Source organism: Pseudomonas sp. HN11 (assembly GCF_021390155.1).
Classification (GTDB): domain Bacteria; phylum Pseudomonadota; class Gammaproteobacteria; order Pseudomonadales; family Pseudomonadaceae; genus Aquipseudomonas.
This window is the reverse complement of record NZ_CP089985.1, coordinates 4,775,509-4,887,838: the sequence shown is the minus strand read 5'-3', so window position 1 is coordinate 4,887,838 and position 112,330 is coordinate 4,775,509. Positions and strand designations below refer to the sequence as shown.

Below are 112,330 nucleotides of genomic sequence, written 5' to 3'. Positions count from 1 at the left end.
CGCATCAACATCACCGAGCCGCTGCGGGTGTACATGCGTCGGGTGGAGATTGCGCAGATCAGTGCGTTGCGCAGTCTGGTGAGCTAGCTCGCCTAAAAACTGTAGTCCCGTTCGACTTTGCACACTCGGGTCTGGAAGGCCGAGTACCAGGTGGCGCGCCCTTGTTCACGCACCGTCCGGTGCTCGGCCTGCTGCTTCCAGGCCAGGATGGCTGCTTCACTCTCCCAGTACGACACGGTGATGCCCAGGCCGTCTTCCCGTGCGGACTCCACGCCGAGAAAACCCGATTGTTCGCGTGCCAGTTCCAGCATTCGGCCGGCCGCCTGCGCGTAGCCTTGATCGCCTTCGGTGCGCAATGAGCTGAAAATTACCGTGTAGTAGGGCGGGCTGGGTGTGTGGGCGATCATGCGGCCACCGCCTGGCAAGCCTTGAGCAGGGCCATCGCCAAGGGCGGGGTAATACCTTCCAGCGCCGTACGTTCGGGCTGGAACAGGGTGGCGACGAAAAACGGGTGGTCGAGCAATTCCACCGCCCGCAGATCGCCTGCCGAGTCATGGCCGCTGGGGATGAGGTCGCCTTCGAACAAGGCTTCCAGAAATTCGGGGTTCACGCCATAACGGCAGCGATAACCCTCCTGCACATCCAGGGTGCCGTAGGCTTCGGCGATCCGGGTGTAGGGCGACAGGCGCACGGTGTCGGTGGCTTCCACCAAGGCGCAGCTCAGTGGCGCGATCACTGCGCGCTTGGACTGCGGCGCGAGTTCGCCATGCTCGGCATCCTTCCAGCCCAGTACATTGCGCGCGTATTCCAGCACCGCATGCTGAAAACCACCGCAGGTGCCGAGGAAGGGACGGCGTTGCTCGCGGGCAAAGCGGATCGCGCGCATTGCACCCTCGGCGTCGCGGTAGGGGCTGGCGGGAACGCACCAGAAACCGTCGAAGCCATGTAGTGACTCAGGCAGGGTGTCGGTGTCGAGCCACTGCACATGAACGCTCAGGCCCAAGGTCTCGGCTGCCTGTTGCAGCGCCACGGGTATGGCCTGGTGAGCGATGACATCGGGGTTGTAGTCGCCGATCAGGGCGAGGTGCAGAGGCGTGGCTTTCATCGTGTACATCCCATGGCTTGTGGTGTCCTGGCGCGCACTATAAATTGGCGCTCACGCAATCAATATTGGCGTTTTAACACATGCTCAATGCAGCAACGCACTATTCAATCGACTACCCGGACTTATCGTTGATCCTCGCGCTGGTACGCGGCGGCACGCTCGCACGGGCGGCAGCACTGCTGCGGGTGGACGTGTCCACGGTGTTCCGTGCGGTGCGACGCCTGGAGGCGGCGCTGGGCCAGACGCTGTTCGAAAAAAGCCGCGCCGGCTACCTGCCCACCAGCCTGGCGAGCAACCTGGCGCAACAGGCGGAACGTGCCGAACAAGCACTAGAGGCCGCGCGTATTGGTGTGGAGCAAGGCGGTGAAGTGATCAGCGGCACGGTGCGCCTGACCTGTACTGACTCGGTGCTGCAAGGCTTGCTGTTGCCGGCGCTGGCGCAGTTCATGCCGCAGTACCCGGCGCTGACCCTGGAGCTGAGCACGTCGAATGACTTCGCCAACCTCAGCCGCCGCGACGCCGATATCGCCTTGCGCCTGACCCGCACGCCGCCGGAGCATTTGGTGGGGCGACGTCTGGGCAATGTGGCGTATCAGGTGTGCGCCAGTGCGGGTTTCGCCCTACAACACATGGGACACGAACTGGCAGACCTGCCATGGATCGCCCCCGATGACTTCCTGCCCGACCACCCCACGGTCGCCTGGCGCCGCGAGCACTTGCCTGGCGTGCGTCCCAGCTACCGCTGCAACAGCATGTTATCGGTCACCGAATTGGTGCGTGCGGGTTTGGGTGTGGCGGCATTGCCCGACTTTCTATTGTGTGAAGGTCTGCAACCGTTGGGCCCCGCATTGGCGGGGCATGACACAGCGTTGTGGTTGCTCACGCGCCCTGATTGTCGGGCGCTGCGATCGGTTGTGACGTTGTTTGATGAGCTGGGGCGACACCTGCGGTTGCCTTAGGTTTTTCGCACAAAGTGTTTATGCATTTCGCTGGTCAGGCTTTCGATATGTTCTGTCAGCTGCTTGGTCATTTCCGTCAGCCGGGTGTTTTGTTCGAGCAGTTCCAGTAACTGTTTGGTGGTCTGCGCCGCCTGGGCCTGGCGCTCTGTATTGGCAATGGCCAGGGCTTCGCGGTGCTGGGCGTCGGCGTCTGACTGGGCCTTGTCGCGGGCAGCCTGGCGCGTCTGGGCCAGCAGGATCAGCGGCGCGGCATAGGCCGATTGCAGGCTGAAGGCCAGGTTGAGCAGGATGAACGGGTACACATCGAAGTGCGTGATGCCGGTCATGTTCAGCACCACCCACAACACCACGATTGCGGTTTGTGCGCCGAGGAAGGTGGGCGTGCCGAAGAAACGGGCGAACGCTTCGGCCTTGAGGGCAAACGTGTCATTGCCGAAGGTCGGAGCCAAGTGGGCATGGGGACGATGGAAGCGCAGGTGGTCGACGGGGGCGGTTTCGGTTTTTTCTGGGGTCATGGCGGGCTCGGATCGTTTGCTTGAAGACAAGCAAGCACTATAGACCGAGCCCCCAGCGTCCCGTATGAAGATCGGGTCAGTTGCCGCCGCGCTCATTGGCGAATGCGCTCACCGCTTGCACGGCCTCGCTGGTGCCTTCGCGGATCTGCACGATGACCGTACCGGCCTGGTTCGCCAACTCCACGCCCAGGGCGGCGCGGTCGCGGGTGCCATCCATGCTGTGGATGGCCTGGCGGGTTTCGTCCTGGATCATCGCGATCATGCTGGAAATTTCCGCCGTTGAACCGCTGGTGCGCGCCGCCAGTTGCCGGACTTCATCGGCCACCACGGCAAACCCGCGACCTTGCTCGCCGGCACGCGCCGCCTCGATCGCGGCGTTGAGTGCCAGTAAGTTGGTCTGGTCGGCGATGCCCCGGATGGTATTGACGATCGCTGTGATCTGCTGCGAACGCTCGCCCAGCTTGGCGATCAGCTGTGAGGAACCATCGATATCGGCGGCAATATCGCGCATGCCGCTGGCGGTTTGCTGGATCACCTCGGCGCCTTTTTCGGCGATGTCCCGGGTGTTCAGGGAGATGTGATATGCCTGGGCCGCACTGGCGGCATCGGCGGTGTGTTGCTGCACCATGGCGGTCACGTCCGAGGCGAACTTCACCACTTTGCACAAGCGCCCGCTGGCGTCGTAAACCGGGTTGTAGTTGGCTTCGAGCCACACTGTCTGGCCGTTTTTATCCACCCGTTCAAACTGGCCGCTGAACATTTCACCCTGGTTCAAGCGCTTCCAGAAGTCGCTGTAGGTCGTGCTATTGGCCAACTCTGCGGTGCAGAACAGGCGGTGGTGTTGGCCCTGGATCTGCGCCAGTGTGTAGCCCATGCGCTGCAGGAAGTTGGCGTTGGCCGTGAGGATGGTGCCGTCAAGATTGAATTCGATCACCGCCATCGCACGGCCAATGGCCGCCAACTTGGCATTGGCTTCGCTTTCAGCCTGCAGGCGCGGCGTGACGTCCATGGCGTACTTCACCACTTTGATGACCTGGCCCGTGTCATCACGTACCGGGTTGTAGCTGGCCTCCAGCCACACTGACTGGCCATCGCCCGCCACCCGTTCAAAGGTGCCGGACTGGAACTGGCCATTGCGCAGATTCGACCACAACTGGTTGTACTCTGGGCTGCGGGCGAACACCGGGGTGCAGAACATACGGTGGGACTGGCCCTCGACCTGCTCGGCGCAGTAGCCCATGGTCTGGAGGAAGTTGGCATTGGCCCGCAACACCGTGCCGGACAGGTCGAATTCGATCACCGCCATGGAGCGCTCGATGGCACCCAGCAGGCTGGCCTGTTGGGCGACGGTGTGTTGCAGGGTACTGACGGTTTTTTTATGCGCGTTGAATAGCATGTTCGGGTGCTCGGGCAAGCAAGCTTCTGGGTTTCCTTGGATATTCGCCTGCCCCCGTAAGGCATTCGCTATACGGTTGACGTGCTCATTGTCAGCTTCCTTGTGCCGACAGCGGGGGGTGGAACAACGGGTTCAGAGTGATCAGCCTGGCAAGAAGTTCGCCTCAGGGGCAGGACCTTTTTTGGGTTGCCGATAAGTGGTGGCATTATGCTTTCTCCTCGCATGCAGGCACGAAGATTCAGACGAGGAGTCGTAGGACAACCTCAGGCGGAATGAGCGATTACTTCTTCGCTGATATTGACCCGATTACGTCCGGTGTCCTTGGCAGCATACAGCGCCCGATCCGCCGCATTCAGCCATGTGGCGGCGTCGGTGAAAAAGGGTTGGAAATCGGCCAGGCCGATGCTCAGGCTCACGCGCAATTCCGGGATCTGCGGGTTGCGGTAATTGCTGAAAGTCTCGCGCATGCCTTCCATGACCTGGGCAGCCTGTTCCAAGGGCATCTGCGGAAGAATCACACAGAACTCATCGCCCCCATACCGCCCGGCCAAGTCGTTTTCCCGCAGGTTGCGCCGCAGCTCCAGGCTCAGTTGCCGCAGGACCGCGTCACCGACAATATGGCCGTGGGTATCATTGATTTGCTTGAAGTGGTCGATGTCGATCAGGGCGATCGTGGCGTGGCTTTGCTGTTGCTGGCACTTGTGGAACTTGAGGTGCAGCAGGTCTTTCCACGAGCCGTGATTGAGCAGGCCGGTGAGACTGTCGATGCGGCTCAAGGCGCTGAGCGCGCGTTTGTGTTCAGACAGTTTGATTGCCAGTTGATAGCAGACCATACCGATGGCCATGGGGTAGAGCGTCAACATCGGCAAGCAGGCGTAGACCTGAACCAGGCTGACCGAAGGGTTGAACTGCAAACCGAACACCACTGCACCCATGGCGGCGCCCAGCACTTGGGCCACTGCGCCACGTATCAGCAGGCGTTTGCCACCGGCAGCGACATTATTCATGGCGACCATCGACAGGAGGGTCACGGTGGTCAGCGGGGTGAAGTGCAACGTGGCGGCCCAGAACCCGCTGAACACTGCGTCATACACCAGGTTGCGTTGTTCGGCGTCGTAGGGGAATTTGGAGCGGGTTGCCAGCTGATACGCCAGGTGTGGCCAGACAAAACCGTTGATCAGCAACAGGGCCCATAACCAGCCTGGCTTACCCAATGGATACAGAGCCGCTATCACGCTGACGCAGCACATCGCCGTGCCAATGATCCTTGGCTTGTAGATACGCCTGGCAAAGGAAAGCCCCTTGCCTTGTCTGTTTTCCATAAATTCCTGGTTCAGCTCTTTTTGCAGATACGACGACACGCGTTCGCAGGGTTAACCATTGATCGGGTACTACCTGTGATTATTGTCAGTTATTCACGTGGGAATAATCAGTGTCCTTCCAGGCCATTTGCGCAAAACGGAGGGCGAATGCGTCAAAAACGACCCGGAGTGTCGTTCACACAACAGGTTTTTATGGCTGGCGGGACGGCGTTATTTCGTAGCCGGCCAGGAACAGGTCAATGGCCGACTCGATGACACTGGCCTGATTGGCGGCGTCCAGCACCGGTTGGCCCAAGGTGATCTGCGGCCAAAACGCAAACGCCTTGAGCAGGCTCTGAATCTGGTGCGCGGCGAAAGCCGGGTCACTGCAATTGAGTCGCCCATCTTCCTGGGCCGCGCGTACCCATTGGGTAAAACCTTCTTCGCGTTTGCTCAGGCGGGTGACCATGTCTTGGGCCCGCTCCGGGGAATGGATGGTGGCAGCGATGGCAACCCTGGCCAGGTCGAGAAAATTGGCGTCCGCCATCATCTTCATCTTCGCCTCCAGCAAGCCGCGCAACTGTTCGCGCAAAGGGCGGTCACTGGCGTAGCTGACGTCGAGTTGCGCAACGCTGCTGGCCCAGAGTTGATGGAGAATTTCGGCAAACAACTCCTCCTTGCTGGGGAAGTGGTTGTACACCGTACGCTTGGAAACACCGGCGGTGGCGGCGATCCTGTCCATGCTGGTGACCTCGTAACCGTTCTCACGAAACTCTGCAATGGCCGCGCCTACGATGGCTTCGCGTTTACGGTCGGTGAGGCGTTGAGGGGCAGTCATGGGTAGTGGTCGGCTCTTCAAGGGAAATTACACTCAGTAGTTTACTTGCTCCGGATTTTGTTGCAATCTTGAAACTACACTGTGCAGTGTAATTATGAGCGGTCTGTAGGAGTCACCTTGTAATGGCCACGATCTCGTCCCGTGTCGATTCTTCGCCGACAGCGCCCAAGCATGATCAGGGGCACTTCAGTAACGACGCTCCCGTGCAGCAGGGGGGCTTCGGCAAGACCTTGCGTATTTTCTGGAATATGCTGTTCAACAAACCGCGCAGCACCCGGCCCGAGGGGCAGATCCCGGTGCAATCACTGACCCACGAGCAGTTGCTTGCGGCCCCGGATCACAGTGTGTTCCGCCTCGGGCATTCCACCGTATTGCTGAAAATGCGCGGCAAGTTCTGGGTCACCGACCCGGTGTTCGCCGAGCGCGCTTCACCGTTCAGTTGGGCCGGTCCCAAGCGCTTCCATCAGCCCCCTATCAGCCTTGAAGCGTTACCACCGTTGGAAGCGGTGATTCTTTCCCACAATCACTACGACCATCTTGACCGCAAGGCTGTCGTCCAACTGGCCGAAAAAACCGGCTATTTCCTTGCGCCGCTGGGCGTGGGTGACATCCTGGTGAAGTGGGGGGTGGAGGCCAGCAAGGTGCGCCAGCTTGATTGGTGGCAGGGCACCGAGGTGGATGGCATTCGGTTTGTCGCCACGCCTGCGCAGCATTTTTCCGGGCGTGGTCTGTTTGATGCCAACCAGACGCTGTGGTGTTCCTGGGTGATGATCGACGGTGCGCGGCGGATCTTTTTCAGCGGTGATACCGGTTACTTCAACGGCTTTAAACGTATCGGTGAGCAGTACGGCCCGTTTGATCTGACACTGATGGAAACAGGCGCTTACAACGTCGATTGGCCTCATGTGCATATGCAACCGGAACAAACCCTGCAAGCCCACATCGACCTTAAGGGCCGCTGGTTGCTGCCGATTCACAATGGCACTTTCGACTTGGCGTTCCATGCCTGGCACGAGCCCTTCGACCGCATCATGGCCCTGGCCTGGGAGCGCAACGTGTCGATTACCACGCCACAGATGGGCCAAGCGTTCAGTTTGAACCAACCTGAACGTGGGGTCGCGTGGTGGTTGGAGGTAGAAACCCCAGGCGCTCGAGAGCATCTCGCTGGCTGAAGGCAGGCACGTCGGAAAAAAGGAGTTTTCCGGGTGTTTCCGAGCGGTTCCAGACCTCGGATGAGAGTGCGATGATCCTTCGGAAAGTCATTTTTCGGGGGGCTGTTCAGATGGACATCAAGTGTAAGAAAAATTCGCAGTTGGCTGCGCTTTGTCGATTGGGGCTAGCGTCAACTGTACCGCCAGAAAGTTTCGGCTCGACAACAACGTCAGCTGTCGCCTGCATCGACCCAGCGAACGCGCGCGGTCGTGGTGTTGTTTTCGACATGGCTGCCAGCACTGATTCGCACGTGACAGCCAGGGTGCCTATCCCAGGCTATGACGCGCCTGCCCTCCCTTTAAAACCCGTGCGTGATCCGTCTTTATCGCTGATTGGCTTGAGTGGCATCGATCCCTCAGGGCCGATCATGGTGGAGGTGCCGCTGGTACAGAACAACAGCGCCTTTACGGCAGACCGCGTGCAGAATGAGTGGCGTGTGGGGTTTGCTGAATGCTACGAGCGAGGCGTTGATCACGAACCCATTGAGCACAGCCCGCTCTTTTTGAGGGCGCTGGATGTTCTGCGTCTGGCCGGGGCGCAATTGGTGCCGGTGCCTGCACAGCGCGCGAATGACAGCCTGGCGCTCGGCCTGCACACGGGTAACGAAATCGATGGGCTGATCACGCGGTTCCAATTGGATGCGCTGGTATCCGACAGCCACAGCGCGGCGTTTCATGAGGCTTGCTGGAGTGGTTACCCGGCGCTTGGTGAGCCACTCGGGGAGGCAACGTTATGGTTCTATGGTGCGCGCTGGTCGAAGGATTTGCTGCCCGCCCTGGTACAGGGATACCGCAGCGTCCGCCGCTTGCAGGAAGTGTAAGGCTGGCTACCTGGAGCGCTGAACAATCCTACTGTGTGAACGACGTGCGTCGCGCTGTCGGGGAGGAGAGAGGTTTTTAGACTGGGGCACGGATCAATGCTGGTCCTTCGTCGTTTCCTGCTTCCCGAAGAGGTCTTATGTTCTCTATTGCACATGGCATGGGTTCCATCATCCGACAACTCGTACAGTCCGTCGCTGGGGATTATTTGTCGGCTGCTCCAAAATCGGTCTCCCCGGGTAGCGAGTACCTCAGTGTGAGTGAACTTGGCGCGCAAATGTCCACGTGTGGCGGCCTGACATCGGCCAACTTGGTCACTTACCTGCAGGAGCGGATTCGCAAACTGGATCCGAAGCTGAGTTCCGTCATCGAGCTCAACCCTGAGGCACTTGAGAACGCGCGCAAGTTGGATCGTGAGCGAGCCTGCGGCAAGGTACGCGGGCCACTGCATGGCATTCCTGTTTTGCTCAAAGACACCATCGAAACCGCAGGTATGCAAACCAGCGCCGGTGCATTCGGATTGGTGGGCGCCGCGGCCGGCAAGAACGCCCCGTTGGTTGAGCACCTGATCAAACAGGGCGCGGTGATCCTTGGTAAAACCAATATGAGCGAATTGGCTGGATTTCGTGGTGGTCCCGATGGCTGGAGCAGCCGGGGCGGGCAGACCCGTAACCCGCATCATCCGGATGCCGATGTCGGTGGCTCCAGTTCAGGATCCGCCGCCGCTGTCGCGGCAGGCTTGGCACCCCTGGCGGTGGGGGCGGAAACCAATGGTTCGATCATTGTGCCGGCAGCGCGCAATGGTGTTGTCGGGCTCAAGCCCAGCGTGGGTCTGCTGGACCGCAACGGCATTGTTCCCGCGAGCCAGCGTCAAGATTCACCGGGCCCGATGGCTCGCTCAGTGTTTGATGCCGCGCTGATGCTTAACGCTATGTCAGGCAGCGATCCCCAGGACCCGGCGAGCGTGGGTGCCCCCCAAGGTATTGATTACACTGAATTGCTGGTACCCGGCGCGTTGAAAGGCAAGCGTATCGGTTATCCCGCGACGTTTTCTAACAATGGCGAATCCAGCCCCGTGGTGAACACTGTGCAATTCACCCGTGCACTCGAGGTGCTTCGTGAACAAGGCGCGGTGTTGGTGCCGGTCAACATGCGCCTGGCTGATGCATCACGCTGGGAAGAGTTGCTGCTTGCAGACGTGAAAGAGGAGTTGAATGCTTACCTGGCCAAGCGCTCAGGGTTGCCAGTCAAGTCTCTGACTGAACTGATCAGGTTCAACGATCAGCGCGATGGCAGCGCCTCGGACCATCAGCCAGTGCTCAGGGATATCAGTGCCTCAACCCTGACGCCGGAGCAGCGCAAGGTACTTTGGGATGCGCTGATCGAGGATTTTCGCAGTACCGTGGATGACCCTATCAGAGAACATAACCTTGACGCCATGGTGTCGGATTTCGAGACCTACAGTTACTTCGGTGTCGCAGCGGCCGGCTATCCGGGGATAGCCGTGCCTTCCGGAACGGATGAGGACGGCCTACCGACCAGTGCCTATTTTTTTGGTACCCGCTGGGCAGAACCGACCTTGTTGGCGGTGGCCCATGGGTATGAACAGGCCGCTCGGATAACTATCAAGCCGAAGCTTTGAGACCGTAGCGTGGGGCAGGGTTGCGATGTGAAAGGTTGGGACCCAATGCCAAGCGCGCTGTGTCGTACGCGTCCCGGTCCAGGCTATCGGGCAACGACGGGATAGCGACTTTCTCACCCAGGGCCAGCCCTGCCAGTGCGGCATCCACCAGGTTTTCCGCGCTCATGACCATGGTGTCTGGCAGTTTGCCCACCGGTAGCCCAGCGACATCCCAGAACTCGGTGGCAGTGGCTCCCGGCAGCACCACTTGCACCGTGACCCCCTTGTCGCTCATTTCATGTTCAAGCGACTCGCTGAATGCCTGCACAAAAGCCTTGGTGCCGCCGCACACGCCATTCAGCACTTTTGGCGCGACCGCTACGATCGACCCGATGTTTATCAGTGTTCCACGACCTTGGGTGACAAAACTGTCGCGGCAGCTTTCGCCAACCATCGACATCATCGCCTGCGAAACCGGCTTCGGCGACCCGGAGCGTATGCGCCGCGCCTTCCTACGTGCTTTCGGCCAATCGCCGCAAATGATGCGCCGGGCGCTGCAACTGCAGGCTTGAGGCATGCGGGGTTACCCTAGCGCAGCATGATGCATGGCCGAAGAGGCTGATCCGCCCAGCGATACGGCTGGACTCTAGGCACCATTCGGTTGAGGCGTTGTTGAATCAAAGGATGCCGGTGTTGTGCCAATCAGGCGAGCGATGATGTTTTGTGCTCCGGGCCCGGATGCAGCGGTATCACACCTGCGCACACTCATCCCCCATCCCGGCGCAAACCCCGGGAAAAACACCAGCCCTTCAGCTTCCAGCCGAAACGCCAATGCCAAGCGGGTTTCATCGCCAACGTCATGTTGGCTTTCAAACTGTTTAACCGCTTCCACGTCAACACCCGCCTGGCGGGCCAGGTCTTCCCGACTCCAGCCCAGCATCGCGCGGGCCTGCACGCTGTGCTTGGCGGTGAATTGATGCAGGACGATCTGCTGTTCTACGAAAGAGCTCATTGCCAGAGAGGACATGGGGTTTCTCCAGGATTCGACGGGAAGGCAAACTATACTGTTTTTTTGTACAGTTGTTTTGACCGCTCATCAACTGGATTTTACTGACCTACTATTCCAACCCCGTAGCCTCGCGAATAATCAGGTGGTCCAGGTTCTCGATATTCGCACTGAACACCCCAAACGTCTGCGCGGGGTTTTTCTTGCTTGGTACCTGTTTCAGCTCTGGCGTTACCCCATAGAAGAAGCAATACAACGCCCGCTCACTGTCTACTGCCGCCTTGATCTGCTCCAGGAACGCCGTGCGTTTGCGGTAGTTCTCGATGAGTTTTTTGCTCAGGTAGACATTCACGGAATAAGGTTTTTTATCGAGCCACACCTTCTTTTCGAAATCGATGCGCAAACTGCTGGTGTAGTTCTTGATCTCCTTGATCTTGCCCCAGTAGATCAAGCCTTTGTTGTCCTGCAGGTATTCGATCTTTTTGAAGAATGCCCAGTAGGTTGCGGTGTGGTCGCCGATTTTCAACGGTATGGACTTGAGTTTGTCCTTATCGTCGATGTTGGACACGTAGCATTCCACCGGGTGGGCGAAGACACTGGTTTTACCTGGCATATTGTCGTTGGTGCTGTGGGATTCAGAACCAGAGGTTGAAGATGATTTCGCTGGGGCTTGTGGGGCATTTGCTCGCGTACCTGTAAGCGGCGTTTTGCGCTCGTACTGACGACGCGTCAGCACAAACTCTGATGGAAAGTTGTCCTCACGTTCGTCGTCACTTTCACCTGCCGCGGTCTTGTGCGTGCTGGCGTAACGACAACCGTCGATATGCCGGGTACTGGTCTTGTTCTTGAAATGCGGCGTGCGCAGGTAATTGACGTTCTTGGCGTTGAAGGTGCTCAGCGCGTTGCCGGTATCAAACGCTGCACGACATTCATCGTTGGGGCATAGGAAATAGTCTTTGTCGGAGTCGAAATCGGCGGTTTCGTCGAAATTCAGCTCCCGTACGTCGTAGATCGACAGCTTGTCATCGAGACTCAGGCTGTAGGCCGTGTCGAATTTCATGGGGCTCGGGTCCGTGAGAGGTTTCGCTATTAATAGCGGGAACCTGCGTAAATATCAGCAAGAACCTGCCACCCGTCGCCCGCTCAAGAAACACAGCGTACCGCCTACCGCCGTCAATCCGGCCAGCGCATAAAACATTGTGGTGGGCGGTGAGTTGATCAACAGATAGCCACAAATCACCGGGCTCAACGCGCCACCAAAGGCCGCCAGGTTCTGCGCGCCGTAGTAACTGCCCCGTAGTGATTCGGGGGCGAGGGTATCGATAAACAGGAATTCGGACGGGAAGATAATCATCTCGCCCAACGTGAACACGAACATCGCCACACACCACGACAGCAGGCTGTCGGCCTGGCTGAAACCGATCAGGCCACCGATGAACAATGCCGTACCCAACAGGATCCAGTACCGCAATTGCTCACGCTTGAGGAAGCGACCGATCTGGTATTGCAGCAACATCACCGTAATCGCGTTACAGGCCAGCACGGCGGACAGAATCTTCAGCGCATCATCCGGTTTGTGAATCACCAACAGGAACTGCGACAGATACAAGGTGTAGCGGCCATGCACGATGGTGCTCAACAGGCTGCCACCGGTGAACAGCACCAGGCTGCGGTCGTTGCGCAGGGTTTTGAGGGTGGTGAGAAAACTCAAGGGTTTGCTGCTTTGATCACGCTGGGTAGGCGCAATGCCGATCATCAGGAATACGCTGATAAACGCGATGGCGCTGGACAGCATGAACGGCAACAATGGCATCTGCCCGGCAATCACCACGCCCACCATGGGGCCTGTGGCATAGCCGATATTGGTGAGGGTGTAGCGCAGGGAAAACACCTTGGCGCGCTGCTCCACTGGCAGGTTCTCGCTGATGATCGCCTTGGAGCCGATCAGGAACAGCGCCGATGCCGACTCGGTGATCACCAGCGTCAACGTGGTGAGGTAAAGGTTCGTGGCAAAGGTCAGTAACAGAAAACCGATGGAGCTGGAGAGCATTGCCAGGATCAGCAGCTTGCGCTTTTCCATGCGGTCGATGACGTAGCCGCCATACAGGCCCATCAAGGTGGCGGTAAACACCGCGATGCCCATCAGCAAGCCGATATCTTGCTGGTCGAGGCCCAGGCGCCGGCTGAGCAGCAAGGTCATCAAGGGACTGGTCATGGCCCGGCTGATGACGATGGTCAGCGAGCAAATCATCAGTCGGCGGATTACCAGAGAGTAGGTGGCCACGGTGGGGCGAGTATCCTTATTATTTTCCAACGCAACACACATCAAATGTGAACACCGATCAAATGTGGGAGCTGGCAAGCCAGCTCCCACATTTAGCTCGAGTTACTGGCCGGAGTTGATGGTGATTTTTTCGACCGCACCTTGCTCCAGATCCCACTTCTTGAGGATCTCGCCGTACGTCCCATCATCAATCATGCCCTGCAACGCCTCACTGATCGCGGTGACCAACTCGGTGTTGCTTTTCTCGACTCCCAGCCCGGTGAACTGCTTGGAAATCGCCAAACCCACCGGCTTGTATTTGCCTTTATCCAACGACATCAAATAAGGAATCGTCTCGCTGCCCTGCATCGCCGCATCCAGCCGGTTCTGCTGCAACTGTGCCCGTGCGTCCGCCGAGCCTTCGGTGCCGATCACCACGATGGCCGGCTTACCCGCCGCTTCGCAGTTTTCCTTGCTCCACGCGGCAATTTCAGACGGCCAGGTGGTACGACGGCTGGTGCCGACTTTTTTACCGCACAGGTCAGTCAATTCCTTGAGGTCTTCATGCTTGGCCAGGGTGTAGAGCTGTGGACCGCTGGTGAAGTAGTCGATGAAGGTCACGGCCTTCTGGCGTTCGGCGGTGTCGGTCATGCCCGACAACACGATGTCCACGCGTTTGGTGGTCAGGCCGCTGAGCATCTGCTCGAAGCCGGTCTCCTGCCATTTGATCTTCACGCCCAGGCGCTCGGCCAGGGCGTTGCCCAGGTCAAAGTCCAGGCCGGTGATCTTGTTGGTGGCCGGGTCCTTGAAATCCATCGGCGGATAGTTCGGCACGATGGCCGCGCTGATCTCGCCCTTGTCCTTGATTGCCGCCGGCAATGCCGCGAAAACAGCGGAGGAGGCCATCAGGCCTGCGAGCAACGTTGGGATAAACAATTTTTTCATGGGGGCGTTCTCGTTTGTTTTTTAGTTAAGTGCGAACGGCAGAAATAAAGCTTTGGGTGCGCGGGTTTTGTGGGCTTATTAGAATTTCTTCGGGGCTGCCGGCTTCCACAATCTGGCCGGCATCCATAAACACCATGCGGTTGGAGACTTCGCGGGCGAAGCCCAATTCATGGGTGACCACGATCATGGTCATGCCGGTGGTGGCCAAATCGCGCATCACCGACAGCACTTCGCCTACCAGCTCCGGGTCGAGGGCTGACGTGGGCTCGTCAAACAACATCAACTTGGGTCGCATCGCCAATGCACGGGCAATCGCCACACGTTGTTGCTGGCCGCCGGACAACTCCACCGGATAAGCATTGCGCTTGTCCGCCAGGCCGACGCGGGCCAGCAGTTCCAACGCATCTTCGATGGCTTCCTTGGGCGAGCGCTTGAGCACCTGGCAGGGGCCTTCGATGATGTTCTGCAACACGGTCATGTGTGGGAACAAATTGAAGCGCTGGAACACCATGCCGGTGGCCAGGCGCTGGCGGGCGATCTGCGATTCATTCATTTCATGCAGTTTGTTGCCGACGACGCGGTAACCCACCAGTTCGCCGTCGACCCACAGGCCGCCCTTGTCGATCTTTTCCAACTGGTTGACGCAGCGCAGCAGGGTGCTTTTACCAGAACCCGACGGGCCGATGATGCACATCACTTCGCCTTGCTCGACCTCGATATTGATGTCGCGCAGCGCGTGATACTGGTCGTAATACTTGTTCAGGTTGACGGCCTTGACGATGCTTCTCATGGGGCAAATCTCCTCAACCCAGACTTACGAACGCTTGCCGGCGCCGCGGGCAAAACGGCGCTCGAGGCGGCTTTGACCAAATGAAAGAACAGTCACCACCGCCAGGTACCAAATGCCGGCCACAATCAGCAGCTCCATGACCCGCGCGTTGGCGTAGTAGATGTTTTGCGCGTTGTGCAGCAGCTCCGAGTACTGGATCACGCTGGCCAGGCTGGTCATTTTCACCATGCTGATGAATTCGTTGCCTACGGGCGGAATGATCACGCGCATCGCCTGCGGCAGAATGATCCTACGCAACGCCTGCAGGCTCGGCATGCCAATGGACTTGGCGGCTTCGTATTGGCCGGTGTCGACCGAGAGCAAACCGGCGCGCACTACCTCGGCGGTGTACGCGCCCTGGTTGATGCTCAAACCGAGCAGGGCGGCCACAAAGGGCGTCATCAGGTCGACGGTGTCGATGCTGAAGAGGCCGGGAATCGCGATCACCGGGAAGATCAGCGCCAGGTTGAACCACAGCAGCAGCTGCAGAATCAGCGGCGTGCCGCGGAACAGCCAAGTGTAGGTAATGGCCACGTAGCGCAGGATCGGATTGGCCGACATGCGCATGATCGCCGTGATCACCCCGATCACCACGCCCAGCGCCATGGCCAGGATCGACATGACGATGGTGTTGACCAGACCCCAGAGGATGGCCTCAGACGTGAGGAACTGACCGATGTAGGACCATTCGATCTGACCGTTGGCAAACGCACGCAACAGCGCGGCCAGCACGATCACGATCAGCGTGGCAAAAAACATCCGCCCGTAATAGCGACGCGGCACGTGCTCGTACTGCGTGATATCGAACTGGTTCTCGGACAACTTGCGCTCTATTTCCAAGCGCTCGGCCGGGGTTGGGTTCATGGTGATTCTCCAAAAACTGATGACGCTACTACTGATGTACTCGGTCCAAATGTGGGAGCGGGCTTGCTCGCGAAAGCGTCAGCCCCAGCACCACACCTCTGACAGGCTTAAATCCGAAAGCCCTGATAGCTCTCAGCCCACTGCTGCTGTGCAGCCAATGCAATCTTCAACCGCCCAATCTGCTCCCGCACACGCTCCGGCGCCGTCCCACCCCACCCACTGCGCGCCGCAATCGCCGCCTCCAGGGTCAAGCAGTCCCGCACCTCAGGCGTCAACCGAGCATCCACCTCCGCCAACATCGCCGGCGAGGCTTCCCACAATTCAATCTCATGCTTCTCACAGGCCTGCACCAGGGCGCCGGTAATCTCATGCGCCTCTTTAAACGGCACACCACGCGTGGCCAACCAGTCCGCTACCTCAGTTGCCAAGGTGAAGCCCATCGGCGCCTGACGCCGCAGCTCTTCCACCTGTACCTTCATGGTCGCAACCATTCCAGCCATCGCCGGCAACACCAGCAGCAACGTATCCACGCTATCCAACACGCTGTGTTTGTCTTCACTCAAATCACGGTTGTACGACAGCGGCAACGACTTGAGCGTCGACATCAGCCCCGTCAGGTTGCCGATCAACCGTCCAGCCTTGCCCCGTGCCAGTTCGGCAATGTCCGGGTTCTTTTTCTGCGGCATGATCGAACTGCCAGTGGCGTAGGCATCGTCCAACACCACCCAACGAAACTGCCGTGACGACCATAGGCACAACTCTTCGGACAGGCGCGAAATATTCACCCCGAGCATGCCCGCCACAAACAGAAACTCCGCCACATGGTCACGGCTGGCGACGGCATCGATAGAGTTTTCGCACGGCCCGGTGTAGCCCATTTCCTTGGCCGAATGCTCAGGCTGACGGGCAATCGCAGAACCCGCCATCGCGGCAGCGCCCAAAGGCGACAAGGCCGTGCGCGCATCCCAATCCACCAGACGTTGCACATCCCTCAACATCGACTGCGCGTGAGCCAGCAAGTGGTGAGCGAACACAATCGGTTGCGCCTGCTGCAAGTGGGTGAAGCCGGGGCAAATACTTTCCACATGCTGCTCAGCTTGGTCCACCAGCGCCTGCTGCAAACCCAGCACTTCGGTGGTGATGATGCGCGCATGATCCCGTAGGAAAAGGCGGAGGTCATTGGCGGTCTGGTCATTACGCGAACGCCCAGCACGCAACTTGCCGCCCAAGGCGCCCAGGCGCTCGGTCAATACGCGTTCGATAAAGGTGTGTACGTCCTCGTCATCCAGGGTCGGGTGCAAGCGGCCGGCGACGAAGTCATGGCCGATCTGGTCCAGGGCTTCGAGGGTGCGCAAGGTCTCCGGCTCGTCCAGCAACCCGGCGCGCTGCAACTCACGGGCATGGGCACGGGAGCCGGCCAGGTCGTAAGGCGTCAAGCGGAAATAGCGCTCAGGGCAACGGGACAACGCGGCCAATGCAGCAGACGGACCGGTCTTGAAACGAGCGCCCCAAAGGCGGTCGGTGGGCTGGGACATGGGTATTCCTCACGCTTGTTTTTAGAAGAGTCGGAGGCAGTAAAAATAAGGTTTCAACGAGACTGAACCAGCGTCTGACGCGCTGTATTCAAGGTTGCCAAGGGCGGATGTTTATGTTCATTATCGCCGCCTGGCTATGTTCAAGGATTGGGTTGAAGCCTGTTGAATATGGCACTTGAGGTCAACGCGTATTATGGAAACTCCACTTTCCACTTCTGGAAACCTGGCGCCAAAACCCGGCACAAGACCGCCCCTGCAGTTGAGCGGGCTGGACTTCAAATTGCTGCGCGTGTTTATGGCCGTGGTCGAAGCGGGCGGCTTCAGTGCCGCGCAAAACGAGCTGAACGTGGGGCTCGCGGCCATCAGCAAACAAATCTCCGACCTCGAGATTCGCATCGGCATGCGCCTGTGTACGCGGGGCCGGGAAGGGTTCGGGCTGACCGAAGAAGGCAAGTTGGTGTATCAGGCGTCCATCGAGTTATTTACCTCAGTGGACAGTTTTCGCGACAAGCTTAGTTCGGCGCAAAACGAGCTTATTGGCGACCTTAGTGTGGGCGTTATTGATAACACCGTCTCCGATGTTAATTCCCCGCTGATTGCCGCGTTGGGGAAGTTACATAGCGAGTCGCCGAAAATCAGATTACGGCTACACGCCTCACAATTGGACGAAGTTGAGCGTGGCGTGGTCGAAGGGCGGCTGATCGTCGGCATCGTGCCGGTGTACCAGCGCCGCGAAGAATTCGATTATTTCCCGCTGTATGAAGAAAAGGCCCACGCCTACTGTGCCGTAGGACACCCACTCTTCGACGCAAACGACATCACGCCCGAGGTCTTGCGCCAATACGAAGTGGTGAACCATCGGTATGCGATCCACCGCGACAAGGCCAACTTCGTCAACTATGACAGCCAGTCCGCCTCGGCCTCACAAGTCGAAGCCGTCGCGATCCTGATCCTTACTGGCAGTTTCCTCGGCTTCTTGCCCGAACACTACGCCATGCCCTTGGTTAGAGAGGGGCGCCTGCGCGCACTGTGCCCGCAGCAAGTTCACCTGAGCACAGCCTTCAACCTCATCCTGCGCCACAACGCCCCGCGCAGCCCGATGGTAAAAGCCTTCGCCACAGCCCTGGGCATAGACCTCAAAACCACTGCATAGACCTTCTGCCAAACACGGATCTGGGCTTGGCGAAGATCAAATGTGGGAGCTGTCGAGCTTCAGAGAGGCTGCGAAGGGATCGACTCGGTTTCCCTGTCGAGCCCACGACCTCATATCGCATCTCTACGGACCGTTATCGTTTTCAACGCGGATAGCCGATTTGTTAGCGAATTTCAGAGTGCATTAGCATTTTCCTGATAGTAGGAAGCAACAAGCAGCTATCAGGAGGGTGAATTGGATGATTGACCCCTAGTCCCCCATGCTAGTGCGCTACGAAAAGACATTCGTCGGACAGCTGCCATAGAGCTATGCAATAGAGCATCCTCGATCTATCATTCTTCTTGGTCTTTCCCTACCCAGAGAGGTGTTCTCTATGTCTTCTGGAACCATCTTTACTAACAATCGGACGCAAAATATCCGCATCCCTGCCGACATGCGTTTTCCTGCGGGAGTGAAAACTGTCGAGGTCCGTGCTGTAGGGAGAGAGCTGATCATTTCGCCTGTGGAAAACACTTGGGACAGCTTTTTTCTTGCCAGTGAATCGGTATCTGAGGATTTTATGGAGGAGCGCGCTGATCAAACCCAGCAAGAACGAGAGTCCTTTGATGATTAAGTACATGCTTGATACCAACATCGTGATCTACATCATCAAGCGTCGGCCGATTGAGATACTGGAGAAATTCAACGCCAACGTAGGGCGCATGGTGATCTCTTCAATCACCCTCGCAGAGCTGATGCATGGCGCAGAAAAGAGTCAGCTTGTAGAAAAAAACACGCGCGCCGTGGAAGACTTCTCTTCCCGGCTCGATGTCCTTAGCTACGACGACAAGGCGGCTTTTCACTACGGCTCGATCCGTTCAGACCTGGAGAAAAAGGGCACGCCTATTGGCGTCAATGACCTACACATTGCCGGGCACGCTAGAAGCTCAGGCTTGGTGTTGGTGACTAACAATGAGGGTGAGTTCAAGCGCGTAAATGGCTTGATTGTGGAAAACTGGATAGGCGCCTAGCGAGTATCTGGCCAACCCCACCCGCATCACCGCTGCAAACGAGCCCGCTTCTTCTTCGCATGAAAATGCCGAAAATGCGCATCCTGCGCCGCCGCCAACAACTCCCGATCCCCACGCGTATCGCCCCAGGCCCGCAGCCGGTACTCGCCCAAATCCCCATACACCGCTTCAAGTCGCAGCACCTTGTTCTCACAGCGGCAGTTGTTCCCGGTGAGCTTACCGGTCAACACCCCGTCGACCACCTCCAGCTCAGTCCCAATCAACTTGATCCCGAGCCGATTCGCAAACGGCTGCAACACCAACGCCGGCGACGCCGAACACAGTGTGACCTCCGCACCGGAGCCCAACTCCTGCTCCACCGAAAGCACCCCCGCCGGGCGCATCAACCGCGCCCAGTTGCGCTGGCAATACTCCTCGGCCTTCTGCTGCACCCACGTCTTCTGCACCCCAGTCATAAAGGTGCGGATCAACTGCGCCTTCAACTCATCCCGGCTGATCTGCCGCACCAGAAAGCGCAGCCCCGGCACCGCCAGCTTGACCATCCGGCCATAGAACTCACCGGGGCCAAAGGCAAACTTGAGGAAGGGCACGAAACTGTCGTGGTGGGTGAGGGTGCCGTCGAAGTCAAAGACGGAGAGTACTTTGGCGTCAGCGGGGCCGGCTTCGAGCATGTCTGGGTTCACGGGTTGGCCTCGGTCCTATCTAGTATTTTTTGAGTGTGCATCAGGTGTGACAGCGGGAGTTTACTCCCGTGCCAATCTTCCGACTTTGGCGTAAAGCCCTTCGGTGAAGGCATCCCGGTCACTCGACCGGTGACAACGCTGATGGCAATTGGGGCACAAGGCTACAGCATTGGTGATGCGATCCGAACCCTTCTGGGCGAGGTGTTCAGCCTGATGTGCTTCAAAAAGTGGCAATTCGCTGGGCACAAAAAAGCCCTGAACACGTCAGGGCTTCATGGGGTTGTTCGGCTTAGGAATCAATCCCAGCTCAGCGCGCCGCCAGTCTGGTACTCGATCACACGGGTTTCGAAGAAGTTTTTCTCTTTCTTCAAGTCCATAATCTCGCTCATCCACGGGAACGGGTTGGTAGTGCCTGGGTACTCTTCTTTAAGGCCAATCTGCGACAGGCGACGGTTGGCGATGAACTTGAGGTAGTCCTCCATCATCGCCGCATTCATCCCCAACACCCCACGCGGCATGGTATCGCGAGCGTATTCGATCTCCAGCTGAGTCCCTTGCAGGATCATCTGGGTCGCTTCTTCCTTCATCTCGGCATCCCACAAATGCGGGTTTTCGATTTTGATCTGGTTGATCACGTCGATACCGAAGTTCAGGTGCATCGACTCGTCGCGCAGGATGTATTGGAACTGCTCGGCCACGCCGGTCATTTTGTTGCGACGGCCCATGGACAGGATTTGGGTGAAGCCGCAATAAAAGAAGATGCCTTCCAGCACGCAGTAGTAGGCGACCAGGTTGCGCAGCAGCTCTTTGTCGGTCTCGACGGTGCCGGTTTCGAACTTCGGATCGGAGATCGAGCGGGTGTATTTCAGGCCCCAGGCGGCTTTTTTAGCCACCGATGGAATCTCGTGGTACATGTTGAAGATCTCGCCTTCATCCATGGCCAGCGATTCGATGCAGTACTGGTAGGCGTGGGTGTGGATCGCTTCTTCGAAGGCCTGGCGCAGGATGTACTGGCGGCACTCCGGGTTGGTGATCAGGCGGTACACGGCCAGCACCAGGTTGTTGGCGACCAGGGAGTCGGCGGTGGAGAAGAAGCCCAGGTTGCGCATGACGATACGGCGTTCGTCGTCGGTCAGGCCTTCGGGGTTTTTCCACAGCGCGATGTCGGCGGTCATGTTGACCTCTTGCGGCATCCAGTGGTTGGCGCAGCCGTCGAGGTACTTTTGCCAGGCCCAGTCGTACTTGAAGGGTACAAGTTGGTTGAGGTCGGCGCGGCAGTTGATCATGCGCTTTTCGTCAACGGCGACACGGGCGGAGGCGCCTTCGAGTTCGGCGAGGCCTTCGGCGACGTCGAGTTTGTCCAGGGCGGCCTTGGCGCGCACGATGGCGGCGGAGTCACTGGCGGTGACGGCGCGGGCTTCGAGGGCGGCTTTGGCGCCGTCGCCGTCGAGGCGGTCCATGTTGGCTTCGGTGGCGTGGCCGGCGTTGGCGCCTTTGGTGGCTACTTCGCCGTCTTCTTCTTTGTCGAATTCGTCCCAGCTCAGCATGACGTGTCGTCTCCTGCGTGAGGGCTCAAAGGTACCCGTGTGAAACCGGATGGTTGGGTGTTCACACGGCCCTGAGGCCGCGGTGGATTTTAAGGAATCGTTTGTTGCAGCTAGCGCACGCATTAAACGGAATAGGGTTACGGGTGGTCTGCGTGAGGCTTGAGGTGCGGAGCGGTGTTTGCTTGCTCCTGCGGGAGGCCTCAGGTCTGGCTCTTCATCCCAGTGTAAAGGGATATTGCAGGCCCGATTTACCCGCGCATTGTAGGGGAAAAAAACCGCTTTGTGTTGAGGCGGATAGCCACAGTGGTCGGCCAAAATGCGAGTGCTTACGGCCAGAGTATTGGTTTGCAAGGGTTTGCTGCGTCAGGATTTTTTTCGCGAATGTGGGTAGCCTCCGACCGTCGGCAAAAAAGCCATATGCCTTGCATAGGGTTAACTGTGCCTCTACATTGCATATGTCAAGCATATGCAGGGGGTTTCAGTCATGCGCACAGTCTCAATTTTCAAGAACGGAAGAAACCAGGCCATTCGGCTCCCAAACGATATGGCTTATGAAGGCGTTGGTGAACTCGAAATTACTCGCAACGGCGACACGATCACCTTACGCCCCGTGCGCCCGAGTTGGACGTCGTTTGCTGAGTTACCTAAGGCGGATGAGGATTTCCTCCAAGAGCGCCCCGACGTTATAGGCGATGAGGACCGGTTCAATCTATGACGACCTACATGCTGGATACCTGCATTTGCTCATTCATCATGCGTGAGCGGCCTGAGTGTGTGTTGAATCGGTTGTCGGCGGAGGTAGCGCGGAATAACCGAATCGTGATTTCGGCCATTACGTATTCGGAAATGCGTTACGGGCAAATTGGTAAAAAGGCTTCGCCCAAACATAAGGTGCTTGTGGATGACTTCGTCAAGCGGCTTGATGAGGTGCTGCCGTGGGGGCTGGCAGCAGTGGATGCGACCGTCAATGTGAAGCTCAGTCTTACTGAGATGGGGTTGGTTATTGGTCAGAATGACACTGCTATTGCAGGGCATGCGATTGCGGCGGGATGCATTTTGGTGACCAACAATGTCCGCGAGTTCAGTCGCGTGACAGGTCTGTCTTATGAAGACTGGGTTCACTAGCTGGGTAGGTCTTTACACGGCGGGTGTGGCATCTATCGCTATCGGGGGGCAAGCCCCCTCCCACATTGGGGCGGGGTCGTGCTTGGGGTCGGTTCTTTGCCGCAAGAGCGATTTCTTGCGGCGAATAACTTCAAACTAACCAAGTTATTACCCGTTAGAACAACCATTGCCCATCACGTGGTAATTAAGAATATGACGCTGACCTTGTGAGTCTTCATATTCCATCTTCACCGGTACAACTTCGCACACTTCCGGAATATTGCTCATGGACACTACTTTGGCAACATCCAAGTGGGTGCTGTAGGTGTAATTCTCAACGATCGGGGTGTTGCGGCCCGCTACGTCAGTCGGGGCTTCGTCGGCCAGGGCGGCGGTGGCGCACAGGCTGCTGAGGGCCATAACTACTAAAGCTTTCATTTCTCTATTTACCTTATTCAGGGCGAGTGGGGGTCACGGGGCCCTTGTGAGGCCGCGTGTGTAACTTAAGAGTTGGGAAGTTCGGATTAACGTTGCCTTCGTGGGGGCTGTTGCGTTGTTAATCACTGTGTCGTGTTGACGGAAGTGATTTTAGGCTGCCATGTTATATTCATATACCCGTACTTTTGATAAACACTATTGGCGGTTTTTGTAACAATCCTGTGGTAAAGCTTTTTTCACAAAGGCGCAAAGCACCACGGTCCGCGGGCTAGAGCCGTGCAGGGGCATATCAGGGCAATTTGTAGGGGCTTGTTACTACCATCGTCGAATGGTTCTATGGGGCGGCCCCGGCTACAACAGGGGCATACAACAACAACTATGTCACCGAGGTAAGAAAGATGAGTGCGGCTTCCCTGTACCCCGTTCGCCCCGAAGTAGCAGCCAACACGCTGACCGACGAGGCGACCTACAAGGCCATGTACCAGCAGTCGGTGGTCAACCCCGATGGCTTCTGGCGCGAGCAAGCCAAGCGCCTTGACTGGATCAAGCCTTTCACCACGGTGAAGCAGACCTCGTTCGACGATCACCATGTCGACATCAAGTGGTTCGCCGATGGCACCCTGAACGTTTCCTACAACTGCCTGGACCGTCACCTTGCCGAGCGCGGCGACCAGGCGGCGATCATCTGGGAGGGCGACGACCCTGCCGAGAGCCGCACCATCACCTACCGCGAGCTGCATGAAGAAGTCTGCAAGTTCGCCAACGCCCTGCGCGGCCAGGATGTGCACCGTGGCGACGTGGTGACTATCTATATGCCGATGATCCCCGAAGCCGTGGTCGCCATGCTGGCCTGTACCCGCATCGGTGCGATTCATTCCGTGGTGTTTGGCGGTTTCTCGCCGGAAGCCCTGGCCGGTCGCATCATTGACTGTAAGTCGAAGGTAGTGATCACTGCGGACGAAGGCATCCGCGCCGGTAAGAAGATTCCGCTGAAGGCCAATGTCGACGACGCCCTGACCAACCCGGAAACCAGCAGCATCCAGAAGGTCATTGTGTGCAAACGCACCAATGGCAACATCAAGTGGAACCAGCATCGCGACATCTGGTACGAAGACCTGATGAAAGTGGCGGGCACCGTCTGCGCGCCAAAAGAGATGGGCGCCGAAGAAGCGCTGTTCATCCTCTACACCTCCGGTTCCACCGGCAAGCCTAAGGGCGTGCAGCACACCACTGGCGGCTACCTGCTGTATGCGTCCCTGACCCATGAGCGCGTGTTCGACTATCGTCCGGGCGAAATCTACTGGTGCACTGCCGACGTCGGTTGGGTCACCGGACACACCTATATCGTCTACGGCCCGCTGGCCAATGGCGCGACCACGCTGCTGTTCGAAGGTGTACCGAACTACCCGGATATCACGCGGGTGGCGAAGATCGTCGACAAGCACAAGGTCAATATCCTCTACACCGCGCCGACTGCAATCCGCGCCATGATGGCGTCCGGCACCGCTGCGTGCGAAGGCGCCGACGGCAGCAGTCTGCGCCTGCTCGGTTCGGTGGGTGAGCCGATCAACCCTGAGGCGTGGGACTGGTACTACAAGAATGTCGGCCAATCCCGTTGCCCGATTGTCGACACCTGGTGGCAGACCGAAACCGGCGGCAACATGATGAGCCCGCTGCCGGGCGCCCATGCGCTCAAGCCGGGTTCGGCGGCACGTCCGTTCTTCGGCGTGGTGCCGGCGCTGGTGGATAACCTGGGCAACCTGATCGAGGGCGCTGCCGAGGGCAACCTGGTGATCCTCGATTCGTGGCCAGGCCAGGCGCGTACGTTGTACGGCGACCATGACCGCTTCGTCGACACCTACTTCAAGACCTTCCGTGGCATGTACTTCACCGGTGACGGTGCGCGTCGTGACGAAGACGGTTACTACTGGATCACCGGTCGCGTGGACGACGTGTTGAACGTGTCCGGCCACCGCATGGGCACCGCCGAGATCGAAAGTGCCATGGTTGCCCATCCGAAAGTCGCCGAGGCGGCCGTCGTCGGTGTGCCGCACGACATCAAGGGGCAGGGCATTTATGTGTATGTCACCCTCAAGAATGGCGAAGAGCCCAACGAAGCCCTGCGCCTGGAGTTGAAAAACTGGGTGCGCAAGGAAATCGGACCGATTGCTTCGCCAGACGTGATTCAGTGGGCGCCGGGCTTGCCGAAAACGCGCTCGGGGAAAATCATGCGCCGTATTCTGCGCAAGATTGCCACGGCCGAGTACGACGGCTTGGGTGACATTTCCACCTTGGCGGACCCGGGTGTGGTCGCGCATTTGATTGAGACGCACAAGACCATGAATGTCGCATAAGGCGGGATAGTCAGATAAAGCCCCACTTGGCGTAAGTCGTGTGGGGCTTTTTTGTGAGCCCTGTCCCGTCCTGAATAAGGTTTACACCTTCTGACCTATCTTCAGGAGGAGCCAATGGATGCGGGCAAAAGGCGAAGCCAGCGTGACTACACGCTAGCCTTTAAATTATCGGTCGTAGACCAGGTCGAAAAGGGCGAGTTGAGTTATAAAGAGGCTCAACGGCGCTACGGCATTCAGGGCCGGTCCACGGTACTGGTCTGGCTGCGCAAGCACGGCCGGCAGGACTGGAGTCAGGGCGCCTCAATTCGAGAACCGAGGAGCAGGTCCATGACTGAGCCACCCCTCCCGCTAACACCCGAGCAGCGGATCAAAGAGCTCGAAGAGCAGTTGGCGCTAAGCAACCAGAAAGCGCAGTTCTTCGAAGCCGTCGTGAATGTTCTGAAGAATGACTACGGTGTTTCTGTCGTAAAAAAGCGACCCGGCAAGTCCTCTCGCAAGGGCAAATCCAAGACCTGAGCATCACCAGGGCTTGCCTGTTCATGGGCATTTCGCGCCAAGCATATTACCAACGAAATCGGGCTTTCGACGCGAGGGCTCGCCAAGATCAAGAGGTGATGGACTTTGTTCTTGAAAAGCGCCGACGCCAGCCACGGATCGGCACGCGCAAGCTGCATTACCTGATGAGCGTCGAATTTGGCGCATCAGTGCAGGTCGGCAGAGACCGCCTGTTCAGCATCCTGCGCAACGCTCGAGAACTGGTTGTGCGCAAACGGGCTTACCACAAAACGACGGACAGCCATCACCGCTTTCGCCGCCATCCTAACCTGCTCAAAGCGGGCCAGAAGCAGATCGTACCCAACAGGCCAGAGCAGGTGTGGGTTGCAGACATAACCTACCTGCCGACACAGGAAAGCGTGGCTTATGTGAGCCTGGTGACAGACGCTTACTCGCGCAAGATCGTAGGCCATCATGTGCATGCGAGTTTGCATACCGAGTCGGTGATCAAAGCGATGGAAAAGGCAGTTGGTGAACGCCAAACCACGCTTCCACTAATCCATCATTCAGACCGCGGAGCCCAATACTGCTCTGAGCTTTATCAGCGCTTGCACGCCAGTCATGGCATCAGATGCTCGATGACCGACGGCTATGACTGCTACCAGAATGCTCTGGCGGAACGGATAAACGGCATTTTGAAGACCGAGTTTCTGCTGTATCGCCCTAAAAATCTGGCGGATGCAGTGAAGATGGTGGGTGAGTCGGTGCTGATCTACAACGGGGAAAGGCCACACATGTCCCTGAAATACAAAACGCCCGATGCGGTGCATCGAGCGTTTTGAGACTGAAACAGGTGTAAACCTATTTCAGGACTAGACACCCTGCAAACGGCGGAGATCACCTGTTGGAGTGCATTCCATGGCGAGCATTGGTGGTGGTACGACAGGCGTGCATGACTATCAAGCCAATAAATATCGGTTTCTCTCGTAGGAGGTTTCTGGATGTTACCGTCGAGCGTAAATGTGTAACCCACCGCCCAAACATGAGGCAAAGTGCTACGCCGATGCCCGAAAAACCGCGTTTTAGACACCCTGGAAAATAAGATTAAACGCCAGACTTGCTGTGCTAGAAGGGTTTGCGAATAATAGGCCCGCAATTTGCAGCGTCTACAGGTTTAATGTCTTTTGTCTCTGCATAAAATCCAGAGGCTGTCAATGAGCTGAAACCGCTTTCTCAGTGCTTCTGTAAATTGTTGTCGCATTGAGGAAATATCGGCTTCCGGCCTGTCGTTAGAATGCCGATCACTCGCTCGTCGTCTCCAGTGTGTAGCTGGTGTGGGACGCAGCACCGCAATTCGGTTTCCCTTAAGTCGCATCGTGGGCCATGGCTCATACTGCTGTTTTGCCCTATACCGATGGAGTCCCAAGATGAAGAAACTCGTGCTGTTGGGCGCCCTGGCGCTGTCCGTGCTGTCCATGCAGGCTTTCGCTGAAGGCAAGCCTCTGAAAATTGGTATCGAAGCGGCTTACCCTCCGTTTGCCTCCAAAGCCCCCGATGGCAGCATCGTCGGCTTTGACTACGACATCGGCAATGCCCTGTGCGAAGAGATGAAGGTCAAGTGCACCTGGGTCGAGCAAGAGTTCGACGGCCTGATCCCGGCGCTGAAAGTGCGCAAGATCGACGCGATCCTGTCGTCCATGTCCATCACGGAAGACCGCAAGAAGTCCGTGGACTTCACCAACCGCTACTACCTTACCCCAGCACGCCTGGTCTTGAAGGAAGGCACCGCGGTCAGCGACAGCCTGGACGAACTGAAGGGCAAGAAGATCGGTGTACAGCGTGGTTCGATCCACGATCGTTTCGCCAAGGAAGTTCTGGCCCCTAAAGGCGCCACCATTGTGCCTTACAGCTCGCAAAACGAAATCTACCTGGACGTGGAGGCCGGTCGCCTCGACGGTACCGTCGCTGACGCTACCCTGCTGCAGGAAGGTTTCCTCGACACCCCGGCTGGCAAGGGCTACGCGTTCACCGGCCCAGCCTTCACCGATGCCAAATACTTCGGCGACGGTATCGGCATCGCAGTACGCAAGGGCGACAAGGAAAACCTGGACCGCATCAACGCGGCTATCGCGGCGATCCGTGCCAGCGGCAAGTACAAAACTATCCAGGACAAGTACTTCAACTTCGACATTTACGGCCCTGAAGCCAAGTAAATCGTCTTAGCTGTCTGTCCGAAATGGCGCAAGCAACAGAATTCCTGAGGTTTGCGCCATTTTTTCATCCCCCTTTTCGAGGACCTGAATCATGTTGAAAGGCTACGGGGCCGTCATCCTCGATGGCGCATGGTTGACGCTTCAGCTCGCCTTGTCGTCCATGGCCTTGGCCATTGTTCTGGGTCTGATCGGGGTCGCTTTACGCCTGTCGCCGGTGCGCTGGTTGGCCTGGCTGGGTGACTTGTACTCCACGGTGATCCGCGGGATCCCCGACCTGGTGCTGATCCTGCTGATTTTCTACGGCGGTCAGGACCTGCTCAACCGCGTCGCGCCGATGCTGGGCTACGACGACTATATCGACTTGAACCCCTTGGCCGCCGGTATCGGCACCCTGGGTTTCATCTTTGGCGCCTACCTGTCAGAGACCTTCCGCGGCGCCTTCATGGCCATTCCCAAGGGCCAGGCCGAGGCCGGCCTTGCGTATGGCATGAGCAGTTTCCAGGTGTTTTTCCGGGTGATGGTGCCGCAGATGATCCGGCTGGCGATCCCCGGTTTCACCAACAACTGGCTGGTCCTCACCAAGGCCACTGCGCTGATTTCGGTGGTGGGCCTGCAAGACATGATGTTCAAGGCCAAGCAGGCGGCAGACGCCACCCGCGAACCTTTTACCTTCTTCCTCGCAGTGGCGGCGATGTACCTGGTGATCACCAGCGTGTCGTTGCTGGCCTTGCGTCATCTTGAGAAGCGCTACTCGGTAGGCGTAAGGGCGGCTGATCTATGATCTTCGACTACAACGTCATCTGGGAGGCCATGCCGCTGTACCTTGGCGGCCTGCTGACCACCCTGAAACTGCTCGCCATCTCGCTGTTCTTCGGCCTGCTCGCCGCCTTGCCTTTGGGCCTGATGCGCGTGTCCAAGCAGCCGATCGTCAACGGTGCGGCCTGGCTCTACACCTATGTGATCCGTGGCACGCCGATGCTGGTGCAGCTGTTTTTGATCTACTACGGCCTGGCCCAGTTCGAAGCGGTGCGCGAGAGTTTTCTGTGGCCGCTGCTGTCCAGCGCCACGTTCTGCGCGTGCCTGGCGTTTGCGATCAACACCAGCGCCTACACCGCCGAGATCATCGCCGGCAGTCTCAAGGCCACCCCTAATGGCGAGATCGAAGCGGCCAAGGCCATGGGCATGTCGCGCTATAAGCTGTATCGGCGCATCTTGCTGCCGTCGGCCCTGCGCCGCGCGCTGCCGCAGTACAGCAACGAAGTGATCATGATGTTGCAGACCACCAGTCTTGCGTCCATCGTCACGCTGATCGACATCACCGGTGCCGCGCGCACGGTGAACGCCCAGTTCTACCTGCCGTTCGAAGCCTACATCACCGCCGGCGTGTTCTACCTGTGCCTGACCTTCATCCTGGTGCGCCTGTTCAAGTTGGCCGAGCGCCGCTGGCTGAGTTACCTGGCTCCACGGAAGCACTGATATGGAACGTATCGATCATCTGTTGCCGTGGGGGCACCTGGGCTGCGAGCGCCAACTGAGTGTGTTCCGTTTCGGCCAGGGCGAGCGCAAGGCGTATATCCAGGCCAGCTTGCACGCCGATGAATTGCCCGGCATGCGTGCCGCCTGGGAGTTGAAAAAACGTCTCACCGAACTGGAGCAGCAGGGCGCGCTCAATGGCGTGATCGAGCTGGTGCCGGTTGCCAACCCGATGGGCCTGGGCCAGCTGCTGCAAGGCAGTCACCAGGGGCGATTCGAGGTGGGCAGCGGCAAGAACTTCAACCGTGATTTCGTTGAGTTGAGCGAGCCGGTTGCTGAGTTGCTCGGCGGCAAGTTGGGCGATGATCCTCACGCCAACGTGCGCATGATCCGTCAGGCAATGACCGACGCGCTCAATGCGTTGCCCGAACCCAGCAGTCAGCTGCAAGGCATGCAGCGCATCTTGCTGAGCCACGCCTGCACCGCCGATGTGGTGCTGGACCTGCATTGCGACGCTGAAGCCGCGCTGCACATGTACGCGCTGCCGCAGCACTGGCCGCAGTGGCGCTCATTGTCGGCGCATCTGAATGTGAAAGTCGGCCTGCTGGCGGAGGACTCTGGCGGCAGTTCGTTCGATGAGGCCTGCTCGCTGCCGTGGCTGCGTTTGTCCCGGGCATTCCCTGAGGCGCAGATTCCGCTGGCCTGCCTGGCGACTACGCTGGAGTTGGGCGGTCAAGCCGATACCGGCCGCGACGAGGCGATCTTCCACGGCGAAGGCATTCTCGCGTTTCTCGCCGAACAGGGCCTGATCAACGGTGAGTGGCCTGCGCCACAATTCGAACCCTGTGAAGGCGTGCCCTTCGAAGGTACCGAATTGCTGTTCGCGCCCCACGCCGGGGTGATCAGCTACCTGCGTAAAGCCGGTGAGCGGATCGAAAAAGGCGAGCCGATTTTTGAAGTGATTGACCCCCTGGAAGACCGCGTAAGCACAATTTGCGCAGGCACTTCGGGGGTGTTGTTTGCCGTTGAACGGCTACGTTATGCCCAAGCGGGTTTCTGGCTGGCCAAGGTGGCGGGGCGCGAAGCGCTGCGTCGCGGGCGCTTGCTCAACGACTGACCACCTGTTTTTGTGAGAACCGACCGCATGTACAAACTTGAAGTCCAAGACCTGCATAAACGCTATGGCAGTCATGAAGTGCTCAAAGGCGTGTCCCTGGCCGCCGCGGCCGGTGATGTTATCAGCATCATCGGTTCCAGCGGTTCGGGCAAAAGTACCTTTTTGCGCTGCATCAACCTGCTGGAGCAACCTCACGCTGGCAAGATTCTGCTCAACAACGAAGAGCTGAAACTGGTGGCCAACAAGAACGGTGCCATGAAGGCCGCCGACCCTAAGCAACTGCAACGCATGCGTTCGCGCCTGTCCATGGTGTTCCAGCATTTCAACCTGTGGTCGCACATGACCGCGATTGAAAACGTGATGGAAGCCCCGGTGCACGTGCTGGGCGTGTCGAAGAAAGAAGCCCGTGAAAAGGCCGAGCACTACCTGGCCAAGGTCGGCGTGGGCCATCGTAAAGATGCGTTCCCCGGCCACATGTCCGGCGGTGAGCAGCAGCGCGTGGCCATCGCCCGTGCCCTGGCGATGGAGCCGGAGGTGATGCTGTTCGATGAGCCCACCTCGGCGCTGGACCCGGAACTGGTCGGCGAAGTGCTCAAGGTGATGCAGGACCTGGCCCAGGAAGGCCGCACCATGGTGGTGGTGACCCACGAAATGGGCTTTGCCCGTGAAGTGTCGAACCAACTGGTGTTTTTGCACAAAGGTATCGTTGAAGAGCGTGGCAACCCGCGCGAAGTGCTGGTGAACCCGCAGTCCGAGCGTTTGCAGCAGTTCCTGTCCGGTAGTTTGAAATAATCAAGACTGCTTTTGTGCACTGAGTTAGTGCATGCTCCACAGTCTTGAGGTCGACCTCCCGCATTTGGAAAGTCATCAGCTTTACAGATTTGTGTGGGTTTACGGGCTAGCATTAGCCCACCCCTTCATTACCGTTCTTCGCTTCGGATAGCACTCCATGACCGCCCATAAAATTGGTTTCCTGATTTGGCCCAGCACAAAAGCACTGACGCTTGCGCTGGCTGAGGAGGCCTTGCGCGTTGCCCAGCGGGTGCATCCGGACGTGGTCTACGAGTTGTCATTCCTGCAAGCCGAGCCTGCTACCGAAGGCGCCTGGCAACTACCGGGCGAGCCGTGGACCGGCAAGCTCGAAGGGTTCCAGAAGCTCTTCCTGCTGGCCGATGAGCCGCCCACCGTCATCGCCTCGCCACTGAGCACCGCGCTCAAGCAACTGGTCCGCGCCGGGTGTGTGATCGGCGGTTTGTCGGCGGGTGTCTACCCGCTGGCCCAACTCGGTCTGCTCGACGGCTACCGCGCCGCCGTGCACTGGCGCTGGCAGGACGATTTCGCCGAGCGTTTCCCCAAGGTTATCGCCACCAGCCACCTGTTCGACTGGGACCGCGACCGTCTCACCGCCTGCGGTGGCATGTCGGTACTCGACCTGCTGTTGGCGGTGTTGGCCCGTGATCATGGTGCCGAACTGGCCGGCGCCGTCTCAGAAGAACTGGTGGTGGAGCGCATCCGCGAAGGCGGCGAGCGTCAGCGCATTCCACTGCAAAACCGCCTGGGCTCCAGCCATCCGAAGTTGACCCAGGCTGTTCTGTTGATGGAAGCGAATATCGAAGAACCGCTGACCACCGACGAAATCGCCCAGCACGTGTGTGTGTCACGACGACAACTCGAACGCATCTTCAAGCAATACCTCAACCGTGTCCCCAGTCAGTACTACCTGGAATTGCGCCTTAACAAAGCGCGCCAAATGCTCATGCAGACCAGCAAGTCGATCATCCAGATCGGCCTGTCGTGCGGCTTCTCCTCGGGGCCGCATTTCTCCAGCGCCTACCGCAACTTCTTTGGCGCGACCCCTCGTGAAGACCGTAACCAACGGCGCAGCAGCAGCCCGTTCGAGCTGTCGTCGGTGCCTGCCGAGCGCGGTTGAGGTGGACATTCACTCCTCCTGTGGGCTCGGGGTGGGCTGGTCCAATGGCGGCGTCAACGCATTACCTTGCTCATCGACAGTCGCCTCTGCCACCTGGAAATCAATACCGGTGCGTTCGTAGTAAGTGCGCAGGTAGCCGATGCTCTGCGCGGACAACGGGTTCTCGCTCAAGTCCGAGTCTTCGTTGAAAGTGGACATCATCTCCAGCAAATCGCTGGTGAGCTCGCTGATCTGGTTCTGACTCAGGTCCAGGGTGTGCAGGCTAGGCAGTGAAAATACACCTTGGGGCAACTGGTTGAGCCGGGCGTTACGCAAATGCAACGAAGTGATTTGGCTCAATTGGCTGACATCCGGTGCCAGGGTCAAAGGATTGTCGCTCAGGTCGAGGAAATCTATCTCCGTCAGGTCACCCAGGGTGCGACTGGTAGTCGGCGTGAGGGTGATTGCACAGTTGGACAAGTCGAGGCTGGACAATCGCGACATGTTGAACACCGAGGTGGGAATTGCGCCCAGGTGACATTGAGTGAGGCTCAACGACTGCAGCATGGGGAAGCATTGCAAGGTGCCATCGACTGCGGTGGTGCCGCCGTCGCCGATGTATTGAAACAAGGAAACATGCTCGAATCGCGCGCTGAGCTGCGGCAGGTTGCCCATGATCGGCGTGTCCATGATCAAGGCGTGGGTCAGCGTCTCATCCAGGCTTTCTTCATCTTCTTCGCCCTCGCGCCGCCAGGTCTGTTCCAGCAGGGTCTTGAAGTCGTTGCGTAACAGTTGCTGGCGCGCGCGTTCCGCTTCATCCAGTGGAATATCCAGTATCGGATGGCGCTCGGGCACGTCCAGCATCCACTGGTGCAGGTCGGTGCTGAGTTGGGCGTACTCGGCTTCAAGGCTGGCCAGGGCGCCTGCTACCGACTGCATCGTGCCGGGCAATTGAAACACGAACCGATCGGCCTCGCCCGGCGTCAAGGTCGGGTAGAGCCTTAGCAGGCGCTGGCGGTCGGCCTCGGGTGCCTGGGCGTTGAAATGCTCCTGCCGTGCCTGGCTGTAGCGCTTGATCTGCTCCAGCGCCGTAGTGGACAGTAGGTTGCCGGACAGGTCGAAAGCCCGGCTCACCGATGCCGGCAGATCGAACAACGGCGCCGGCAGGTGTTCGATGAGGTTGTGGCTCAGGTCCACCCTGTTGCGCGGCACATGGCTGATCAGGCTGTTGGGCACCTCCTGCAAGCCGGTGTTACTCAGCAATACGCTGGCCAGATTAGGCAATTGATGAAAATCCGGTATCAGGCCCAGGGGGTTGTTGCTCAGGTCCAGGTATTCCAGGCCCTGCATGCCCTGCAGGGCCTGCGCGTCCGCTGGCGACAACATAAGGGCGCAGCGTTGCAGGCTGAGGAACGTCAGGTTCTGGCGGGCCAGTATCGAAGAGGGAATCTGCCCAAGCCTCGCGTCTTCGATATTGAGGATGTCGAGATCGGGGAAGCTCTCGAGAAACCCCTCAGGCCGCAAAGCGCGGCCGTTGCCCTGGATGACCAGAGAGCGCACGTGTCTGAAGCGGGTGCCGAGGGTGGGCAGGTCGCCGGACAGCGGTGGGGGGATCGCCAGCGAGCGGGCCAGGTGTGTTTCCTGCGGTGGTTCTCTGCGCCAGCTTTGTTCCAGCAACTGCTGCAACGCTCGGCGCCGAGCCTGTTCCAGGTGGGGAAGTCTGGGCACTTCGGCCCAGGTGCTGAGTTCCTGCTGCAGGGTGTCCAGTTCTGCAGCCAGGCGTGCCAATTCAATGCGTCCGGCTTCGATATCGCCGGGCAGGGAGAAAATGAACCGGTTGATCGCGTTGCCATCGAGCGAGGGATACAGCTGTTGTGCTTCACGGATGTCCGCAGGGTGGGCATCGGCCTCCCAATGGGCGCCATGGGTCTGGAAATAGGCTTTTATGCGTTGCAGGGTGGGTGTCGACAGTGGATTTTTCGATAAGTCGAATTTTTGGCTGATTCTCACAGGTTGTTCGAACAGTGCATCTGGCAGTTCTCTTATCTGGTTTTCGCTCAGTATGGCGGCCTCCAGGTCGGTGCGGCTGAGTATGCCGGGCGGCAGCTGATCGATGCCGGTGTGTGTCAGGTCCAGGGCGATCAAGTCGCGCATGGCTTCCACGCTGGGCACCTGGCCCAAAGGGTTGTGGTCGAGTGCGAGGGTATGCAGGCGGCTCATCGAGGCCAGTTCAGCCTGATTGGCCGCGGTCAACACAATGTTGCAATCGCTCAGACTGAGCGTGTTCAGGTTGGGCCAGGTATGCACCTGCAAAGGCAGGTTGCCGAGGGAGACGTTGCGGACATCCAAATGGCGCACCTGACGAAACCTGGAAAGAAACGCCTGCGCACCTTGGCTGGCACGTGCGCCGACCAGGGACAGCAATGACACATGCTCAAAGCTGGCCGTCAGGCTGGGCAGTGGGCCGATGATCGGCAGGTTGAGTCGCAGGGAATAACCATCACGTGTCGGGTCATCGAAGTAGCTGTCGATTTCGCTCTCCCGGCGCCAGGCCTGCTCGATGCGTTGCGCCAGATGCTGGCGATTGCGCTGGTCGTAGCGGCGCTCGACCGCCGACAAGGCCAGGCCGGTCACTGGGTGCTGGTTCGGCGTGGCGCCGCGCCACTCGGCGAGGTCGAGTTGCAGTTGCCGATATTCCTCGGCCAGAGCTGACAGGCGATTGGCCGCTCCACCCGGCTGGCGGTCCAGGTGCTCGACGAGGGCGCGGATTCGTGCGCTATCCAGGCGTGGGTACAGCCGCCCGGCACGTTCCAACAAGGTCGGCTGTTGCTGGCGAGGCGCCGGTAATGCGACGTAACCGTCGTTGTTGCCGAGCAGGCGCAACGTTTCCCGCGTAGGTGGCGTTGGCACGCCCTCATCGAGCACTACCCGCAGCGCATCGCGGGGCAGGGGCTGCTGGCGCAGGCGACGCTTGAGTTCGACGCTGTCGGTGACCTGGATATTCAACGCATTACGCTGGGCGTCGGGCAAGGCCTTGAGGATGGCGCTGTACAGGTCGGTCTCACCGAACAACGGGCCACTACCGTTGTAGGGGACGTAGCGACCGTCGAGGGTGCGTACCAGTGTCCGGACGATACGGGCATCCTCAGGCCCGACGCTGTTCCATACCTCGCCCTGCAGCGAGTAATGCCGCGCCACCAGGCGTATGCGCGCAGACCAGCCGGGTAGCAGTTTCAGTGAGTTCATGGCCAGTCGGTCGGTGTCCAGGCTGTCCGCCACCACCAGATGCTGGCCCTCATAGGCGCGGTTGAGGCGTACCTCCCGCCACGCCGCACGTGCGAGTTCGGCCAGGCGCGGCGGGGTGCGTTGCTGGTCGAGAGCCTGCAGTTCTGCGCCAGTGGCATGGCTGAGCAAATGCTCGGCCACCTCGGTCGGCAGGCTCGGCGCCGCGTCTATCAAGCGTTGCGTCCCAGGATCCGAGGTGTGTTGCAGGGGCCTGTAGCGTGAGTCGAACAATTGCGCGCGTTGGCGTTCGGCGATGTCCGCCAGCCGACGGCGCAAGTGTTTGGCGCGGGTTTCCAGGCTCAATTGCGGGTCGCTGGCGCGCTCGCCGAACGAGGCGCGGATTTCGTCGGGTGTGAGGGCCTCGAGGACGGTCTTGAGCAAATCGCCGTTGCTCAACTGAGCCTCATGCACCTGCACCACGGGGCGGTGGTTCTCACCGAAGCGCCACACAATGTTGCCCTGGGCATCGAGAAAACGCAGGGCCTTGGAGGCGGGCCAATAGCCGTAGCTGGTGAGCAGTTGCAGTTGATCCTGCGGGTCGATGGCGTGATAGACCGCTGGATCGTCGCTGCGCAGTTGTTCGATCAGCCGACCGATGGCGCGGTCGATGCGCAGCCGTGTCAGGGTGTCGGCAAGCAGCGGCGGCAGTGGGTCGCCGTTAAGGTGCATCCTGCGTAAGGCGGCCTCTTCCACACCGCTCAATTGCAGGGCCAGGGCGCGGTCGCTATTACTGAGTTGGCGCACGGGGTGGCCCAGGCGCTGCAGAAGGGTCGGCTGGTCCCAGTGCAGGGGATTTTCAAGTTCCGTGTGCCAGGCGCCGGCACCGTTGTGAGTCAGGACGGGGCGGTAGGCGTCCGTTCGGGTGGGATGTTTGATGACGTACTGTTCGGTGTCGGTGACTTTCTCCACGGCATAGTGCTTGCCTGCCAGCGCCAGGATGTTTTCGTCGCGTATGCGCAGCAGTCCCAGCCGGTCATGGCCGAGGCGGGCCGGCACGTTGAGGGTTTGCTGGTAAGGCCCAAGGTCCGGTTTCCAGTAGCGGGTCTTGCTATCGGCCAGGGTCACGGGCTTGAAGCGGTCGATGAATGCGCGCACGTCCTCAGGCAATAGCTTGCGCAGTTCGGTGACGCCAATGGTGCTGCCGGCGGCGAAGGCACCGGCTTGCACCAGGGTTTCGAGCACGCTCATCAGGTGGCCGAACGCCTCGGTGCGTAGGCCTTCAGCCCAGTCGACGATGCCTTCGAAGGCGTCATCCAGCAGTTGGTACGCCATGTAGCCCAGCATCAGTTCGCCTAGGCCGGGGATGAATGGCGCCGCCACCAGCAATACGGCGTTGAGAATCGAAGACGCGACGTTGACCAGCGCATCCCATCTCGCCCAGCGGGCATTGCGGTCTGCATCGGCGGTGGGCACCGCACGCGTACGTGCGTCATTCAGCAATTTGTTGAGTCTCTGTTGGTACTGGTGCTGCCACAGGTCGCCACCGATCGCCGATGCGGCAAATTGCAGCTTGGGCGCCGCACTGGGTTCTTCGCGCCAGGACGCCAGGCCGCTGCCGGGCTGGTACGGATGCCAGGTGATTTTGGCCAGGCGCTGGTTGAGGCTGGCGAAAAAGACCCCGAGCTGGTCATGGGGTATGAAGCGGCTGAAGAATCGCTGGTAGGTTTCCTCGCGCAACTGTTGTGTCAGCGCTCGCTGGAAGGCCCGTGCCGAGGCGTACTCCTTGATCGGGTGCCTTGGGTCGTCGGGGATGTAGGTCACCAGGCGCTGCACAGTACGGGTTTGCTCCAGGTCCGGCGCGAACAGCAGAATGCCGGTGAGCGGCACGTCCATCATGCTCAGGGCGTGACAGCGCAGCGGCAGGCGGTTGAAGGTCACGCCGGGGTGATCTGCAAGCAGGTTGTCGATCGCCAGGGCGTAGTCCGCCTGGATATCGCCTTGCAGGCGCGCCAGTTGCAGTGATGCGCGCAGGGCGGCCTTCTGGCTGGCGACAACCTTGTGTTGCAGCACGGCACTGGCGAGCGGTTCATCCATGCCCAATTCGGCGCGTAAATGGCGAGCGTAGCGGGCACCGATGTCCAACTCGCGACACAGGCCAATGAAGGCCGGAATCGACAGCACCTGCTTGACCGCCGGCAAGGTGTCGAACTGGCCACTGCCGGAGGGGCGGGTGATATAGCTCGACTGCGCCTCGTAGGCGTCGGGGCGGGTCTCCTTGAGATCAAAATTGTGCAGCGCCGCGTCCAGCAGCGATACGGTCAAGGCGCGTGCACCACCGGAGCCGACGGCGGGGAACCACGGCAGGTGCTGAGGAATGTAGAGACGCAGGAACAGCGTGTCGGTGTTGAGGTCCAGGCCGTAACGGGAGAGCAGGGCGTCTTCGAGGATCGGCTTGGCGAATGCTTTTGCATCCTGAAGCTTCTCCAGTGTCTGCTCGACGCGGGAGCGGGCTTTCCAGTGCTCGGTCGTCAACTGCTGCAACCGGCTCTTGTGCGCGGCGGGGGCGGTGGCCATGGCCTTGGCGTGCCTGGGATTGGCGCTTTTCAGGGCGGCCCGACTGCGGGTGGAGGCCTGGCCCAGCCAGTCCGGGAAGCTGTTTTGCAGCGGGGCGTAGTGGTTGTCTGGGTGCCGCGTGTCTTCGGCCAACGGGGGCGAGATGAAGGTGGTGGTCATAGGGTTGATCTCTGGAGCTATGAAAACTGCCAGTAGATCAGCCGCACGGCGGCGCATGAGCTTAGATAGTTAGGGCGCGGCGCCCGCATTCATCCTGCCGCAAACCTGCGCGGCAGTTTAAACTGCGCCTTTGCGACGCTATTTGTCGCATTGGCGTAAACCCGCCAGAATCGCGGGTTGGCGCTATAAGAAGTTGTCGCTTGGCGACAAGGCCGCACTGAAAACTGTCCTTACAATCCCTGCATCGCCCGCCATGTCCAGGCAGGCGTTCCTCTTCAGGAGACTCCGATGTCCGTTGAGCAAGCCCCGGTGCAACGTGCCGATTTCGACCAGGTCATGGTTCCCAACTACGCACCTGCCGCGTTCATTCCTGTGCGTGGCGAAGGTTCGCGCGTGTGGGACCAGGCCGGTCGCGAGCTGATCGACTTTGCCGGCGGCATCGCGGTCAACGTATTGGGCCATGCGCACCCGGCGCTGGTCGGTGCGCTGACCGAACAGGCCAACAAGCTGTGGCACGTCTCCAACGTCTTCACCAATGAGCCGGCCCTGCGCCTGGCCCATAAGCTGATCGATGCTACCTTTGCCGAGCGCGTGTTCTTCTGCAACTCCGGTGCCGAAGCCAACGAGGCCGCGTTCAAGCTGGCCCGTCGCGTCGCGTTCGACCGTTTCGGCAGCGAGAAATACGAGATCATCGCCGCGCTGAACAGCTTCCACGGCCGTACCCTGTTCACCGTCAACGTCGGTGGCCAGTCCAAGTATTCCGATGGTTTCGGTCCTAAAATCACCGGCATTACCCACGTTCCTTATAACGACCTGCAAGCGCTGAAAGCAGCGGTTTCGGACAAGACCTGCGCCGTTGTATTGGAGCCGATCCAGGGTGAAGGCGGGGTACTGCCGGCCGAGCTGGCTTACCTGCAAGGTGCCCGCGACCTGTGTGACGCGAACAACGCATTGCTGGTGTTCGACGAAGTGCAAACCGGCATGGGCCGCAGCGGCCACCTGTTCGCCTACCAGCATTACGGCGTGGTGCCAGACATTCTCACCAGCGCCAAGAGCCTGGGCGGCGGTTTCCCGATCGCGGCAATGCTCACCACCGAAGCGCTGGCCAAGCATTTGGTAGTCGGCACCCACGGCACCACCTACGGCGGTAACCCGCTGGCGTGCGCGGTGGCAGAGGCGGTGATCGATGTGATCAACACCCCTGAGGTGTTGGCCGGCGTGAATGCCAAGCACGATCTGTTCAAGGCGCGCCTGGAGCAGATCGGCAAGCAATATGGCATCTTCACCGAAGTGCGCGGCATGGGCCTGTTGCTCGGTTGCGTGCTGAGCGACGCGTTCAAGGGCAAGGCCAAGGACGTGTTCAACGCGGCCGAAAAAGAAAACCTGATGATCCTGCAAGCCGGCCCCGACGTGGTGCGATTCGCCCCGAGCCTGGTGGTGGAAGAGGCGGACATCCAGGAAGGTCTGGACCGTTTTGAGCGTGCTGTGAAAACGTTGACGCAAGCTTGATAGACCGTTTGGTGCCCGGCGATTCGGGTGCCAAACACAAATTTGCATGCCGGACTCCCTGGTTGGAGCTGTGAAGATCAAATGTGGGAGCGGGCTTGCTCGCGAATGCAGTGGTTCAGTCACCTGAAGTATTGAATGGCAGGCCGCTTTCGCGAGCAAGCCCGCTCCCACACTTGGCCTCACTGGTTTCAGCGTGTCCGGCATTTTTCCCTCTGTGAGTTTTTCGAGTTAAGGAGTGACACCATGCTGGTGATGCGCCCCGCGCAAATGGCTGATCTGGGCGAGGTACAGCGTCTGGCTGCGGACAGCCCGATTGGTGTCACCTCCTTGCCGGACGATGTGGAACGCCTGAGCGACAAGATCGCCGCCAGCGAAGCGTCCTTCGCGGCCGAGGTCAGTTTCAACGGTGAAGAGAGCTATTTCTTCGTGCTCGAAGACACCGAGACCGGCAAGCTCGCCGGCTGCTCGGCCATCGTCGCTTCGGCCGGTTACTCGGAACCCTTCTACAGTTTTCGTAACGAGACCTTCGTGCATGCCTCTCGCGAGCTGAAGATCCACAACAAGATCCACGTGCTTTCCCAGTGCCATGACCTCACCGGCAATAGCTTGCTCACCAGTTTCTACGTGGTGCCCGAGTTGGTCGGATCGCCCTGGTCGGAACTCAATTCCCGTGGCCGCCTGTTGTTTGTCGCCAGCCACCCTGAGCGCTTTGCCGACTCGGTGGTGACCGAGATCGTCGGCTACAGCGACGAAAACGGCGACTCGCCGTTCTGGGATGCCATCGGTCGCAACTTCTTCGACCTCAACTACGCCGCCGCCGAGCGCCTGTGCGGGTTGAAAAGCCGCACCTTCCTCGCTGAGCTGATGCCGCACTACCCGATCTACGTGCCCTTGCTGCCGGACGAAGCCCAAGAGGCGATGGGCCAGGTGCACCCGCGTGCGCAGATCACCTTCGACATCCTGATGCGCGAAGGCTTCGAGACCGACCATTACATCGACATCTTCGACGGTGGCCCGACGCTGCATGCGCGGGTTTCAGGCATTCGTTCGATTGCCCAGAGTCGGGTAGTGCCGGTGAAGATCGGCGAAATGGTCAAAGGTGCTGGCCGCCAGTACTTGGTGAGCAACGCGCAGTTGCAGGACTACCGCGCCGTGATGCTGGAGCTGGATTACGCGCCGGGTAAACCGGTGACGTTGGACCTCGCAGCGGCCGAAGCCCTGGGTGTTGGCGAAGGCGCGAGTGTACGCCTGGTAGCGGTTTAAAAAGAGAGTTTCGCGGGCGGCTGACAACAGCGGCCCGTTCGAGGAGATAGCATGATCGTTCGTCCCGTACGCAGCAGCGATTTACCGGCCCTGATTGATCTGGCGCGCAGCACCGGCACCGGCCTCACCACCTTGCCGGCCAATGAAGAGCGCTTGACCCACCGCGTGGGCTGGGCGGAAAAAACCTTTCGCGGCGACGCCGGGCGTGGCGATGCCGACTATCTGTTCGTGCTGGAAAACGACGAAGGCCGCGTGGTGGGTATTTCCGCCATCGCCGGCGCGGTCGGCTTGCGTGAGCCTTGGTACAACTTCCGGGTGGGCCTCACCGTCAGCGCCTCCCAGGAGTTGAATATCTACCGCGAGATTCCGACGCTGTTTTTGGCCAATGACCTCACCGGCAATTCCGAGCTGTGCTCGTTGTTCCTGCACGCCGATTACCGCGCCGGTCTGAATGGCCGCATGCTGGCCAAGGCGCGGTTGCTGTTTATCGCCGAGTTCCCGCAGTTGTTCGGCAACAAGATCATCGCCGAGATGCGCGGGGTGTCCAACGACGCTGGGCGTTCGCCATTCTGGGAAAGCCTGGGCCGCCACTTCTTCAAGATGGAATTCAGCCAGGCCGACTACCTCACCGGCGTGGGCAACAAGGCGTTTATCGCCGAGCTGATGCCGAAATTTCCGCTGTACAGCTGCTTCCTGTCCGAAGACGCGCGCAACGTGATCGGCAAGGTCCACCCGGACACCGAGCCGGCGCTGAGCATGCTCAAGAGCGAAGGCTTCAGCTACCAGGGCTACGTCGACATCTTCGACGCGGGCCCGGCGGTGGAGTGTGAAACCACCAAGATCCGCGCCGTGCGCGACAGCCAGTCGCTGGTACTGGCCATCGGCACGCCGGGAGACGATGCCACGCCGTTCCTGATCCATAACCGCAAGCGCGAAGAGTGCCGCATTACCGCCGCTCCGGCCCGCCTGGCGGCTGGCACGCTGGTGGTCGATCCGCAAACCGCCAAGCGCCTGCAACTGGTGGTGGGTGATCAAGTGCGTGCTGTTGCGTTGTCTGCTGCTCGGGAGTCGAAATAATGAATTCGCTGTATATCGCAGGTAGCTGGCTGGCCGGCCAGGGTGAACTGTTTGAATCGCGCAACCCGGTGACCCAGCAAGTGCTGTGGGCCGGCAATGGCGCCACGGCCGAGCAGGTCGAGTCCGCCGTGCAGGCTGCGCGCCAGGCGTTTCCAGCTTGGGCCAAGCGCTCGCTGGAAGAGCGCATCGGTGTGCTCGAAACTTTCGCCGCCACCCTGAAAAGCCGCGCCGACGAAATCGCCCGTTGCATCGGTGAGGAAACCGGCAAACCGCTGTGGGAATCGGCCACCGAAGTTACCAGCATGGCCAACAAGATCGCGATCTCGGTACAAAGTTACCGCGAGCGTACCGGTGAGAAGAGCGGCCCGCTGGGCGACGCCACCGCTGTGCTGCGCCACAGACCGCACGGTGTGGTGGCGGTGTTCGGTCCGTACAACTTTCCTGGCCACTTGCCGAATGGGCATATCGTCCCGGCCTTGCTCGCGGGCAATACCGTGCTGTTCAAACCGAGCGAACTGACCCCGAAAGTCGCCGAGCTGACCGTCCAGTGCTGGATCGAAGCCGGGTTGCCTGCGGGTGTGTTGAACCTGCTGCAAGGCGCGCGCGAAACCGGCATCGCCGTAGCGGCCAATCCAGGCATCGACGGGTTGTTCTTCACCGGCTCCAGCCGCACGGGCAATCATCTGCATCAGCAGTTCTCCGGGCGTCCGGACAAGATCCTCGCGCTGGAAATGGGCGGCAACAACCCGCTGGTGGTCGACGAAGTGGCTGATGTGGATGCGGCGGTCTACACCATTATCCAGTCGGCGTTTATCTCCGCCGGTCAGCGTTGCACCTGTGCCCGTCGTCTGCTGGTGCCGGAAGGCGCGTGGGGCGATGCATTGTTGGCGCGTCTGGTGGCGGTCAGCGCGACGATTGCAGTCGGCGCGTTCGACCAGCAACCCGCTCCATTCATGGGCTCGGTGATTTCCCTTGCCGCGGCCAAAGCCTTGATGGACGCCCAGGAGTTGATGTTGGCCAATGGCGCGGTGGCATTGCTGGAAATGACCCAGCCCCAGGACCAGGCCGCCTTGCTGACCCCTGGCATCATCGATGTGACGGGCGTGACCGAGCGCGAGGATGAAGAACTGTTCGGCCCACTGTTGCAGGTGATCCGCTACGCTGATTTCGAAGCGGCGATTGCCGAGGCCAACAACACTCAGTACGGCCTGGCAGCTGGTTTGCTGTCGGACTCCGAAGCGCGCTACCAGCAGTTCTGGCTGGAAAGCCGCGCCGGTATCGTCAACTGGAACAAACAACTGACCGGCGCCGCCAGTACCGCGCCGTTCGGCGGGGTAGGGGCGTCGGGCAACCATCGCGCCAGTGCCTATTACGCGGCGGACTATTGCGCGTATCCGGTGGCCTCGCTTGAGACCCCGAGCCTGGTATTACCAGCCACGCTGACCCCGGGCATAACACTGGTCTAAAAATGTGGGAGCGGGCTTGCTCGCGAATGCGGTCTGTCAGTTGATGTATGAGGTGACTGGTGCACCGCTTTCGCGAGCAAGCCCGCGCCCACATTGGATCTGTGGTGTGCTGAAGATTGCCTATAAAAACAGATGTTCGTGGAGCCTCGCCGATGAAATCCTATGAAGTCAATTTTGACGGTCTAGTGGGGCCGACCCATAATTACGGGGGTTTGTCCTTCGGCAACGTCGCGTCCCAGAGCAACAGCCAGCAGCATTCCAACCCCAAGGAAGCGGCGTTGCAGGGCCTGCAAAAAATGAAAGCCCTGATGGACATGGGGTTTGTGCAAGGCGTGCTGGCGCCTCAGGAACGTCCTGATGTGGCCGCGTTGCGCAACCTGGGTTTCGGCGGCACTGACGCACAGGTGATCCAGCAAGCAGCCAAAGACGCTATGCCTTTGCTGGTGGCGAGTTGCTCCGCGTCAAGCATGTGGGTGGCCAACGCCGCCACCGTCAGCCCGAGCGCCGACACCTTCGACGGCCGCGTGCATTTCACCGCCGCCAACCTCAATTGCAAGTACCACCGCAGTATCGAACACCCGACCACCAGCCGTGTGTTGGGCGCGATGTTTGCCGATGATAAACACTTCGCCCACCACGCTGCCTTGCCGGCCGTGGCGCAGTTCGGTGATGAAGGCGCGGCCAACCACACGCGCTTCTGCCGTGAATATGGCGAGGCGGGCGTCGAGTTTTTCGTGTTTGGTCGCAGCGCGTTCGACCCCCGTTACCCAGCGCCGCAGAAATATCCGGCGCGCCAGACCCTTGAGGCCTCTCAGGCGGTCGCACGTTTGCACGGCTTGAAGGATGACGGCGTGGTGTACGCCCAGCAGAACCCGGTGGTGATTGATGCCGGCGTGTTCCACAACGACGTGATCGCGGTGGGCAATGGCGAAGTGTTGTTCTATCACGAAGATGCCTTCCTCAATACCGAACAGATGCTCGCCGAACTGCAAGGAAAACTGGGCAAGTTGGGCGGTAACTTCCAGTCCGTCTGCGTGCCCCGCGCCCAAGTCAGTGTCGAAGACGCGGTACGTTCCTACCTGTTCAACAGCCAGTTGCTGAGCCGCGCCGACGGCTCGATGCTGTTGATTGTGCCGGAAGAGTGCCGTGCCAACGAGCGCGTCTGGCAGTACCTGCAAGCCCTGACCGCTGCCGGTGGCCTGATCCGCGAAGTGAAGGTGTTCGACCTCAAGCAAAGCATGCAAAACGGCGGTGGTCCGGCGTGCCTGCGTTTACGTGTGGCGTTGAACGAAACGGAGCTGGCGGCGGTGAATCCGGGCGTTATCATGACCGCGCCGTTGTACGAAACGCTGACCCAGTGGGTAGGCAAGCACTACCGCGACAGCTTGCGCGAAAGCGACCTGGCTGACCCGCAGTTGCTGCTTGAATGCCGGACGGCACTGGATGAACTGACGCAAATCCTTAAACTGGGCTCGGTTTATCCTTTCCAGATCAATTAACGCCACCTTCTTTTACGCCCTATGCTGAGAGCTACTTTATGACCACCGATACCCTGAAGCTGATTCTTGAAGACACCGACGGCACCCAGCTGGAAACCTCTTGCACCCGCGTCGCCGTGGTGTGGCAGGGCAAGGAGATCTGGATCCAGCACGATGGCCGTGGCCAACTGCTGATCGGTGTGGACGTGGAAGAAGGCGACGCCGAGTACGCCAACCTGCTGATGCGTCCACTGGCCACCAACCTGATGAGCCTGCAACTGGAAATGGAGCCGGCCGACATTGAAGGTGATGACGACGATCACGTCCACGGCCCAGGCTGCAACCACTAAGGAAGCTGCGTATGCTCGCCCTCGGCAAACTGCTTGAACTGACCCTCGCCGGTCGTGAACCGGCGCAAAAAATTCAACTGACTGTCGACGGCGTGCAGATGCGCTGGCTCAGCGAGGGCGCCCTTGAAGTGCGCCCGCCGCAGGCTCAGGACAATGGCAGCGACTTGCTGCTGTCGTGCGGCATCCATGGCAACGAAACGGCGCCAATCGAACTGCTCGACCGCCTGTTGCATGGCATCGCTCGTGGGGAGATCAAACCTCGCAATCGTATTCTGTTCCTGTTCGGCAACCCCGAGGCCATGCGCCGCGGCGAGCGTTACCTCGAACTGGACGTCAATCGGCTGTTCAACGGCCGTCACGAAAAAAACATCGGCCCCGAAGCCATGCGCGCCGCCGAGCTTGAGCAACTGGCCCGCAGTTTCTTCAGCCTGCCTGGCCGTTCACGCCTGCATTACGATCTGCACACTGCCATTCGTGGCTCGAAGATCGAGCAGTTCGCCCTCTACCCGTGGAAGGAAGGTCGCCAGCATTCACGTCACCAATTGGCGCGCCTGAATGCTGCCGGGATGCAGGCGGTACTGTTGCAGAACAAGACTTCAATCACCTTCACCGCCTTTACCTACGAGCAGTTGGAGGCCGAAGCCTTCACTCTGGAACTGGGCAAGGCGCGACCGTTCGGACAGAACCAGGGCGTGGATGTGTCGCGCCTGGAAACCCGCCTGAAGCAGATCATTGAGGGTAACGAGCCGCCGACCGAGAGCCTGGCCGGCCTGCAATTGTTCGCGGTGTCCCGTGAAGTCATCAAGCACAGCGATGCGTTCCTGATGCACCTGCCGGCAGACGTGGAAAACTTCTCGCCGCTGGCTCAGGGCTATCTGCTCGCCGAAGACGTGGCCAAGACCCGCTGGGTGATCGAGGAGGAGGGCGCACGCATCATTTTCCCCAACCCCAAGGTGAAGAATGGTTTGCGAGCGGGAATATTGATTGTGCCGACCACGGACGCTGGCCTGGCGTAGATCTCAAGGCTTGACGCTATCCAACGTGGGAGCGAGCAAGCTCCCACATTGGTTTTGCAGTTACTTAGACCGCTACAGCTCGTGGCTCACTGCGACGGATCGCGCGAACCTTGTGCAGGGTGTCGGCGCAGGTACGCGCCGCTTCCTGGCCCTTGTGCACGAAGTGCTCGTAGAAGAAGGTCTGGTGCTCGCTGCCCGCGTGGAAGTGGTGCGGGGTCAACGATACCGAGAACACCGGCACTTCAGTTTCCAGCTGAACCTGCATCAGGCCGCTGACCACCGATTGAGCGACGAATTCGTGGCGGTAGATACCACCGTCCACCACCAGTGCGGCAGCGACGATACCGGCGTAGCGGCCGGTCTTGGCCAGCAGCTTGGCATGCAGAGGCATTTCAAAGGCGCCGCCGACTTCGAAGAAGTCGATGTCCGACTCCTGGTAGCCCTGGGCGATCATTTCGGCGAGGAAGCCTTTACGCGATTGGTCGACAATCTCCTTGTGCCAGCAGGCCTGGATAAACGCGACGCGCTCGCCGTGATGGTTTTTGCTTTTGCTGTCGATTGCGGTGGGTTGCATGTTCTGACTCCTGTTTAAGAAAAAAACAGGGCGTTATGAATCGAATGGGATTTTAAGGGTACGCAGACACAATTCGTGCGCGGCCCTTAGGTGCCAATCCCGTTCTCTCTTCATCCGGACTATGACCGTCGGCCCCGGGATCACACCGGGTCTGCTGACCTTGTCGCCGTCCTGCGTGAGCAGTTCGAGGCGCCAAGCGCTCGCGGGCTATACACATTGCGTGTAATTACCGCCGGTGGGGAATTGCACCCCGCCCTGAGAACGTTGCCGCCAGAACCCTGGCGGCGGAGAGTTTTTAACACGGTTTTTCGAAAACTGCACGAGCGCCGTGTCGATAAGCTATATCGGTTTGTTTGGTTGGTATTCGATTGAATGCACCGGGGGCTTGATATTCCGTGGCTTAGCCCGCAGTAATCATCCCTATGAGGCACTTACTCAAATCGTCAGAGGCTTGATTCATGTCCGTGATTGACCTGCGCAGCGACACCGTGACCCAACCCACCCCTGGCATGCTCGATGCGATGGCCACTGCTGTCAGCGGCGACGACGTGTATGGCGAGGACCCCAGCGTCAATCGCCTGGAAGCCGAACTGGCCAAGCGCCTGGGCTTTGCCGCTGCGTTGTTCGTGCCGACCGGCACAATGAGCAACCTGCTGGCGTTGATGGCCCACTGTGAGCGCGGCGAGGAATACATCGTCGGCCATCAGGCCCACACCTACAAATACGAAGGTGGCGGCGCAGCGGTGTTGGGCTCGATTCAGCCACAACCGCTGGACGTGCAGGCGGATGGTTCCCTGGACCTGGATCAGGTGCTGGCGGCGATCAAGCCCGATGACTTCCACTTCGCCCGCACCCGCTTGCTGGCGCTGGAAAACACCATGCAAGGCAAGGTATTGCCACTGGGCTACCTGGCCAAGGCGCGAGCGTTCACCCGTGAACATGGCCTAGCCCTGCATTTAGACGGCGCACGGCTCTACAACGCGGCGGTCAAGCTCGGTGTGGATGCACGCGAGATCGCTCAGCATTTCGATTCGGTGTCGGTGTGCCTGTCCAAAGGCCTCGGCGCGCCGATTGGCTCGGTGTTGTGCGGTTCCACAGCGCTGATCGTCAAGGCCCGGCGCCTGCGCAAGATGGTCGGCGGCGGTATGCGCCAGGCCGGTTCCCTGGCCGCTGCGGGGCTGTATGCCTTGGATCATCAGGTACAGCGCCTGGCTGACGACCATGCCAATGCCCAATGGCTGGGCGATGCCCTGCGCCAGGCCGGTTACAAGGTGGAGCCAGTGCAGACCAACATGGTCTACGTGCAGATCGGTGACCGGGCTCAAGCCTTGAAGACGTTTGCCGCCGAACGTGGGATCAAGCTGAGCGTTGCGCCACGCCTGCGCATGGTCACGCATATGGATGTCAGCCGGGCGCAGATCGAGCAGGTTGTGCAGACATTCGTCGAATTTTCGCGGAAATGACAGTGCAGACCGTCTAATTGAACGTTTCAATCGTATAAACACGCTGTACCACCGGCAAAGGGCCGATATAATGCGGCCCTTTGCCGTCGCTCCGTCTGATGATGTTGCGCACTGGCCTTTGGCCGCAGCCTCCGTGGAAGAACCTAATGAAAAGCGCAGAAATCCGTGAAGCCTTCCTTCGCTTCTTCGAAGAGCAAGGTCACACCCGTGTCGCCTCCAGCTCCTTGATCCCAGGCAATGACCCAACCCTGCTGTTCACCAACGCGGGGATGAACCAGTTCAAGGACTGCTTCCTGGGCCAGGAAAAGCGCGCGTACACCCGCGCCGTCAGCAGCCAGAAATGCGTCCGCGCCGGTGGCAAGCACAACGACCTGGAAAACGTCGGCTACACCGCCCGTCACCACACCTTTTTCGAAATGCTCGGCAACTTCAGCTTTGGCGATTATTTCAAGCAAGACGCGATCAATTTCGCCTGGACCTTCCTGACTGGCGTGCTGAAGCTGCCGAAGGAAAAACTCTGGGTCACCGTCTACGCCAGCGATGACGAGGCGTACGACATCTGGACCAAAGAAGTCGGCGTGCCGGCTGAGCGCATGGTGCGCATCGGCGACAACAAAGGTGCACCTTACGCCTCCGACAACTTCTGGACCATGGGCGATACCGGCCCGTGCGGCCCTTGCACCGAGATCTTCTACGACCACGGCGCCGACATCTGGGGCGGCCCGCCGGGTTCGCCAGAGGAAGACGGCGACCGTTACATCGAAATCTGGAACAACGTGTTCATGCAGTTCAACCGCACCGCCGATGGCGTGTTGCATCCGTTGCCAGCGCCGTCGGTGGACACCGGCATGGGCCTGGAGCGGATCAGTGCGGTGATGCAGCACGTGCATTCCAACTACGAAATCGACCTGTTCCAGAGCCTGCTGGCCGCGGCGGCCAAGGCCATTGGTTGCACCAATGAAGACCAGGCATCGCTGAAAGTCGTGGCTGACCACATCCGTTCCTGCGGCTTCCTGATTGCCGACGGCGTGCTGCCGTCCAACGAAGGCCGTGGCTACGTGCTGCGTCGCATCATTCGTCGTGCTTGCCGCCACGGTAACAAGCTGGGTGCCAACGGCAGCTTCTTCTACCAGATCGTCGCGGCCCTGGTCGCCGAGATGGGTGAAGCCTTCCCGGAACTCAAGCAGAACCAGGCGCATATCGAGCGCGTACTCAAGGCCGAAGAAGAGCAGTTCGCCAAGACCCTGGAGCAGGGCCTGAAGATCCTCGAGCAGGACCTTGCCAACCTGCAAGGCTCCGTCGTGCCGGGCGACGTGGTGTTCAAGCTTTACGACACCTACGGTTTCCCGATGGACCTGACCGGCGACATCGCCCGTGAGCGCAACCTGACCCTCGACGAGGAAGGTTTCGAGCGCGAGATGGAAGCCCAGCGCGTGCGCGCTCGTTCGGCCAGCTCGTTCGGCATGGACTACAACAGCCTGGTCAAGGTTGACGTGGCCACCGAGTTCACCGGCTACAAGGCCACCAGTGGTTCCGCCAAAGTGGTTGCCCTCTATAAGGAAGGCCAATCGGTTGATGTATTGAATGAAGGTGATGACGGTGTGGTGGTCCTGGACCAAACCCCGTTCTATGCCGAATCCGGTGGCCAGATCGGCGACTGCGGTTACCTCAAGGCGGCTTCCGGTCGTTTTGATGTGCGTGACACCACCAAGACCGGCGGCGCGTTCCTGCACCACGGTGTGTTGGCGTCGGGCAGCCTCACCGTCGGTTCGCCGGTCGATGCACAAGTGGATGCCGATGTGCGCCACGCCACTTCGCTGAACCACTCAGCCACGCACTTGCTGCACGCTGCCCTGCGCCAAGTACTGGGTGATCACGTTCAGCAGAAGGGCTCGTTGGTCGACAGCCAGCGCCTGCGCTTCGACTTCAGCCACTTTGAAGCGATCAAGCCGGAGCAGATCAAAGCCCTGGAAGACATCGTCAACGCCGAGATTCGCAAGAACACCGCAGTCGAAACCGAAGAAACCGATATCGAGACCGCCAAAGCCAAGGGTGCCATGGCACTGTTCGGCGAGAAGTACGGCGACAGCGTGCGCGTACTGAGCATGGGCGGCGACTTCTCGGTGGAACTGTGTGGCGGTATCCACGCCAACCGTACCGGTGACATCGCCCTGCTGAAGATCATCAGTGAAGGCGGCGTGGCGTCCGGTGTGCGTCGTATCGAGGCAGTAACCGGCGCTGCGGCCCTGGCCTACCTGAATGCGGCTGAAGAACAACTCAAGGAAGCGGCCAGCCTGGTCAAGGGCAGCCGCGATAACCTGATCGACAAACTGTCCGCTGTGCTGGAGCGCAATCGCGCGCTGGAGAAGCAGTTGGAGCAATTGCAAGCCAAGGCGGCCAGTGCGGCGGGCGACGATCTGTCGGCTTCTGCAGTGGACGTCAAGGATGTGAAGGTCCTGGCTGCACGCCTGGACGGTCAGGACGGCAAGGCGCTGTTGGCCTTGGTCGATCAGTTGAAGAACAAGCTCGGCCGCGCAGTGATCCTGCTCGGCGGTGTCCATGAGGATAAGGTCGTTCTGGTTGCCGGTGTAACCAAGGACCTGACTGGCCAACTCAAGGCCGGTGATTTGATGAAGCAAGCCGCCGCGGCAGTGGGCGGGAAGGGCGGTGGTCGTCCGGACATGGCGCAAGGTGGTGGTGTAGACGCCGGTGCCCTGGACGCAGCCCTGGCCCTGACCGTGCCGTTTGTCGAGGCAGGTATTTAAGGCACTGTTAATCGGCCCGTGGTCTAGTCGCGGGCTTGTTCAGTGCTAGTTGATTGGATATTAGGCGCCCCTTTACGGGCTGAGGCGGCTTAGAAATGGCTTTGATCGTACAGAAATTTGGAGGCACCTCGGTCGGCTCTGTCGAAAGAATCGAGCAGGTCGCCGACAAGGTTAAGAAATTCCGCGACGCCGGCGACGACTTGGTGGTGGTGTTGTCGGCCATGAGCGGCGAGACCAATCGCCTGATCGATCTGGCCAAGGCAATCAGTGGTGATCAACAGCCGCTGCCGCGCGAGCTGGATGTGATCGTGTCCACGGGCGAGCAGGTGACCATCGCCTTGCTGGCCATGGCCCTGAACAAGCGCGGTGTGCCGGCGGTGTCCTACACTGGCAGTCAGGTGCGCATCCTCACGGATAGTGCGCATACCAAGGCGCGCATCCTGCAGATCGATGATCAGAAAATTCGTACGGATCTGAAGGCCGGCCGCGTGGTAGTTGTAGCAGGCTTCCAGGGTGTGGACGAGCAGGGCAACATCACCACCCTCGGGCGTGGTGGTTCGGACACCACCGGCGTGGCGCTGGCAGCGGCGCTCAAGGCCGATGAATGCCAGATCTACACCGATGTGGATGGTGTCTATACCACTGACCCGCGTGTGGTGTCCGTGGCCCAGCGCCTGGACAAGATCACCTTTGAAGAGATGCTGGAAATGGCCAGCCTCGGTTCCAAGGTGTTGCAGATCCGCGCGGTGGAATTCGCCGGCAAGTACAACGTTCCGCTGCGCGTATTGCACAGCTTCAAAGAGGGTCCGGGCACCCTCATTACTATTGATGAAGAGGAATCCATGGAACAGCCGATCATTTCCGGTATCGCTTTCAACCGTGATGAAGCCAAGCTGACTATCCGTGGCGTGCCAGACACCCCGGGCGTGGCGTTCAAGATCCTGGGACCGATCAGCGGTGCGAACATTGAAGTCGACATGATCGTGCAGAACGTTTCGCACGATAACACCACCGATTTCACCTTCACTGTGCATCGCAATGAGTACGATGCGGCGGAGCGGATCCTGCAGAACACTGCGAAGGAAATCGGCGCCCGTGAAGTGGTCGGCGATACCAAAATTGCCAAGGTGTCGATCGTGGGTGTGGGCATGCGTTCCCATGCCGGCGTTGCCAGCCGCATGTTCGAGGCCCTGGCCAAGGAAAGCATCAACATCCAGATGATCTCCACCTCGGAAATCAAAGTCTCGGTGGTGATCGAAGAGAAGTACCTGGAACTGGCTGTACGCGCTTTGCATACCGCTTTTGAGCTGGACGCTCCGGCCCGACAGGGCGAGTGATGCAGTGCCAGGAAGGCGCGGGTTACCGCGCCTTTCCTTTTTTGTAGAGCGCATGTTCTTTTGCGCGCGCTCGACAATACTTAGGCGGGTAGGGCTATGGCCTCTGGGTTATAGGTCGAGGGCCTTTTTTGCAGACTGTTGTTCCTGAACTGAAATGCGTGAGGAGAAAGGTATGCTGATTCTGACTCGTCGTTGCGCAGAAAGCCTGATTATTGGTGATGGCGAAATCACCGTGACCGTGCTCGGCGTCAAAGGCAATCAAGTACGTATCGGGGTTAACGCTCCGAAAGAGGTAGCGGTCCATCGTGAGGAGATCTTCCAGCGGATCAGCAAAGAAAAGGAGAAAGAGAAAGAGAAAGATCAGCAGGGGCGCCAACAGCAGCACGAAGAAAGCGACGAAGAACCAAGCCTTTAATTTTTATCGTTTTTTATGTTTGCAAACGGGGATGAACGTGGTTAATATACGCCCCGTGTTGCGGAGAGCTGGCCGAGTGGCCGAAGGCGCTCCCCTGCTAAGGGAGTACACCTCAAAAGGGTGTCGGGGGTTCGAATCCCCCGTTCTCCGCCATTATTTGCTTAGTACGTTGCAATCTGGTTTTCTCGCTAACTTGTTGAAAGTTAACGAAAAAATAGCTTTACATAGAGATTGAACGGCCTATAATGCGCGGCAACAAATGCACTCGTAGCTCAGCTGGATAGAGTACTCGGCTACGAACCGAGCGGTCACAGGTTCGAATCCTGTCGAGTGCACCATTTAAGAGTCAGTTGCAGCAATGCAGGTGATTCGGTTACAACCAGTTGTGATCTGGTCTAAAAACACAACCTGCACTCGTAGCTCAGCTGGATAGAGTACTCGGCTACGAACCGAGCGGTCACAGGTTCGAATCCTGTCGAGTGCACCATACAAACAAAAAGCCCGCCTAGTGCGGGCTTTTTGCCGTCTGGAATTTGTGTAGGATTTTTTCTTTTTCTCTGGCCTCCATGTGTTTTCCTCCTCCACTGCGTCGTCGCAGTTCATAGATGCGGCCAATACTCAGCTTTGGCTCGCAAGCACTTGTTCTTTCCAGTTTTTTGACGTTTAAAGTGGCCGGGCGGTGTATCATTGCGCCCGTCAGCCCCGCCGGGGCTTGTGGAATACCTCCATGGACTTACCCAGTAGTAACTCAGTACCCCGTTTTACCAATCATGAATTGACTGATTGATCCTTCCGGCGTGCCCCGCTGCTGGGAGTGGAGTTCGCCTATGACCGAAGTAGAAGTAAAGAAAACACAAGAAAGCCTGCAGGATCGTCTGGCTCAAGTCATCGAGCTGCTGCAGCGCCAGCGTGTGGTCGAAGACCTTACGCATCGCCAGGATGGCCCGAACAATAACCTGGTCGAAAACCTGGTTCATCGGCAAAACCTCGTTGAGTTGCAACGCAAGCTCGACGACCTGCACTCCGCCGACGTCGCCTACATTCTTGAAGCCTTGCCGCTGGATGATCGACTGACTCTCTGGCAGTTGGTCAAGGCCGACCGCGACGGTGACATCCTGCTCGAAGTGTCCGACTCGGTCCGTGAAACTCTGATTGCCGACATGGACGATCATGAGCTCCTGGCTGCGGCCAAAGAGATGGACGCCGACGAGCTGGCTGACCTGGCTCCTGAGCTCCCTCGTGATGTTGTCCATGAGCTGATGGAGGCGCTGGATACTCAGCAGCGTGAGCGTGTGCGCTCTGCGCTTTCCTACGACGAGGATCAGGTCGGCGCGCTGATGGACTTCGAGATGGTCACCATCCGCGAAGATGTCAGCCTGGAAGTGGTGTTGCGCTACCTGCGCCGCCTCAAAGAGTTGCCGGGTCATACCGACAAGCTGTTTGTGGTCGATTACGAAGGCATTCTCAAGGGTGTGCTGCCGATCAAGCGGCTGCTGGTTAATGATCCGGACAAGAAAGTTGCGGACCTGATGGCCAGCGACACAGTGAGTTTCCATCCGGATGAAGACGCGTACGAAGCTGCTCAGGCGTTTGAGCGTTACGATTTGATCTCGGCGCCGGTTGTGGACAAGAACGGCAAGTTGATTGGTCGCTTGACCATTGATGAAATGGTCGACTTGATTCGTGAAGAGAGTGAGACCGAAGTCCTCAACATGGCAGGTTTGCGTGAAGAGGAAGACATTTTTGCCTCGGTGTGGCGTTCACTGCATAACCGTTGGGCGTGGCTGGCGGTAAACTTGATCACCGCTTTTATCGCGTCGCGCGTTATTGGATTGTTTGAGGGGTCGATCGAGAAGCTGGTGGCACTCGCGGCACTGATGCCGATTGTCGCCGGGATCGGCGGTAACTCGGGTAACCAGACGATTACCATGATTGTGCGTGCCATGGCGCTGGACCAGGTGAGCACGGCGAACTCGTCGCGCCTGCTGCGTAAAGAGCTGGCGGTGGGCCTGATTAACGGTCTGGTGTGGGGTGGAGTGATCGGCGTGGTGGCCTACTTGCTGTATGGCAGTTGGTCGCTTGGCGTAGTGATGACTGCCGCCATGACCCTCAACCTGCTACTCGCGGCGCTGATGGGGGTATTGATTCCGATGACCCTGGCGCGGCTTGGGCGCGACCCTGCGATGGGCGCCAGCGTGATGATCACGGCCATGACCGACAGTGGTGGCTTTTTCATCTTCCTGGGGCTGGCCACAATCTTCCTGCTCTAATTCCATTCTGCGGGGGCAAATCTGTCCCCGTCTCAAATCTTCTTCCCGAATTTCATGCAAAAAAAAGCCAGCACAGGGCTGGCTTCGGCTTTCAGTTGTAACTCAATTGGCTTCTGCGGCCGCCTCAACGTCGTGCGCGATAAGCGAGACGAGAGCATTTTGCTGGCGGTGGGAGAGCTGACGAAAACGCTGCAGCAGTTCGCGTTCATGCAGCGACAGCTCGGGGCTGTCCAGGCGCATGCTCAACTCGTCGCCCAACGCACCTTCCTGAATGAGGCTTTGTTCCAGGCGCGCGATGATTTCGGAGTTCATGCTGCGGTGATGATTGCGAGCCACCTCGGCAATGCGTTCCCGCATTCCGTCTGGCAGACGTACGACGAACTTGTCAGCCGTACGGCTGGAATAAATTGCCTGTTTCAATGGGCGCATATATTTAACCGGTTAGTTCAGGGGAGCGGTTTTTGGAATTGGCCGCAAGATGAGTGTTAAGACAAGGCTCACGACCAAAGTTCAACCTGAATTGCAAAGAGGCCGCATCATGCCTCAGATTTGACATTTCCTTGGCGTCAATTCTGTGACAAATATTGAACTGCCTAAAGGCTTTATGCCAGCACTGATTTGCATTTTTGCGGACTGGTTGGAAAACTTTTCCACGCGTGAAGCTGCGAGGGAACTTCCTGTAAGTCCAGGTCACCACAGGGTTTACAGCCGCTCATGCTATAGCAAAGTGGCCTTTTGCCCTTAATTTTAAGACTAGTGGCAATTTGCCGATTAGCGAGGGTGAGGCGACATAAGGTAGGGGAGGAGGTTAGCGCAGGACCGGATCGAACTTGATGCGTCGACCCATGATCAGGGTGAGCAGCAACAGGCTGGCGAACACGCCGCTGGCGATAAATGCGCTGGTCTGGCCATCGTGAGATTCGGCGCCCAGGCCCAGAATGCCTGTTATTGCGGTCAGGCATAAAAACAGCCAGGCAAATTTGTTCATCAGAGGTTCCTCAGAAAACCCAGTGTTCAGAAGCCGGTGCGGACTGAGTGTCTTGGGTCAGGCGTATAGGGGCTTGAGCGTTGGGTGTCATCACTGCCAGTTGCGGGCGTTGTTGCAAGTGATGGGGCACGGCCTGGCTGATCTGTGCGGGATCGTTGCTGCCAGTCGATTGAAAGTGAAACATCAGAAATGCAGCCAGGGCTACGGTGTTGAGGGCTAACAGAAGGGCACTGTTCATGGTCATGTTCTCCGCTTAACGCCGTGGCTTATTGGGTTTGTAGGAGAAGTATTGCAGGTGTCGTGCCAACCTATTAGTTCAATAAAATCAATGGGTTGTGGCTACTTTGAACGGCTTAAAGGTTGCAATTTGCAATGATGGCGTTTTGGGAGGGTGCATTTTGCACGATGGCCCTGCGGGCCTGTGTTTGCGGGGGTGAAAGCACAATTAATAGGGTAGGTATCGGCCTACACTCAAAAAGCCCACGGACGACATGACAAAATCCACCTTGGCCGTTAACATGCACGCCGTCCGTCGCCACGCCATCAGCGCAGCGGCTGTCATTTGTCCCAGTAGCTCAATTGGATAGAGCATCCCCCTCCTAAGGGGAAGGTTGGCCGTTCGAACCGGCCCTGGGACACCAGATTCAAAGCCCCGCACAGATCCGTCTGGCGGGGCTTTTTTGTGGGCGTTTTCCGAAGATGGGTCGAACCTTGCCGGGGTTCTGGGTTCACACCCCCTGCAGAGGGTATTTATCGCAATCCGTGTATCCCGCAAGCCACCGGACAGCGTCTGAGTCCGTAAGCAAAATAATCCCCGGAAACAGCGCATACCGCCTGTCCGGACCCGGCCACCCCGGACTATCATGCCGATAGCCCTGTCTCTTACCGCAAGGAGCCGCTCGGAACGCCGATGCGCCAGATCTGGAAATCTTTTCGAGCCCTTTATTTCGCCTCCTTGATGATGCTGATCGGCTCCGGCCTGCTCAGTACTTACCTGGCTCTGCGCCTGGCGGCTGACCATGTCGACAGCCTGTGGGTGGGTGCGTTGATGGCAGCCAACTATTTTGGTCTGGTGCTGGGTGGCAAGATCGGGCACCGCCTGATTGCCCGGGTCGGGCATATCCGTGCCTATGCGACCTGCGCCGGGATCGTTGGCGCGGCGGTGTTGGGCCACGGCCTGATCGATTGGCTACCGGCCTGGATCGTTCTCCGGGTGATCGTGGGCCTGGGCATGATGTGCCAGTACATGGTCATCGAAAGCTGGCTTAATGAGCAGGCCGACGCCAGGCAGCGTGGCGTGGTGTTCAGTGGCTACATGATCGCGTCCTACCTGGGCCTGGTGCTCGGTCAACTGATTCTGGTCATGCATCCTCAATTGGGTCTTGAGTTGCTCATGCTGGTCGCGCTGTGTTTTGCCCTGTGCCTGGTGCCGGTGGCCATGACGCGGCGAATTCACCCGGCGCCGTTGCATCCCGCACCGATGGAGCCGCGCTTTTTTATCAAGCGCGTGCCGCAGTCGCTGAGTACCGTGCTGGGGGCGGGGTTGATCGTGGGCTCGTTCTACGGTCTGGCGCCGCTGTATGCCTCTCAGCAGGGGCTGACCACCGAGCAGGTGGGTCTGTTCATGGGTAGCTGTATTTTTGCGGGATTGGTGGTGCAGTGGCCATTGGGGTGGTTGTCAGACCGCTACGATCGTGCGCTGTTGATTCGTTGCTTTGCGCTGTGTTTGGCAGTGGCGGCGTTGCCGTTGGCGATACTGACCAAGGTGCCGCTGGAAGTGTTGTTCGTGGCGGGGTTCTTGTGTTCCCTGGTGCAGTTCTGTCTTTATCCGCTGGCGGTGGCGTTCTCCAACGACCATGTGGAAGGTGACCGCCGTGTGTCGCTCACCGCCATGCTGCTGGTGACATACGGCGTCGGCGCCAGTGTCGGACCGTTGCTCGCCGGTGTGGTGATGAAGCTGTTCGGCAGCCAGATGCTGTATGCGTTTTTCAGCCTGTGCGCGTTGATCCTGGTGTGGCGCATCCGGCCGAAAGCGGTGACCAATCTGCATCAAGTGGACGATGCGCCTCTGCACCACGTGGCGATGCCCGACAGCATGTCCAGCTCGCCGTTGGTAGCGGCGCTTGATCCGCGGGTGGACGAGGCGGTGGTGCAGGAGCAAATGCAAACCGCCCCAGAGCCGGAGCCGGAAGTTGAGCCGGGCCCAGAGGAAGACGAGCCGCTCTTTGAGGGGCCACCTGAACCTGTGGGACCGGATGAGCACCCTCACGATTTGAGCAGGGCGCGTCCCTGAATGTAAAAACGGGCAGATCCCATCAGGATCTGCCCGTTTTTTATAGCGACGTTTAAAGTTTAAAAATCGTCGTCTTTATCGAAGCGCCGTGCTTCTCGTTGCAGTTGGTACACAAAGCGCTCGACCTGGCGCTGCACCAAACCACTCATATTGTGGAAGCGCACGCCGGCGAAGGTGGTATTGATCTTCTCTTCGAAGTGCAGGTAACGCAGTTCGACCGAGGTGGTCATGCTGCCAAAAGGCAGGGCGGCAATAAAGCGATCGTAAACCTGGCCCAGTTGCAGGCGCTCGGAGATGTCCCCTTCAAAGCGCAATTTGCAGCCTGTAGCGGAAATATCCAGCAGCTTACCGCTGGCCGGCGCCTTGAGCTTCTCGCCACCCAGTTCGATATTGACCAATTGAGCCAGCTTCAGGGCGGCGCGGAAGGCGTTGCGGCGCTGGTGGTAGACCACTTCGCCAGGCAGGCTGCCGGTGTAGATGCGGTGGCCGTCTTTTTCGCTGATGCTCATGCCGCCATTGCTTTCCCACGCAACACGCACGCCGTCGTGGAAGCCTTCGATGCGGAAAGGCTCACCGTTTTCCAGGTGGCGCTCGCCGTCACGGGGGATCATTTCATCCAGGGCCAGCGTGCCGCTGTCGCGATTGACATCCACCAGATAGCTCTGGAAGCGCTGGCTACGTTCATGGAAGGTGATGATCAGCGGGTCATGGCTGTCTTGCAGCATCCGCAAGGTGCTGGCGATTTCCAGAGGCGTGGTGAGGACCTTGGGTGGCTGCGGGGCATCTTCCGCATTAAGGGCGTTGAACACGGTTCTTCCATCTCCAGACAAAATACGACTACACGCAAGAGCAGGCATTCTGCCAGTATGTGGCGCGCCTTGGATAGGCCGCGCTGTAAACCGGCGTCAGGCTTGGCTGCGGGTGCTTGGCTTGACCAGGCGCGAGGTGGAGCCCTGAGCGTTGTAAAGCGCCGGAGGCTCTCCGCCGTGAAGTATGCGCAACTGGTTGGCGGTCGTGGCTTGCTGAAGCTGGATCGACTGACCGTTGAGCTGGTTGGCTTCCTGGCACTGGGTGAGCAATTGGTTGAGTTCTTTGCTCTGGGCCAGTAGTTGATCGCCGACCGAGGAGTGGCTGGCCAGCTGCGCGAGCCCATCATGGTCGGCCGGCAGGCCCAGGCTGGTGAGGATCTGGCTGCGTTTTTTGCCGTGCTGTTCCAGCAGGACGATCAGCGACTGCTTGCGTGCCAGAATTTCTTCCAGCAGAGGCATGTCGCGGCCGTAAAGGGCCAGGTTTTCTTCCCTGAGCAGCTCGAGCAACTGTTGCGTCGGCGCTAGATCATCAATGATCAGTTGAAGCAGATTTTCGTCGTGATGCATGGCTGGCCTTGGGGTTTAAGCGTCCAAAAGCCCGGCGCAGGCCTGTGCCTAGCGCTCGGCTTCGAAATTAAGCAGCTTGCTGGCTACACGGTTGCTGTCGACTTTATAGCTGCCATCGGCGATTGCCTGTTTCAATTCGGCCACGCGGGCTTTATTGACCACCGGTTGATCGCGCAGCGAGTCAGTGACCTTCTGCAACTGTTGAGCCTCATTGCTCAGGTGTACGGATTCCCCGCTCTGGCTGGCGCTGGCCTGTTCTGCCTTGGCAGGCAGTGGCTGGGCCTTGGCTTCTACGCTGTCTTTGGTGCCAGTAGCGCGCGTAGGGGCCGACGTGGCCGGGGTGTTATTTAAACGACTGAAATCGATGACCATGATCAAAAAACCTCTGGGTATTTGGACGCTTGCCATGTTTTCGGCCATACCCGGACAAACTTTAGGCTCGATTGACAATAAAACCTACAGGCCAGCATTCAACCGACAGTGTAGGAAAAGCGCGCGCCCGATACCAGTGATCTATAACGCCACCTCCACTTGACCGGGTGCGGTGACCCGCGCCTTGATCACCCGGTTGGAGTTGAGATTCTTCACGCGTATCTGCTCGCTCATGCCGCCGTTGGACAGGGCTTCCCCTGGCATCTTTACCTGCAGCGCACCGCTGCTGGCGGAAATCACCACTTGGTCGCCCTTGCGAATCACCTCGGCTTGCTCCAGATGCACTAGGGTGATGACTTGGTCAGTGACCACTGGTCGGGTCAGTTTTTGCCCGATGGCCTGGTCCAGGGATGTCAGGTAGCCCTGGCTGATCATGCTGATGTCGCGTTCGCGCAACACCACATCCTCGAAACCGATGACCCCGGTGCGTTTGAGTGGGCGAGCCACCACCACCACATCACGGAACAGTTTGACCTGGGCCGGCACAAACACGGTCCAGGGCGAGGCGCCGTCGCAGCGCACCTTGACCGTCACGCGGCCGATGGGCTGGGCTGGGCTTTCCAGGCTGGCTGTCAATTCCTTGTCGCACATTGGCATGCGCAGACGTGGGTCCAACTGGTTGACCTGGATTTCATAACGCCCCGGTGTCTGGGTGGTCGCCAGATAATCTTCTACAGTGAACTCAAGAAAGCCCTGGGTGACGCCGATAAGTAGATCAGGCAAGGTGACGTTGTCTGCGCGGGCCGTGGCGCCCAGGCCCAAGGCAAGCAACGCCAACGGAGCGCAGAGCAATCTGCAATACCGGGTCAGGATGGGGCGTCGGGAAACTGTCGTTTTAATATCCATGACCAATAAATAGCAAAGGCCGTGCCGTTTAGTGTCGGGTGCGCGTCGCACCCTCAAAGGTTTAAGCGTAGGAGTCTGGGCATGGCAGGAGTAATGGATTCAGTAAACCAGCGTACACAGCTGGTAGGGCAGAATCGCCTGGAGTTGTTGCTTTTTCGCCTGGATGGCAAGCAGCTGTATGGCATCAACGTGTTCAAGGTGCGGGAAGTGCTGCAATGTCCCAAGCTGACGATCATGCCCAAGTCCAGCCCGGTGGTGTGTGGCGTTGCCAACATCCGTGGCGCGACGATCCCGATTCTTGACCTGGCCTTGGCCACCGGTTCGGCGGGTTTGCAGGACCGCCAGAGCCCGTTCGTCATCATTACCGAGTACAACACCAAGACCCAGGGTTTCCTGGTGCGCTCGGTGGAACGCATCGTCAACATGAACTGGGAGGAGATCCATCCGCCGCCCAAGGGCACCGGTCGCGATCACTACCTCACGGCGGTGACGCGCGTGGATAACCAGTTGGTGGAGATCATCGACGTGGAGAAAATCCTCGCCGAAGTGGCGCCGACCTCGGAATCGATTTCCGTGGGTGTGGTGGACGCCGAAACCGCGCACAAGGCCGTGTCCCTGCGCGTGCTGACGGTGGACGACTCCTCGGTGGCGCGTAAACAGGTGACCCGCTGTCTGCAAACCGTTGGTGTGGAAGTGGTAGCCCTCAATGACGGTCGCCAGGCGCTGGATTACCTGCGCAAGCTGGTGGACGACGGCAAAAAGCCGGAAGAAGAATTCTTGATGATGATCTCTGACATCGAGATGCCGGAAATGGACGGCTACACCCTCACGGCTGAGATACGCAACGATCCACGCATGCAAAAATTGCATATCATCCTGCATACTTCGTTGTCGGGTGTATTCAACCAGGCGATGGTCAAGAAGGTCGGTGCGGATGACTTTTTGGCGAAATTCCGTCCTGATGACCTGGCATCCCGGGTTGTCGACCGGATCAAGGCAGCAGATCACGGCTAAGGTGTTTTCCTTGGCGGTCATACGATTTTAGAGGCGGTATCAGTGTCTACGGGTAATTTGGATTTCGAACAGTTCCGGGTCTTCCTGGAAAAAGCCTGTGGCATATTGCTCGGTGAAAACAAGCAGTACCTGGTATCCAGCCGTCTCAACAAACTGATGGAACAGCAGGGCATCAAGTCGTTGGGTGAGCTGGTCCAGCGCATCCAGGGGCAGCCGCGCAGCGGGCTCAAGGAGATGGTGGTCGATGCCATGACCACCAACGAAACCCTGTGGTTTCGTGACACCTACCCCTTTGAAGTACTCAAAAACAAAGTGCTGCCGGAGGCCATCAAGGCCAGCCCGGGCCAGCGCCTGCGCATTTGGTCGGCCGCCTGCTCTTCGGGGCAGGAACCCTACTCGATCTCGATGTCCATTGATGAGTTCGAGCGGACCAACATGGGCCAGTTGAAGGCCGGCGCGCAAATCGTGGCCACCGACCTGTCCGGCACCATGCTCACCAACTGCAAGACTGGCGAGTACGACAGCCTGGCCCTGGGCCGTGGTTTGTCCCAGGAACGCCTGCAGCGTTACTTCGACCCGAAAGGGGCGGGACGCTGGGCGGTCAAGGCGCCGATCAAGAACCGCGTGGAATTCCGCTCGTTCAATCTGCTCGATAGCTACGCCAGCCTGGGCAAGTTCGACATGGTGTTCTGCCGCAACGTGCTGATCTACTTCTCGGCCGAAGTGAAGAAAGACATCCTGCTGCGCATTCATGGCACGCTCAAGCGCGGTGGTTATCTGTTCCTCGGCGCCTCTGAAGCGCTCAACGGTCTGCCGGACCATTTCCAGATGGTGCAGTGCAGCCCGGGGATCATCTACCAGGCCAAATAAGCCGTACGCAGTCAAAAATGTGGGAGTGGGCTTGCTCGCGAAAGCGCAATGTCAGTCACTGATAAGGTGACTGACCCACCGCATTCGCGAGCAAGCCCGCTCCCACATTTGTTTTGCGGCAATCCTTTCGAAAGCGGCAACGTCTATTGCCGCTTTACTGGCGTCACGCGGAAACCGCTTGCCGCTTTTCTGGCATTGCCACCCGGCAATCTCCCCTCAGGCCCTTTAAATACGGGCTCAGCGCAAACTGGCACACACCTTGCTATAACCCAGTTAACGAAAAGCAGGTCAGCCCTTGAAGGTTTCCACCATGAGCATCAGCTTCGATAAAGCGCTCGGTATCCACGAACAAGCCCTGGGCTTCCGCGCCCAGCGTGCCGAAGTCCTGGCCAACAACATTGCCAACGCCGACACCCCGAACTACAAGGCTCGGGACCTGGACTTCTCCGCCGTGCTCGCCGCACAGCAAGACAAGACCAAGAACGGCACCTTCGCCTTGAACATGACCAACAGCCGTCATATCGAAGCGCAAGGCCTGAGCAGTGGTGACGAGTCGCTGTTGTATCGCACGCCAATGCAGCCGTCGATCGATCAGAACACCGTCGACGCGCAGCTGGAGCAATCGGCCTACGCCGAGAACTCGGTGAACTTTCAAGCCAGCTTCACCCTGCTTAACAGCAAATTCAAAGGGCTGATGTCAGCCCTGCGTGGAGAGTAAGCCATGTCCCTGTCCAGTGTTTTCAATATTGCCGGCAGTGGCATGAGCGCGCAGACCACGCGTTTGAACACCGTCGCCAGTAACATCGCCAACGCCGAGACCGTGTCTTCGAGCATTGACCAGACCTACCGCGCCCGTCATCCGGTGTTCGCCACCATGTTCCAGGGCGGCCAGGCGGGCGGCAGCGATTCGTTGTTCCAGGACCAGGGCGCCGCTGGCTCCGGCGTGCAGGTGCTCGGTGTGGTCGAAGACCAGAGCAACCTCGAAGCCCGCTACGAGCCCAACCATCCCGCCGCGAACGAAAAGGGTTATGTCTACTACCCCAACGTCAACGTGGTCGAGGAAATGGCCGACATGATTTCCGCCAGCCGCTCGTTCCAGACCAACGCGGAAATGATGAACACCGCCAAAGCCATGATGCAGAAGGTCCTGACCCTGGGTCAGTGATAAGGGGCGCCAACTAATGGCCATTGTTGATACGAGTAACAACACGCCAGTCCAGGACCTTTTCAATTCCAAGGTCAAGACCGCGACAGACAACGCCAGCAGCCTGGGCGACGCGTCCAAGGCCGCGACCGGCAAACAAGCGCTGGGCAAGGATGCGTTCCTGCAACTGCTGGTCACCCAGCTGAAAAACCAGAACCCGCTGTCGCCGCAAGACAACGGCGCGTTCGTGGCCCAGCTGGCGCAGTTCAGCAGTCTGGAAGGCATCAACACCCTGAACGACTCGGTGAATGCGATCTCCAGCAACTTCAGCTCGTCGCAAGCGCTGCAGGCGTCGTCGTTGGTAGGGCGCTCGATCATCATCCAGACCGACAAGGCCATGGTTGATACCAGCAAGAGCATGACCGGTTCGGTGGATGTCACAGCGGCCACAGGCAACGTTACCGTCAAGGTCACCGACAAAGATGGCAACCTGGTCCGCACCATCGAAATGGGCGCCCAGAGTGCTGGCAGCCAGAGCTTTATCTGGGATGGCAAGAACGACAAGGGCGAGGTCGCTCCTGCGGGCACCTACACCTTCAATGCCACCACCAAGAATGACAAAGGCGACGCCGTTGCCCTGGCCACTTCGCTGCCGGCCACGGTCACGAGCGTGACCTTGAGCAAGACCGGCGGCGAAATGCTGCTGAACCTGGCGGGCGGCATGGGCAGCGTCAAGCTGTCACAAATTCAGACTATCGGTACATAGAGCCGGCTAAATACGGCAGAGGGAGAGAAATATGTCTTTTAATATCGGCCTTAGCGGTCTCTATGCGGCCAACAAACAACTGGACGTGACCGGCAACAACATCGCCAACGTCGCAACCACGGGCTTCAAGTCGTCCCGTGCGGAATTCGCGGACATCTATGCCGCCTCCAAGTTGGGCACCGGCCAGAATAGCATCGGCAATGGCGTGAACCTGGCGGCTGTGTCCCAGCAGTTCACCCAAGGTGACGTGAACGGCAGCGGCGGCATTCTGGACATGGCGATCCAGGGCGGTGGTTTCTTCGTGCAGAAGGGCAGCGATGGGTCGCTGGAGTACACCCGTAGCGGTGCCTTCCGTGCCGACAAAGACGGCTATATCACCAACAACACCGGAACCTCGCGTTTGCAAGGCTACGCGGCGGATGCTGACGGCAAGATCATCAAGGGCGGCCTGACCGACCTGCAACTGAACCTGTCGAACCTGCCGCCCAAGGCGTCCACCAAAGTGGACTCCACCAGTAACCTGAACTCCTCGGAGCCGGTGATCGACCAGGTGGCGAAGCCGTTCAACCCGGGCGATACCAGCACCTTCACCACCCAGTACAGCACCACCTTGTATGACTCCCAGGGCAATGCGCACCCGATGGTGCAGTACCTGGTGAAGACCGACGGCAACAAGTGGAATGCCTACACGCTGATTGACGGTCGCAACCCGGACGGTTCGCCACCTTTCGGTACAGGTGCAGATGTGAAGGCCCCAGTGCCATCAACCTTGACCTTTGATGGTGCCGGCAAGCTCACCAGTGTCGTGACCGGTACTGAGTCCAATAAGACGCTGACCATTACCGGTTGGGTACCGGGTACCGTGACCGATGGTGTGTGGAAGAAAAACGGTGCTGATGCGAACCCTACCGGTATCGCTGTCAACATGGCCAACATCACCCAGTACAACTCGGCCACGTATCGTAACCCACCGGTCACCGATGGCTACGCCACCGGCCAGATCACCGGCCTGAAAATCGATGGCAGCGGCGTACTGTTCGCCACGTTCAGCAACCAGCAGAGCAAGGCCATCGGCCAGATCTCCCTGGCCAGCTTCAACAACGAACAAGGCCTACAGCCTTCTGGTGGTACCACCTGGAGAGAAACCTTCGCCTCGGGCCAGCCAGGTTATGACACTCCACAAGCCGGCACCCTGGGATCGATCGTGGCCAACTCCCTGGAGAACTCCAACGTCAACCTGACCAACGAGCTGGTCGACCTGATCAAGGCCCAGAGCAACTACCAGGCAAACGCCAAGACCATTTCTACCCAGAGCACCATCATGCAGACCATCATTCAGATGACTTGATGCTTACTGCGTAGCTCGCTTCACCCGAAACCCCTCTTTCGAGGGGTTTTTTATTGCCTGTTGTTTCGGTGCTGGCCTTTGTGATTGGCAAAGACAGTAACGCGATTCCCCCTCTGTTCTTGGAACGGCTGCCCTCTTTTTCACCACCTCAACACCGAGATGTCATCCAGATAAAAGCACGTTTCTGAGTGTTCACCCCCTTGCAAAAGCGGGTGTTCATCAGGAACTCGGTGGAGAAAATGCTATGGCAGATACATCGTGGTGGGGCAGCCCCGAGACGAGATGGAGGCCTTACAACGCGGATCAGAATTTCGGAATAGTTACGCGCAAGGAGGCGCGCCAGGGCGATGCTGTTTCCAGCACGCAAGTTGTTACGCAACTTTTGAAAGAGCTGGAGGATGCCCAGAAAACGTCGAAGAGCCAGACCGTTCGGGATCTGCGTGACAAGCTCAATAACATACGAGAGGAGCTCGGCGACGAGGAATTCAAGACGATCCTCGAGGAGCTGAAGAAAGAAAGGGCTGACGCCTGGTGGGCGTGGTTGAAGGCACTGTTTCCGGACTTGTTTTCTGATGAGCCCTCTCCGGCGCCTCCCTCTCCTGCACCCTCTCCAGGTGGGGGCGGAGGAGGGGGCGGAGCAAGAGTCAATCCGCAAGACTTTGGTCCCTCCGACGCCATGAGCAACAAGCCCATTACCGAGGGGGCCCACTATTTCAATTACAAACCTGACAATAGTAACCCAGGTCAAAAACCGGACAATATCTGGAGCGGCTTCAGCCAGGGCCCCGACGGAAACTGTATTACCGTTTCGGCGATAAAAGCCGCAATGATGCATTTCGGCCAGAAACCTACCGATGTGTTCAAGGAGGTTAAGGAAACGAGCAACGGCTATGAAGTGACGATGCGAGACGGATTCAAGCTTTCCTTGACCAAGGATGAGCTGAGGCAGGCCGCCACTCACGCGCGCTTCAGGGGGGATGACCCCACGATGATGACGTACGCCAATTTCATGTATGCCGCGAGCGCCAAGCGGGCGCAGATGGAAAACAACGACGGTACCGCCGGACGTAGTTTTCAGGCGGCAATGAACAGCCTCAATAATGGTGAGTTCGCGCGTGAAGGGCTGGACCGTTTGGGCTTGAGGGGGCATTACAGGCCGGCGACAGATGCTGATTTGAGAAGAAGCAAGGTGGGTACGGTGGAGTATGGCGGCCATTCGATGGCGGTGATCAACGGCCGAATTGAATTGTGGGGCCGGCGCGGCGGCGTGCCTCGATCGGGTATAGCGACGGTGTTGTTTTAGGTTGAATGCGGGTTGTTTCCCGGCAAAAGAAAGCCCCCGATACACCATAGGTCTATCGGGGGCTTTCAACCTTGGGTTAAACCCAAGGTGGTCTCAGCTTACTGGCAGGCTTCGCAATCCGGCTCATCGATCGCGCAGGCTTTTGGCACTGGCGCCGGGCCGGCTGGCGCTGCAAGCACTGAGTCATCGCCATGGTTACCACTGGAAACCGCGTTCAGCTTACCGGTGTTGATGGTCGACTTCTCGGTGCTGGTCGCGGCCAGGGCACGGAGGTAGTAAGTGGTTTTCAGGCCACGGTACCACGCCATGCGGTAGGTCACGTCCAGCTTCTTGCCCGAAGCGCCGGCGATGTAGAGGTTCAGGGACTGGGCCTGGTCGATCCACTTCTGACGACGGCTGGCGGCGTCAACGATCCACTTGGTGTCCACTTCGAACGCGGTCGCATAGAGCTCTTTGAGTTCTTGCGGGATACGCTCGATCTGCTGCACGGAACCGTCGTAGTACTTCAGGTCGTTGATCATGACCGAGTCCCACAGGCCACGGGCTTTCAGGTCGCGAACCAGGTACGGGTTGATCACGGTGAATTCGCCCGACAGGTTCGATTTCACATACAGGTTCTGGTAGGTCGGTTCGATCGACTGCGATACGCCCGTGATGTTGGCGATGGTGGCGGTCGGTGCGATGGCCATGATGTTGGAGTTACGAATGCCTTTCTGCACACGGGCACGCACCGGCGCCCAGTCCAGGGTTTCGTTCAGGTCAACGTCGATGTACTTCTGGCCACGGGCTTCGATCAGGATCTGTTGCGAATCCAGCGGCAGGATGCCTTTGGACCACAGCGAACCGTGGAACGTCTCGTAGGCGCCGCGCTCGTCGGCCAGGTCGCAGGAAGCCTGGATCGCATAGTAGCTGACCGCTTCCATGGATTTGTCGGCGAACTCGACCGCAGCATCCGAACCGTAAGGAATGTGCTGCAGGTACAGAGCGTCCTGGAAGCCCATGATGCCCAAGCCAACCGGACGGTGCTTGAAGTTGGAGTTCTGCGCCTGTGGCACCGAGTAGTAGTTGATGTCGATCACGTTATCGAGCATGCGAACGGCGGTGTTGACGGTGCGCTCCAGCTTGGCGGTGTCCAGCTTGCCATTGACGATGTGGTTCGGCAGGTTGATCGAGCCGAGGTTGCAAACGGCAATCTCGTCCTTGTTGGTGTTCAAGGTGATCTCGGTGCACAGGTTCGAGCTGTGGACCACACCCACGTGCTGCTGCGGGCTACGCAGGTTGCACGGGTCCTTGAAGGTCAACCATGGGTGGCCGGTTTCGAACAGCATGGACAGCATTTTGCGCCACAGGTCTTTGGCCTGGATGGTCTTGAACAGCTTGACCTTGCCTGGGTACTCGGTAAGGGCTTCGTAGTACTCGTAGCGCTCTTCGAAGGCTTTACCGGTCAGGTCGTGCAGGTCCGGCACTTCGGAGGGCGAGAACAGGGTCCACTTGCCGTCATCGAAGACGCGCTTCATGAACAGGTCAGGGATCCAGTTGGCGGTGTTCATGTCGTGGGTACGACGACGGTCATCACCGGTGTTTTTGCGCAGCTCGATGAACTCTTCGATGTCCATGTGCCAGGTTTCCAGGTAGGCACACACAGCGCCTTTGCGCTTGCCGCCCTGGTTCACGGCAACGGCGGTGTCGTTCACCACTTTCAGGAACGGAACAACGCCTTGCGACTTGCCGTTGGTGCCCTTGATGTACGAACCCAGTGCACGTACCGGCGTCCAGTCGTTGCCCAGGCCTCCGGCGAATTTGGACAACATGGCGTTGTCGTGGATCGCGTGGTAGATGCCCGACAGGTCATCCGGCACGGTCGTCAGGTAGCAGCTCGACAACTGTGGACGCAGGGTGCCGGCGTTGAACAGGGTCGGGGTCGACGACATGTAGTCGAAGGACGACAGCAGGTTGTAGAACTCGATGGCACGATCTTCTTTGTGCTTCTCTTCGATCGCCAGGCCCATGGCCACGCGCATGAAGAACACTTGCGGCAGTTCGAAGCGGATACCGTCCTTGTGGATGAAGTAACGGTCGTACAGGGTTTGCAGGCCCAGGTAGGTGAACTGCTGATCGCGCTCGTGGTTGATCGCCTTGCCGAGTTTTTCCAGGTCGAAGGTAGCCAGGACCGGGTTCAGCAATTCGAATTCGATACCCTTGGCGATGTAGGCCGGCAGGGCCTTGGCGTACAGGTCAGCCATCTCGTGGTGGGTGGCGCTGTCGGCAACCTTCAGGAAGCCCAGGCCTTCGGCGCGCAGGGTGTCCATCAGCAGGCGCGCGGTCACGAACGAGTAGTTCGGCTCGCGTTCAACCAGGGTACGGGCAGTCATCACCAGGGCGGTGTTGACGTCGGTCAGGGCTACACCGTCGTACAGGTTCTTCAGGGTTTCGCGCTGGATCAGGTCACCGTCGACTTCTTCCAGGCCTTCGCAGGCCTCGGTAATGATGGTGTTCAGGCGGCCCAGGTCCAGCGGTGCAAAGCTGCCGTCAGCCAGGGTGATACGGATCGACGGGTGAGCCTGGACGGCGGCTTCTTCGGCCGGGGAGCGCACGGCACGTTCCTTGGCGCGCGAATCACGGTAGATCACGTAGTCGCGGGCAACTTTCTGCTCGCCGGCACGCATCAGGGCCAGTTCGACCTGGTCCTGGATTTCTTCGATATGGATGGTGCCGCCCGAAGGCATGCGACGCTTGAAGGTCGCAGTCACTTGTTCGGTCAGGCGGGCAACGGTGTCGTGGATGCGCGACGAAGCGGCAGCGGTGCCGCCTTCAACTGCAAGAAACGCTTTGGTGATGGCGACGGTGATTTTGTCATCGGTGTAAGGAACGACAGTGCCGTTACGCTTGATCACACGCAATTGGCCGGGTGCGGTGGCGGACAGATCCAGGTTCGAATCAGCGGCCTGCGGCACGGAGCCCTGCGGGTTCTCGCGAGTTGTGTCGGTTTGCATGGGGGGTTGTCTCCACGTTCTATATTTGATTGCGAGTGCCAGGCTCTTCCTGCAACACCCGTACCGTTTTCCATATCGGGAATGGGAAACAGCTGCCATCCGCGTGAGCGGTTTGGTCTACTGAAAATCGGTTGGTTCCATGCTGCGCTAGCAATAAAACGCTTGAATATCTGGCCACTTGTGTGGTTGGACGCTTTCGTCAAAAACCCCACATGTAGGGTCTTCTCCAGTGTCGAGGTACAAGATAATGCGTTTTCGAGGGGTTAGCAACGCAGTAACCTGTGGATAACGCTGTGGGTAAAATGTGTAAGAAAGGTTGAATGGGGGTGTAGGCCGCATTGCTGCTGGATTACGCCGTTTGTCATTAAATGTTTCGGGCTCAAAACTACCTGCCCATTTTCGAAGGGCGCGAACCCTATCACAAAAAAATGCGATCACCGAATGGATTTCCCGGCTTGTGTTTGAGGGCTGGCCCATGGCTACAATCGGTCGCATAGGGCTACGCAATTTCCCAGATCATGCCCGCCTTTTATGACAGACATTGAGGTCACCCGTGGATCAAGAAGCCTGGCAGGTATTGATAGTCGAAGACGACCAGCGATTGGCCGAATTGACCCGTGAGTATCTGGAGAGCAACGGCCTGCAGGTGTCCGTGGAAGGCGACGGCGCCCTGGCAGCGGCACGCATCATCGACGAGCAGCCGGACCTGGTGATCCTTGACCTGATGCTGCCCGGTGAAGACGGCCTGAGCATCTGCCGCAAGGTGCGCGAGCGCTATGACGGTGCGATCCTGATGCTCACCGCGCGCACCGACGACATGGACCAGGTGCTGGGCCTGGACATGGGCGCCGACGACTACGTGTGCAAACCGGTGCGCCCGCGCCTGTTGCTGGCGCGCATCCAGGCCCTGCTGCGGCGCAGCGAGCCGGCGGAAACGGCTGCCGTGGAGAGCCAGCGTCGTCTGCGATTCGGCCCCTTGGTCGTAGACAACGCCCTGCGCGAGGCCTGGCTGAATAACGACGGTATCGAACTGACCAGCGCCGAATTCGACTTGCTGTGGCTGCTGGTGGCGAATGCCGGACGCATTTTGTCCCGCGAAGAAATTTTCATTGCCCTGCGCGGCATCGGCTACGACGGCCAAGACCGCTCCATCGACGTGCGTATCTCGCGCATACGCCCCAAGATAGGTGACGATCCGATTCACCCGCGCCTGATCAAGACGATCCGCAGCAAAGGCTACCTGTTCGTCCCTGAAGCCGCTGCCGACACGCCGCTGTGAACTCGATCTTCCTGCGCATCTACGGCGGCATGTGCGCGGCGCTGATCCTGGTGGCTTTGCTCGGCGTACTGGCCCTGCACCTGCTCAACGAGGTTCGCAGCGACCAATACCGCGAGCGCCTGGCTCACGGCACCTTTGCGTTGATGGGTGACAACCTGCAACCCATGAGCCCCATCGAGCGCCAGCGCGCCCTCGCGGTGTGGGAGCGTCTGCTGGGGATTCCCCTGGAACTGCGTCCTCTGGCCGATGCGCAGCTGGACTCGAGCCAGCGTAACAGCCTGCAACGCGGCCAGGTGTTGGTGCAGCAGACCGGGCCTCACGCTGCGCGCGTGTTGCGCTTGGTCAGTGATCAGTCGCAACTGGTGCTCATGGGGGAAGTGCAGCAGATCAGCGAACAACTGGCGCGGGCGACTATTTACCTGCTCGCCGACGAGCTGGTGCGCTTCCCGGTGGCTGAGCAACCACAACGTCTGGCAGATATTAAAGAAGCCAAGGGATTTGGTTTCGACATGCACCTGATGACCCTCGACCAGGCGGATATGGACGAAGACCAGCGCCGCCGCGTGTCGGAAGGCGATACGGTAATGGCCTTGGGCAAGGGCGGCGATTCGATCCGCGTGTTTGCGGGTATGGTCGGTACGCCGTGGGTGCTGGAACTCGGGCCGCTGTATCAGATGAACCCTTACCCGCCGCAATGGCTGATCCTGATTGCCATGATCGGGCTGACCCTGATCGGTTTGATCGTCTACCTATTGGTGCGTCAGCTTGAGCGCCGCTTGAAGGGCCTTGAAGCCGCCGCCACGCGAATCGCCAAAGGCAACCTGGAAGTCCGCGTACCGGCCCGTGGTGCTGACTCGGTGGGGCGCCTGGCCGCAGCGTTCAATGGCATGGCCGAGCACTTGCAGCAGTTGCTGGCAATCCAGCGCGAGCTGGTGCGCGCGGTGTCCCACGAACTGCGCACGCCGGTGGCGCGTCTACGTTTCGGCTTGGAGATGGTCGGCGGTGCCAGCACCGCTCAAGCGCGGCGCAAATACCTGGAGGGCATGGACAGCGATATCCAGGACCTCGATGGCCTGGTCGATGAAATGCTCACTTATGCGCGGCTGGAGCAAGGCTCGCCGGAGTTGAATTTCCAGCGGGTCGACCTCGATGTGCTGCTCGATCAGGTGATAGGCGAATTATCGCCACTGCGTCCGCAGGTCAACGTAAGCAGGGGCATTTGCCTGTCTTCGGCACATTGGGATGATGCCTGGGTCCACGCCGAGCCGCGTTATCTGCACCGTGCGCTGCAGAATCTGGTGAGCAATGCCATGCGTCATGCCCAGGGCCAAGTGTTGATTAGTTATCAGGTCGGTCAGGTACGTTGTCGCATCGATGTCGAAGATGATGGCCCCGGCGTGCCCGAGAGCGCCTGGGAGCGCATCTTTACGCCGTTTCTGCGCCTGGACGACAGCCGCACCCGCGCCTCCGGCGGGCATGGGTTGGGGTTGTCGATCGTGCGACGGATCATCTATTGGCACGGCGGGCGGGCGTTGATCAGCAAGAGCAATAACTTGGGTGGGGCATGCTTCAGTTTGAGTTGGCCGAGGGATCAGGAGAAACCCTGATACCGCCTTCGCGAGCAAGCGATTGATCAGGCGCCGATAGCCACCAGGCTCAACAACTGCCCATCGATTACCGCAAACTGCCCGACCAACTCCTTGCCATGGCACCACTCACTGGAAAGATCCGTCAGCAACCTGAGCCGCAACTGGCCCGACTCGGACCACTCCAGCAACTCCGCATGCTCAAAATAGAAGCGCTTCTGCACGATCGGATAGAGCGCCTTGAACAGACTCTCCTTGGCCGAAAACGTCAGCGTCACCAACTGCGCGATCTGCTCGCGCGGTATATCAGCCATGCGCTGCAGTTCATCGGCCGTCAGGATTTCCCCGGCCAACCGTTCCGCCCGTTCCAGTGTCAGCACATTCTCCAGATCCATCCCCAGCCCGCGCCATTGTGCCTTGTGCGCGACAATCGCGGCGGCATGCCCGGTGCTGTGGGTGATCGAACCACTGATATGCGCAGGCCACACCGGCGCGCGGTCTTCACCGATCGCGGGGATGCAGTTGAGGTGGTCGAGCTGTTGCAGCGCCGCGCGGGCGCACAGCCGGCCAGCCAGAAACTCAGCCTGACGCTTGGCCACCGAGCGCTGGATGCTGGCCGGAGGCGGCACGGCGCTGCGCTGGAAATCGTCGGCCCTTAACAGGGCCGGATCGAAGCGCGTGCTGAGAAATACCGTGTCCGGCAAGGGTTCGGGCAGCGGCCAATGGGCGTCGAGTGGGGTGCAGCAAGCGGGCAGAAGATTCATGGGCGGTATTTTGCCGAGTTGAGGGGCAACAGGCTAGCCCACGGCGGTTCAGGTGAGGTTCAGAGCCTGTTCAGGGGGAGTTCAGGGGCGCCTGCGTAGTCTGGAACTCACACAAGGGCAACAGCCAAACGCGTAGAGGTGACACCATGACCGCGATCAAACAGCTGATGTTGGCGTTAACCATGCTAAGTGCCACCGCCGGGGTCCAGGCTGGCGACGGTGCATTCGCCGCATTTCGCGGTGAGAAAACCAAGAAGTCCAGCACTGTGATCCAGCGGGTCAGCTTAGAAGAAGTTGGCAGCCAGCCCACGCCTTGGGGCCGGTCCCTGGGCCTTGCAACCCCGCAGCCGGCCTACCGCGCCGGTTATGAACACCTGACCGGCCAGTTCAATGGCATTAAACTGCGCCCGCAAGACCTGCAGGGCCGCTATGATATCCCTCTGTCGGACAGTTGATTTGCTTTGGAGAGCCTTATGAAATTGCTGGTGGTGGAAGATGAGGCGCTGCTGCGTCATCACCTGTTGACCCGCCTGACCGACAGCGGGCATGTGGTCGAGGCCGTGGCCAATGCCGAAGAGGCCCTGTACCAGACCGGCCAGTTCAACCATGACTTGGCGATCATCGACCTGGGCCTGCCCGGCATGGGCGGCCTGGACCTGATCCGCCAACTGCGTACCCAGGCCAAGACCTTCCCGATTCTGATCCTCACCGCCCGCGGCAACTGGCAGGACAAGGTCGAGGGCCTGGCTGCCGGCGCCGACGATTACGTGGTCAAGCCGTTCCAGTTCGAAGAACTGGAGGCGCGGATGAACGCGTTGCTGCGTCGCTCCAGTGGTTTTACCCAGTCGACCATCGTTGCCGGGCCGCTGCTGCTGGACCTCAACCGCAAGCAGGCATCCCTCGACGAACAGCCGCTGGCGCTGACGGCCTACGAATATCGCATCCTCGAGTACCTGATGCGCCATCACCAGCAGGTGGTCGCCAAGGATCGCTTGATGGAGCAACTCTACCCGGATGACGACGAACGTGATCCGAACGTGATTGAAGTGCTGGTCGGCCGTCTGCGTCGCAAGTTGGAAGGCCCGGGTGGGTTCAAGCCGATCGACACCGTGCGTGGCCTGGGTTACCTGTTCAATGAGCGCTGCCGTTGATTCGCTCGCTTCGCGTACGCTTGATGCTGGCGGCCGCCACCCTGGCCGTGTTGTTCATGCTGGGTTTATTGCCGGCGATGCAGGGGGCGTTCAGCCTGGCGTTGCAGGATTCCATCGAGCAGCGCCTGGCGTCGGACGTCACGACGCTGATCTCTGCCGCGCGGGTCGAAAACAACCGCCTGCTGATGCCGGCGCAGTTGCCGGACGAGCGCTTCAACCTCACCGACAGCCGCCTGCTCGGCTATATCTACGACCGCGAAGGCCACTTGGTATGGCGTTCGCGGGCGACCAAGGAAGAAAATATCAACTACAAGCCGCGCTACGACGGGCGCGGTAACGAATTTGCGCGGATCCGCGAGGCCAACGGCCAGGAATTCTTCGTCTATGACGTCGAGGTCAGGCTGCTGGGTGGCAAGAGTGCGGCGTTCAGTATCGTCGCCCTGCAACCGGTGCGCGAATACCAGCTGACCCTCGAAGGCCTGCGCGAAAACCTCTACCTGGGCTTCGGCGCAGCGTTGTTGGTGCTGCTGACCTTGCTGTGGCTGGGCCTGACGTGGGGCCTGCAGGCACTGCGGCGGCTGAGCCAGGAACTTGACCAGATCGAAGGCGGCACCCGCGAGAGCCTGTCCGAACAACATCCCCGCGAACTGTTGCGCCTCACCGGCTCCCTCAACCGCTTGTTGCACAGCGAGCGTGAGCAACGGGCGCGCTACCGCGATTCACTCGACGACTTGGCCCACAGCCTGAAAACCCCACTTGCTGTACTGCAAGGCGTGAGCGAGGACATGGCCCAGCGCCCGGAAGATCTTGACCAGGCCCGTGTGCTGCAATCGCAGATCGAGCGCATGAGCCAGCAGATCAGCTACCAGCTGCAACGCGCCAGCCTGCGCAAAAGCGGCCTGGTGCGCCACCAGGTGCGGCTGGAGCCGGTGCTGCAAAGCCTGTGCGACACGCTGGGTAAGGTCTACCGCGACAAGCGCGTCACCGTGTCCTTTGAACTACCGGAAGAATGCGACGTGCCGATCGAGAAGGGCGCCCTGCTGGAATTGCTCGGCAACCTGCTGGAAAACGCCTACCGTCTGTGTTTGAGCGAAGTGCGCATCAGCCTGGTGGAAAGCCTGGAAGGTACCGAGTTGTGTATTGAAGATGATGGCCCAGGCGTGCCACCGGATCAGCGTGCAAGGATTCTGCAACGTGGCGAGCGGTTGGACCGCCAGCATCCGGGGCAGGGGATCGGCTTGGCGGTGGTCAAGGACATTATTGAAAGCTACGGGGCGCGGCTGACCTTGGGTGATTCGCCGTTGGGTGGCGCGGCGTTCAAGATTCACTTTCCGGCCTTGTGATCTCCATTGGCAGTGCCGGCCTCTTCGCAGGCAAGCCAGCTCCCACGGTGGATTGGGTGCATAAATCAAAATGTGTGAACCCGATCAAAGTGTGGGAGCGGGCTTGCTCGCGAAGAGGCCAGTCCAGACAACGCCCCTCTAGCTTTCCTGCGCCCGATACGCCCCCGGCGTCAACCCCGTCCACTTCTTGAACGCCCTATGAAATGCCGACGGCTCAGAAAACCCGAGCTGCTCGGCAATCGCCTGCAACGACAAGTCCGCTCGGCCCAGATGGTAGATGGCGATGTCCCGCCGCAGCTCATCCTTGAGCGCCTGAAAGCTGGTGCCTTCTTCGCGCAAATGCCTGCGCAGCGTCTGTGGGCTGATATGCAGGTGCTGGGCAACGGCGTCAAGGTCCGGCCAGGGTGTGCGGTCGCGACTGAGCAAGCGGCGTAGCTGGCTGCTCAAGCTGTCGCCCTCATCCGGTCGAGAAAGCAAGTCGGCGGGGGATCGCTCCAAAAAGTGCTTGAGTGTGCGCTCGTCCTGCAGCAACGGCAGGTTCAGGTAGCGCGTGGGAAACACCAGGCTGCTGTTCGGTGCACCGAATAGCTGGGCACAGGGAAACAGCAGGTCGTACTCGCTGGCGTGGGCTGGCATCGGGTAACTGAAGGTGGCTTGATGCAGCCGGATACGTTGGCCGATCAGCCAACTGCCCAAACGATGCCAGATCACCAGCAGGCATTCGCTGAGGAAGTGATCCGGGTCCCATAGCTGCGAGTCGTCCAGGCTCAAGCGGGCCATATCGCCTTCACGTGTCAGCTGCAAGCGTGGGCCTTGTGGGAATAGGCTATAAAATAATAAGCCGCGTTCCAGAGCCTTCTCCAGGGTGCGGCAGTGGATCAATGCGTGGCACATCATCGCGAAGGTGCCGCGTTTACTTGGGCCGTCGGCAAAGCCAAGGTATTCATCGTCCAGCGCCAGCCAGAGCATTTGCAGCAAGCGAGTGAACTGCTCCGGCGCGATACGGGCGCGAGGTTCGGTCAGCAGTTCCGGGGTGATGCCCACCCGTTGCAGCAGGCCCGAGTAATCATAGCCGGCCCGGCGCGCCCCGCCGAGGGCTGCCCGGGCGTAATGACTGGCGATGGTACGTTCACGCATGCGAAGGCCTCGTCCATGGAGTGGCGGATGGTAGCCAGCCCCGGATACGCTCACAAGGCGGATATCCGCCAAATTGTAGGACGGGATTGGGTGCATGGGCGGAAATCCGCCACCTGTTTCGCTGCTTGAGAGAGCGGCTGAATACCCCAAGCCCTGATGTCTAAAGGCCTTCAGGGCTTTTCAGCAAAGTGGCACGGCGTTTGCGATAAGGATTACAGCGCAGGCTTGTTCCTACAGGGCTCGCAAACAACAAATCCCTCCAGTGCAGGAGGGTTCGCAATTCAAGTGTCGTGGGCAATGGCGGATATTTGCCACACGGGACGATTGAGGAACTTTGCAATGACGACTCGTCAGCCAATCTACAAATCCCTGTACTTCCAGGTGATCGTTGCAATCGTTATCGGTATTTTGCTCGGTCACTTCTACCCGCAGACCGGTGTGGCCCTCAAGCCACTGGGTGACGGGTTCATCAAACTGATCAAAATGGTCATCGCCCCAATCATCTTCTGCACCGTTGTCAGCGGCATCGCTGGCATGCAAAGCATGAAATCGGTCGGCAAGACCGGCGGCTACGCGCTGCTGTACTTCGAAATCGTTTCTACCATCGCGCTGCTGATCGGCCTGATCGTGGTCAACGTTGTGCAACCGGGCGCCGGCATGCACATCGACGTAGCGACCCTGGACGCCTCCAAAGTCGCGGCCTATGTGACTGCCGGTAAAGACCAGAGCATCGTCGGCTTTATCCTCAATGTGATTCCTAACACCATTGTCGGCGCCTTCGCCAACGGCGACATCCTGCAAGTGCTGATGTTCTCGGTGATCTTCGGTTTCGCCCTGCACCGCCTGGGTGCCTACGGCAAGCCGGTACTGGACTTCATCGATCGCTTCGCCCACGTGATGTTCAACATCATCAACATGATCATGAAGCTCGCGCCAATCGGTGCCCTGGGCGCCATGGCGTTCACCATCGGTGCCTACGGCGTAGGTTCCCTGGTGCAGCTGGGCCAGTTGATGATTTGCTTCTACATCACCTGCATCCTGTTTGTGCTGGTCGTACTGGGCGGTATCTGCCGCGCCCACGGCTTCAGCGTGATCAAACTGATCCGCTACATCCGTGAAGAGCTGTTGATCGTGCTGGGTACGTCCTCCTCCGAATCCGCACTGCCACGCATGCTGATCAAGATGGAGCGTCTGGGCGCGAAGAAGTCCGTAGTAGGCCTGGTCATTCCAACGGGCTACTCGTTCAACCTCGACGGTACTTCGATCTACCTGACCATGGCCGCCGTGTTCATCGCCCAGGCGACTGACACCCACATGGACATCACCCACCAGATCACCCTGTTGCTGGTGCTGCTGCTGTCCTCCAAAGGCGCTGCAGGCGTGACCGGTTCGGGCTTTATCGTACTGGCTGCCACCCTGTCGGCCGTAGGCCACCTGCCGGTTGCCGGCCTGGCGCTGATCCTGGGTATCGACCGCTTCATGTCCGAAGCCCGCGCGCTGACCAACCTTGTGGGTAACGCCGTTGCCACCATCGTCGTGGCCAAGTGGGTCAAGGAGCTGGACACCGACAAGCTGCAAAGCGAGCTGGCGTCCGGCGGTACCGGTATCTCGGAAACCCGCGAACTGGATGACCTGGGCGTGGCCGAAGGCCCTGCCCCTGTGGTCAAGTAAGCCGCTGCTGGCGTGACCTGACGCCACAGCCATCCACAAACGCCCCGACTGGTTCGGGGCGTTTGCGTTTCTGGCGCATTACTTTGGCAGCTTTTGTTTTACAGTAAGTCATTCGGTTGTTACGCCTGCAGGAGGTTATGTGGACAGTGTTGATTTGAATGTCCTGCGCAGCGTGCTCGAATGGCGTCGCGCCGGGCAGCGAGTGGTGCTGTACAGCGTGGTCCAGACCTGGGGCAGCGCCCCGCGTCCACCGGGGGCGATGCTGGCGTTGCGCGGCGATGGTGTGGTGATCGGCTCGGTGTCTGGCGGTTGCATCGAGGATGACTTGATTGCACGCCTGCAGGATGGTCGCTTGCCAGAAGACGGGCCGCCGGTGCAGTTGGTGACCTACGGCGTTACTCGTGATGAGGCGGCGCGATTTGGCCTGCCATGCGGTGGCACCTTGCGCCTGACCGAGGAGCGTGTTGACGAGTGGGAGTGGGTGTCTGAGCTGCTGGCGCGGTGTGAGGATCACCAGATCGTCGCTCGTGAACTTGATATGGCTACCGGCAAGGTCACCTTGAGTAGCGCGAGCAAGACCGATGTGGTGACCTTCGATGGCGAACGCTTGCGCGCCATCTATGGTCCGCGTTGGCGCTTGCTGTTGATCGGCGCGGGCCAACTGTCACGTTATGTGGCGGAAATGGCGCGCTTGCTGGATTTCGAAGTGCTGATCTGCGACCCGCGTGATGAGTTCGTCTACGGCTGGGAAGAGCAGCACGGCCGCTTTGTACCGGGCATGCCCGACGAAGCGGTGCTGAATATCCAGACCGACGAGCGAACAGCCATCGTCTGCCTCACCCATGACCCACGTCTGGATGATATGGCCTTGCTCACGGCACTGAATTCTTCGGCGTTCTACATTGGCGCCCTGGGCTCGCGAGTCAACAGCCAGAAACGTCGGGAAAACCTGGCGGCGCTGGGGCTGTCGTCGGAAGCGATTGCGCGGCTGCACGGGCCTATCGGTTTGCATATCGGCAGTCATACACCGGCGGAAATTGCGTTGTCGTTGTTGGCGGAAATTGTCGCGATCAAGAACGGTGTGGCGCCGATGCAGAAGAAACCCTTGCCGGTGGTGGCCGAGTGAACGTCACGGCCATTGTGCTGGCAGCGGGGCAGGGCAGTCGTTTTCGTGCCGAAGCCGGGGCGGACCAGGATAAGTTGTTGGCAGATTGCGTCGGCCTGGACGGCGTGGTGCGGCCGGTGATCGAGCAGGTGCTGGTAAATCTGCCTGAGTGTGTCGTGAAGCGCTGGGTGGTGACGTCACCTGATCGCATGGACGTTGTCCGGTTGGCCGAAGCTTATGGCTGTGAAGTCCTGCGGCTGTGTTCGGCCGGCATGGGCGACAGCATCGCAGCGGCGGTCGCGGCCAGTGGTACGGCGGACGGCTGGCTGGTGGTGCTGGGGGATATGCCGTTTATTCGGTCGTCGAGCATTGAGCGGGTGATCGATGGGCTGGAGGAGGGCGGCATCAGTGTGCCGGTGCAGGATGGGCACTATGGGCATCCTGTGGCGTTTAGCCAGACATTTGGGCCTGGGCTGATGACCTTGACCGGCGATCGTGGGGCCAAGCCGTTGTTTGCTCGGGCGACCGTGCATGAAGTATTGGTAAAGGATCCTGGTGTACTCTGGGACGTCGATCTGCCGCATTTTCTGAATTTTATTCACAACTAACTGTGGGAGCGGGTGTCTAGTCCTGAAATAGGTTTACACCTGTTTCAGTCTCAAAACGCTCGATGCACCGCATCGGGCGTTTTGTATTTCAGGGACATGTGTGGCCTTTCCCCGTTGTAGATCAGCACCGACTCACCCACCATCTTCACTGCATCCGCCAGATTTTTAGGGCGATACAGCAGAAACTCGGTCTTCAAAATGCCGTTTATCCGTTCCGCCAGAGCATTCTGGTAGCAGTCATAGCCGTCGGTCATCGAGCATCTGATGCCATGACTGGCGTGCAAGCGCTGATAAAGCTCAGAGCAGTATTGGGCTCCGCGGTCTGAATGATGGATTAGTGGAAGCGTGGTTTGGCGTTCACCAACTGCCTTTTCCATCGCTTTGATCACCGACTCGGTATGCAAACTCGCATGCACATGATGGCCTACGATCTTGCGCGAGTAAGCGTCTGTCACCAGGCTCACATAAGCCACGCTTTCCTGTGTCGGCAGGTAGGTTATGTCTGCAACCCACACCTGCTCTGGTCTGTTGGGTACGATCTGCTTCTGGCCCGCTTTGAGCAGGTTAGGATGGCGGCGAAAGCGGTGATGGCTGTCCGTCGTTTTGTGGTAAGCCCGTTTGCGCACAACCAGTTCTCGAGCGTTGCGCAGGATGCTGAACAGGCGGTCTCTGCCGACCTGCACTGATGCGCCAAATTCGACGCTCATCAGGTAATGCAGCTTGCGCGTGCCGATCCGTGGCTGGCGTCGGCGCTTTTCAAGAACAAAGTCCATCACCTCTTGATCTTGGCGAGCCCTCGCGTCGAAAGCCCGATTTCGTTGGTAATATGCTTGGCGCGAAATGCCCATGAACAGGCAAGCCCTGGTGATGCTCAGGTCTTGGATTTGCCCTTGCGAGAGGACTTGCCGGGTCGCTTTTTTACGACAGAAACACCGTAGTCATTCTTCAGAACATTCACGACGGCTTCGAAGAACTGCGCTTTCTGGTTGCTTAGCGCCAACTGCTCTTCGAGCTCTTTGATCCGCTGCTCGGGTGTTAGCGGGAGGGGTGGCTCAGTCATGGACCTGCTCCTCGGTTCTCGAATTGAGGCGCCCTGACTCCAGTCCTGCCGGCCGTGCTTGCGCAGCCAGACCAGTACCGTGGACCGGCCCTGAATGCCGTAGCGCCGTTGAGCCTCTTTATAACTCAACTCGCCCTTTTCGACCTGGTCTACGACCGATAATTTAAAGGCTAGCGTGTAGTCACGCTGGCTTCGCCTTTTGCCCGCATCCATTGGCTCCTCCTGAAGATAGGTCAGAAGGTGTAAACCTTATTCAGGACGGGACAGGGCCCACAAAAAAGCCCCACCTGATCACTCAGGCGGGGCTTTTTTGTGGCTGCTGGAATCAGACGAGAGGTTTGCTCTCGTGCTCTGCTTCCTGTGCAGCAGCAGCAGCTGCTGCTGCGGCGGCTTCAGCTTCCTTGCGACGGCGACGCACTTCACGTGGGTCGTTCGGTGCACGGCCGTTTTCGGTCAGGGCGCTGACCGGTGCGGCTTCAACCACTGGCGCTGCCACTTCGGCAACCACCGGCGCTTCAACTGCAGGTGCGGTTTCTGCGACCGGAGCAGGCTCAACTACTGGGGCTGGCTCGGAAATCACGACTTCGGCAACCGGTGCTGGCGCTTCTTCTGCTACGGGGGCAGGGGTTGGCGCTTCAACCGGAGCCGCTGGCTCGGCAGTCCATTGGAAGGCGGTTTGTTCTTCACGAACTTCTCGCACTTCTGGAGTTGCTTGGACAACCGGTGCTTCAACAACGGCTTCGACCACTGGCTCGGGCTCAACCACAGGTGCCGGCTCAGCGACCACCACTTCAACTTCTGGTTGGGCTTCAGGCGCCTGGGCAACTTCCACTTCCGGAACAACCGGTGCTTCGATTGGGGTAGTGGCTTCGACAGCTGGTGCCTCTACGACTGGCGCTTCAACAACCGGCGCTTCAACCACTGGGGTTTCGGCAGCAGGTGCTTCAATCGCTACGGTTTCTTCAACGGCAGCAGTAGCGCGTTCAGCCTGCTCGTGAGCCTGGGCTTCAGCCGGTGCGCTGATGACCGAGCTGGCAACCGCAGCGGTAACGGCCAGGCCGGCAGCCAGTTCGGCGCCAGTCGGTTCGCTGGTAGCGGCTTCTGCGTTCTCGCCGGTCTCTTCCGAGCCTTCGATCACGTTGCCGTTGGCATCGCGTTGACGCTCACGACGGTTGCTGCGACGACGCTGACCACGGGAGCGGCGGCGTGGACGATCGCCTTCGGCGCCTTCCTGACCGTCTTCCTGCAACTGCTCTTCGCCAGTCAGCACTTCTTCTTCGCTGGCGGCAGCGGCTTGCTCGGCACGTGGTTGGCGTTCTTCACGGGGAGCGCGTGGTTGACGCTCTTCACGTGGCGCACGCTCTTCGCGCGGTTGGCGAGCTGGGCGCTCTTCAGCGACAGCGGCGCCGGCAACGGCAGGCGCTGCATCCAGCGGCTCGCGCAGTTCACGCACACGTTCTTCACGCTCGCCACGTGGCTTGCGGTCTTCACGTGGGGCGCGTGGAGTACGCGGTGCGCGCTCTTCGCGCGGTGCACGTTCTACGGTTGGTGTTTCTTCACGAGCTTCGCGAGGTGCACGCTCTTCACGTGGAGCGCGTTCTTCACGCGGCGCACGTTCTTCGCGAGGCTTGCGTTCTTCGTCACGGCGACCGTTACGGTTACGGCTCTGCTGACGACCGTTGCGACGCTCTTCATTGCGAGCTGGGCGCTCGGCGGCCGGTTTTTCAACCACAACCGGAGCGGCTGGCTCTTCTTTAGTAGCGAACAGGCTGACCAGCGATTTCACCAGGCCTTTGAACAGGCTTGGCTCAGGCATGACGGCCGGTGCGGCAACTGGCGCGGCGACTTCAGTCGGTACCGGTGCATTGGCGCGTGCTGGAGCGGTCTTGACGGCGGCTTCCTGGCGAACCAGGGTGCGAGTCGCGGCGGCTGGCTGGACTTCTTCCACTTCAGCAGCAGCGGCGGCGATTTCGTAGCTGGACTGGCCGCTGTGGGCTTCCGGGCTGTCATCGCGCAGGCGCTGCACTTCGAAGTGCGGGGTTTCGAGGTGATCGTTCGGCAGGATGACGATGCGAGCACGGGTGCGCAGTTCGATCTTGGTGATCGAGTTGCGTTTTTCGTTGAGCAGGAAAGCTGCAACCGGAATCGGCACTTGCGCGCGGACTTCGGCGGTGCGGTCTTTCAGGGCTTCTTCTTCGATCAGGCGCAGGATCGCCAGGGACAGCGACTCAACGTCACGGATGATGCCGGTGCCGTTGCAACGCGGGCAAACGATGCCGCTGCTCTCGCCCAGGGAAGGACGCAGGCGCTGACGGGACATTTCCAGCAGGCCGAAGCGCGAGATGCGGCCGACTTGCACGCGGGCACGGTCCGCTTCCAGGCATTCGCGGACTTTCTCTTCCACGGCGCGCTGGTTCTTGGCGGGGGTCATGTCGATGAAGTCGATCACGATCAGGCCGCCGATGTCACGCAGGCGCAGCTGGCGGGCGATTTCTTCAGCCGCTTCCAGGTTGGTCTGCAGGGCGGTTTCTTCGATGTCGCTGCCTTTGGTCGCACGGGCCGAGTTGATGTCGATGGACACCAGGGCTTCGGTCGGGTCGATCACGATGGAGCCACCGGAAGGCAGTTCGACCACACGCTGGAAGGCGGTCTCGATCTGGCTTTCGATCTGGAAACGGTTGAACAGCGGAACGCTGTCTTCGTACAGCTTGATCTTGCTGGCGTATTGCGGCATCACCTGGCGGATGAAGGTCAGGGCTTCGTCCTGGGCTTCAACGCTGTCGATCAGCACTTCGCCGATGTCCTGGCGCAGGTAATCGCGGATGGCGCGGATGATCACGTTGCTTTCCTGGTAGATCAGGAACGGCGCGGAACGATCCAGGGACGCTTCTTTGATAGCGGTCCACAGTTGCAGCAGGTAGTCGAGGTCCCACTGCATTTCTTCGCTGCTGCGGCCTAAGCCTGCAGTGCGAACGATCAGGCCCATGTCGGCCGGTGCGACCAGGCCATTCAGCGCTTCGCGCAGTTCGTTGCGCTCTTCGCCTTCGATGCGGCGGGAAATGCCGCCGGCGCGTGGGTTGTTCGGCATCAGCACCAGGTAACGGCCGGCCAGGCTGATGAAGGTGGTCAGGGCTGCGCCCTTGTTGCCACGTTCTTCTTTCTCGACCTGGACGATGACTTCCTGGCCTTCGCTCAGGACGTCCTTGATATTCACGCGGCCTTCGGGGGCTTTCTTGAAGTATTCGCGGGAGATTTCTTTGAGGGGCAGGAAGCCGTGGCGCTCGGAGCCGAAATCGACAAAGGCAGCCTCAAGGCTGGGTTCGATGCGAGTAATACGGCCTTTGTAGATGTTGGCCTTTTTTTGCTCGCGTGCACCGGATTCAATGTCCAGGTCGTAGAGGCGTTGGCCATCTACCAGTGCAACACGCAACTCTTCGGGTTGGGTTGCGTTAATCAGCATTCTTTTCATGTTGTACCGTCGGTTTCCGGGCTGCCGGAAACGGCGTTCGGCACACACGACTTCTCACGGTCGGTGTCAGGTGCGTCAAGAGTGGTTGGCCACTCCAGTGTCCAGCAAAAACCAGCCAATTGGGCCGGTATCGCGACGGACGCGTCCTGCTTGTTAGCGGTGGTGACAAAGGCACCACTTCAACAAAAGCTAAGGTCAGGAGGAGGAATCAACCGGCGACTGTGGACGAGATGAAGCGTCTAAATATAAGCCTAGTGCTACACAGTCCGACGGTTGTGCATCTCCACCCTACACGTATCCCTGATAATTCGGGTGCTGCCGCGCGCAGAATCCGCAGCGGGTTGGCATTTACCGTGTTCTCCAATGGGGAGTCCACGCTCATGGCTAAACAAGACTAGGTGTGGGCGGTTGCGCTCTCACTCAGCTCTTAACAGGCGTTGTTTCCGAAGTATTCGCCGTGGTCTGGTCCAAGACTGACTGCACTTTGTGAACTGGCCGTAAATATCGGCGCAGAACGCGAGTATTCACTCTGCTTTCTGCACTCGCTTCAGGCCTCATGTCACCTGCGCTTGTTACAATCTTGAGCCTTCCAGGGTGGCGAAAGCCCCGTAGGACGGCCTCGCGTCCTGATGAATTGCGATGGTCAGGGCCGGCAGTTTGCCGCATGTCCTCTGTCCAGGCCGCTTTTGGCGGCGTTCGCGACTATAGCAGCAATGATTAAGTGCTTCAATTCCATAAAAAATTGTTATCATCGCCGCCATGACGACTACCGCCCCCCAGACCCCCAGCGTCCAGCTGCTTGAGGTCTCGCCGGAATATGCCGGCCAACGCATCGACAATTTTCTCCTGGCCAGGCTTAAAGGCGTGCCCAAGACCTTGATTTACCGCATCTTGCGCAAAGGCGAAGTGCGCGTGAACAAAGGTCGGATCAAGCCTGAATACAAGTTGCAGGCGGGCGATATCGTCCGTGTGCCGCCCGTGCGCGTGCCTGAGCGCGATGAGCCCGTGCCGCTGGCCCAGGGCTTGTTGCAGCGCCTGGAAGCGTCGATTGTCTTCGAAGACAACAAGCTGATCGTGATCAACAAGCCCTGCGGTATTGCGGTACACGGCGGCAGTGGCCTGAATTTCGGCGTGATCGAAGCCTTTCGTCAGTTGCGCCCGGACGCCAAGGAGCTGGAGCTGGTTCATCGCCTGGACCGCGACACCTCCGGCCTGCTGATGATTGCCAAGAAACGCAGCATGTTGCGCCACCTGCACACCGCCCTGCGTGGCGATGGCGTGGACAAACGCTACATGGCGCTGGTGCGCGGCAACTGGGCCAGCTCGATCAAGAGCGTCCGCGCGCCATTGCAGAAGAGCAATCTGCGTTCCGGCGAGCGCATGGTCGAAGTGGACGAGGAGGGCAAGGAAGCCCTGACCCTGTTCAAGGTGCTGCGCCGCTTCGGTGACTTCGCCACCCTGGTCGAGGCCAAGCCGGTGACCGGGCGTACCCACCAGATTCGCGTGCACACCCTGCATGCGGGCCACTGCATCGCCGGTGATACCAAGTACGGCGACGAGGATTTCTCCAAGGAGATCCGCGACCTGGGCGGTAAACGCTTGTTTCTGCACGCCTACATGCTGACCGTGCCGCTGCCGGATGGTGGCGAGTTGAAATTGCAAGCGCCGGTCGATGAGATGTGGGCCAAGACCGTGGAGCGTTTGAGTGTCGCACCGTGATTACAAACTGCTGATTTTCGATTGGGATGGCACCCTGGCCAACTCCATTGGCCGGATTGTCGAGTCAATGCATGCGGCGTCGACCCGCTCGGGCTATGCGCTGTGCACTGATCACGCGGTCAAGGGCATCATCGGCCTGGGTTTGCCTGAGGCGATTCGTACCTTGTATCCCGAGATCGGTGACGCTGAGCTGGTCACCTTCCGTGATCACTACGCCGATCACTACATCGCACTGGAGGCCACGCCTTCGCCTTTGTTTGATGGTGTGGTGCAGACCCTGGAGGCGTTCCGCGCAGAGGGTTATCACCTGGCGGTCGCCACCGGCAAGGCTCGGCGCGGGCTGGACCGAGTGCTCAAGGCTCACGGTTGGGAAGATTATTTCGATATCACCCGTGCCGCCGATGAAACTGCCAGCAAGCCCCACCCTCTGATGCTGGAGCAGATTCTGGCTCACTGCGGCGTGTCGCCACGCCAGGCGTTGATGGTGGGTGACGCTTCCTTCGACCTGATGATGGCGCGCAATGCGGGCATGGACAGCGTGGCGGTCAGCTATGGCGCCCAGGCTGCCGAGGCGTTGCAGCAATACGAGCCGCGTCTGACGATCGATCATTTTTCCGAATTGCAGGCCTGGCTCAGCCGGGCCCAATAAGTCTTTGCTGGGGTTGATGGCATGAGTGACGAGTGGAAAGCGCCCGAAAAGGCTGAGAACAGTGATGACAAGAGCTGGAAGCTGCTGGAGAAAACCCTCCTGGCCAGCGTCCAGGAACAGCGCCGTGCACGGCGTTGGGGGATTTTCTTCAAGCTGCTGACGTTCGTCTGGCTTATTGGCATGCTCGCGTTGTTCAGCCCGCTGATGGACATGGAAAAAAGCGCGACCCGTGGCGCCAGCTACACCGCGCTGATCGAAGTGCGCGGGGTGATCGCCGACAAGGAGCCCGCCAGCGCCGACAATATCGTCAGCAGCCTGCGTGCCGCGTTCGAGGACCCCAAGGTCAAGGGCGTGATCCTGCGCATCAACAGCCCAGGTGGCAGTCCGGTCCAGTCAGGCTATGTATATGACGAGATCCGCCGCCTGCGTGGCCTGCACCCTGATACCAAGCTGTATGCGGTGATCTCCGACTTGGGGGCTTCGGGTGCCTATTACATCGCCAGTGCCGCTGACCAGATCTACGCCGACAAGGCCAGCCTGGTGGGCTCCATTGGTGTGACGGCGGCTGGCTACGGCTTTGTCGGCACCATGGAGAAGCTCGGTGTGGAGCGTCGTACTTATACGTCGGGTGAGCACAAGTCGTTCCTTGATCCGTTCCAGCCGCAAAAGGCGGACGAGACCCAGTTCTGGCAGGGCGTGCTGGACACCACTCATCGCCAGTTCATTGCCAGTGTGAAGCAGGGGCGCGGTGACCGCCTGAAGGACAAAGACCATCCAGAACTGTTTTCCGGCCTGGTGTGGTCGGGCGAGCAGGCGTTGCCGCTGGGCCTGATCGACGGCCTGGGCAGTGCCAGTTCGGTGGCGCGGGATGTGGTGGGTGAGAAAGAGTTGGTGGACTTTACCGTCGAGGAGTCACCGTTCGACCGGTTCTCCAAGCGGTTGGGCGCCAGCGTGGCGGAGAAGCTGGCGTTGTATATGGGCTTCCAGGGTCCGACCTTGCGCTGAGATCCTGAGGCTGGCATAGCTCAAAATGTGGGAGCGGGCTTGCTCGCGAACGCGGTGTATCAGCCAACTCATTCGGGTCTGACACGCCGCATTCACGAGCAAGCCCGCTCCCATATTGGTTTTGTGGTGCGACTTAGGGGATCGGTACGCCTTCGGCCAGCAGCATATCCACCAGGCGAATCAGCGGTAAACCTACAAGGCTGGTGGCGTCCGGTCCTTCGGTGCTCTGAAACAGACTCACGCCTAACCCTTCTGCCTTGAAACTGCCCGCGCAGTCATACGGCTGCTCAATGCGCAGGTAACGCTCGATGCGTTCAGCGTCCAGCTCACGCATATGTACCGTAAAGGGCACGTAATCGACCTGGCACTGGCCGGTTTTGCTGTTGAGCAGCGCCAGGCCGGTCAGGAAGCTGATGCGCTTGCCACTGGCGGCCAGCAATTGTTCGCGGGCGTTTTCGAAGGTATGAGGCTTGCCGATGATCCGGCCGTCGAGCGCCGCGACCTGGTCGGAGCCTATAATCAAATGCCCTGGATAGCTGGCGGCGAGGGCGCGGGCTTTTTGTTCAGCCAGGCGCTTGACCAGTTCCACGGCGGATTCATTTGCGCGGTGGCTTTCGTCAATATCCGGCGAGCTGCAGATGAACGGCAGGTGCAGGCGGCTGAGCAATTCCCGGCGATAAACCGAGCTGGATGCAAGTAATAAAGGCAGCATGGGCGTCTCCTCAGGGCAGCCGGGGATTCTAGCGGGGTGACCGGCTGACGCACAGGGCTGAATTTCCTTTGACATGGCTGGGGGCATCCCTATAATGCTGCGCCTATGTTGAATGACCCGATTCCACCTCACGTTGACCCGCGCAAATTGGCTGATCGTGGCACTTCCCTTCAAGGTGAATTGCTGCTGGCCGATTTGGAGAGACTCTGCGACCCGCTTTCCGACACTGTCGGTACGGTGCAGGCCAAATTCGTTTTTGAACGAGATGAACGTAAGTCTGTGGTAATCCACAGTTTTATCGACACCGAAGTCAAAATGGTTTGCCAGCGTTGTCTTGAGCTGGTCACCCTGCCGATCCACAGTGAGTGCAGTTATGCTGTGGTGAAGGAGGGTGCGAATACCCAGTCGTTGCCGAAAGGTTATGACGTGCTGGAACTGGGCGAAGATCCATTGGATCTGCATGCACTGATCGAGGAGGAGCTTCTGCTCGCCTTGCCCATTGTGCCTGCTCATCATCCGGAAGAATGCCAGCAGCCGGCGGGCCTCGATGACGAGCCCGAACCGAGCGAGGACGAGGTAACGCGGTCCAACCCGTTCAGTGTATTGGCGCAGTTAAAGCGTGACCCAAACGTTTAGGAGTTAATCAATTATGGCTGTTCAGCAGAACAAAAAATCCCGCTCCGCCCGTGACATGCGCCGTTCGCACGACGCTCTCGAGGCAAGCACCCTGTCCGTGGAAAAGACCACCGGTGAAGTTCACCTGCGTCACCACGTATCGCCAGAAGGCGTATACCGTGGCCGTAAAGTGATCGACAAGGGCGCTGACGAGTAATCACTTGTCTGCTCTAGTCATCGCGATAGACGCAATGGGCGGGGACTTCGGTCCCCGCAGCATTGTTCAGGCCTGCGTTGCCAGCCTGTCTGCCACACCCTCGCTGCACCTGACCCTTGTCGGTCAACCCTCCTTACTTGAAGAACTGATTGCCAGCCATCCGGCGGTGGATCGCGCGCGCCTGACAATCACGCCGGCCCACGAAACCATCACCATGGATGAGAAGCCGGCGGCGGCCCTGCGTGGCAAGCCTGATTCGTCCATGCGGGTGGCGCTTGAGCTGCTGCGTGATGGCAAGGTGCATGCCTGTGTCAGTGCCGGCAATACCGGGGCTCTGATGGCGTTGTCGCGATTTGTGCTCAAGACGTTGCCCGGGATTGACCGGCCAGCGATGGTGGCGGCGATTCCGACACAAAAAGGCTATTGCCAGCTGCTGGATCTGGGCGCGAACGTCGACTGTAGTGCCGAGCACTTGTTCCAGTTTGCCGTGATGGGCTCGGTGGCCGCTGAAGCGCTGGGCGTTGCCCGGCCACGGGTGGCCTTGCTGAACATCGGCACTGAAGACATCAAGGGCAATCAGCAGGTCAAGCTCGCCGCCGCCTTGCTGCAAGGCGCGCGGGGCGTGAACTACATCGGCTTTGTCGAGGGTGACGGCTTGTATCGCGGTGAGGCGGACGTGGTGGTGTGCGATGGGTTTGTCGGCAATATCCTGCTCAAATCCAGCGAAGGCCTGGCGACCATGATTGCCACCCGCATCGAGGCGTTGTTCAAGCAGAACCTGGCGTCGCGCCTGGTCGGCGCCTTGGCGCTACCGTTGATGCGCCGCCTGCAGGCTGACCTGGCGCCGGCGCGGCATAATGGTGCGAGTTTCCTGGGTTTGCAGGGCATTGTGGTGAAAAGCCATGGCTCGGCAGGTGTAGAGGGCTTTCAAAGCGCGATTGCGCGGGCCCTGATCGAGATCCAGGAAAACCTGCCGCAACGCTTGCGCGGCCGTCTTGAGGACCTGTTGCCTTAGGCTAATCGGCCCGAGAGTGTTTAAATGTGACCGGCCAGTTCAATTGACCATCCAATCTGTCAGTTTCGTGCGCCCCCACCGTAGGCGTGCGCATTTTTGACGACCAGATCATTAGGGGCTTGTTACATGTCTACATCCCTCGCATTCGTCTTTCCAGGGCAGGGCTCGCAGTCCCTCGGCATGTTGGCCGAGCTGGGCGCGCAGCACCCGCTGATCCTGGACACCTTTAAGGAAGCTTCCGACGCCCTGGGTTACGACCTGTGGGCACTGACCCAGCAGGGGCCGGAAGAGCAACTCAATCAAACCGACAAAACCCAGCCGGCCATTCTGACCGCTTCGATCGCCCTGTGGCGCTTGTGGCTGGCGGAAGGCGGTGCGCGTCCGGCATTTGTCGCCGGGCATAGCCTGGGCGAGTACAGCGCCTTGGTGGCGGCGGGCAGCCTGACCCTCGGTGAAGCGGTCAAGCTGGTCGAGCGCCGTGGCCAGTTGATGCAAGAGGCCGTTCCGGCCGGGCAGGGCGGCATGGCCGCTATCCTGGGCCTGGACGATGCCGTGGTGATCGAAGCCTGCGCCGAAGCGGCCCAGGGCGAAGTGGTCAGCGCCGTGAACTTCAACTCCCCTGGCCAGGTGGTGATTGCGGGTGCCAAGGCTGCCGTTGAGCGTGCGATCGAAGGCTGCAAGGCCCGTGGCGCCAAGCGCGCCTTGCCGTTGCCGGTGAGCGTGCCATCGCACTGCGAGCTGATGCGTCCGGCTGCCGAGCGCTTTGCCGAGTCCATCGCCGCCATCAACTGGCAGGCGCCGCAGATCCCGCTGGTGCAGAACGTCAGCGCAGCTGTGGCCGCCGACCTCGACACCCTCAAGTGCGACCTGCTGGAGCAGCTCTACAAGCCCGTACGCTGGGTTGAGTCGGTCCAGACCCTGGCGGCCAATGGCGCCACCGAGCTGGTCGAGTGCGGCCCGGGCAAAGTCCTGGCCGGCCTCAACAAACGTTGCGCCGACGGTGTGTCGACCGCCAACCTCAATACCCCGGATGCCTTCGCTGCCGCTCGCGCGGCACTGGCCTGATCCCCCGAACTAAGGAGAAGCCTGCATGAGTCTGCAAGGTAAAGTTGCACTGGTTACCGGCGCCAGCCGTGGCATTGGCCAGGCGATCGCCCTGGAGCTGGGCCGTCAGGGCGCCGTCGTGATCGGCACCGCCACATCGGCATCGGGCGCCGAGCGTATCGCCGCGACCTTGAAGGAAAACGGCGTGCAAGGCACCGGCCTTGAGCTGAACGTGACCAGCGATGAGTCCGTGGCTGGCGTACTGGCCGAGATCACTGCACAGTTCGGCGCGCCGGCGATTCTGGTGAATAACGCCGGTATCACCCGCGATAACCTGATGATGCGCATGAAAGACGACGAGTGGTACGACGTGGTCGACACCAACTTGAACAGTCTGTTTCGCCTGTCCAAGGGCGTTTTGCGTGGCATGACCAAGGCGCGTTGGGGCCGAATTATCAATATTGGCTCCGTAGTGGGTGCCATGGGCAACGCAGGCCAAGTAAACTACGCCTCCGCCAAGGCCGGTCTGGAAGGTTTCAGCCGTGCATTGGCACGTGAAGTCGGCTCGCGGTCGATTACGGTCAACTCGGTGGCCCCAGGGTTCATCGACACCGATATGACCCGCGAACTGCCGGAAGCACAGCGTGAAGTGTTGCTGACGCAGATTCCGCTGGGCCGTCTGGGCCAGGCTCAAGAGATCGCGAATGTGGTCACTTTCCTGGCATCCGACGGTGCGGCCTACGTGACTGGGGCTACAATCCCGGTGAACGGCGGGATGTACATGAGTTAAATTGTGACGGATCGCTTCAAAAAAATGTCATACGAGCTGTCTAAAATCCGTTATAAAGCTGCAACTTAATTTATAGGCAGGTGGCCGACCGGGTACAGGGTGAAGCTTTCAGTTGAAAAGCTGAAAAGGCTTTCTATACACTTACCCACTGGCCAGCTGCCTGAATTTGTCCATTAGGAGTTAAACAAGGTATGAGCACCATCGAAGAGCGCGTCAAGAAAATCGTCGCCGAGCAACTGGGCGTTAAAGAAGAAGAAGTGGTCAACACTGCTTCCTTCGTAGAAGACCTGGGTGCCGATTCCCTTGACACCGTTGAGCTGGTGATGGCTCTGGAAGAGGAATTCGAGACCGAAATCCCGGACGAAGAAGCTGAAAAAATCACTACTGTTCAAGCTGCTATCGACTACGTTACCAGCCACCAGGCGTAACAGTTTGTAGTCGTCGCTTGCTGTCAGGGAAAAACCGCACTGCTGTAACGGCGTGCGGTTTTTTCTTTAGCCCTGATGAAAAGTAAGCGTTGAAGCAAAAGTGTCGTCATTAGAAAAAGGAGAGTGCTGTGTCGCGTAGACGCGTCGTAGTCACCGGTATGGGTATGTTGTCGCCACTGGGCACGGATGTGCCGAGCAGTTGGCAGGGCATTCTGGCTGGCCACAGTGGTATTGGTCTGATCGAACACACGGACCTTTCTGCCTATTCCACCCGTTTTGGCGGCTCGGTAAAGGGTTTCAACGTCGAGGAATACCTCTCGGTCAAGGAGTCCCGCAAACTCGACCTGTTCATTCAATACGGCTTGGCAGCCGGTTTTCAGGCGGTGCGTAACGCTGGCCTGGAAGTCACCGACGCCAACCGTGACCGCATCGGCGTGGCCATGGGGTCGGGTATTGGCGGTTTGACCAATATCGAAGAAACCAGCCGCACGTTGCACGATTCCGGCCCCCGTCGAATTTCACCGTTCTTCGTCCCGGGCTCGATCATCAATATGATTTCCGGTTTCCTGTCCATCCACCTGGGCGCACAGGGGCCTAACTACGCCATCGCCACGGCGTGCACTACCGGCACGCACTGTATCGGCATGGCGGCGCGTAACATTGCTTATGACGAAGCCGACGTGATGATCGCCGGCGGCGCTGAAATGGCCGCCTGTGGTTTGGGCATGGGCGGCTTCGGCGCGTCCCGTGCATTGTCGACGCGCAATGACGAACCGACCCGCGCCAGCCGTCCATGGGACAAAGGCCGTGACGGTTTCGTATTGTCCGACGGTGCCGGTGCCCTGGTGCTGGAAGAGTTGGAACACGCCAAGGCGCGGGGTGCCACCATTTACGCCGAGCTGATCGGCTTTGGCATGAGCGGCGACGCCTATCATATGACTTCGCCACCGTCCGACGGTGCCGGCGCTGCGCGTTGCATCACCAACGCCCTGCGTGATGCGAAGGTCAATGCGGACCAGGTGCAGTACATCAACGCCCACGGCACTTCGACTCCGACCGGCGACTTGGCGGAAGCCGAAGCCATCAAGTCGGTGTTCGGCGAGCACGCCTATAAGCTGGCGGTCAGCTCCACCAAGTCCATGACCGGCCACTTGTTGGGTGCGGCGGGCGCGGTCGAGGCGATCTTCAGCGTCATGGCCATCAAGGACCAGGTCGCTCCGCCGACCATCAACCTGGATGAGCCGGATGAAGGCTGCGACCTGAACTTCGTGCCTCACGAAGCACAGCCGATGCCGATCGACGTGGTGATCTCCAACTCGTTTGGTTTTGGCGGCACCAACGGTTCCCTGGTGTTCCGTCGGTTCGCCGAGTGATGCACAGCTGGGTCGACGGTCAGCCAGCGGACAGCGTGCCCCTGAAAGATCGCGGCCTGGCGTATGGCGATGGGCTGTTCGAGACCATCGCCGTCAAGGCCGGGCAGCCGGTGCTGCTCGACCGTCACCTGCAACGCCTCGATGAGGGGGGCAGGCGTCTCGCCTTGGTTGCGGATCATGAGTTGATTCGCAGCGAAGTGCTGGCCTATGCCGCTGCCCTCGGCGATGGTGTCCTCAAGTTGATCCTCACCCGTGGCGACAGTTTGCGCGGTTATGGCATCAACCCCGGCGCTCCGGTGCGCCGTATCTTGCAGGGCAGTCCGCCCGCGACCTATCCCCACGCCCATGCAGCCGACGGCATCCGTCTGTTTGCATGTGCGACGCGCTTGGCCGAGCAGCCGTTGCTGGCCGGTCTCAAGCACCTCAATCGCCTGGAGCAGGTGATCGCCCGCGCCGAGTGGCAAGACGCCGAGTACGCCGAAGGCTTGATGCTGGATATGTCCGGCCGTGTCATCGAAGGCGTATTCAGCAACCTGTTCCTGGTGTGCAACGGCTTGTTACTAACCGCTGATCTGACGCGTTGCGGCGTTGCCGGCGTAATGCGCGCCGAGATTCTCGCCCAGGCACAAAGCCTGGGCCTCCCGGTGGCCGTGGCCGACATCGATCTTGAGCAGATGCAGCAGGCCGAAGAAGTCTTCGTGTGCAACAGCGTTTATGGCATTTGGCCGGTGCGCGGTTACGCTGCGATGAGCTGGCCGGTTGGGCCGCTCACCCGTAAACTGCAGGGCATTGTTCGCGCGCTATTGGAAATTTGAGTTGATACGAAAACTGATTGTACTGCTGCTGATCGGTCTGTTCTCGGCGGCCTTGCTGTTGGGCTATGGCGCCTGGAAATACGACGCTGCCCTGAAGCAGCCCTTGAACCTGTCCCAGGAGCAATTGCTCGACGTACCGGCAGGGGCGACCCCCACTGGCACCTTCAATCGCCTGGAAGCCGATGGCGTGCTCGACGGCGCCTTCTGGTTGCGCTTGTACTGGCGCTTCAACCTTGACGGCCAGCCTCTGCACAGCGGTGAATACCGCATGACCCCCGGCATGACGGCGCAAAGCCTGATCAGCCTGTGGCAGCGTGGCGAGGTGGTGCAATACAGCCTGACGCTGGTAGAGGGCTGGAACTTCCGTCAAGTGCGTTCGGCCCTGGCCAAGCATGAAAAGATCGTGCAGACCCTCGCAGGCCTGAGCGATGCGGACGTCATGGATAAGCTAGGCCACCCTGGCGTGTTCCCGGAAGGTCGGTTCTTTCCTGATACCTACCGCTTCGTGCGTGGCATGACCGACGTCGAATTCCTGAAAAAAGCCTACAACCGCCTGGACGATGTACTCGCCCAGGAGTGGAGCAAGCGCGCGGCCGATGCGCCGTACACCGACCCTTATCAAGCGCTGATCATGGCCTCCCTGGTGGAGAAAGAAACGGGAGTGCCTGAAGAACGTGGTCAGATCGCCGGCGTATTTGTGCGTCGCCTGAAGGTCGGCATGTTGTTGCAGACTGACCCGACCGTGATCTACGGCCTGGGCGAGCGCTACAACGGCAAGTTGACCCGCGCCCATCTCAAGGAAGCCAATCCCTATAACACCTACATGGTCGCCGGCCTGCCGCCGACGCCTATCGCCATGGTCGGTCGCGAGGCGATTCATGCCGCGCTGAACCCGGTTCCGGGCAGCAGCCTGTATTTTGTTGCGCGGGGTGACGGCAGCCATATTTTTTCCGATAACCTGGATGCGCATAATGCCGCCGTGCGGGAGTTCCAGCTCAAGCGCCGCGCCGACTATCGCTCCAGCCCGGCACCGGTGGTGAAGCCTGCGCAAGACGCAACGCCATCGGCCGATGGGCCCGTGGAAAATCCGGCCGAGCCTGCGCCGGACACTGTTGCGCCGCAAAGCCCGCAATAATTCTGACTAAGGACTGCCTGTGACTGGCTTGTTTATTACCCTGGAAGGCCCCGAAGGCGCCGGCAAAAGCACCAACCGCGATTACCTGGCCGAGCGCTTGCGCGCCGAAGGTATCGAGGTGGTGCTGACCCGCGAGCCCGGCGGCACTCCGCTGGCCGAGCGTATCCGCGAGGTGCTGCTGGCGCCGGGTGAAGAGCAGATGAATCCGGATACCGAGCTGCTGCTGGTGTTCGCCGCCCGTGCCCAGCACTTGGCCGAGGTGATTCGCCCGGCCCTGGCGCGAGGTGCCGTGGTGATCTGCGACCGATTCACCGATTCCACCTATGCCTACCAGGGCGGTGGTCGAGGCCTGTCCCTGGCGCGCATCGCCACTCTCGAAACCTTCGTTCAAGGCGATCTGCGCCCTGACCTGACTCTGGTCTTCGACCTGCCGGTGGAAGTCGGCCTGGCCCGCGCCAGCGCCCGTGGTCGCCTGGACCGTTTCGAGCTGGAAGGCCAGGCCTTCTTTGACGCCGTACGCACCGCGTTCCTCAAACGTGCCGCCGCCGATCCTGCGCGTTACTACTTGCTGGATGCGGCCCAACCGTTGATTCAAGTGCAGCACGCCATCGACGGCCTGTTGCCTGAATTGCTGGTGCGCGCCCGTGGCTGAAGCCTACCCGTGGCAGGACAGCCTGTGGCAACAATTGGCCGGTCGTGCTCAGCACGCCCATGCCTACCTGTTGCATGGTCCGGCAGGGATCGGCAAGCGTGATCTGGCCGAGCGCCTCATGGCCAGCCTGCTGTGCCAGCGCCCGGTCAACCTGGAAGCCTGCGGTGAGTGCAAATCCTGCCTGCTGCTCAAGGCCGGTAGCCATCCGGATAACTACCTGCTGGAGCCCGAGGAAGCCGATAAGGCGATTAAGGTCGACCAGGTGCGCGATCTCGTCAGCTTCGTGGTGCAAACCGCGCAAATGGGCGGGCGCAAAGTCGTGTTGATCGAGCCGGTGGAGGCGATGAATATCAACGCCGCCAACGCCTTGCTCAAGAGTTTGGAAGAGCCGTCCGGCGATACCGTGTTGCTGCTGGTCAGCCACCAGTCCAGCCGTTTGTTGCCGACCATCCGCAGTCGCTGCGTGCAGCAGGCGTGCCCGTTGCCGAGCGAGGCCATGAGCCTTGAGTGGCTGGCGCAGGCATTGCCGGAATGCAGCCACGACGAACGGGTCGAGCTGCTGACCCTGGCTGCCGGATCGCCCTTGGCGGCGGTGAAGCTGCAAGCCCAGGGCGTGCGTGAACAGCGCGCGTTGGTGGTCGATGGCGTAAAGAAACTCATCAAGCAGGAAGTGTCCGCCACCCAACTGGCAGAAACCGCCTGGAAGGATATTCCCCTGCTGTTGCTGTTCGATTGGTTCTGCGATTGGTCGAGCCTGATCCTGCGCTACCAGCTGACCCAGGATGAAAACGGCCTGGGCCTGCCGGATATGCGCAAAGTGGTGCAATACCTGGCGCAGAAAAGTGCCCAGGACAAGGTGCTGACGATCCAGGACTGGATCCTCGCCCAGCGCCAGAAAGTGCTCGGCAAGGCCAACCTCAACCGCGTGTTGTTGCTCGAAGCACTGCTGGTGCAGTGGGTTGGGTTGCTCGGGCGCCGTTAATTTCCGTGGCCGATGAGGGTATCGTCGGCCAGATACTTTTAGTGACTTAAGTTGCAGATCCCTATGCTCGTAGATTCCCATTGCCACCTTGACCGTCTCGACCTGACCCAACATGGCGGCTCCCTTGATGCTGCCCTCGAAGCTGCACGCCAGCGCGGGGTAGGGCACTTCCTGTGCATCGGCGTCAGCGCGGAAAACGCGGCCGACGTCAAAGCCTTGGCTGATCGCTATGCCGATGTGGATTGCTCGGTGGGCATCCACCCGCTGGACCTCAAGCCTGGCGAAGCTCCAGCGCTTGATTGGCTGCTGACTGAGCTCAATCACCCACGGGTGGTGGCCATCGGCGAAACCGGCCTGGATTACCACTACGAGCCCGAAGCCGCCGAGTTGCAGCAGTCCTCCTTCCGCCTGCATCTGCAAGCTGCTCAGCAGACCGGCAAACCTGTGATCATCCACACCCGTGGCGCGCGTGCCGACACGCTGACGCTGCTTCGCGAAGCCGCGCTACCCCAGGCCGGGGTGCTGCATTGCTTTACCGAAGACTGGGACATGGCCAAGGCGGCACTGGACCTGGGGTTCTACATTTCCCTGTCGGGCATCGTCACCTTCCGCAACGCTGATGCCCTGCGCGACGTCGCGCGCCAAGTGCCGGCCGACCGTCTGCTGGTGGAAACCGATTCGCCGTACCTGGCGCCCATTCCTCATCGCGGCAAGCCGAACCTGCCGGAATACGTACGCGATGTGGCGGATTACCTGGCGATGCTGCGCGGCGAGTCCTACGAGCGCTTTGCCGAGCAGACTACCGAGAACTTCAAGCGCCTGTTCCCGTTGGCCCACGTAGCCGGCTGACGTTGCCAAATCCCAAGCAAAAAAAACCCGGGTTCTGGGGGGGGAATCCGGGTTAAGACCATTAGGAGTAAAACAAGGGTACGCGGTCCGTTGGTACCCAGGTCGGCGCGTCACTTGGGGGAGATGTCACGCCGACAGTTCAAGTATTGATCAGTATCGGATTCAGTCCAGTCGCGACTGGTCGTTTTTTAAACAGATTTGGAATACGCGCGCTTCGCTTGAGTTCTCATTAGGCAGGAGCACGGCGGCAGTTGTTGCGTATTATTTCTGACTGATATCCATGAAAACGTTGGCGCACTGAAAGTAAAAGGCGTTTCGGGTTCACATAGGCATTGCCCAGCGACCGTTCAGTCGGGATAATCCCTCATACCGGGTAAATCGTATCGCCGCGTATCCGTGGCCCTGCGCAACCCTCCCTATTTCGACCTTTGCAGACCTTTTCCTCATGCACAAAGAACCCCGTAAGGTCCGTGAGTTTCGCCGCCGTGAGCAGGAAATTCTCGACACCGCACTCAAACTGTTCCTCGAACAGGGTGAAGACAGCGTCACCGTCGAGATGATCGCGGATGCCGTGGGTATCGGCAAAGGCACGATCTACAAGCACTTCAAGTCCAAGGCCGAGATCTACCTGCGCCTGATGCTCGACTACGAGCGCGACTTGAACGAGCTGCTGCATTCGGCGGATGTGGACAAGGACAAGGAAGCCCTGTCCCGTGCCTACTTCGAGTTCCGTATGCGTGACCCGCAGCGCTACCGCCTGTTCGACCGCCTGGAAGAAAAGGTGGTCAAGGGCCATCAGGTGCCGGAGATGGTCGAGGAACTGCACAAGATCCGTGCTTCGAACTTCGAACGCCTGACCTTGTTGATCAAGGGCCGCATCAGCGAAGGCAAGCTCGAAGACGTGCCCCCGTATTTCCACTACTGCGCCGCCTGGGCTTTGGTGCACGGCGCCGTGGCGCTGTACCACTCGCCGTTCTGGAGCAATGTGCTGGAAGATCAGGAAGGGTTCTTCCAGTTCCTGATGGACATCGGCGTGCGCATGGGCAACAAGCGCAAGCACAGTAGCGAGCAACCGCCGCTGGAATCGCCTTCCACGTAATGATTTGCTGCCACGCGTAGTACCCCAGGAATATACTCAGGCAAGGACTCTTGCTAAAAGCTGATTTATCAGTCAGCTTTTAGCGCGCCCGAATCATCCTCTGTCGGAGTGATCCATGATCGTTGATCGTCAAGGCAGGCGTTTTCGCAATTTGCGGATCAGCCTGACCTCAGCCTGCAATTACGCGTGTACCTACTGCGTGCCTAACGGCAAGCGGCTAGTGGCTGCCCAGGACGAACTCTCGGCCGAGGCCATGGCCCGTGGTGTGGAATACCTGATCGAAGCGGCGGGCATCGACCGCCTGCGTATCACTGGCGGCGAGCCGTTGGTCAGCCCCAAGCTGGAAGCCTTCATGGGCGCGGTCGGGCAGATGGGGCTCAGTGACATCAGCCTGACCACCAACGGCCAACTGCTGGCGCGTAAACTGCCGCTGCTGGTCGAGGCCGGGATCAAGCGCATCAATGTCTCCCTCGATACCCTGGATGCGGACGCCTTCCGCAGCATCGCCCGTGGCGGCGACCTGGCCACCGTACTCGACGGCATGGACCAGGCCCGCGCCGCCGGAATCAAGATCAAGGTCAACATGGTGCCGTTGCGCGGCCAGAACCTCGACCAGGTGATGCCGCTGCTCGAGTACTGCTTGGAGCGTGGTTATGAACTGCGCTTTATCGAACTGATGCGCATGGGCCATCTGGCCAAGGACTCCAACGCGTTTCTGCAGCAATTTGTCAGCCTGCAACAGCTACTGGGCCTGATCGGCGAACAGCATGAATACCTGCAAGCCAATGCGCCCATTGACGCGACCGCAGTACGTTATGAAATACCCGGCAAGGGCTATTTCGGAGTAATCGCCAACGAAAGCGTGCCGTTCTGCCGGACCTGTTCGCGGTTGCGGTTGTCGTCCACCGGCTGGCTGCATGGCTGCCTGTCGTCGAGCAACCGCCACTATGTCGGCGACCTTCTGGACAAACCCCGCCATCAGGCGCTGCCGGCGCTGCAGGGCCTGTTGATGAAGGCGTTGGGTGACAAGCAGGAAGTGGCCTTCTCTGGCGGCGCCACCATCATGAAAATCATCGGCGGCTGACGCGGAGTTCTAAGCTTGAAGCTTGAAGCTTGTAACTGCTCCCCTGGCCCAGAACCTGCATCTCACGCCCATTCGCCGGTTTTCCGTCACCGGCTTCTGGAGGATTAGGATGCGTAGTCTGGTTTTGCTGCTGGCGTCGTTGACGCTGAGTGGTTGCATGACCGTCAGCGATATGGCCGAAGGCACCCGCTATCAGATGAGCGATGCCGGTTTGCTGGACCACAGCGATACCCGTCGCACCGCCTCGGTTCGCATACAGCCGGACTCTTTCGTGTTTATCGCCCAAGGTGCCTTTGTGCCGCCGGGCAGCGCTTATCCGCGTCCAAACGTGGTGGCCGAGGAAGCCTTCAACGGTTTCATCGAATATTTCCCCATGGTGCGTCGCGCCCGTCAGCCGGAAGGTCTGGAGCAGGCAATGTCCGAAGCCCGTGCGGCCGGCGCTCACTACCTGCTGTACTGCCGTTTCGCCAAGGCGGATGACCGTATTGGCAATGCCGATGAGTGGGCCGACCAGGAAGCCCTCGACCGCGTCGGGTTGGACAGCGGGGTCATCCAGATCATGTTGATCGAGACCAGCACCCAGTATTTGATCGATACTGCACGTATTCGCAGTCGTGGCGGTTTACTGACGTTCCACGACAACAAGCCAGAAGATCTGATTGCCCGCCCGCTGAGGCAGTACGCCCGCAGCCTGCTGGGCATGAGTGATCAATAAGTACCAGGAGAACCCTATGACCGATTCCGCCAAGGCTAACGATCTGTTGGCCCAACTGCCCAAGGGCAAGGGACCGGCGCCGGTACATCTGTGGAACCCGGACTTCTGCGGCCACATCGATATGCGCATCGCACGCGATGGCACCTGGTTCTATCAGGGCACACCGATCGGGCGTAAGCCGATGGTCAAGCTGTTCTCAAACATCATCCGCCGCGATGGCGATGATTACTTCCTGGTCACTCCCGTGGAAAAGGTCGGCATCAGCGTCGACGATGCGCCGTTCGTTGCTGTGACTCTGGACGTCCAAGGGCAGGGCGAAAGTCAGGTATTGCGCTTTACCACCAACGTGGACGATCAAATTGAAGCAGGCCTTGAACACCCACTGCGGGTGGTGATCGACCCGGTTACCCAGGAACCCGCGCCCTATCTGCGGGTTCGCACCAACCTCGAAGCCCTGGTGCATCGCAACGTGTTCTACCAATTGGTGGAGTTGGCGGTGAGCCGTGCGATCAACGGTCAGAACTGGCTCGGCGTGTGGAGCGGCGGGGAGTTTTTCCGTATCGGCCTGGAACCCTGAGGCCAGTTTTTTCATCTCCCTGTAATAATTCGCTTGCTGCCAACGTGCACTTTCGGTTATCAATTTGTACATGATTAGACATGTTCGATTTGATAAGAAAAAACGCGTCGTCGACGAGCTCATCCGCCGTATCGAGGGTGGGGTGATGGCTGACGGTTTCCTGTTGCCGGGCGAGCATCAATTGGCCGAGGAGTTTGCGGTCAGCCGTGGCACCCTGCGCGAAGCCCTCGCCGAGCTGAAGCGGCGCAACTACATCGCGACCCAGAGCGGCGTCGGTTCCATCGTCACCTTTGACGGTATGGTGCTCGACCAACGCAGCGGTTGGGCCCAGGCCCTGGCCGACACAGGGGCGCGGGTGAACACCGATATCCTGCGCCTTGAAGCGGTGACCCGTCCCGACCTGCTCAGCCGTTTCGGCAGTGACCAGTTCATCGCCCTCGACCGCCGCCGCCGCACTACTGACGGCACGGCGGTATCCCTGGAACGTTCATTGATGCCCGCGTCCGGCGGCCTGGAAAGCCTGCCGAGAGTCGGCCTGATCGATAACTCCCTGACCATCACCCTGGCCGCGTACGGATACGTCGGCGCTGAAGGTGACCAGTGGATCGGCGCCGAGCCCCTCAGCGACGAAGATGCCGAGTTGCTTGGCCGTCCTGCGGGCACAGTGTTTCTCAAGGCTTCACGGACTACCTACGACCGACGCGAGCGTCTCATGGAGCACGTCGAAAGCTTGCTCGACCCTCTGCACTTTCGCCTGCACCTCCAGTTTGGAAACCCGAAATGAGCCCGCATACTCGCGCCCTCGGCGCTTTCTACGGCCTGGCGCTGGGCGATGCCTTGGGCATGCCTACCCAGTCCTTGAGCCGCGAGCAGGTCCGGGCGCGTTTCGGCGCCATCACTGGCCTTGAAGATGCCGACGCCGACCAGCCCATCGCGCCGAACATGCCCGCCGGTTCCATCACCGATGACACTGAGCAGGCAATCCTGGTGGGCGAGTTGCTGGTGGAAGGACAGGGCGTCATCGAACCGACGGTGCTCGCGCAACGCCTGATCGACTGGGAAGCGGTGATGCGCGCCAAGGGTTCGCAGGATTTGCTCGGCCCCTCCACCAAGCGCGCGATCGATATGATCCTCGCCGGCCACACGCCGGAAGAATCCGGCCGCTACGGCACCACCAACGGCGCTGCGATGCGCATCACCCCTGTGGGGATTGCCGCCGACGTCAGCGACCCGGCGCAGTTTATCCAGGCAGTGATCCAGGCCTGCCAGGTCACCCATAACACCACCCTGGGAATTTCCAGCGCGGCGGCAGTGGCGGCGGTGGTATCGGCTGGCATCAACGGGGTGGACCTGGGGGAGGCGCTGAACATCGGCACCCAGATTGCCCAGCAAGCGGAGGGCCACGGTCACTGGATTGCCGGGGGGCGTGTTTCCACGCGCATCAGTTGGGCGCGCACCTTGAGCGTCGGCAGCGGCGACAAAGCCCTGTTCGCCGACCTGCTCTACGAATTGATTGGTACTTCCGTGGCGTCCCAGGAGTCGGTGGTGGTGTCGTTCGCCCTGGCCCAGCAAGTGGCGGTGGGGGAAATGAGTGCTTTGGAGGCGTTGTGCCTGGCCGCCAGCCTTGGCGGTGACACCGACACCATTGCCGCCATTCTCGGCGCCATGCTCGGTGCGTGCCTGGGGATGCAGTGCTGGCCCGAGGCGATGATCGAACAGGTCAAGCAGGTCAATGGCCTGGATTTGCAGCCACTGGTTCAAGAGCTGTTGAACATGCGCTGAGTCAGGACGACCGGAAACACGATTCGCTTTGTACACCTGCCACAACCACAACAATACAGGCACCAGGAGCATCCCCTCATGAGCAGCACCTCTTCCGGCCAAAGTGTCGGGCAATTGGAAACTCGCGGTATCGAACCGGTGCCTGAAGGCGAATGCAACGGGCACCCGCTGCAACTGTTCTGGGTGTGGTTCGCCGCCAATATCAGCATCCTCGGCTTGCCGCTCGGCGCTACATTGGTGGCGTTTCGCGGCCTGGCGATCTGGCAGGCAATCATCGTGGCGATCCTCGGCGCTGCCGGTTCTTTCGCGGTGGTGGGCATCATCTCAATCGCTGGCCGTCGCGGTCGCGCGCCGAGCCTGACCCTGTCCCGCGCGATCTTCGGCGTGCGCGGCAATATCGGGCCGACGTTGGTGTCGCTGATGTCGCGCCTGGGCTGGGAGACGGTCAACACCACCACCGCTGCGTTTGTACTGCTGTCGTTGTGCTCTATCCTGTTCGGGTCGCCGGTCGAGGCGAAAAGCGCGCCGGTGCTGACCCTGATCTTTATCGCGATCTTCGTGCTGTTGACCCTGTCGGTTTCCGGGCTGGGCCACGCCACCTTGCTGGTGATCCAGAAGTGGGCCACCTATGTGTTCGGCGCCTTGAATATTCTGGTCGGCGGCTTCCTCTGCGCCACCATCGATTGGAGCGCGGTGTTCAATGCCACCCCGGCACCGCTCAGCGCGATGATCATCGGCGTTGGCACCATGGCTGCCGGCACCGGTATCGGCTGGGCTAACGCAGGTGCTGATATGTCGCGCTACCAGCACCGCAGCGTCAAGGCCGTGCGTCTGGTGGCGTCTGCTGCTTTTGGTGCGGGCATTCCGCTGGTGTTGCTGATCACCCTCGGCGGCTTGCTGTCGGTGGGCAACAACGATCTGGCCTCGGCCACCGACCCGATCATCGCGATCCGCGACATGCTGCCGACCTGGATGGCGGTGCCGTACCTGATCACCGCGTTTGGTGGGCTGCTGCTGTCCAACAACCTGTCGGTGTATTCGGCGGGCCTCACCACCTTGACCCTGGGCTTGAAGGTCAAGCGCGTGCACGCGGTGATCGTCGACATCCTGGCGATCTTTGCCGGTTCGATTTACTTCATGCTGATTGCCGACAGTTTCTACGGCCCGTTCATCACCTTTATCTCGTTGCTGGCGGTGCCGATCACGGCGTGGGTCGGCATCTTCGTGGTCGACCTGATCCATCGTCACTACTACAGCCCCAAGGACCTGCTGGACGTTAGCCCGAGCAGCGCCTATTGGTATCGCGGCGGTGTGGAATGGCGTGCGTTCGGCGCCTGGGCCGTGGCGATCGTGCTGGGTTTCAGCTTCACCACCATCGGCACTACTGCCGAAAACATCTGGTTCGCCGGGCCTTTGTCCGATTCCTGGCTGGGCCACAACGGCCTTGGCTGGATCGTCACTTTCCTGGTGGCCGGCGGGATTTATGCAGTGCTGGGTGGCGCGGCTGACCGTCGCCCGGCTTGGGTAGAGCGTCCTGATGTCTAGATTGCTGCACACCGGCCAGGTCATCGTTGACCTGGTCATGGCCCTCGACACCCTGCCCGCCACTGGCGGCGACGTGCTGGCGCAATCGGCGAGCTTTGAGGCCGGGGGTGGCTTCAATGTGATGGCCGCTGCGCGGCGTAATGGGCTGCCGGTGGTCTATCTTGGGCGTCACGGTAACGGGCGCTTTGGCGATCTGGCCCGTGCAGCGATGCAGGCTGAGGGCATTGAAATGGCCCTGGCCGCCAGCGATGGCAAGGACACCGGTTTGTGCGTGTCCCTGACCGAAGCCACCACCGAACGCACCTTTATCTCCCACATCGGCGCCGAGGGTGAATTGAGTGCCGAGGACCTGACCAAGGTTGCGCCGCGGGCTGACGATTATGTGTACGTCAGCGGCTACAGCTTGCTGCTGGAGGGCAAGGCGCAGCCGCTGATCGACTGGTTGCTGGGGTTGCCACGCGAGACCGTGGTGGTGTTCGATCCAGGTCCGCTGGTGAAGACGCCGGACTCGGCCTTAATGCGTGCGTTATTGCCGCGCATCGACATCTGGACCAGCAATGGCCCGGAAGCCCTGGCGTTTACCGGTACTTTGGATATCGCTGCCGCGCTGCCCGAGCTGAGCCGACACCTGCGCGCCGATACGCTGCTGGTGGTTCGTGATGGGCCCAATGGCTGCTGGGTAGGGCAAACGGGGGCGGTTGAGCATGTGCCCGGTTTCAAAGTGCAGGCAGTGGACAGCAACGGTGCCGGGGATGCCCATGCGGGAGTGTTTATTGCTGGCCTTGCGAAGGGTTTAAAACCTGCTGGAGCGGCACGTCGGGCGAATGCCGCCGCAGCCTTGGCGGTGACACGTTGGGGACCTGCAACTTCCCCAGGCACTGCCGAAGTCGACGTACTCCTCACTGAATAAACACGTCAAAAACTGTAGGCGCCGACAAGCCGGCGCCTACAGTGGGTGTTCAGCCGGCTTTGCGCAGTGCTTCGATCAATTGATCCTTACGCATGCTTGATCGGCCCGGTATATCCTTGGCCCGCGCTTCTTTCAGCAGGCTTTCCTTGGTCTGGGTCGCCAGCGAAGCGCGGCTGCTGCGTGGTTGGCCCTCACGCGTGGCCGCGGCACGCTTGGCGGATGCGTGCCGGTCCGCGGCTTTCCTGGCCGGCGCTTTGCGCTGACCCGAACCGCCGGCCTTTTCGCCCCCGCCAGACTGCTTGTTCACGGTGGCCCAGGCACGGGCTTCAGCTTCATCCTTGGGTACGCCTTTGTGCTCATAACTCTCTTCTATACGAGCGGCTTTGCGCTTCTGTGCGGCGGTGTATTTGGCTTTGCTTCCAAGAGGCATTGCGATACTCCTACTGGCCCCGGCAGCGGGGCCAGACCAGACAAAAATGAATTACTGCGGGCCAGCACCGTCGAGCTTGCGTGCCTCATCCACACCGGATGCGGTCAGCTTGATCGGCAAGTTCAACGAATATTCACCGGCGTCGTCGGTGGTCACATGCCCATCCTTGATCAACCCCCGGTCCTGCAGGAACGCCAAGACACTGGCGACCTCTTTCTCGCTGCGGTAGTTATCCAGCACCTCCTTGCCCAACCCTTGCGGATGAGCGTGCAGCAGGCGGGTGAGGACTTCTTTTTCAAGGTTTCTATCGACGTTCATGCGTACCTCTTCACTGGGAAATGATCGGGTGTTCGTCTCGCGTTCGATGAATCAAGGCGCCGGCTGTTTTGGGGCACCTGGGACGTTGGAGTCATCGCCCTTGTTGATATTGGGCTGATTGATCGCTGGGCCCATTTTACCGTTGCCCACGGCAGCCGGAGCCTGGCGTTGGGTGTCGTTGCCTTTGGTGCGCGGATCGGCGCTATTATCGATGACCGCACCACCATTGGTGTCCATGCCGGTGCCCATGGATTTCTGGGATTCGGTGGTGGCGTCCGGTGTTGGGTCGGTCGGCCCGGTGGTCGAGCTGGCGGCAAAGACGCTCAGCGACGCAGCAGACAACAGGCCGGTGAGAGCGAGGGCAGCGAACTTGGAATTTTTCATGAGGGTGTCTCCATATGATTAATGTCCTTACCCTTTATTGGTCAGCCCGGCCCTGGCGTTCGTGCCTTGATGGCGACGAACGGTCTTGGCTTACCTGTAAGATTTTGTGTGCCGAGGTCCGTCGCCAGCTTAACCAGCCCGTTGATCACCGAAATGCTGAGTGGCGCCAGCGTTAGCTATGGACGGCGTAAGAGCGCGCCGTGAAATTGCGCTGCATTCAGTCATCAAAGCGCCTTAGTATGTCTGCTTTGAAATTGCCAAGGCTTGCCCATGACCATCGAGATTCGCCCCGCCGTGCCCAGCGATGCTGCGCAGATCCTGACCTTCATCACCGAGCTTGCCGAGTACGAAAAAGCCCGGCATGAAGTGATCGCCAGTGTGGTGGATATCGAGCGCAGCCTGTTCAGCGAGGGCGCCACTGCCCACGGCCTGATCTGTTTGCGCGATGGCCTGCCGATTGGTTTTGCGGTGTTCTTCTTCAGCTACTCCACCTGGCTCGGCAGCAACTGCCTGTACCTGGAAGACCTCTACATCAACCCGGAACAACGCGGCGGCGGGGCGGGCAAGAAACTGCTGCGCCACTTGGCGAAGATCGCGTTCGACAACGGTTGCGGGCGCTTTGAATGGAGCGTGCTGGACTGGAACGAACCGGCGATTGCCTTCTACAAATCCATCGGCGCCCAGCCGCAGGAAGAGTGGGTGCGTTATCGCATGGAAGGCGATGCGCTGCGCGACTTCGCCCTCGGCTAGCACGCTTGAGTAAACGCTGAAGATCTAAAAATGTGGAAGCGGGCTTGCTCGCTCCCACATTTTTTTGAGTTACGCTCAATATATGGGATTAGAATTTATATATTGAGATATTTCAAATGATGGGTTTATAGTCGGCTGCATCAGCACTCACTACCAAAAATAAAACAGGTGAAGCGATGCAGGCACAACCGTTGTCACTCCCTGCCGTGCCCGAGCCAACCTATGGCGAACGGCTCAAAGGCAAAGTGGTGATCATCACCGGCGGCGCCCAGGGCATTGGCGAGGCGATCGTCGCGTGTTTCCAGGCTCAGCAGGCGCGCTTGATCATCGCGGATATCCAAGGCGAAAAGGTCGAGCAGGTCGCCGCCCGCTGGCGTGAACGCGGCGCCGAGATCTACGCGCAATCAGTCGACATCACGTCAAACGATCAATGGCAGGCCCTGGTCAGTCTGGCTATGGAACGCTTCGGCCGCGTGGATGTGCTGGTCAATTGCGCCGGGGTCAATGTGTTCCGCGACCCACTGGAAATGACCGACGAAGATTGGCGGCGCTGCTTCGCCATCGATCTCGACGGTGCCTGGTTCGGCTGCCGCGCGGTGTTGCCGCACATGATCGAGCAGGGCATCGGCAACATCATCAACATTGCTTCCACCCATTCCAGCCACATCATACCCGGCTGCTTTCCCTATCCCGTGGCCAAGCATGGCTTGCTCGGCCTGACCCGCGCCCTCGGCATCGAATACGCACCCAAGGGCATTCGCGTGAATGCTATCGCGCCGGGTTATATCGAAACCCAGCTCAACGTCGACTACTGGAACGGTTTCCCCGACCCCCACGCCGAGCGCCAGCGCGCGTTCGACCTGCACCCACCCAAGCGCATCGGCCAGCCGATTGAAGTGGCGATGACGGCACTGTTCCTGGCGACCGACGAGGCACCCTTTATCAATGCAACCTGCCTGATGATCGATGGCGGGCGTTCTGTGATGTACCACGACTAAATCGTTTTTCTATAACAAGAAGGAGGTGGTCCATGTTCAAGAAGACGCTAGGCACCCTGGCACTGGCGATGGCATTCAGCGGCTTCGTATCGGCTGAAGAAGTGAAGATCGGCTTCCTGGTCAAACAGGCCGAAGAGCCCTGGTTCCAGACCGAATGGGCCTTCGCTGAAAAAGCCGGCAAGGAGCACGGTTTTACCGTGATCAAGATCGCTGTGCCGGATGGTGAGAAAACCCTCTCGGCCATCGACAGCTTGGCCGCCAATGGCGCCAAGGGCTTTGTGATCTGCCCGCCGGATGTGTCCCTCGGTCCGGCTATTGTCGCTAAGGCCAAAGTCAACGGCTTGAAGGTGATGGCGGTGGACGATCGCTTTGTCGATGCCAAAGGCAACTTCATGGAAGACGTGCCGTACCTGGGCATGGCTGCTTTCGAAGTCGGGCAGAAGCAAGGTGCCGCCATGGCTGGCGAAGCAAAAAAACGCGGCTGGGACTGGAAAGAAACCTACGCCGTGATCAACACCTACAACGAACTCGATACCGGCAAGAAACGTACCGACGGTTCGATCAAATCCCTGGAAGAGGCCGGTATTCCAAAGGACCATATCCTGACCGCCGCACTCAAGACCCTTGATGTTCCCGGCAGCATGGACGCTACCAACTCAGCCCTGGTCAAACTGCCCAGCGGCGCGAAAAACCTGATCATCGGCGGCATGAACGACAACACCGTGCTGGGCGGCGTGCGCGCCACCGAAAGCGCCGGTTTCAAAGCAGCCAACGTGATTGGTATTGGCATCAATGGCACTGACGCCATTGGCGAATTGAAGAAAGCTGACAGTGGCTTCTTTGGTTCGATGCTGCCCAGCCCGCATATCGAAGGCTACAACACGGCGCTGGCGATGTACGAGTGGGTCACCACCGGTAAAGAGCCCGCCAAGTACACCGCCATGGACGAAGTGACCCTGATCACCCGTGACAACTTCCAGGCTGAACTGACCAAAATCGGGCTGTGGAAATGACCGGCGCGGCCCTGCGTTTCAACGGCATCGGCAAGGAGTTTCCCGGTGTGAAAGCCCTGGCGCAGATCAGCTTTGAAGCGCGGCCGCGCGAGGTGCATGCGTTGATGGGCGAGAACGGCGCGGGTAAGTCGACGCTGCTGAAGATCCTCGGCGGTGCCTACCTGCCCAGCAGCGGCACGTTGCAGATCGGCGAGCAGACCATGGACTTCAAGTCGGCCGCCGACAGCATCGCCAGTGGCGTGGCGGTGATTCACCAGGAGCTGCATCTGGTACCGGAAATGACCGTCGCCGAAAACCTGTTCCTTGGGCATCTGCCGACGCGCTTCGGGGTGGTCAACCGCAGCCAGTTGCGCAAGCAAGCGTTGGCCTGCCTCAAAGGCCTGGCCGATGAAATCGACCCCGACGAAAAGCTCGGCCGCCTGTCTCTCGGCCAACGCCAACTGGTGGAAATCGCCAAGGCGTTGTCCCGTGGCGCCCATGTGATTGCCTTCGACGAACCCACCAGCAGCTTGTCGGCGCGGGAGATCGACCGCTT

The 112,330-nt window shown here is 59.6% G+C and carries 107 protein-coding genes, 4 tRNA genes, 4 pseudogenes and 1 riboswitch (2 of these 116 running past the window's edge); of the genes and pseudogenes, 78 read left to right on the top strand and 37 right to left on the bottom strand.

Going from position 1 to position 112,330, the window contains the following annotated elements:
• On the top strand, positions 1-87 hold the 3' portion of the coding sequence (locus tag LVW35_RS22275) for a DUF2025 family protein (RefSeq protein ID WP_233892059.1). Its footprint begins 237 nt before the window's first position; 87 of the gene's 324 nt are visible here — the last part of the coding sequence; its start codon lies beyond the left edge, outside the window; it ends in the stop codon at positions 85-87.
• Positions 88-92: 5 nt separating this feature from the next.
• On the opposite strand, the gene LVW35_RS22270 is transcribed toward LVW35_RS22275, so the two are convergent.
• Together LVW35_RS22270 and LVW35_RS22265 are read right to left on the bottom strand one after the other, a co-directional pair.
• A complete protein-coding gene (locus tag LVW35_RS22270) occupies positions 93-407 on the bottom strand; it encodes an antibiotic biosynthesis monooxygenase family protein (RefSeq protein WP_233892058.1) in 315 nt (104 codons plus the stop codon).
• Positions 404-1,105 carry a CTP synthase C-terminal region-related (seleno)protein gene (locus LVW35_RS22265; protein WP_233892057.1) on the bottom strand — a complete coding sequence of 234 codons (702 nt, stop codon included), beginning with the start codon at positions 1,103-1,105 and terminating at the stop codon, positions 404-406. Before LVW35_RS22265 ends, LVW35_RS22270 begins: the two co-directional genes overlap by 4 nt.
• An 80-nt stretch (positions 1,106-1,185) precedes the next feature.
• Here LVW35_RS22265 and LVW35_RS22260 point away from each other — a divergent pair, with 80 nt between their 5' ends.
• Positions 1,186-2,064 carry a LysR family transcriptional regulator gene (locus tag LVW35_RS22260; RefSeq protein WP_233892056.1) on the top strand — a complete coding sequence of 293 codons (879 nt, stop codon included), beginning with the start codon at positions 1,186-1,188 and terminating at the stop codon, positions 2,062-2,064.
• Here the strand turns inward: LVW35_RS22260 and LVW35_RS22255 are convergent.
• From LVW35_RS22255 to LVW35_RS22240, 5 genes and pseudogenes are all read right to left on the bottom strand, one after another.
• Complete coding sequence (locus LVW35_RS22255; protein ID WP_233892055.1) at positions 2,061-2,579, bottom strand: DUF1003 domain-containing protein; 519 nt, start codon at positions 2,577-2,579, stop codon at positions 2,061-2,063. The genes LVW35_RS22260 and LVW35_RS22255 overlap by 4 nt on opposite strands.
• A gap of 76 nt (positions 2,580-2,655) precedes the next feature.
• A pseudogene (locus tag LVW35_RS29245) lies at positions 2,656-3,090 on the bottom strand (methyl-accepting chemotaxis protein); the annotation flags it as partial.
• 117 nt (positions 3,091-3,207) lie between these two features.
• Positions 3,208-3,975 (bottom strand): annotated as a pseudogene (locus LVW35_RS29240) (PAS domain-containing protein); the annotation flags it as partial.
• 263 nt (positions 3,976-4,238) lie between these two features.
• A complete protein-coding gene (locus LVW35_RS22245; RefSeq protein ID WP_233892053.1) occupies positions 4,239-5,297 on the bottom strand; it encodes a diguanylate cyclase in 1,059 nt (352 codons plus the stop codon).
• A 190-nt stretch (positions 5,298-5,487) separates the two neighbouring features.
• Positions 5,488-6,114 carry a TetR/AcrR family transcriptional regulator gene (locus tag LVW35_RS22240; protein WP_233892052.1) on the bottom strand — a complete coding sequence of 209 codons (627 nt, stop codon included), beginning with the start codon at positions 6,112-6,114 and terminating at the stop codon, positions 5,488-5,490.
• 122 nt (positions 6,115-6,236) lie between these two features.
• Here LVW35_RS22240 and LVW35_RS22235 point away from each other — a divergent pair, with 122 nt between their 5' ends.
• The 3 genes from LVW35_RS22235 (at position 6,237) to LVW35_RS22225 (ending at position 9,786) form a co-directional block, all read left to right on the top strand.
• Positions 6,237-7,286: an MBL fold metallo-hydrolase gene (locus tag LVW35_RS22235; protein WP_233892051.1), complete on the top strand. Its 1,050-nt coding sequence runs from the start codon at positions 6,237-6,239 to the stop codon at positions 7,284-7,286.
• A gap of 110 nt (positions 7,287-7,396) precedes the next feature.
• Complete coding sequence (locus LVW35_RS22230) at positions 7,397-8,146, top strand: hypothetical protein (RefSeq protein ID WP_233892050.1); 750 nt, start codon at positions 7,397-7,399, stop codon at positions 8,144-8,146.
• Positions 8,147-8,283: 137 nt separating this feature from the next.
• On the top strand, positions 8,284-9,786 hold the full coding sequence (locus LVW35_RS22225; RefSeq protein ID WP_233892049.1) for an amidase family protein: 1,503 nt from the start codon (positions 8,284-8,286) through the stop codon (positions 9,784-9,786).
• Here LVW35_RS22225 and LVW35_RS22220 read toward each other — a convergent pair.
• On the bottom strand, positions 9,770-10,219 hold the full coding sequence (locus tag LVW35_RS22220) for an SDR family NAD(P)-dependent oxidoreductase (RefSeq protein ID WP_233892048.1): 450 nt from the start codon (positions 10,217-10,219) through the stop codon (positions 9,770-9,772). The genes LVW35_RS22225 and LVW35_RS22220 overlap by 17 nt on opposite strands.
• Between LVW35_RS22220 and LVW35_RS22215 the strand changes: the two are divergent.
• Positions 10,215-10,337, top strand: a pseudogene (locus LVW35_RS22215) (GlxA family transcriptional regulator); the annotation flags it as partial. The gene LVW35_RS22220 and the pseudogene LVW35_RS22215 overlap by 5 nt on opposite strands.
• A gap of 74 nt (positions 10,338-10,411) precedes the next feature.
• Here LVW35_RS22215 and LVW35_RS22210 read toward each other — a convergent pair.
• From LVW35_RS22210 to argH, 7 genes are all read right to left on the bottom strand, one after another.
• Positions 10,412-10,792, bottom strand: a complete 381-nt coding sequence (locus tag LVW35_RS22210) for a helix-turn-helix domain-containing protein (protein ID WP_233892047.1) — start codon at positions 10,790-10,792, stop codon at positions 10,412-10,414.
• Positions 10,793-10,883: 91 nt separating this feature from the next.
• Complete coding sequence (locus LVW35_RS22205) at positions 10,884-11,831, bottom strand: hypothetical protein (RefSeq protein WP_233892046.1); 948 nt, start codon at positions 11,829-11,831, stop codon at positions 10,884-10,886.
• Between the two features lie 54 nt (positions 11,832-11,885).
• Positions 11,886-13,055: an MFS transporter gene (locus LVW35_RS22200; protein ID WP_233892045.1), complete on the bottom strand. Its 1,170-nt coding sequence runs from the start codon at positions 13,053-13,055 to the stop codon at positions 11,886-11,888.
• Positions 13,056-13,157: 102 nt separating this feature from the next.
• Complete coding sequence (locus tag LVW35_RS22195; RefSeq protein WP_233892044.1) at positions 13,158-13,979, bottom strand: ABC transporter substrate-binding protein; 822 nt, start codon at positions 13,977-13,979, stop codon at positions 13,158-13,160.
• A gap of 25 nt (positions 13,980-14,004) precedes the next feature.
• On the bottom strand, positions 14,005-14,769 hold the full coding sequence (locus LVW35_RS22190) for an amino acid ABC transporter ATP-binding protein (RefSeq protein WP_010208290.1): 765 nt from the start codon (positions 14,767-14,769) through the stop codon (positions 14,005-14,007).
• Positions 14,770-14,793: 24 nt separating this feature from the next.
• Positions 14,794-15,672, bottom strand: a complete 879-nt coding sequence (locus LVW35_RS22185; protein ID WP_233892043.1) for an amino acid ABC transporter permease — start codon at positions 15,670-15,672, stop codon at positions 14,794-14,796.
• A gap of 107 nt (positions 15,673-15,779) precedes the next feature.
• On the bottom strand, positions 15,780-17,207 hold the full coding sequence (argH, locus tag LVW35_RS22180) for an argininosuccinate lyase (RefSeq protein ID WP_233892042.1): 1,428 nt from the start codon (positions 17,205-17,207) through the stop codon (positions 15,780-15,782).
• 193 nt (positions 17,208-17,400) lie between these two features.
• Between argH and LVW35_RS22175 the strand changes: the two genes are divergently transcribed.
• From LVW35_RS22175 to vapC, 3 genes are all read left to right on the top strand, one after another.
• Positions 17,401-18,360 (top strand): LysR family transcriptional regulator, encoded by a 960-nt coding sequence (locus LVW35_RS22175; protein ID WP_233896534.1) that lies wholly within the window; start codon positions 17,401-17,403, stop codon positions 18,358-18,360.
• Positions 18,361-18,733: 373 nt separating this feature from the next.
• On the top strand, positions 18,734-18,973 hold the full coding sequence (vapB, locus tag LVW35_RS22170) for a type II toxin-antitoxin system VapB family antitoxin (RefSeq protein ID WP_080589294.1): 240 nt from the start codon (positions 18,734-18,736) through the stop codon (positions 18,971-18,973).
• Positions 18,966-19,370, top strand: a complete 405-nt coding sequence (vapC, locus tag LVW35_RS22165; protein ID WP_043205781.1) for a type II toxin-antitoxin system tRNA(fMet)-specific endonuclease VapC — start codon at positions 18,966-18,968, stop codon at positions 19,368-19,370. The genes vapB (LVW35_RS22170) and vapC overlap by 8 nt, the downstream gene beginning before the upstream one ends.
• A 26-nt stretch (positions 19,371-19,396) precedes the next feature.
• On the opposite strand, the gene LVW35_RS22160 is transcribed toward vapC, so the two are convergent.
• From LVW35_RS22160 to LVW35_RS22150, 3 genes and pseudogenes are all read right to left on the bottom strand, one after another.
• Positions 19,397-20,041 (bottom strand): HAD-IB family hydrolase, encoded by a 645-nt coding sequence (locus LVW35_RS22160; RefSeq protein ID WP_122728393.1) that lies wholly within the window; start codon positions 20,039-20,041, stop codon positions 19,397-19,399.
• A gap of 72 nt (positions 20,042-20,113) precedes the next feature.
• Positions 20,114-20,284: pseudogene (locus LVW35_RS22155) on the bottom strand (HNH endonuclease); the annotation flags it as partial.
• Between the two features lie 65 nt (positions 20,285-20,349).
• Positions 20,350-21,600, bottom strand: a complete 1,251-nt coding sequence (locus LVW35_RS22150; protein ID WP_233892041.1) for a ribonucleotide-diphosphate reductase subunit beta — start codon at positions 21,598-21,600, stop codon at positions 20,350-20,352.
• A gap of 484 nt (positions 21,601-22,084) precedes the next feature.
• Here LVW35_RS22150 and vapB (LVW35_RS22145) point away from each other — a divergent pair, with 484 nt between their 5' ends.
• Both vapB (LVW35_RS22145) and LVW35_RS22140 read left to right on the top strand, forming a co-directional pair.
• A complete protein-coding gene (gene vapB / locus LVW35_RS22145; protein WP_233892040.1) occupies positions 22,085-22,315 on the top strand; it encodes a type II toxin-antitoxin system VapB family antitoxin in 231 nt (76 codons plus the stop codon).
• Positions 22,312-22,725 carry a type II toxin-antitoxin system VapC family toxin gene (locus LVW35_RS22140; RefSeq protein WP_233892039.1) on the top strand — a complete coding sequence of 138 codons (414 nt, stop codon included), beginning with the start codon at positions 22,312-22,314 and terminating at the stop codon, positions 22,723-22,725. Before vapB (LVW35_RS22145) ends, LVW35_RS22140 begins: the two co-directional genes overlap by 4 nt.
• Before the next feature lie 147 nt (positions 22,726-22,872).
• Here the strand turns inward: LVW35_RS22140 and LVW35_RS22135 are convergent, their stop codons facing one another.
• Positions 22,873-23,142: a DUF2790 domain-containing protein gene (locus LVW35_RS22135; protein ID WP_233892038.1), complete on the bottom strand. Its 270-nt coding sequence runs from the start codon at positions 23,140-23,142 to the stop codon at positions 22,873-22,875.
• A gap of 398 nt (positions 23,143-23,540) precedes the next feature.
• Here LVW35_RS22135 and acs point away from each other — a divergent pair, with 398 nt between their 5' ends.
• From acs to LVW35_RS22095, 8 genes are all read left to right on the top strand, one after another.
• Entirely contained in the window at positions 23,541-25,496 is a 1,956-nt protein-coding gene (gene acs, locus LVW35_RS22130; protein WP_033902234.1) for an acetate--CoA ligase, read from the top strand.
• A 114-nt stretch (positions 25,497-25,610) separates the two neighbouring features.
• Positions 25,611-26,833, top strand: a protein-coding gene (locus LVW35_RS22125) for an IS3 family transposase (protein WP_233892000.1) whose coding sequence is annotated in 2 segments (ribosomal slippage) — positions 25,611-25,962 and positions 25,962-26,833 — 1,224 coding nt in all. Because the reading frame shifts where the segments join, the coding sequence is not laid out codon by codon here.
• A 585-nt stretch (positions 26,834-27,418) separates the two neighbouring features.
• Positions 27,419-28,204, top strand: coding sequence for an ABC transporter substrate-binding protein (locus tag LVW35_RS22120; protein ID WP_233892037.1), 786 nt, complete (start codon positions 27,419-27,421; stop codon positions 28,202-28,204).
• Between the two features lie 91 nt (positions 28,205-28,295).
• Positions 28,296-28,985 carry an ABC transporter permease gene (locus tag LVW35_RS22115; protein ID WP_010208305.1) on the top strand — a complete coding sequence of 230 codons (690 nt, stop codon included), beginning with the start codon at positions 28,296-28,298 and terminating at the stop codon, positions 28,983-28,985.
• Positions 28,982-29,680: an ABC transporter permease gene (locus LVW35_RS22110; RefSeq protein WP_010208307.1), complete on the top strand. Its 699-nt coding sequence runs from the start codon at positions 28,982-28,984 to the stop codon at positions 29,678-29,680. The genes LVW35_RS22115 and LVW35_RS22110 overlap by 4 nt, the downstream gene beginning before the upstream one ends.
• Before the next feature lies 1 nt (position 29,681).
• Positions 29,682-30,794 (top strand): succinylglutamate desuccinylase/aspartoacylase family protein, encoded by a 1,113-nt coding sequence (locus LVW35_RS22105; RefSeq protein ID WP_233892036.1) that lies wholly within the window; start codon positions 29,682-29,684, stop codon positions 30,792-30,794.
• Positions 30,795-30,821: 27 nt separating this feature from the next.
• Positions 30,822-31,586: an ABC transporter ATP-binding protein gene (locus LVW35_RS22100; RefSeq protein ID WP_233892035.1), complete on the top strand. Its 765-nt coding sequence runs from the start codon at positions 30,822-30,824 to the stop codon at positions 31,584-31,586.
• A 157-nt stretch (positions 31,587-31,743) separates the two neighbouring features.
• Positions 31,744-32,724: a GlxA family transcriptional regulator gene (locus LVW35_RS22095; RefSeq protein WP_233892034.1), complete on the top strand. Its 981-nt coding sequence runs from the start codon at positions 31,744-31,746 to the stop codon at positions 32,722-32,724.
• Positions 32,725-32,733: 9 nt separating this feature from the next.
• Here LVW35_RS22095 and LVW35_RS22090 read toward each other — a convergent pair whose 3' ends face one another.
• The gene (locus LVW35_RS22090; RefSeq protein ID WP_233892033.1) at positions 32,734-38,661 is read right to left on the bottom strand and encodes a dermonecrotic toxin domain-containing protein; all 5,928 of its coding nucleotides are present in this window, start codon (positions 38,659-38,661) and stop codon (positions 32,734-32,736) included.
• A gap of 288 nt (positions 38,662-38,949) precedes the next feature.
• On the opposite strand from LVW35_RS22090, the gene LVW35_RS22085 reads away from it, so the two are divergent.
• From LVW35_RS22085 to astE, 7 genes are all read left to right on the top strand, one after another.
• A complete protein-coding gene (locus LVW35_RS22085) occupies positions 38,950-40,170 on the top strand; it encodes an aspartate aminotransferase family protein (RefSeq protein WP_233892032.1) in 1,221 nt (406 codons plus the stop codon).
• A gap of 243 nt (positions 40,171-40,413) precedes the next feature.
• Positions 40,414-41,433 carry an arginine/ornithine succinyltransferase subunit alpha gene (gene aruF / locus LVW35_RS22080; RefSeq protein WP_233892031.1) on the top strand — a complete coding sequence of 340 codons (1,020 nt, stop codon included), beginning with the start codon at positions 40,414-40,416 and terminating at the stop codon, positions 41,431-41,433.
• A gap of 51 nt (positions 41,434-41,484) precedes the next feature.
• On the top strand, positions 41,485-42,510 hold the full coding sequence (gene astA / locus LVW35_RS22075; protein WP_233892030.1) for an arginine N-succinyltransferase: 1,026 nt from the start codon (positions 41,485-41,487) through the stop codon (positions 42,508-42,510).
• A complete protein-coding gene (gene astD, locus LVW35_RS22070) occupies positions 42,507-43,976 on the top strand; it encodes a succinylglutamate-semialdehyde dehydrogenase (protein ID WP_233896533.1) in 1,470 nt (489 codons plus the stop codon). The genes astA and astD overlap by 4 nt, the downstream gene beginning before the upstream one ends.
• Before the next feature lie 152 nt (positions 43,977-44,128).
• A complete protein-coding gene (gene astB, locus LVW35_RS22065; protein WP_233892029.1) occupies positions 44,129-45,475 on the top strand; it encodes an N-succinylarginine dihydrolase in 1,347 nt (448 codons plus the stop codon).
• A gap of 38 nt (positions 45,476-45,513) precedes the next feature.
• Positions 45,514-45,804 (top strand): topoisomerase II, encoded by a 291-nt coding sequence (locus LVW35_RS22060; protein WP_233892028.1) that lies wholly within the window; start codon positions 45,514-45,516, stop codon positions 45,802-45,804.
• A gap of 11 nt (positions 45,805-45,815) precedes the next feature.
• A complete protein-coding gene (gene astE, locus LVW35_RS22055; RefSeq protein WP_233892027.1) occupies positions 45,816-46,820 on the top strand; it encodes a succinylglutamate desuccinylase in 1,005 nt (334 codons plus the stop codon).
• Between the two features lie 64 nt (positions 46,821-46,884).
• Here the strand turns inward: astE and LVW35_RS22050 are convergent, their stop codons facing one another.
• Positions 46,885-47,394: a 6,7-dimethyl-8-ribityllumazine synthase gene (locus LVW35_RS22050; protein WP_192300646.1), complete on the bottom strand. Its 510-nt coding sequence runs from the start codon at positions 47,392-47,394 to the stop codon at positions 46,885-46,887.
• 97 nt (positions 47,395-47,491) lie between these two features.
• A riboswitch (FMN riboswitch) is annotated at positions 47,492-47,661 on the bottom strand.
• A 191-nt stretch (positions 47,662-47,852) separates the two neighbouring features.
• Between LVW35_RS22050 and ltaE the strand changes: the two genes are divergently transcribed.
• From ltaE to mgtE, 8 genes are all read left to right on the top strand, one after another.
• The gene (gene ltaE / locus LVW35_RS22045; protein ID WP_233892026.1) at positions 47,853-48,857 is read left to right on the top strand and encodes a low-specificity L-threonine aldolase; all 1,005 of its coding nucleotides are present in this window, start codon (positions 47,853-47,855) and stop codon (positions 48,855-48,857) included.
• Between the two features lie 146 nt (positions 48,858-49,003).
• Positions 49,004-51,622 carry an alanine--tRNA ligase gene (gene alaS / locus LVW35_RS22040; RefSeq protein ID WP_233892025.1) on the top strand — a complete coding sequence of 873 codons (2,619 nt, stop codon included), beginning with the start codon at positions 49,004-49,006 and terminating at the stop codon, positions 51,620-51,622.
• A gap of 95 nt (positions 51,623-51,717) precedes the next feature.
• A complete protein-coding gene (locus LVW35_RS22035) occupies positions 51,718-52,959 on the top strand; it encodes an aspartate kinase (protein WP_010208327.1) in 1,242 nt (413 codons plus the stop codon).
• Positions 52,960-53,131: 172 nt separating this feature from the next.
• Positions 53,132-53,374, top strand: coding sequence for a carbon storage regulator CsrA (gene csrA / locus LVW35_RS22030; RefSeq protein WP_233892024.1), 243 nt, complete (start codon positions 53,132-53,134; stop codon positions 53,372-53,374).
• Positions 53,375-53,436: 62 nt separating this feature from the next.
• Positions 53,437-53,527 (top strand) — tRNA-Ser (locus tag LVW35_RS22025).
• Between the two features lie 108 nt (positions 53,528-53,635).
• A tRNA-Arg gene (locus LVW35_RS22020) sits at positions 53,636-53,712 on the top strand.
• A 72-nt stretch (positions 53,713-53,784) separates the two neighbouring features.
• Positions 53,785-53,861: transfer RNA gene (locus LVW35_RS22015), tRNA-Arg, on the top strand.
• A 340-nt stretch (positions 53,862-54,201) separates the two neighbouring features.
• Positions 54,202-55,644, top strand: coding sequence for a magnesium transporter (mgtE, locus tag LVW35_RS22010; RefSeq protein WP_233892023.1), 1,443 nt, complete (start codon positions 54,202-54,204; stop codon positions 55,642-55,644).
• 102 nt (positions 55,645-55,746) lie between these two features.
• Here mgtE and LVW35_RS22005 read toward each other — a convergent pair whose 3' ends face one another.
• The 3 genes from LVW35_RS22005 to LVW35_RS21995 all read right to left on the bottom strand — a co-directional run bounded on the left by LVW35_RS22005 (position 55,747) and on the right by LVW35_RS21995 (position 56,870).
• Entirely contained in the window at positions 55,747-56,073 is a 327-nt protein-coding gene (locus tag LVW35_RS22005) for an Arc family DNA-binding protein (RefSeq protein ID WP_003175643.1), read from the bottom strand.
• Positions 56,074-56,452: 379 nt separating this feature from the next.
• Positions 56,453-56,632 carry a PA3371 family protein gene (locus tag LVW35_RS22000; protein ID WP_233892022.1) on the bottom strand — a complete coding sequence of 60 codons (180 nt, stop codon included), beginning with the start codon at positions 56,630-56,632 and terminating at the stop codon, positions 56,453-56,455.
• Positions 56,633-56,642: 10 nt separating this feature from the next.
• Positions 56,643-56,870, bottom strand: a complete 228-nt coding sequence (locus LVW35_RS21995; RefSeq protein WP_233892021.1) for a hypothetical protein — start codon at positions 56,868-56,870, stop codon at positions 56,643-56,645.
• A 326-nt stretch (positions 56,871-57,196) separates the two neighbouring features.
• Here LVW35_RS21995 and LVW35_RS21990 point away from each other — a divergent pair.
• Positions 57,197-57,273: transfer RNA gene (locus LVW35_RS21990), tRNA-Arg, on the top strand.
• A gap of 269 nt (positions 57,274-57,542) precedes the next feature.
• The gene (locus LVW35_RS21985; protein WP_233892020.1) at positions 57,543-58,925 is read left to right on the top strand and encodes an MFS transporter; all 1,383 of its coding nucleotides are present in this window, start codon (positions 57,543-57,545) and stop codon (positions 58,923-58,925) included.
• A gap of 59 nt (positions 58,926-58,984) precedes the next feature.
• Here LVW35_RS21985 and LVW35_RS21980 read toward each other — a convergent pair whose 3' ends face one another.
• The 4 genes from LVW35_RS21980 to flgA all read right to left on the bottom strand — a co-directional run bounded on the left by LVW35_RS21980 (position 58,985) and on the right by flgA (position 61,579).
• Positions 58,985-59,734, bottom strand: a complete 750-nt coding sequence (locus LVW35_RS21980) for a flagellar brake protein (RefSeq protein WP_233892019.1) — start codon at positions 59,732-59,734, stop codon at positions 58,985-58,987.
• A 96-nt stretch (positions 59,735-59,830) separates the two neighbouring features.
• Positions 59,831-60,301, bottom strand: coding sequence for a flagella synthesis protein FlgN (locus tag LVW35_RS21975; protein WP_233892018.1), 471 nt, complete (start codon positions 60,299-60,301; stop codon positions 59,831-59,833).
• A gap of 48 nt (positions 60,302-60,349) precedes the next feature.
• Positions 60,350-60,673 carry a flagellar biosynthesis anti-sigma factor FlgM gene (gene flgM, locus LVW35_RS21970; RefSeq protein WP_233892017.1) on the bottom strand — a complete coding sequence of 108 codons (324 nt, stop codon included), beginning with the start codon at positions 60,671-60,673 and terminating at the stop codon, positions 60,350-60,352.
• Positions 60,674-60,814: 141 nt separating this feature from the next.
• Entirely contained in the window at positions 60,815-61,579 is a 765-nt protein-coding gene (gene flgA / locus LVW35_RS21965; RefSeq protein WP_233892016.1) for a flagellar basal body P-ring formation chaperone FlgA, read from the bottom strand.
• A gap of 81 nt (positions 61,580-61,660) precedes the next feature.
• Here flgA and LVW35_RS21960 point away from each other — a divergent pair, with 81 nt between their 5' ends.
• The 7 genes from LVW35_RS21960 to LVW35_RS21930 all read left to right on the top strand — a co-directional run bounded on the left by LVW35_RS21960 (position 61,661) and on the right by LVW35_RS21930 (position 68,024).
• Entirely contained in the window at positions 61,661-62,593 is a 933-nt protein-coding gene (locus LVW35_RS21960; protein ID WP_233892015.1) for a chemotaxis protein CheV, read from the top strand.
• 42 nt (positions 62,594-62,635) lie between these two features.
• Positions 62,636-63,463: a CheR family methyltransferase gene (cheR, locus tag LVW35_RS21955; RefSeq protein WP_233892014.1), complete on the top strand. Its 828-nt coding sequence runs from the start codon at positions 62,636-62,638 to the stop codon at positions 63,461-63,463.
• 310 nt (positions 63,464-63,773) lie between these two features.
• Entirely contained in the window at positions 63,774-64,181 is a 408-nt protein-coding gene (gene flgB, locus LVW35_RS21950) for a flagellar basal body rod protein FlgB (RefSeq protein ID WP_003175633.1), read from the top strand.
• Positions 64,182-64,184: 3 nt separating this feature from the next.
• Complete coding sequence (gene flgC, locus LVW35_RS21945) at positions 64,185-64,628, top strand: flagellar basal body rod protein FlgC (RefSeq protein WP_233892013.1); 444 nt, start codon at positions 64,185-64,187, stop codon at positions 64,626-64,628.
• A gap of 16 nt (positions 64,629-64,644) precedes the next feature.
• On the top strand, positions 64,645-65,373 hold the full coding sequence (gene flgD, locus LVW35_RS21940; protein ID WP_233892012.1) for a flagellar hook assembly protein FlgD: 729 nt from the start codon (positions 64,645-64,647) through the stop codon (positions 65,371-65,373).
• A gap of 31 nt (positions 65,374-65,404) precedes the next feature.
• Positions 65,405-66,721 carry a flagellar hook protein FlgE gene (gene flgE / locus LVW35_RS21935; protein WP_233892011.1) on the top strand — a complete coding sequence of 439 codons (1,317 nt, stop codon included), beginning with the start codon at positions 65,405-65,407 and terminating at the stop codon, positions 66,719-66,721.
• A 244-nt stretch (positions 66,722-66,965) separates the two neighbouring features.
• Positions 66,966-68,024 (top strand): hypothetical protein, encoded by a 1,059-nt coding sequence (locus LVW35_RS21930; RefSeq protein WP_233892010.1) that lies wholly within the window; start codon positions 66,966-66,968, stop codon positions 68,022-68,024.
• A 98-nt stretch (positions 68,025-68,122) separates the two neighbouring features.
• Here LVW35_RS21930 and LVW35_RS21925 read toward each other — a convergent pair whose 3' ends face one another.
• Positions 68,123-71,017, bottom strand: coding sequence for a ribonucleoside-diphosphate reductase subunit alpha (locus LVW35_RS21925; RefSeq protein ID WP_233892009.1), 2,895 nt, complete (start codon positions 71,015-71,017; stop codon positions 68,123-68,125).
• Between the two features lie 553 nt (positions 71,018-71,570).
• Between LVW35_RS21925 and LVW35_RS21920 the strand changes: the two genes are divergently transcribed.
• Entirely contained in the window at positions 71,571-72,296 is a 726-nt protein-coding gene (locus LVW35_RS21920) for a response regulator (RefSeq protein WP_233892008.1), read from the top strand.
• Positions 72,293-73,903 (top strand): ATP-binding protein, encoded by a 1,611-nt coding sequence (locus LVW35_RS21915; protein ID WP_233892007.1) that lies wholly within the window; start codon positions 72,293-72,295, stop codon positions 73,901-73,903. The genes LVW35_RS21920 and LVW35_RS21915 overlap by 4 nt, the downstream gene beginning before the upstream one ends.
• A gap of 26 nt (positions 73,904-73,929) precedes the next feature.
• Here LVW35_RS21915 and LVW35_RS21910 read toward each other — a convergent pair whose 3' ends face one another.
• Positions 73,930-74,646, bottom strand: a complete 717-nt coding sequence (locus tag LVW35_RS21910; RefSeq protein WP_233892006.1) for a 4'-phosphopantetheinyl transferase family protein — start codon at positions 74,644-74,646, stop codon at positions 73,930-73,932.
• Between the two features lie 146 nt (positions 74,647-74,792).
• Between LVW35_RS21910 and LVW35_RS21905 the strand changes: the two genes are divergently transcribed.
• From LVW35_RS21905 to LVW35_RS21895, 3 genes are read left to right on the top strand one after another with little or no spacing between them, the layout of a single operon-like run.
• The gene (locus tag LVW35_RS21905) at positions 74,793-75,101 is read left to right on the top strand and encodes a hypothetical protein (protein ID WP_233892005.1); all 309 of its coding nucleotides are present in this window, start codon (positions 74,793-74,795) and stop codon (positions 75,099-75,101) included.
• Between the two features lie 18 nt (positions 75,102-75,119).
• Positions 75,120-75,797, top strand: coding sequence for a response regulator transcription factor (locus LVW35_RS21900; RefSeq protein WP_015885446.1), 678 nt, complete (start codon positions 75,120-75,122; stop codon positions 75,795-75,797).
• The gene (locus LVW35_RS21895) at positions 75,794-77,140 is read left to right on the top strand and encodes an ATP-binding protein (protein WP_233892004.1); all 1,347 of its coding nucleotides are present in this window, start codon (positions 75,794-75,796) and stop codon (positions 77,138-77,140) included. The genes LVW35_RS21900 and LVW35_RS21895 overlap by 4 nt, the downstream gene beginning before the upstream one ends.
• A 138-nt stretch (positions 77,141-77,278) precedes the next feature.
• On the opposite strand, the gene LVW35_RS21890 is transcribed toward LVW35_RS21895, so the two are convergent.
• Complete coding sequence (locus LVW35_RS21890) at positions 77,279-78,277, bottom strand: AraC family transcriptional regulator (protein ID WP_233892003.1); 999 nt, start codon at positions 78,275-78,277, stop codon at positions 77,279-77,281.
• 339 nt (positions 78,278-78,616) lie between these two features.
• On the opposite strand from LVW35_RS21890, the gene LVW35_RS21885 reads away from it, so the two are divergent.
• From LVW35_RS21885 to LVW35_RS21875, 3 genes are all read left to right on the top strand, one after another.
• The gene (locus LVW35_RS21885) at positions 78,617-79,948 is read left to right on the top strand and encodes a dicarboxylate/amino acid:cation symporter (RefSeq protein ID WP_028617588.1); all 1,332 of its coding nucleotides are present in this window, start codon (positions 78,617-78,619) and stop codon (positions 79,946-79,948) included.
• Between the two features lie 139 nt (positions 79,949-80,087).
• The gene (locus LVW35_RS21880) at positions 80,088-81,074 is read left to right on the top strand and encodes an XdhC family protein (RefSeq protein ID WP_233892002.1); all 987 of its coding nucleotides are present in this window, start codon (positions 80,088-80,090) and stop codon (positions 81,072-81,074) included.
• Positions 81,071-81,661, top strand: a complete 591-nt coding sequence (locus LVW35_RS21875; RefSeq protein ID WP_233892001.1) for a nucleotidyltransferase family protein — start codon at positions 81,071-81,073, stop codon at positions 81,659-81,661. Before LVW35_RS21880 ends, LVW35_RS21875 begins: the two co-directional genes overlap by 4 nt.
• 50 nt (positions 81,662-81,711) lie before the next feature.
• On the opposite strand, the gene LVW35_RS21870 is transcribed toward LVW35_RS21875, so the two are convergent.
• Positions 81,712-82,934 (bottom strand): IS3 family transposase gene (locus LVW35_RS21870; protein ID WP_233892000.1). Its coding sequence is split into 2 segments (ribosomal slippage): positions 81,712-82,583 and positions 82,583-82,934, totalling 1,224 coding nucleotides; the frame shifts between segments, so codons are not numbered across the junction.
• A gap of 112 nt (positions 82,935-83,046) precedes the next feature.
• Complete coding sequence (gene rne, locus LVW35_RS21865) at positions 83,047-86,190, bottom strand: ribonuclease E (protein ID WP_233891999.1); 3,144 nt, start codon at positions 86,188-86,190, stop codon at positions 83,047-83,049.
• 759 nt (positions 86,191-86,949) lie between these two features.
• Here rne and rluC point away from each other — a divergent pair.
• The 3 genes from rluC to LVW35_RS21850 are packed head-to-tail and all read left to right on the top strand — an operon-like array spanning position 86,950 to position 89,563.
• On the top strand, positions 86,950-87,909 hold the full coding sequence (gene rluC, locus LVW35_RS21860; protein ID WP_028617584.1) for a 23S rRNA pseudouridine(955/2504/2580) synthase RluC: 960 nt from the start codon (positions 86,950-86,952) through the stop codon (positions 87,907-87,909).
• Positions 87,896-88,558 (top strand): HAD-IA family hydrolase, encoded by a 663-nt coding sequence (locus LVW35_RS21855; protein ID WP_233891998.1) that lies wholly within the window; start codon positions 87,896-87,898, stop codon positions 88,556-88,558. The genes rluC and LVW35_RS21855 overlap by 14 nt, the downstream gene beginning before the upstream one ends.
• Before the next feature lie 21 nt (positions 88,559-88,579).
• Complete coding sequence (locus tag LVW35_RS21850; protein WP_233891997.1) at positions 88,580-89,563, top strand: S49 family peptidase; 984 nt, start codon at positions 88,580-88,582, stop codon at positions 89,561-89,563.
• A gap of 133 nt (positions 89,564-89,696) precedes the next feature.
• On the opposite strand, the gene LVW35_RS21845 is transcribed toward LVW35_RS21850, so the two are convergent.
• A complete protein-coding gene (locus tag LVW35_RS21845) occupies positions 89,697-90,275 on the bottom strand; it encodes a Maf family protein (RefSeq protein WP_233891996.1) in 579 nt (192 codons plus the stop codon).
• Between the two features lie 105 nt (positions 90,276-90,380).
• Between LVW35_RS21845 and LVW35_RS21840 the strand changes: the two genes are divergently transcribed.
• The 20 genes from LVW35_RS21840 (at position 90,381) to LVW35_RS21745 (ending at position 107,902) form a co-directional block, all read left to right on the top strand.
• A complete protein-coding gene (locus LVW35_RS21840; protein WP_010566563.1) occupies positions 90,381-90,911 on the top strand; it encodes a YceD family protein in 531 nt (176 codons plus the stop codon).
• 13 nt (positions 90,912-90,924) lie between these two features.
• Positions 90,925-91,107, top strand: coding sequence for a 50S ribosomal protein L32 (gene rpmF / locus LVW35_RS21835; protein WP_003179396.1), 183 nt, complete (start codon positions 90,925-90,927; stop codon positions 91,105-91,107).
• A 4-nt stretch (positions 91,108-91,111) separates the two neighbouring features.
• Positions 91,112-92,122, top strand: a complete 1,011-nt coding sequence (gene plsX, locus LVW35_RS21830; protein WP_233891995.1) for a phosphate acyltransferase PlsX — start codon at positions 91,112-91,114, stop codon at positions 92,120-92,122.
• Positions 92,123-92,248: 126 nt separating this feature from the next.
• The gene (fabD, locus tag LVW35_RS21825; RefSeq protein WP_233891994.1) at positions 92,249-93,187 is read left to right on the top strand and encodes an ACP S-malonyltransferase; all 939 of its coding nucleotides are present in this window, start codon (positions 92,249-92,251) and stop codon (positions 93,185-93,187) included.
• A 25-nt stretch (positions 93,188-93,212) separates the two neighbouring features.
• Positions 93,213-93,956, top strand: a complete 744-nt coding sequence (fabG, locus tag LVW35_RS21820; RefSeq protein ID WP_233891993.1) for a 3-oxoacyl-ACP reductase FabG — start codon at positions 93,213-93,215, stop codon at positions 93,954-93,956.
• 191 nt (positions 93,957-94,147) lie between these two features.
• Positions 94,148-94,384, top strand: a complete 237-nt coding sequence (acpP, locus tag LVW35_RS21815) for an acyl carrier protein (RefSeq protein WP_003175607.1) — start codon at positions 94,148-94,150, stop codon at positions 94,382-94,384.
• Positions 94,385-94,512: 128 nt separating this feature from the next.
• A complete protein-coding gene (gene fabF / locus LVW35_RS21810) occupies positions 94,513-95,757 on the top strand; it encodes a beta-ketoacyl-ACP synthase II (protein WP_068935423.1) in 1,245 nt (414 codons plus the stop codon).
• Positions 95,757-96,572 carry an aminodeoxychorismate lyase gene (gene pabC, locus LVW35_RS21805; protein WP_233891992.1) on the top strand — a complete coding sequence of 272 codons (816 nt, stop codon included), beginning with the start codon at positions 95,757-95,759 and terminating at the stop codon, positions 96,570-96,572. Before fabF ends, pabC begins: the two co-directional genes overlap by 1 nt.
• Before the next feature lies 1 nt (position 96,573).
• Positions 96,574-97,707, top strand: coding sequence for an endolytic transglycosylase MltG (gene mltG, locus LVW35_RS21800; RefSeq protein ID WP_233891991.1), 1,134 nt, complete (start codon positions 96,574-96,576; stop codon positions 97,705-97,707).
• Between the two features lie 19 nt (positions 97,708-97,726).
• On the top strand, positions 97,727-98,359 hold the full coding sequence (tmk, locus tag LVW35_RS21795; RefSeq protein WP_233891990.1) for a dTMP kinase: 633 nt from the start codon (positions 97,727-97,729) through the stop codon (positions 98,357-98,359).
• A complete protein-coding gene (locus LVW35_RS21790; RefSeq protein ID WP_233891989.1) occupies positions 98,352-99,341 on the top strand; it encodes a DNA polymerase III subunit delta' in 990 nt (329 codons plus the stop codon). Before tmk ends, LVW35_RS21790 begins: the two co-directional genes overlap by 8 nt.
• Before the next feature lie 63 nt (positions 99,342-99,404).
• Positions 99,405-100,190, top strand: coding sequence for a TatD family hydrolase (locus LVW35_RS21785; RefSeq protein WP_233891988.1), 786 nt, complete (start codon positions 99,405-99,407; stop codon positions 100,188-100,190).
• A 445-nt stretch (positions 100,191-100,635) separates the two neighbouring features.
• Positions 100,636-101,289 carry a TetR/AcrR family transcriptional regulator gene (locus LVW35_RS21780; protein WP_015885425.1) on the top strand — a complete coding sequence of 218 codons (654 nt, stop codon included), beginning with the start codon at positions 100,636-100,638 and terminating at the stop codon, positions 101,287-101,289.
• A gap of 115 nt (positions 101,290-101,404) precedes the next feature.
• Entirely contained in the window at positions 101,405-102,373 is a 969-nt protein-coding gene (locus LVW35_RS21775; protein WP_233891987.1) for a GTP 3',8-cyclase MoaA, read from the top strand.
• 109 nt (positions 102,374-102,482) lie between these two features.
• Entirely contained in the window at positions 102,483-103,088 is a 606-nt protein-coding gene (locus tag LVW35_RS21770; protein ID WP_033901260.1) for a DUF4823 domain-containing protein, read from the top strand.
• A 16-nt stretch (positions 103,089-103,104) separates the two neighbouring features.
• A complete protein-coding gene (locus tag LVW35_RS21765) occupies positions 103,105-103,665 on the top strand; it encodes a DUF1285 domain-containing protein (protein ID WP_233891986.1) in 561 nt (186 codons plus the stop codon).
• Positions 103,666-103,735: 70 nt separating this feature from the next.
• Positions 103,736-104,449: a GntR family transcriptional regulator gene (locus tag LVW35_RS21760; RefSeq protein WP_233891985.1), complete on the top strand. Its 714-nt coding sequence runs from the start codon at positions 103,736-103,738 to the stop codon at positions 104,447-104,449.
• On the top strand, positions 104,446-105,447 hold the full coding sequence (locus tag LVW35_RS21755) for an ADP-ribosylglycohydrolase family protein (protein WP_233891984.1): 1,002 nt from the start codon (positions 104,446-104,448) through the stop codon (positions 105,445-105,447). Before LVW35_RS21760 ends, LVW35_RS21755 begins: the two co-directional genes overlap by 4 nt.
• Before the next feature lie 78 nt (positions 105,448-105,525).
• Complete coding sequence (locus LVW35_RS21750; protein WP_233891983.1) at positions 105,526-106,992, top strand: purine-cytosine permease family protein; 1,467 nt, start codon at positions 105,526-105,528, stop codon at positions 106,990-106,992.
• Complete coding sequence (locus LVW35_RS21745; protein WP_233891982.1) at positions 106,985-107,902, top strand: PfkB family carbohydrate kinase; 918 nt, start codon at positions 106,985-106,987, stop codon at positions 107,900-107,902. Before LVW35_RS21750 ends, LVW35_RS21745 begins: the two co-directional genes overlap by 8 nt.
• Positions 107,903-107,951: 49 nt before the next feature.
• Here the strand turns inward: LVW35_RS21745 and LVW35_RS21740 are convergent, their stop codons facing one another.
• The 3 genes from LVW35_RS21740 to LVW35_RS21730 are packed head-to-tail and all read right to left on the bottom strand — an operon-like array spanning position 107,952 to position 109,034.
• On the bottom strand, positions 107,952-108,332 hold the full coding sequence (locus LVW35_RS21740; RefSeq protein WP_233891981.1) for a termination factor Rho: 381 nt from the start codon (positions 108,330-108,332) through the stop codon (positions 107,952-107,954).
• 51 nt (positions 108,333-108,383) lie between these two features.
• A complete protein-coding gene (locus LVW35_RS21735; protein ID WP_233891980.1) occupies positions 108,384-108,650 on the bottom strand; it encodes a hypothetical protein in 267 nt (88 codons plus the stop codon).
• Between the two features lie 51 nt (positions 108,651-108,701).
• Entirely contained in the window at positions 108,702-109,034 is a 333-nt protein-coding gene (locus LVW35_RS21730; RefSeq protein WP_233891979.1) for a hypothetical protein, read from the bottom strand.
• Between the two features lie 270 nt (positions 109,035-109,304).
• Between LVW35_RS21730 and LVW35_RS21725 the strand changes: the two genes are divergently transcribed.
• From LVW35_RS21725 to araG, 4 genes are all read left to right on the top strand, one after another.
• On the top strand, positions 109,305-109,784 hold the full coding sequence (locus tag LVW35_RS21725) for a GNAT family N-acetyltransferase (protein ID WP_010208407.1): 480 nt from the start codon (positions 109,305-109,307) through the stop codon (positions 109,782-109,784).
• Positions 109,785-109,960: 176 nt separating this feature from the next.
• A complete protein-coding gene (locus LVW35_RS21720; protein WP_233891978.1) occupies positions 109,961-110,782 on the top strand; it encodes an SDR family oxidoreductase in 822 nt (273 codons plus the stop codon).
• A 32-nt stretch (positions 110,783-110,814) separates the two neighbouring features.
• Positions 110,815-111,795, top strand: a complete 981-nt coding sequence (locus LVW35_RS21715; protein ID WP_233891977.1) for a substrate-binding domain-containing protein — start codon at positions 110,815-110,817, stop codon at positions 111,793-111,795.
• Positions 111,792-112,330, top strand: partial view of an L-arabinose ABC transporter ATP-binding protein AraG gene (araG, locus tag LVW35_RS21710; RefSeq protein ID WP_233891976.1) — the 5' portion only. Its footprint extends 961 nt past the window's final position; the window shows 539 of its 1,500 coding nt (coding positions 1-539); the start codon lies at positions 111,792-111,794; its stop codon lies off the right edge, out of view. Before LVW35_RS21715 ends, araG begins: the two co-directional genes overlap by 4 nt.

Excerpts from the sequence above, each read along its gene's own strand:
- fabG (WP_233891993.1), top strand. The coding sequence starts at position 93,213 with ATGAGTCTGCAAGGTAAAGTTGCACTGGTTACCGGCGCCAGCCGTGGC.
- LVW35_RS22225 (WP_233892049.1), top strand. The coding sequence starts at position 8,284 with ATGTTCTCTATTGCACATGGCATGGGTTCCATCATCCGACAACTCGTA.
- ltaE (WP_233892026.1), top strand. The coding sequence starts at position 47,853 with ATGTCCGTGATTGACCTGCGCAGCGACACCGTGACCCAACCCACCCCT.
- LVW35_RS21735 (WP_233891980.1), bottom strand. The coding sequence starts at position 108,650 with ATGAACGTCGATAGAAACCTTGAAAAAGAAGTCCTCACCCGCCTGCTG.
- LVW35_RS22270 (WP_233892058.1), bottom strand. The coding sequence starts at position 407 with ATGATCGCCCACACACCCAGCCCGCCCTACTACACGGTAATTTTCAGC.
- LVW35_RS22095 (WP_233892034.1), top strand. The coding sequence starts at position 31,744 with ATGACCGCCCATAAAATTGGTTTCCTGATTTGGCCCAGCACAAAAGCA.
- LVW35_RS22195 (WP_233892044.1), bottom strand. The coding sequence starts at position 13,979 with ATGAAAAAATTGTTTATCCCAACGTTGCTCGCAGGCCTGATGGCCTCC.
- LVW35_RS21775 (WP_233891987.1), top strand. The coding sequence starts at position 101,405 with ATGATCGTTGATCGTCAAGGCAGGCGTTTTCGCAATTTGCGGATCAGC.
- LVW35_RS22000 (WP_233892022.1), bottom strand. The coding sequence starts at position 56,632 with ATGAACAAATTTGCCTGGCTGTTTTTATGCCTGACCGCAATAACAGGC.
- argH (WP_233892042.1), bottom strand. The coding sequence starts at position 17,207 with ATGTCCCAGCCCACCGACCGCCTTTGGGGCGCTCGTTTCAAGACCGGT.
- LVW35_RS21770 (WP_033901260.1), top strand. The coding sequence starts at position 102,483 with ATGCGTAGTCTGGTTTTGCTGCTGGCGTCGTTGACGCTGAGTGGTTGC.
- pabC (WP_233891992.1), top strand. The coding sequence starts at position 95,757 with ATGCACAGCTGGGTCGACGGTCAGCCAGCGGACAGCGTGCCCCTGAAA.
- LVW35_RS22185 (WP_233892043.1), bottom strand. The coding sequence starts at position 15,672 with ATGAACCCAACCCCGGCCGAGCGCTTGGAAATAGAGCGCAAGTTGTCC.
- flgB (WP_003175633.1), top strand. The coding sequence starts at position 63,774 with ATGAGCATCAGCTTCGATAAAGCGCTCGGTATCCACGAACAAGCCCTG.
- LVW35_RS22245 (WP_233892053.1), bottom strand. The coding sequence starts at position 5,297 with ATGGAAAACAGACAAGGCAAGGGGCTTTCCTTTGCCAGGCGTATCTAC.
- fabD (WP_233891994.1), top strand. The coding sequence starts at position 92,249 with ATGTCTACATCCCTCGCATTCGTCTTTCCAGGGCAGGGCTCGCAGTCC.
- LVW35_RS22085 (WP_233892032.1), top strand. The coding sequence starts at position 38,950 with ATGTCCGTTGAGCAAGCCCCGGTGCAACGTGCCGATTTCGACCAGGTC.
- LVW35_RS21745 (WP_233891982.1), top strand. The coding sequence starts at position 106,985 with ATGTCTAGATTGCTGCACACCGGCCAGGTCATCGTTGACCTGGTCATG.
- flgA (WP_233892016.1), bottom strand. The coding sequence starts at position 61,579 with ATGGATATTAAAACGACAGTTTCCCGACGCCCCATCCTGACCCGGTAT.
- LVW35_RS22240 (WP_233892052.1), bottom strand. The coding sequence starts at position 6,114 with ATGACTGCCCCTCAACGCCTCACCGACCGTAAACGCGAAGCCATCGTA.
- mgtE (WP_233892023.1), top strand. The coding sequence starts at position 54,202 with ATGACCGAAGTAGAAGTAAAGAAAACACAAGAAAGCCTGCAGGATCGT.
- LVW35_RS22090 (WP_233892033.1), bottom strand. The coding sequence starts at position 38,661 with ATGACCACCACCTTCATCTCGCCCCCGTTGGCCGAAGACACGCGGCAC.
- LVW35_RS21930 (WP_233892010.1), top strand. The coding sequence starts at position 66,966 with ATGGCAGATACATCGTGGTGGGGCAGCCCCGAGACGAGATGGAGGCCT.
- LVW35_RS22190 (WP_010208290.1), bottom strand. The coding sequence starts at position 14,769 with ATGAGAAGCATCGTCAAGGCCGTCAACCTGAACAAGTATTACGACCAG.
- LVW35_RS22105 (WP_233892036.1), top strand. The coding sequence starts at position 29,682 with ATGGAACGTATCGATCATCTGTTGCCGTGGGGGCACCTGGGCTGCGAG.
- rpmF (WP_003179396.1), top strand. The coding sequence starts at position 90,925 with ATGGCTGTTCAGCAGAACAAAAAATCCCGCTCCGCCCGTGACATGCGC.
- LVW35_RS22210 (WP_233892047.1), bottom strand. The coding sequence starts at position 10,792 with ATGTCCTCTCTGGCAATGAGCTCTTTCGTAGAACAGCAGATCGTCCTG.
- LVW35_RS22220 (WP_233892048.1), bottom strand. The coding sequence starts at position 10,219 with ATGGTTGGCGAAAGCTGCCGCGACAGTTTTGTCACCCAAGGTCGTGGA.
- LVW35_RS21785 (WP_233891988.1), top strand. The coding sequence starts at position 99,405 with ATGCTCGTAGATTCCCATTGCCACCTTGACCGTCTCGACCTGACCCAA.
- LVW35_RS21985 (WP_233892020.1), top strand. The coding sequence starts at position 57,543 with ATGCGCCAGATCTGGAAATCTTTTCGAGCCCTTTATTTCGCCTCCTTG.
- LVW35_RS21760 (WP_233891985.1), top strand. The coding sequence starts at position 103,736 with ATGATTAGACATGTTCGATTTGATAAGAAAAAACGCGTCGTCGACGAG.
- LVW35_RS21910 (WP_233892006.1), bottom strand. The coding sequence starts at position 74,646 with ATGAATCTTCTGCCCGCTTGCTGCACCCCACTCGACGCCCATTGGCCG.
- aruF (WP_233892031.1), top strand. The coding sequence starts at position 40,414 with ATGCTGGTGATGCGCCCCGCGCAAATGGCTGATCTGGGCGAGGTACAG.
- LVW35_RS21780 (WP_015885425.1), top strand. The coding sequence starts at position 100,636 with ATGCACAAAGAACCCCGTAAGGTCCGTGAGTTTCGCCGCCGTGAGCAG.
- LVW35_RS22135 (WP_233892038.1), bottom strand. The coding sequence starts at position 23,142 with ATGAAAGCTTTAGTAGTTATGGCCCTCAGCAGCCTGTGCGCCACCGCC.
- LVW35_RS22115 (WP_010208305.1), top strand. The coding sequence starts at position 28,296 with ATGTTGAAAGGCTACGGGGCCGTCATCCTCGATGGCGCATGGTTGACG.
- LVW35_RS22160 (WP_122728393.1), bottom strand. The coding sequence starts at position 20,041 with ATGCTCGAAGCCGGCCCCGCTGACGCCAAAGTACTCTCCGTCTTTGAC.
- LVW35_RS22005 (WP_003175643.1), bottom strand. The coding sequence starts at position 56,073 with ATGCGCCCATTGAAACAGGCAATTTATTCCAGCCGTACGGCTGACAAG.
- LVW35_RS21975 (WP_233892018.1), bottom strand. The coding sequence starts at position 60,301 with ATGCATCACGACGAAAATCTGCTTCAACTGATCATTGATGATCTAGCG.
- LVW35_RS22260 (WP_233892056.1), top strand. The coding sequence starts at position 1,186 with ATGCTCAATGCAGCAACGCACTATTCAATCGACTACCCGGACTTATCG.
- LVW35_RS22060 (WP_233892028.1), top strand. The coding sequence starts at position 45,514 with ATGACCACCGATACCCTGAAGCTGATTCTTGAAGACACCGACGGCACC.
- LVW35_RS21885 (WP_028617588.1), top strand. The coding sequence starts at position 78,617 with ATGACGACTCGTCAGCCAATCTACAAATCCCTGTACTTCCAGGTGATC.
- LVW35_RS21715 (WP_233891977.1), top strand. The coding sequence starts at position 110,815 with ATGTTCAAGAAGACGCTAGGCACCCTGGCACTGGCGATGGCATTCAGC.
- LVW35_RS21995 (WP_233892021.1), bottom strand. The coding sequence starts at position 56,870 with ATGAACAGTGCCCTTCTGTTAGCCCTCAACACCGTAGCCCTGGCTGCA.
- flgE (WP_233892011.1), top strand. The coding sequence starts at position 65,405 with ATGTCTTTTAATATCGGCCTTAGCGGTCTCTATGCGGCCAACAAACAA.
- acs (WP_033902234.1), top strand. The coding sequence starts at position 23,541 with ATGAGTGCGGCTTCCCTGTACCCCGTTCGCCCCGAAGTAGCAGCCAAC.
- LVW35_RS22050 (WP_192300646.1), bottom strand. The coding sequence starts at position 47,394 with ATGCAACCCACCGCAATCGACAGCAAAAGCAAAAACCATCACGGCGAG.
- LVW35_RS22175 (WP_233896534.1), top strand. The coding sequence starts at position 17,401 with ATGGAAACTCCACTTTCCACTTCTGGAAACCTGGCGCCAAAACCCGGC.
- LVW35_RS22140 (WP_233892039.1), top strand. The coding sequence starts at position 22,312 with ATGACGACCTACATGCTGGATACCTGCATTTGCTCATTCATCATGCGT.
- rluC (WP_028617584.1), top strand. The coding sequence starts at position 86,950 with ATGACGACTACCGCCCCCCAGACCCCCAGCGTCCAGCTGCTTGAGGTC.
- LVW35_RS21725 (WP_010208407.1), top strand. The coding sequence starts at position 109,305 with ATGACCATCGAGATTCGCCCCGCCGTGCCCAGCGATGCTGCGCAGATC.
- vapC (WP_043205781.1), top strand. The coding sequence starts at position 18,966 with ATGATTAAGTACATGCTTGATACCAACATCGTGATCTACATCATCAAG.
- LVW35_RS21755 (WP_233891984.1), top strand. The coding sequence starts at position 104,446 with ATGAGCCCGCATACTCGCGCCCTCGGCGCTTTCTACGGCCTGGCGCTG.
- LVW35_RS21845 (WP_233891996.1), bottom strand. The coding sequence starts at position 90,275 with ATGCTGCCTTTATTACTTGCATCCAGCTCGGTTTATCGCCGGGAATTG.
- LVW35_RS21890 (WP_233892003.1), bottom strand. The coding sequence starts at position 78,277 with ATGCGTGAACGTACCATCGCCAGTCATTACGCCCGGGCAGCCCTCGGC.
- LVW35_RS21765 (WP_233891986.1), top strand. The coding sequence starts at position 103,105 with ATGACCGATTCCGCCAAGGCTAACGATCTGTTGGCCCAACTGCCCAAG.
- LVW35_RS21850 (WP_233891997.1), top strand. The coding sequence starts at position 88,580 with ATGAGTGACGAGTGGAAAGCGCCCGAAAAGGCTGAGAACAGTGATGAC.
- LVW35_RS22235 (WP_233892051.1), top strand. The coding sequence starts at position 6,237 with ATGGCCACGATCTCGTCCCGTGTCGATTCTTCGCCGACAGCGCCCAAG.
- flgM (WP_233892017.1), bottom strand. The coding sequence starts at position 60,673 with ATGGTCATCGATTTCAGTCGTTTAAATAACACCCCGGCCACGTCGGCC.
- acpP (WP_003175607.1), top strand. The coding sequence starts at position 94,148 with ATGAGCACCATCGAAGAGCGCGTCAAGAAAATCGTCGCCGAGCAACTG.
- LVW35_RS22110 (WP_010208307.1), top strand. The coding sequence starts at position 28,982 with ATGATCTTCGACTACAACGTCATCTGGGAGGCCATGCCGCTGTACCTT.
- astE (WP_233892027.1), top strand. The coding sequence starts at position 45,816 with ATGCTCGCCCTCGGCAAACTGCTTGAACTGACCCTCGCCGGTCGTGAA.
- LVW35_RS22205 (WP_233892046.1), bottom strand. The coding sequence starts at position 11,831 with ATGAAATTCGACACGGCCTACAGCCTGAGTCTCGATGACAAGCTGTCG.
- LVW35_RS21960 (WP_233892015.1), top strand. The coding sequence starts at position 61,661 with ATGGCAGGAGTAATGGATTCAGTAAACCAGCGTACACAGCTGGTAGGG.
- LVW35_RS21740 (WP_233891981.1), bottom strand. The coding sequence starts at position 108,332 with ATGCCTCTTGGAAGCAAAGCCAAATACACCGCCGCACAGAAGCGCAAA.
- LVW35_RS22265 (WP_233892057.1), bottom strand. The coding sequence starts at position 1,105 with ATGAAAGCCACGCCTCTGCACCTCGCCCTGATCGGCGACTACAACCCC.
- alaS (WP_233892025.1), top strand. The coding sequence starts at position 49,004 with ATGAAAAGCGCAGAAATCCGTGAAGCCTTCCTTCGCTTCTTCGAAGAG.
- astB (WP_233892029.1), top strand. The coding sequence starts at position 44,129 with ATGAAATCCTATGAAGTCAATTTTGACGGTCTAGTGGGGCCGACCCAT.
- flgD (WP_233892012.1), top strand. The coding sequence starts at position 64,645 with ATGGCCATTGTTGATACGAGTAACAACACGCCAGTCCAGGACCTTTTC.
- LVW35_RS21730 (WP_233891979.1), bottom strand. The coding sequence starts at position 109,034 with ATGAAAAATTCCAAGTTCGCTGCCCTCGCTCTCACCGGCCTGTTGTCT.
- LVW35_RS22255 (WP_233892055.1), bottom strand. The coding sequence starts at position 2,579 with ATGACCCCAGAAAAAACCGAAACCGCCCCCGTCGACCACCTGCGCTTC.
- LVW35_RS21750 (WP_233891983.1), top strand. The coding sequence starts at position 105,526 with ATGAGCAGCACCTCTTCCGGCCAAAGTGTCGGGCAATTGGAAACTCGC.
- LVW35_RS22100 (WP_233892035.1), top strand. The coding sequence starts at position 30,822 with ATGTACAAACTTGAAGTCCAAGACCTGCATAAACGCTATGGCAGTCAT.
- LVW35_RS21720 (WP_233891978.1), top strand. The coding sequence starts at position 109,961 with ATGCAGGCACAACCGTTGTCACTCCCTGCCGTGCCCGAGCCAACCTAT.
- csrA (WP_233892024.1), top strand. The coding sequence starts at position 53,132 with ATGCTGATTCTGACTCGTCGTTGCGCAGAAAGCCTGATTATTGGTGAT.
- astA (WP_233892030.1), top strand. The coding sequence starts at position 41,485 with ATGATCGTTCGTCCCGTACGCAGCAGCGATTTACCGGCCCTGATTGAT.
- flgC (WP_233892013.1), top strand. The coding sequence starts at position 64,185 with ATGTCCCTGTCCAGTGTTTTCAATATTGCCGGCAGTGGCATGAGCGCG.
- LVW35_RS21840 (WP_010566563.1), top strand. The coding sequence starts at position 90,381 with ATGTTGAATGACCCGATTCCACCTCACGTTGACCCGCGCAAATTGGCT.
- vapB (WP_080589294.1), top strand. The coding sequence starts at position 18,734 with ATGTCTTCTGGAACCATCTTTACTAACAATCGGACGCAAAATATCCGC.
- LVW35_RS22120 (WP_233892037.1), top strand. The coding sequence starts at position 27,419 with ATGAAGAAACTCGTGCTGTTGGGCGCCCTGGCGCTGTCCGTGCTGTCC.
- LVW35_RS22230 (WP_233892050.1), top strand. The coding sequence starts at position 7,397 with ATGGACATCAAGTGTAAGAAAAATTCGCAGTTGGCTGCGCTTTGTCGA.
- LVW35_RS21900 (WP_015885446.1), top strand. The coding sequence starts at position 75,120 with ATGAAATTGCTGGTGGTGGAAGATGAGGCGCTGCTGCGTCATCACCTG.
- LVW35_RS21925 (WP_233892009.1), bottom strand. The coding sequence starts at position 71,017 with ATGCAAACCGACACAACTCGCGAGAACCCGCAGGGCTCCGTGCCGCAG.
- LVW35_RS22035 (WP_010208327.1), top strand. The coding sequence starts at position 51,718 with ATGGCTTTGATCGTACAGAAATTTGGAGGCACCTCGGTCGGCTCTGTC.
- vapB (WP_233892040.1), top strand. The coding sequence starts at position 22,085 with ATGCGCACAGTCTCAATTTTCAAGAACGGAAGAAACCAGGCCATTCGG.
- LVW35_RS22150 (WP_233892041.1), bottom strand. The coding sequence starts at position 21,600 with ATGCTGAGCTGGGACGAATTCGACAAAGAAGAAGACGGCGAAGTAGCC.
- rne (WP_233891999.1), bottom strand. The coding sequence starts at position 86,190 with ATGAAAAGAATGCTGATTAACGCAACCCAACCCGAAGAGTTGCGTGTT.
- LVW35_RS21905 (WP_233892005.1), top strand. The coding sequence starts at position 74,793 with ATGACCGCGATCAAACAGCTGATGTTGGCGTTAACCATGCTAAGTGCC.